The sequence below is a fragment of the Bradyrhizobium sp. USDA 10063 genome, from assembly GCF_054063735.1.
On sequence record NZ_JBSSGP010000002.1, the window covers coordinates 7,220,327 to 7,332,569 of the forward strand.

General features: G+C 63.4%; 110 protein-coding genes and 2 pseudogenes (1 of these 112 only partly in view). 64 read left to right on the forward strand and 48 right to left on the reverse strand.

Annotated elements, in window-relative coordinates; all coding sequences use genetic code 11:
- Window positions 1–312: 312 nt before the first annotated feature.
- The 4 genes from gfa to xoxF5 all read right to left on the reverse strand — a co-directional run bounded on the left by gfa (window position 313) and on the right by xoxF5 (window position 4,566).
- Entirely contained in the window at window positions 313–876 is a 564-nt protein-coding gene (gfa, locus tag ACVJGD_RS36020; RefSeq protein WP_456638651.1) for an S-(hydroxymethyl)glutathione synthase, read from the reverse strand.
- 139 nt (window positions 877–1,015) lie between these two features.
- Complete coding sequence (locus tag ACVJGD_RS36025) at window positions 1,016–2,125, reverse strand: S-(hydroxymethyl)glutathione dehydrogenase/class III alcohol dehydrogenase (RefSeq protein ID WP_456638652.1); 1,110 nt, start codon at window positions 2,123–2,125, stop codon at window positions 1,016–1,018.
- 44 nt (window positions 2,126–2,169) lie between these two features.
- On the reverse strand, window positions 2,170–2,658 hold the full coding sequence (locus ACVJGD_RS36030; RefSeq protein ID WP_456638653.1) for a c-type cytochrome, methanol metabolism-related: 489 nt from the start codon (window positions 2,656–2,658) through the stop codon (window positions 2,170–2,172).
- A 102-nt stretch (window positions 2,659–2,760) separates the two neighbouring features.
- Window positions 2,761–4,566, reverse strand: coding sequence for a lanthanide-dependent methanol dehydrogenase XoxF5 (gene xoxF5 / locus ACVJGD_RS36035; RefSeq protein ID WP_456638654.1), 1,806 nt, complete (start codon window positions 4,564–4,566; stop codon window positions 2,761–2,763).
- Window positions 4,567–4,942: 376 nt separating this feature from the next.
- Here xoxF5 and ACVJGD_RS36040 point away from each other — a divergent pair, with 376 nt between their 5' ends.
- Together ACVJGD_RS36040 and ACVJGD_RS36045 are read left to right on the forward strand one after the other, a co-directional pair.
- The gene (locus tag ACVJGD_RS36040; protein ID WP_456638655.1) at window positions 4,943–5,923 is read left to right on the forward strand and encodes a helix-turn-helix domain-containing protein; all 981 of its coding nucleotides are present in this window, start codon (window positions 4,943–4,945) and stop codon (window positions 5,921–5,923) included.
- A gap of 89 nt (window positions 5,924–6,012) precedes the next feature.
- Window positions 6,013–6,411 carry an EF-hand domain-containing protein gene (locus ACVJGD_RS36045; protein WP_456638656.1) on the forward strand — a complete coding sequence of 133 codons (399 nt, stop codon included), beginning with the start codon at window positions 6,013–6,015 and terminating at the stop codon, window positions 6,409–6,411.
- A 10-nt stretch (window positions 6,412–6,421) separates the two neighbouring features.
- Here the strand turns inward: ACVJGD_RS36045 and ACVJGD_RS36050 are convergent, their stop codons facing one another.
- Entirely contained in the window at window positions 6,422–6,661 is a 240-nt protein-coding gene (locus ACVJGD_RS36050) for a hypothetical protein (RefSeq protein ID WP_456638657.1), read from the reverse strand.
- 468 nt (window positions 6,662–7,129) lie between these two features.
- On the opposite strand from ACVJGD_RS36050, the gene pqqA reads away from it, so the two are divergent.
- The gene (gene pqqA, locus ACVJGD_RS36055) at window positions 7,130–7,210 is read left to right on the forward strand and encodes a pyrroloquinoline quinone precursor peptide PqqA (protein WP_035689484.1); all 81 of its coding nucleotides are present in this window, start codon (window positions 7,130–7,132) and stop codon (window positions 7,208–7,210) included.
- Between the two features lie 81 nt (window positions 7,211–7,291).
- Here the strand turns inward: pqqA and ACVJGD_RS36060 are convergent, their stop codons facing one another.
- Window positions 7,292–7,600 carry an EthD family reductase gene (locus ACVJGD_RS36060; protein WP_456638658.1) on the reverse strand — a complete coding sequence of 103 codons (309 nt, stop codon included), beginning with the start codon at window positions 7,598–7,600 and terminating at the stop codon, window positions 7,292–7,294.
- A 209-nt stretch (window positions 7,601–7,809) separates the two neighbouring features.
- On the opposite strand from ACVJGD_RS36060, the gene ACVJGD_RS36065 reads away from it, so the two are divergent.
- Both ACVJGD_RS36065 and ACVJGD_RS36070 read left to right on the forward strand, forming a co-directional pair.
- Window positions 7,810–8,640 carry a hypothetical protein gene (locus ACVJGD_RS36065; protein WP_456638659.1) on the forward strand — a complete coding sequence of 277 codons (831 nt, stop codon included), beginning with the start codon at window positions 7,810–7,812 and terminating at the stop codon, window positions 8,638–8,640.
- A gap of 106 nt (window positions 8,641–8,746) precedes the next feature.
- Window positions 8,747–8,983, forward strand: a complete 237-nt coding sequence (locus ACVJGD_RS36070; RefSeq protein WP_456638660.1) for a hypothetical protein — start codon at window positions 8,747–8,749, stop codon at window positions 8,981–8,983.
- A 3-nt stretch (window positions 8,984–8,986) separates the two neighbouring features.
- Here the strand turns inward: ACVJGD_RS36070 and ACVJGD_RS36075 are convergent, their stop codons facing one another.
- From ACVJGD_RS36075 to ACVJGD_RS36090, 4 genes are read right to left on the reverse strand one after another with little or no spacing between them, the layout of a single operon-like run.
- Window positions 8,987–9,340, reverse strand: coding sequence for a hypothetical protein (locus ACVJGD_RS36075; protein ID WP_456638661.1), 354 nt, complete (start codon window positions 9,338–9,340; stop codon window positions 8,987–8,989).
- 37 nt (window positions 9,341–9,377) lie between these two features.
- Window positions 9,378–10,088 carry an ABC transporter ATP-binding protein gene (locus ACVJGD_RS36080; protein WP_456638662.1) on the reverse strand — a complete coding sequence of 237 codons (711 nt, stop codon included), beginning with the start codon at window positions 10,086–10,088 and terminating at the stop codon, window positions 9,378–9,380.
- Window positions 10,078–10,815 carry an ABC transporter permease gene (locus ACVJGD_RS36085; protein WP_456638663.1) on the reverse strand — a complete coding sequence of 246 codons (738 nt, stop codon included), beginning with the start codon at window positions 10,813–10,815 and terminating at the stop codon, window positions 10,078–10,080. Before ACVJGD_RS36085 ends, ACVJGD_RS36080 begins: the two co-directional genes overlap by 11 nt.
- A 3-nt stretch (window positions 10,816–10,818) precedes the next feature.
- Window positions 10,819–11,799, reverse strand: coding sequence for an ABC transporter substrate-binding protein (locus tag ACVJGD_RS36090; protein ID WP_456638664.1), 981 nt, complete (start codon window positions 11,797–11,799; stop codon window positions 10,819–10,821).
- A gap of 84 nt (window positions 11,800–11,883) precedes the next feature.
- On the opposite strand from ACVJGD_RS36090, the gene ACVJGD_RS36095 reads away from it, so the two are divergent.
- A complete protein-coding gene (locus ACVJGD_RS36095) occupies window positions 11,884–12,243 on the forward strand; it encodes a hypothetical protein (protein WP_456638665.1) in 360 nt (119 codons plus the stop codon).
- Window positions 12,244–12,270: 27 nt separating this feature from the next.
- Here the strand turns inward: ACVJGD_RS36095 and ACVJGD_RS36100 are convergent, their stop codons facing one another.
- Window positions 12,271–13,089 (reverse strand): quinoprotein dehydrogenase-associated SoxYZ-like carrier, encoded by an 819-nt coding sequence (locus ACVJGD_RS36100; protein WP_456638666.1) that lies wholly within the window; start codon window positions 13,087–13,089, stop codon window positions 12,271–12,273.
- Window positions 13,090–13,148: 59 nt separating this feature from the next.
- A complete protein-coding gene (locus ACVJGD_RS36105) occupies window positions 13,149–14,075 on the reverse strand; it encodes a quinoprotein relay system zinc metallohydrolase 2 (protein ID WP_456640484.1) in 927 nt (308 codons plus the stop codon).
- Window positions 14,076–14,239: 164 nt separating this feature from the next.
- Here ACVJGD_RS36105 and ACVJGD_RS36110 point away from each other — a divergent pair, with 164 nt between their 5' ends.
- Window positions 14,240–15,124, forward strand: a complete 885-nt coding sequence (locus ACVJGD_RS36110; RefSeq protein WP_456638667.1) for a substrate-binding domain-containing protein — start codon at window positions 14,240–14,242, stop codon at window positions 15,122–15,124.
- A complete protein-coding gene (locus tag ACVJGD_RS36115) occupies window positions 15,121–15,684 on the forward strand; it encodes a PQQ-dependent catabolism-associated CXXCW motif protein (protein WP_456638668.1) in 564 nt (187 codons plus the stop codon). The genes ACVJGD_RS36110 and ACVJGD_RS36115 overlap by 4 nt, the downstream gene beginning before the upstream one ends.
- A 178-nt stretch (window positions 15,685–15,862) precedes the next feature.
- Here ACVJGD_RS36115 and ACVJGD_RS36120 read toward each other — a convergent pair whose 3' ends face one another.
- The 8 genes from ACVJGD_RS36120 to ACVJGD_RS36155 all read right to left on the reverse strand — a co-directional run bounded on the left by ACVJGD_RS36120 (window position 15,863) and on the right by ACVJGD_RS36155 (window position 22,500).
- A complete protein-coding gene (locus tag ACVJGD_RS36120) occupies window positions 15,863–16,156 on the reverse strand; it encodes a copper-binding protein (protein ID WP_456638669.1) in 294 nt (97 codons plus the stop codon).
- 123 nt (window positions 16,157–16,279) lie between these two features.
- Window positions 16,280–16,894 carry a hypothetical protein gene (locus tag ACVJGD_RS36125; RefSeq protein ID WP_456638670.1) on the reverse strand — a complete coding sequence of 205 codons (615 nt, stop codon included), beginning with the start codon at window positions 16,892–16,894 and terminating at the stop codon, window positions 16,280–16,282.
- Window positions 16,891–17,739, reverse strand: coding sequence for an ABC transporter permease (locus tag ACVJGD_RS36130; RefSeq protein WP_456638671.1), 849 nt, complete (start codon window positions 17,737–17,739; stop codon window positions 16,891–16,893). The genes ACVJGD_RS36125 and ACVJGD_RS36130 overlap by 4 nt, the downstream gene beginning before the upstream one ends.
- Complete coding sequence (locus ACVJGD_RS36135; RefSeq protein ID WP_456638672.1) at window positions 17,736–18,485, reverse strand: ABC transporter ATP-binding protein; 750 nt, start codon at window positions 18,483–18,485, stop codon at window positions 17,736–17,738. The genes ACVJGD_RS36130 and ACVJGD_RS36135 overlap by 4 nt, the downstream gene beginning before the upstream one ends.
- Before the next feature lie 68 nt (window positions 18,486–18,553).
- Entirely contained in the window at window positions 18,554–19,525 is a 972-nt protein-coding gene (locus ACVJGD_RS36140) for a YVTN family beta-propeller repeat protein (RefSeq protein WP_456638673.1), read from the reverse strand.
- A 14-nt stretch (window positions 19,526–19,539) separates the two neighbouring features.
- On the reverse strand, window positions 19,540–20,721 hold the full coding sequence (locus tag ACVJGD_RS36145; RefSeq protein ID WP_456638674.1) for an ABC transporter substrate-binding protein: 1,182 nt from the start codon (window positions 20,719–20,721) through the stop codon (window positions 19,540–19,542).
- 202 nt (window positions 20,722–20,923) lie between these two features.
- Entirely contained in the window at window positions 20,924–21,769 is an 846-nt protein-coding gene (fghA, locus tag ACVJGD_RS36150) for an S-formylglutathione hydrolase (RefSeq protein ID WP_456638675.1), read from the reverse strand.
- A gap of 110 nt (window positions 21,770–21,879) precedes the next feature.
- Entirely contained in the window at window positions 21,880–22,500 is a 621-nt protein-coding gene (locus tag ACVJGD_RS36155) for a response regulator (protein WP_456638676.1), read from the reverse strand.
- Between the two features lie 190 nt (window positions 22,501–22,690).
- On the opposite strand from ACVJGD_RS36155, the gene ACVJGD_RS36160 reads away from it, so the two are divergent.
- On the forward strand, window positions 22,691–24,058 hold the full coding sequence (locus ACVJGD_RS36160) for a histidine kinase (RefSeq protein WP_456638677.1): 1,368 nt from the start codon (window positions 22,691–22,693) through the stop codon (window positions 24,056–24,058).
- 7 nt (window positions 24,059–24,065) lie between these two features.
- Here the strand turns inward: ACVJGD_RS36160 and ACVJGD_RS36165 are convergent, their stop codons facing one another.
- Window positions 24,066–25,676 (reverse strand): rhodanese-like domain-containing protein, encoded by a 1,611-nt coding sequence (locus ACVJGD_RS36165; RefSeq protein ID WP_456638678.1) that lies wholly within the window; start codon window positions 25,674–25,676, stop codon window positions 24,066–24,068.
- Window positions 25,677–25,873: 197 nt separating this feature from the next.
- Here ACVJGD_RS36165 and ACVJGD_RS36170 point away from each other — a divergent pair, with 197 nt between their 5' ends.
- Window positions 25,874–28,309 carry a TonB-dependent receptor domain-containing protein gene (locus tag ACVJGD_RS36170; RefSeq protein WP_456640485.1) on the forward strand — a complete coding sequence of 812 codons (2,436 nt, stop codon included), beginning with the start codon at window positions 25,874–25,876 and terminating at the stop codon, window positions 28,307–28,309.
- 47 nt (window positions 28,310–28,356) lie between these two features.
- Here the strand turns inward: ACVJGD_RS36170 and ACVJGD_RS36175 are convergent, their stop codons facing one another.
- Window positions 28,357–28,731, reverse strand: a complete 375-nt coding sequence (locus ACVJGD_RS36175) for a response regulator transcription factor (RefSeq protein WP_456638679.1) — start codon at window positions 28,729–28,731, stop codon at window positions 28,357–28,359.
- Window positions 28,728–29,597, reverse strand: a complete 870-nt coding sequence (locus tag ACVJGD_RS36180; RefSeq protein WP_456638680.1) for a S1C family serine protease — start codon at window positions 29,595–29,597, stop codon at window positions 28,728–28,730. Before ACVJGD_RS36180 ends, ACVJGD_RS36175 begins: the two co-directional genes overlap by 4 nt.
- 183 nt (window positions 29,598–29,780) lie before the next feature.
- Between ACVJGD_RS36180 and ACVJGD_RS36185 the strand changes: the two genes are divergently transcribed.
- The 3 genes from ACVJGD_RS36185 (at window position 29,781) to ACVJGD_RS36195 (ending at window position 32,730) form a co-directional block, all read left to right on the forward strand.
- Window positions 29,781–31,016 (forward strand): amidohydrolase family protein, encoded by a 1,236-nt coding sequence (locus ACVJGD_RS36185; protein ID WP_456638681.1) that lies wholly within the window; start codon window positions 29,781–29,783, stop codon window positions 31,014–31,016.
- A 28-nt stretch (window positions 31,017–31,044) separates the two neighbouring features.
- Window positions 31,045–31,467 (forward strand): DOPA 4,5-dioxygenase family protein, encoded by a 423-nt coding sequence (locus ACVJGD_RS36190; RefSeq protein WP_456638682.1) that lies wholly within the window; start codon window positions 31,045–31,047, stop codon window positions 31,465–31,467.
- A gap of 87 nt (window positions 31,468–31,554) precedes the next feature.
- Entirely contained in the window at window positions 31,555–32,730 is a 1,176-nt protein-coding gene (locus tag ACVJGD_RS36195; RefSeq protein WP_456632918.1) for an IS110 family RNA-guided transposase, read from the forward strand.
- Between the two features lie 474 nt (window positions 32,731–33,204).
- Here the strand turns inward: ACVJGD_RS36195 and ACVJGD_RS36200 are convergent, their stop codons facing one another.
- Window positions 33,205–33,648 carry a MarR family winged helix-turn-helix transcriptional regulator gene (locus ACVJGD_RS36200; RefSeq protein ID WP_225703212.1) on the reverse strand — a complete coding sequence of 148 codons (444 nt, stop codon included), beginning with the start codon at window positions 33,646–33,648 and terminating at the stop codon, window positions 33,205–33,207.
- Between the two features lie 185 nt (window positions 33,649–33,833).
- Between ACVJGD_RS36200 and ACVJGD_RS36205 the strand changes: the two genes are divergently transcribed.
- The 8 genes from ACVJGD_RS36205 to ACVJGD_RS36240 all read left to right on the forward strand — a co-directional run bounded on the left by ACVJGD_RS36205 (window position 33,834) and on the right by ACVJGD_RS36240 (window position 42,495).
- Window positions 33,834–35,012, forward strand: a complete 1,179-nt coding sequence (locus ACVJGD_RS36205; RefSeq protein WP_456638683.1) for a substrate-binding domain-containing protein — start codon at window positions 33,834–33,836, stop codon at window positions 35,010–35,012.
- Between the two features lie 153 nt (window positions 35,013–35,165).
- The gene (locus tag ACVJGD_RS36210) at window positions 35,166–36,680 is read left to right on the forward strand and encodes an amidase (RefSeq protein ID WP_456638684.1); all 1,515 of its coding nucleotides are present in this window, start codon (window positions 35,166–35,168) and stop codon (window positions 36,678–36,680) included.
- A gap of 36 nt (window positions 36,681–36,716) precedes the next feature.
- Window positions 36,717–37,574: a branched-chain amino acid ABC transporter permease gene (locus ACVJGD_RS36215; protein WP_454631314.1), complete on the forward strand. Its 858-nt coding sequence runs from the start codon at window positions 36,717–36,719 to the stop codon at window positions 37,572–37,574.
- Window positions 37,575–37,578: 4 nt separating this feature from the next.
- Window positions 37,579–38,799 carry a substrate-binding protein gene (locus tag ACVJGD_RS36220; protein ID WP_456638685.1) on the forward strand — a complete coding sequence of 407 codons (1,221 nt, stop codon included), beginning with the start codon at window positions 37,579–37,581 and terminating at the stop codon, window positions 38,797–38,799.
- Between the two features lie 7 nt (window positions 38,800–38,806).
- Complete coding sequence (locus ACVJGD_RS36225; protein WP_456638686.1) at window positions 38,807–39,901, forward strand: branched-chain amino acid ABC transporter permease; 1,095 nt, start codon at window positions 38,807–38,809, stop codon at window positions 39,899–39,901.
- Window positions 39,888–40,622, forward strand: coding sequence for an ABC transporter ATP-binding protein (locus ACVJGD_RS36230; RefSeq protein ID WP_456638687.1), 735 nt, complete (start codon window positions 39,888–39,890; stop codon window positions 40,620–40,622). Before ACVJGD_RS36225 ends, ACVJGD_RS36230 begins: the two co-directional genes overlap by 14 nt.
- The gene (locus tag ACVJGD_RS36235) at window positions 40,615–41,316 is read left to right on the forward strand and encodes an ABC transporter ATP-binding protein (protein WP_456638688.1); all 702 of its coding nucleotides are present in this window, start codon (window positions 40,615–40,617) and stop codon (window positions 41,314–41,316) included. The genes ACVJGD_RS36230 and ACVJGD_RS36235 overlap by 8 nt, the downstream gene beginning before the upstream one ends.
- A 210-nt stretch (window positions 41,317–41,526) precedes the next feature.
- Window positions 41,527–42,495, forward strand: a complete 969-nt coding sequence (locus ACVJGD_RS36240) for a DUF2778 domain-containing protein (RefSeq protein ID WP_456638689.1) — start codon at window positions 41,527–41,529, stop codon at window positions 42,493–42,495.
- Window positions 42,496–42,649: 154 nt separating this feature from the next.
- Here the strand turns inward: ACVJGD_RS36240 and ACVJGD_RS36245 are convergent, their stop codons facing one another.
- The 9 genes from ACVJGD_RS36245 to ACVJGD_RS36285 form a co-directional block, all read right to left on the reverse strand.
- The gene (locus ACVJGD_RS36245) at window positions 42,650–43,696 is read right to left on the reverse strand and encodes a uroporphyrinogen decarboxylase family protein (protein ID WP_456638690.1); all 1,047 of its coding nucleotides are present in this window, start codon (window positions 43,694–43,696) and stop codon (window positions 42,650–42,652) included.
- A 36-nt stretch (window positions 43,697–43,732) separates the two neighbouring features.
- Entirely contained in the window at window positions 43,733–44,602 is an 870-nt protein-coding gene (locus tag ACVJGD_RS36250; protein WP_456638691.1) for a fumarylacetoacetate hydrolase family protein, read from the reverse strand.
- The gene (locus tag ACVJGD_RS36255) at window positions 44,599–45,264 is read right to left on the reverse strand and encodes a polysaccharide deacetylase family protein (protein ID WP_456638692.1); all 666 of its coding nucleotides are present in this window, start codon (window positions 45,262–45,264) and stop codon (window positions 44,599–44,601) included. The genes ACVJGD_RS36250 and ACVJGD_RS36255 overlap by 4 nt, the downstream gene beginning before the upstream one ends.
- 11 nt (window positions 45,265–45,275) lie before the next feature.
- Window positions 45,276–46,076, reverse strand: a complete 801-nt coding sequence (locus tag ACVJGD_RS36260) for an ABC transporter permease (protein WP_456638693.1) — start codon at window positions 46,074–46,076, stop codon at window positions 45,276–45,278.
- Window positions 46,077–46,083: 7 nt separating this feature from the next.
- Window positions 46,084–46,890, reverse strand: coding sequence for an ABC transporter ATP-binding protein (locus ACVJGD_RS36265; RefSeq protein ID WP_456638694.1), 807 nt, complete (start codon window positions 46,888–46,890; stop codon window positions 46,084–46,086).
- Entirely contained in the window at window positions 46,869–47,624 is a 756-nt protein-coding gene (locus tag ACVJGD_RS36270) for an ABC transporter permease (RefSeq protein WP_456638695.1), read from the reverse strand. The genes ACVJGD_RS36265 and ACVJGD_RS36270 overlap by 22 nt, the downstream gene beginning before the upstream one ends.
- A 190-nt stretch (window positions 47,625–47,814) precedes the next feature.
- On the reverse strand, window positions 47,815–48,786 hold the full coding sequence (locus tag ACVJGD_RS36275) for an ABC transporter substrate-binding protein (RefSeq protein ID WP_456638696.1): 972 nt from the start codon (window positions 48,784–48,786) through the stop codon (window positions 47,815–47,817).
- 51 nt (window positions 48,787–48,837) lie between these two features.
- Window positions 48,838–49,566, reverse strand: a complete 729-nt coding sequence (locus ACVJGD_RS36280; protein ID WP_456638697.1) for a GntR family transcriptional regulator — start codon at window positions 49,564–49,566, stop codon at window positions 48,838–48,840.
- 219 nt (window positions 49,567–49,785) lie between these two features.
- Complete coding sequence (locus tag ACVJGD_RS36285) at window positions 49,786–51,744, reverse strand: putative bifunctional diguanylate cyclase/phosphodiesterase (RefSeq protein WP_456638698.1); 1,959 nt, start codon at window positions 51,742–51,744, stop codon at window positions 49,786–49,788.
- A 301-nt stretch (window positions 51,745–52,045) separates the two neighbouring features.
- Here ACVJGD_RS36285 and ACVJGD_RS36290 point away from each other — a divergent pair, with 301 nt between their 5' ends.
- Window positions 52,046–53,659, forward strand: a complete 1,614-nt coding sequence (locus tag ACVJGD_RS36290) for a GMC family oxidoreductase (RefSeq protein ID WP_456638699.1) — start codon at window positions 52,046–52,048, stop codon at window positions 53,657–53,659.
- A gap of 140 nt (window positions 53,660–53,799) precedes the next feature.
- Here ACVJGD_RS36290 and hemE read toward each other — a convergent pair whose 3' ends face one another.
- Window positions 53,800–54,843, reverse strand: coding sequence for a uroporphyrinogen decarboxylase (hemE, locus tag ACVJGD_RS36295; protein WP_456638700.1), 1,044 nt, complete (start codon window positions 54,841–54,843; stop codon window positions 53,800–53,802).
- A gap of 128 nt (window positions 54,844–54,971) precedes the next feature.
- Here hemE and ACVJGD_RS36300 point away from each other — a divergent pair.
- Window positions 54,972–55,192: pseudogene (locus tag ACVJGD_RS36300) on the forward strand (hypothetical protein).
- A gap of 157 nt (window positions 55,193–55,349) precedes the next feature.
- On the opposite strand, the gene ACVJGD_RS36305 reads toward ACVJGD_RS36300, so the two are convergent.
- Complete coding sequence (locus ACVJGD_RS36305) at window positions 55,350–55,565, reverse strand: SlyX family protein (protein ID WP_456638701.1); 216 nt, start codon at window positions 55,563–55,565, stop codon at window positions 55,350–55,352.
- Window positions 55,558–56,310: an oxygen-dependent tRNA uridine(34) hydroxylase TrhO gene (gene trhO, locus ACVJGD_RS36310; RefSeq protein WP_456638702.1), complete on the reverse strand. Its 753-nt coding sequence runs from the start codon at window positions 56,308–56,310 to the stop codon at window positions 55,558–55,560. Before trhO ends, ACVJGD_RS36305 begins: the two co-directional genes overlap by 8 nt.
- Window positions 56,311–56,473: 163 nt before the next feature.
- Between trhO and ggt the strand changes: the two genes are divergently transcribed.
- From ggt to ACVJGD_RS36325, 3 genes are all read left to right on the forward strand, one after another.
- Window positions 56,474–58,060: a gamma-glutamyltransferase gene (gene ggt, locus ACVJGD_RS36315; RefSeq protein WP_456638703.1), complete on the forward strand. Its 1,587-nt coding sequence runs from the start codon at window positions 56,474–56,476 to the stop codon at window positions 58,058–58,060.
- A gap of 239 nt (window positions 58,061–58,299) precedes the next feature.
- Complete coding sequence (locus tag ACVJGD_RS36320) at window positions 58,300–58,647, forward strand: FKBP-type peptidyl-prolyl cis-trans isomerase (RefSeq protein ID WP_456638704.1); 348 nt, start codon at window positions 58,300–58,302, stop codon at window positions 58,645–58,647.
- A gap of 61 nt (window positions 58,648–58,708) precedes the next feature.
- Entirely contained in the window at window positions 58,709–59,215 is a 507-nt protein-coding gene (locus ACVJGD_RS36325) for a cupin domain-containing protein (RefSeq protein ID WP_456638705.1), read from the forward strand.
- Between the two features lie 126 nt (window positions 59,216–59,341).
- Here ACVJGD_RS36325 and ACVJGD_RS36330 read toward each other — a convergent pair whose 3' ends face one another.
- The gene (locus ACVJGD_RS36330; RefSeq protein WP_456638706.1) at window positions 59,342–60,868 is read right to left on the reverse strand and encodes an amidohydrolase family protein; all 1,527 of its coding nucleotides are present in this window, start codon (window positions 60,866–60,868) and stop codon (window positions 59,342–59,344) included.
- A 232-nt stretch (window positions 60,869–61,100) separates the two neighbouring features.
- Between ACVJGD_RS36330 and ACVJGD_RS36335 the strand changes: the two genes are divergently transcribed.
- The 5 genes from ACVJGD_RS36335 to ACVJGD_RS36355 all read left to right on the forward strand — a co-directional run bounded on the left by ACVJGD_RS36335 (window position 61,101) and on the right by ACVJGD_RS36355 (window position 65,834).
- Window positions 61,101–62,126 carry an alpha/beta hydrolase gene (locus tag ACVJGD_RS36335; protein ID WP_456638707.1) on the forward strand — a complete coding sequence of 342 codons (1,026 nt, stop codon included), beginning with the start codon at window positions 61,101–61,103 and terminating at the stop codon, window positions 62,124–62,126.
- Between the two features lie 98 nt (window positions 62,127–62,224).
- Window positions 62,225–62,656 (forward strand): VOC family protein, encoded by a 432-nt coding sequence (locus tag ACVJGD_RS36340; protein WP_456638708.1) that lies wholly within the window; start codon window positions 62,225–62,227, stop codon window positions 62,654–62,656.
- Window positions 62,657–62,685: 29 nt separating this feature from the next.
- Window positions 62,686–63,174, forward strand: a complete 489-nt coding sequence (locus ACVJGD_RS36345; RefSeq protein WP_456638709.1) for a VOC family protein — start codon at window positions 62,686–62,688, stop codon at window positions 63,172–63,174.
- 202 nt (window positions 63,175–63,376) lie between these two features.
- Window positions 63,377–64,663: a phospholipid carrier-dependent glycosyltransferase gene (locus ACVJGD_RS36350; protein ID WP_456638710.1), complete on the forward strand. Its 1,287-nt coding sequence runs from the start codon at window positions 63,377–63,379 to the stop codon at window positions 64,661–64,663.
- A gap of 97 nt (window positions 64,664–64,760) precedes the next feature.
- Entirely contained in the window at window positions 64,761–65,834 is a 1,074-nt protein-coding gene (locus ACVJGD_RS36355) for a response regulator (RefSeq protein ID WP_456638711.1), read from the forward strand.
- A 37-nt stretch (window positions 65,835–65,871) separates the two neighbouring features.
- Here ACVJGD_RS36355 and ACVJGD_RS36360 read toward each other — a convergent pair whose 3' ends face one another.
- Window positions 65,872–66,507, reverse strand: a complete 636-nt coding sequence (locus ACVJGD_RS36360) for an OmpA family protein (RefSeq protein WP_456638712.1) — start codon at window positions 66,505–66,507, stop codon at window positions 65,872–65,874.
- Window positions 66,508–66,840: 333 nt separating this feature from the next.
- Here ACVJGD_RS36360 and ACVJGD_RS36365 point away from each other — a divergent pair, with 333 nt between their 5' ends.
- From ACVJGD_RS36365 to ACVJGD_RS36375, 3 genes are all read left to right on the forward strand, one after another.
- Window positions 66,841–67,080 (forward strand): hypothetical protein, encoded by a 240-nt coding sequence (locus ACVJGD_RS36365; RefSeq protein ID WP_456638713.1) that lies wholly within the window; start codon window positions 66,841–66,843, stop codon window positions 67,078–67,080.
- Window positions 67,081–67,176: 96 nt separating this feature from the next.
- Window positions 67,177–68,340: a winged helix-turn-helix domain-containing protein gene (locus ACVJGD_RS36370; RefSeq protein WP_456638714.1), complete on the forward strand. Its 1,164-nt coding sequence runs from the start codon at window positions 67,177–67,179 to the stop codon at window positions 68,338–68,340.
- A 273-nt stretch (window positions 68,341–68,613) separates the two neighbouring features.
- A complete protein-coding gene (locus ACVJGD_RS36375; protein WP_456638715.1) occupies window positions 68,614–69,003 on the forward strand; it encodes a hypothetical protein in 390 nt (129 codons plus the stop codon).
- Window positions 69,004–69,114: 111 nt separating this feature from the next.
- Here the strand turns inward: ACVJGD_RS36375 and ACVJGD_RS36380 are convergent, their stop codons facing one another.
- On the reverse strand, window positions 69,115–69,504 hold the full coding sequence (locus ACVJGD_RS36380) for a ribosomal maturation YjgA family protein (RefSeq protein WP_456638716.1): 390 nt from the start codon (window positions 69,502–69,504) through the stop codon (window positions 69,115–69,117).
- A 180-nt stretch (window positions 69,505–69,684) separates the two neighbouring features.
- On the opposite strand from ACVJGD_RS36380, the gene ACVJGD_RS36385 reads away from it, so the two are divergent.
- From ACVJGD_RS36385 to ACVJGD_RS36405, 5 genes are all read left to right on the forward strand, one after another.
- On the forward strand, window positions 69,685–71,010 hold the full coding sequence (locus ACVJGD_RS36385; protein ID WP_456638717.1) for an MFS transporter: 1,326 nt from the start codon (window positions 69,685–69,687) through the stop codon (window positions 71,008–71,010).
- Between the two features lie 138 nt (window positions 71,011–71,148).
- Entirely contained in the window at window positions 71,149–72,255 is a 1,107-nt protein-coding gene (locus ACVJGD_RS36390) for an efflux RND transporter periplasmic adaptor subunit (protein WP_456638718.1), read from the forward strand.
- Between the two features lie 39 nt (window positions 72,256–72,294).
- Complete coding sequence (locus ACVJGD_RS36395) at window positions 72,295–75,435, forward strand: efflux RND transporter permease subunit (RefSeq protein ID WP_456638719.1); 3,141 nt, start codon at window positions 72,295–72,297, stop codon at window positions 75,433–75,435.
- Between the two features lie 33 nt (window positions 75,436–75,468).
- On the forward strand, window positions 75,469–76,077 hold the full coding sequence (locus ACVJGD_RS36400) for a TetR/AcrR family transcriptional regulator (RefSeq protein WP_456638720.1): 609 nt from the start codon (window positions 75,469–75,471) through the stop codon (window positions 76,075–76,077).
- A gap of 132 nt (window positions 76,078–76,209) precedes the next feature.
- Window positions 76,210–76,833, forward strand: a complete 624-nt coding sequence (locus ACVJGD_RS36405) for a flavin reductase family protein (RefSeq protein ID WP_456640486.1) — start codon at window positions 76,210–76,212, stop codon at window positions 76,831–76,833.
- Window positions 76,834–77,257: 424 nt separating this feature from the next.
- Here ACVJGD_RS36405 and ACVJGD_RS36410 read toward each other — a convergent pair whose 3' ends face one another.
- Entirely contained in the window at window positions 77,258–78,433 is a 1,176-nt protein-coding gene (locus ACVJGD_RS36410; RefSeq protein ID WP_456632918.1) for an IS110 family RNA-guided transposase, read from the reverse strand.
- Between the two features lie 220 nt (window positions 78,434–78,653).
- Here ACVJGD_RS36410 and ACVJGD_RS36415 point away from each other — a divergent pair, with 220 nt between their 5' ends.
- The 13 genes and pseudogenes from ACVJGD_RS36415 (at window position 78,654) to ACVJGD_RS36475 (ending at window position 94,230) form a co-directional block, all read left to right on the forward strand.
- Window positions 78,654–80,921: an acyl-CoA dehydrogenase gene (locus ACVJGD_RS36415; RefSeq protein ID WP_456638721.1), complete on the forward strand. Its 2,268-nt coding sequence runs from the start codon at window positions 78,654–78,656 to the stop codon at window positions 80,919–80,921.
- Window positions 80,921–82,204, forward strand: a complete 1,284-nt coding sequence (locus tag ACVJGD_RS36420) for an acetyl-CoA C-acetyltransferase (protein WP_456638722.1) — start codon at window positions 80,921–80,923, stop codon at window positions 82,202–82,204. The genes ACVJGD_RS36415 and ACVJGD_RS36420 overlap by 1 nt, the downstream gene beginning before the upstream one ends.
- A gap of 2 nt (window positions 82,205–82,206) precedes the next feature.
- Window positions 82,207–84,297: a 3-hydroxyacyl-CoA dehydrogenase NAD-binding domain-containing protein gene (locus tag ACVJGD_RS36425; RefSeq protein ID WP_456638723.1), complete on the forward strand. Its 2,091-nt coding sequence runs from the start codon at window positions 82,207–82,209 to the stop codon at window positions 84,295–84,297.
- Window positions 84,294–84,716, forward strand: coding sequence for an acyl-CoA thioesterase (locus ACVJGD_RS36430; RefSeq protein WP_456638724.1), 423 nt, complete (start codon window positions 84,294–84,296; stop codon window positions 84,714–84,716). Before ACVJGD_RS36425 ends, ACVJGD_RS36430 begins: the two co-directional genes overlap by 4 nt.
- Window positions 84,717–84,925: 209 nt before the next feature.
- The gene (locus tag ACVJGD_RS36435; RefSeq protein ID WP_456640487.1) at window positions 84,926–85,117 is read left to right on the forward strand and encodes a hypothetical protein; all 192 of its coding nucleotides are present in this window, start codon (window positions 84,926–84,928) and stop codon (window positions 85,115–85,117) included.
- A 237-nt stretch (window positions 85,118–85,354) separates the two neighbouring features.
- Window positions 85,355–86,185 carry a DeoR/GlpR family DNA-binding transcription regulator gene (locus ACVJGD_RS36440; RefSeq protein WP_456638725.1) on the forward strand — a complete coding sequence of 277 codons (831 nt, stop codon included), beginning with the start codon at window positions 85,355–85,357 and terminating at the stop codon, window positions 86,183–86,185.
- A 375-nt stretch (window positions 86,186–86,560) separates the two neighbouring features.
- Entirely contained in the window at window positions 86,561–88,141 is a 1,581-nt protein-coding gene (glpD, locus tag ACVJGD_RS36445; RefSeq protein ID WP_456638726.1) for a glycerol-3-phosphate dehydrogenase, read from the forward strand.
- Window positions 88,138–89,217, forward strand: coding sequence for an ABC transporter ATP-binding protein (locus ACVJGD_RS36450; protein ID WP_456638727.1), 1,080 nt, complete (start codon window positions 88,138–88,140; stop codon window positions 89,215–89,217). Before glpD ends, ACVJGD_RS36450 begins: the two co-directional genes overlap by 4 nt.
- Window positions 89,218–89,229: 12 nt before the next feature.
- Window positions 89,230–90,316, forward strand: a pseudogene (locus ACVJGD_RS36455) (ABC transporter ATP-binding protein).
- A complete protein-coding gene (locus ACVJGD_RS36460) occupies window positions 90,316–91,218 on the forward strand; it encodes a carbohydrate ABC transporter permease (protein ID WP_456638728.1) in 903 nt (300 codons plus the stop codon). The pseudogene ACVJGD_RS36455 and the gene ACVJGD_RS36460 overlap by 1 nt, the downstream one beginning before the upstream one ends.
- On the forward strand, window positions 91,218–92,024 hold the full coding sequence (locus tag ACVJGD_RS36465) for a carbohydrate ABC transporter permease (RefSeq protein WP_225119030.1): 807 nt from the start codon (window positions 91,218–91,220) through the stop codon (window positions 92,022–92,024). Before ACVJGD_RS36460 ends, ACVJGD_RS36465 begins: the two co-directional genes overlap by 1 nt.
- Window positions 92,025–92,033: 9 nt before the next feature.
- Window positions 92,034–92,363: a DUF2160 domain-containing protein gene (locus ACVJGD_RS36470; RefSeq protein ID WP_456638729.1), complete on the forward strand. Its 330-nt coding sequence runs from the start codon at window positions 92,034–92,036 to the stop codon at window positions 92,361–92,363.
- Between the two features lie 127 nt (window positions 92,364–92,490).
- A complete protein-coding gene (locus ACVJGD_RS36475; protein ID WP_456638730.1) occupies window positions 92,491–94,230 on the forward strand; it encodes an ABC transporter substrate-binding protein in 1,740 nt (579 codons plus the stop codon).
- Between the two features lie 389 nt (window positions 94,231–94,619).
- Here the strand turns inward: ACVJGD_RS36475 and ACVJGD_RS36480 are convergent, their stop codons facing one another.
- Together ACVJGD_RS36480 and ACVJGD_RS36485 are read right to left on the reverse strand one after the other, a co-directional pair.
- Complete coding sequence (locus ACVJGD_RS36480; protein ID WP_456638731.1) at window positions 94,620–95,723, reverse strand: alkene reductase; 1,104 nt, start codon at window positions 95,721–95,723, stop codon at window positions 94,620–94,622.
- 226 nt (window positions 95,724–95,949) lie between these two features.
- Window positions 95,950–97,269 carry a lytic murein transglycosylase gene (locus ACVJGD_RS36485; RefSeq protein WP_456638732.1) on the reverse strand — a complete coding sequence of 440 codons (1,320 nt, stop codon included), beginning with the start codon at window positions 97,267–97,269 and terminating at the stop codon, window positions 95,950–95,952.
- A gap of 372 nt (window positions 97,270–97,641) precedes the next feature.
- Between ACVJGD_RS36485 and htpX the strand changes: the two genes are divergently transcribed.
- The 3 genes from htpX (at window position 97,642) to ACVJGD_RS36500 (ending at window position 99,666) form a co-directional block, all read left to right on the forward strand.
- On the forward strand, window positions 97,642–98,577 hold the full coding sequence (gene htpX / locus ACVJGD_RS36490; protein WP_456638733.1) for a zinc metalloprotease HtpX: 936 nt from the start codon (window positions 97,642–97,644) through the stop codon (window positions 98,575–98,577).
- A gap of 67 nt (window positions 98,578–98,644) precedes the next feature.
- The gene (locus ACVJGD_RS36495; protein WP_456638734.1) at window positions 98,645–98,845 is read left to right on the forward strand and encodes a DUF2905 domain-containing protein; all 201 of its coding nucleotides are present in this window, start codon (window positions 98,645–98,647) and stop codon (window positions 98,843–98,845) included.
- A gap of 119 nt (window positions 98,846–98,964) precedes the next feature.
- Window positions 98,965–99,666: a hypothetical protein gene (locus tag ACVJGD_RS36500; protein WP_456638735.1), complete on the forward strand. Its 702-nt coding sequence runs from the start codon at window positions 98,965–98,967 to the stop codon at window positions 99,664–99,666.
- A 178-nt stretch (window positions 99,667–99,844) separates the two neighbouring features.
- On the opposite strand, the gene ACVJGD_RS36505 is transcribed toward ACVJGD_RS36500, so the two are convergent.
- Entirely contained in the window at window positions 99,845–101,533 is a 1,689-nt protein-coding gene (locus tag ACVJGD_RS36505; RefSeq protein ID WP_456638736.1) for an arylsulfatase, read from the reverse strand.
- A 947-nt stretch (window positions 101,534–102,480) separates the two neighbouring features.
- Here ACVJGD_RS36505 and ACVJGD_RS36510 point away from each other — a divergent pair.
- The 4 genes from ACVJGD_RS36510 to ACVJGD_RS36525 all read left to right on the forward strand — a co-directional run bounded on the left by ACVJGD_RS36510 (window position 102,481) and on the right by ACVJGD_RS36525 (window position 105,151).
- Window positions 102,481–102,927, forward strand: a complete 447-nt coding sequence (locus ACVJGD_RS36510) for a helix-turn-helix transcriptional regulator (protein WP_456638737.1) — start codon at window positions 102,481–102,483, stop codon at window positions 102,925–102,927.
- A 3-nt stretch (window positions 102,928–102,930) separates the two neighbouring features.
- Complete coding sequence (locus tag ACVJGD_RS36515) at window positions 102,931–103,302, forward strand: hypothetical protein (RefSeq protein WP_456638738.1); 372 nt, start codon at window positions 102,931–102,933, stop codon at window positions 103,300–103,302.
- Between the two features lie 129 nt (window positions 103,303–103,431).
- A complete protein-coding gene (locus ACVJGD_RS36520; protein ID WP_456638739.1) occupies window positions 103,432–103,563 on the forward strand; it encodes a hypothetical protein in 132 nt (43 codons plus the stop codon).
- Between the two features lie 247 nt (window positions 103,564–103,810).
- Window positions 103,811–105,151 (forward strand): phage/plasmid primase, P4 family, encoded by a 1,341-nt coding sequence (locus ACVJGD_RS36525; RefSeq protein WP_456638740.1) that lies wholly within the window; start codon window positions 103,811–103,813, stop codon window positions 105,149–105,151.
- Window positions 105,152–105,356: 205 nt separating this feature from the next.
- Here ACVJGD_RS36525 and ACVJGD_RS36530 read toward each other — a convergent pair whose 3' ends face one another.
- Window positions 105,357–105,932, reverse strand: coding sequence for a hypothetical protein (locus tag ACVJGD_RS36530; RefSeq protein ID WP_456638741.1), 576 nt, complete (start codon window positions 105,930–105,932; stop codon window positions 105,357–105,359).
- A 17-nt stretch (window positions 105,933–105,949) separates the two neighbouring features.
- On the opposite strand from ACVJGD_RS36530, the gene ACVJGD_RS36535 reads away from it, so the two are divergent.
- A complete protein-coding gene (locus tag ACVJGD_RS36535) occupies window positions 105,950–106,378 on the forward strand; it encodes a hypothetical protein (protein ID WP_456638742.1) in 429 nt (142 codons plus the stop codon).
- 238 nt (window positions 106,379–106,616) lie between these two features.
- Entirely contained in the window at window positions 106,617–107,291 is a 675-nt protein-coding gene (locus tag ACVJGD_RS36540) for a recombinase family protein (protein ID WP_456638743.1), read from the forward strand.
- 216 nt (window positions 107,292–107,507) lie between these two features.
- Here the strand turns inward: ACVJGD_RS36540 and ACVJGD_RS36545 are convergent, their stop codons facing one another.
- Together ACVJGD_RS36545 and ACVJGD_RS36550 are read right to left on the reverse strand one after the other, a co-directional pair.
- The gene (locus tag ACVJGD_RS36545) at window positions 107,508–107,633 is read right to left on the reverse strand and encodes a hypothetical protein (protein ID WP_456638744.1); all 126 of its coding nucleotides are present in this window, start codon (window positions 107,631–107,633) and stop codon (window positions 107,508–107,510) included.
- Window positions 107,630–108,256 carry a hypothetical protein gene (locus ACVJGD_RS36550; RefSeq protein ID WP_456638745.1) on the reverse strand — a complete coding sequence of 209 codons (627 nt, stop codon included), beginning with the start codon at window positions 108,254–108,256 and terminating at the stop codon, window positions 107,630–107,632. The genes ACVJGD_RS36545 and ACVJGD_RS36550 overlap by 4 nt, the downstream gene beginning before the upstream one ends.
- A gap of 284 nt (window positions 108,257–108,540) precedes the next feature.
- Between ACVJGD_RS36550 and ACVJGD_RS36555 the strand changes: the two genes are divergently transcribed.
- The 3 genes from ACVJGD_RS36555 to ACVJGD_RS36565 all read left to right on the forward strand — a co-directional run bounded on the left by ACVJGD_RS36555 (window position 108,541) and on the right by ACVJGD_RS36565 (window position 111,596).
- Window positions 108,541–109,596, forward strand: a complete 1,056-nt coding sequence (locus ACVJGD_RS36555; protein ID WP_456638746.1) for a class I SAM-dependent methyltransferase — start codon at window positions 108,541–108,543, stop codon at window positions 109,594–109,596.
- Window positions 109,597–109,704: 108 nt separating this feature from the next.
- A complete protein-coding gene (locus tag ACVJGD_RS36560; protein WP_456638747.1) occupies window positions 109,705–109,851 on the forward strand; it encodes a hypothetical protein in 147 nt (48 codons plus the stop codon).
- Window positions 109,848–111,596 (forward strand): hypothetical protein, encoded by a 1,749-nt coding sequence (locus ACVJGD_RS36565; RefSeq protein WP_456638748.1) that lies wholly within the window; start codon window positions 109,848–109,850, stop codon window positions 111,594–111,596. Before ACVJGD_RS36560 ends, ACVJGD_RS36565 begins: the two co-directional genes overlap by 4 nt.
- Window positions 111,597–111,845: 249 nt before the next feature.
- Here the strand turns inward: ACVJGD_RS36565 and ACVJGD_RS36570 are convergent, their stop codons facing one another.
- Both ACVJGD_RS36570 and ACVJGD_RS36575 read right to left on the reverse strand, forming a co-directional pair.
- Window positions 111,846–112,130, reverse strand: a complete 285-nt coding sequence (locus ACVJGD_RS36570) for a hypothetical protein (protein WP_456638749.1) — start codon at window positions 112,128–112,130, stop codon at window positions 111,846–111,848.
- On the reverse strand, window positions 112,124–112,243 hold the final stretch of the coding sequence (locus ACVJGD_RS36575) for a hypothetical protein (protein ID WP_456638750.1). 162 nt of this gene lie beyond the right edge of the window; the window shows 120 of its 282 coding nt (coding positions 163–282); the start codon falls outside the window, past its right edge; it ends in the stop codon at window positions 112,124–112,126. Before ACVJGD_RS36575 ends, ACVJGD_RS36570 begins: the two co-directional genes overlap by 7 nt.

Consider the following 112,243-nt stretch of genomic DNA (forward strand, 5'->3'; position numbering starts at 1 on the left):
CATCGGGAAAATCGAACGCTAACAGAAACCGATGCGACGGTGACTTCACAGCCCGGTGTTCTGCATTTGCCGTTTGTCAAAAGCGGGGCCGACCGTCGGTGATCGGAGATCGTCAGGATATTTTTGCAAACATGGCCGCAAAAAGGTACCGCCGCCGATCGGGAAAAGCCGAACGACCTGCTCACGGGAACATGAAGGGTGGGCGTCGGCGGTTCACAATGCTGCGGTGCGAACACAAACAGCGCCGCCGGCGGTGGCAGGCACCGCCGGCGGGAGTGCGGGTAAATCAGGCAGCCTTGTCAGGCAGCATTTTCAGGCAGCCTTGGATTTCGCCACGTGGGTCGCGATCGCATCCATCAGTGCCGGCGACAGGCAGTCATAGGGCTCGAGTCCCAATTCCTTGAGCCGACCGCGGATCGCCGGCATGTCCTCCGGCTTCGCGCCGGACTCGATCACGGACGAGACGAACGCAGCAAATCCCGGCGCTGCCGAGCCGCTTTCCTCGAAGAGTTCGGGATGGACGAAGTCGAGGCCGTAGAACGGATGCGCCTTGTTCTCGATCCGTCCGTACATATGCGTGCCGCAAGCCTTGCAGGCATAGCGCTGGATCACCGCCGCGGGGTCGACGATCTGCAGCTTGTCGCCATTTTCCAGAACCGTCAGATTCTGTCTCGGCACCACCGCGACGACCGAGAACATCGCCCCTTCCGGCTTCCAGCATTTGGTGCAGCCGCAGGCGTGGTTGTGGGCGACATCGCCCTTGATCGCGACTTTCACCGGCCGGTCCGTGCACTTGCAGACCAGCGTGCCGCCGGCAAAGTTGCCCGAGCCTTTCTTGACGCCGTTGTCAATCGACGGATGGAGATGAACAGTCATGGGTCAATCCTCCTGGTGTTTGACACGTTGATTCTGGAGCGGGACATCGTGATCCCGTTCCACCTTTTGCTGGAGCATGACCCTTCCGGGGAGCCGGGTCCGCTTCCGCCAACGCGGCTCTCCGGTTTCGGATCACGCCCTAGTAGACGACGACCGAACGGATCGACTTGCCCTCGTGCATCAAGTCGAATCCCTTGTTGATTTCCTCGAGCTTGAGCACGTGGGTGATCATCGGATCGATCTGGATCTTTCCGTTCATGTACCAATCGACGACTTTCGGCGTATCGGTGCGGCCGCGCGCGCCGCCGAAGGCCGTGCCCTTCCAGACCCGTCCGGTGACGAGCTGGAACGGCCGGGTGGCGATCTCCTTGCCGGCTTCCGCAACGCCGATGATCACCGAGACGCCCCAGCCGCGGTGGCAGGCTTCCAGCGCCTGGCGCATCACATTGGTGTTGCCGGTGCAGTCGAACGTGTAGTCGGCGCCGCCATCGGTTAGTCCGACAAGATGCTGGACGATATCGCCGCCGACCTTGGTCGGGTTGACGAAATGCGTCATGCCGAAGCGGCGGCCCCAGTCTTCCTTGGAGTCGTTGATGTCGACGCCGATGATCTTGTCGGCGCCGACCATCCTGGCGCCCTGGATCACATTAAGCCCGATGCCGCCGAGGCCGAACACCACGACGTTGGAGCCTGGCGTGACCTTGGCGGTGTTGACCACAGCGCCGACGCCGGTGGTCACGCCGCAGCCGACATAGCAGCTCTTGTCGAACGGCGCGTCCTCGCGGATCTTCGCCACCGCGATCTCCGGCAGCACCGTGTAGTTCGAGAAGGTCGAGCAGCCCATATAGTGGTAGATGGTCTCGCCCTTGTAGCTGAAGCGCGAGGTGCCATCCGGCATCACGCCCTTGCCTTGCGTGGCGCGGATCGCGGTGCAGAGGTTGGTCTTCTGGCTCAGGCAGCTTTTGCACTGCCTGCATTCAGGCGTGTAGAGCGGGATCACGTGATCGCCTACCTTCACCGAGGTCACGCCCGCACCGACCTCGCGGACGATGCCGGCGCCCTCATGGCCGAGGATGGAAGGGAAGATTCCCTCACTGTCGAGGCCATCAAGCGTATAGGCGTCGGTATGACAGATGCCGGTCGCCTTGATCTCGACCAGGACTTCACCGGCCTTCGGGCCTTCCAGGTCGAGCTCGACGATCTCCAGCGGCTTCTTGGCTTCGAATGCGACGGCGGCGCGTGTCTTCATGTTGATCTCTCCGTAAAGCGTGTTGTCGCCCGCGCTTCGCAGTCTCAGTTCTTGCCCATGCAGGCGTTTTCCGCCTGCTTGTAGGCATCCGACTTCTCTTCGTGCTTTGCAGGGCGCACGCGCCCCACCGCGTCATTCGCGCGGGCGCGCAGGTAGACATAGAGGTCGTCCATGTAGCAGGCGACGTTTGGATTGTCACCGAACGCCGGCATGACATTTTCCTGCGCGGTATTGACGTTCTTGCGGCCGCTGGCGACGACACCCATAAAGTCGGCATAGCTCATGGTCTTCAGCGAACTGGCCAATCCCGGCGCATAGGTCGACCCCATCCCGTCGGGTCCATGGCAGACATGGCATTCCGAATGATACCGCCGATATCCGGAGTAGGTGTACCAATCTACCGTCCCGTCGGCTGCGACCTTGAAGGTTGGGTTACCTTCCTTGTCTAGGTATTTGCCGTTCTCTTCCTTCACGGCGGCCGGATCGACCGCGTCGTCGGCGAAGGCGAATCCTCCAGATACGGCGACGATCATCGCCGCAACCACAAACCAGCTTTTTCGCAAGAGCATGTCCTCAAGATCAGATACAGGCAAAACCGGCGCGTGGATGGTCCACGCGCCGGAACGACGTTCGGCTCACTGCGGGAGGGAGAACACGGTGAGCGTTCCGCCGAGGGCGGTATAGTTGCTCAGCGCCGCATAGCCTCCGACCGCGCCGAGACCGGCAGTCGGATCGGTCAGGCCGGCAGCGAGGCCGATGCCCGCCCAGCCGCCGACACCGGACAGCACGGCCACATACTGCTTGCCGCCCTGGTCATACGTCGTGACGTTGCCGATGATGCCGGACGGAGTCTTGAACTTGTAGAGCTCCTTGCCGGTCTTGGCATCGACCGCCTTGAGATAGCCTTCGAGCGTGCCGTAGAACACCACGCCGCCGGCGGTCGCAAGCGCGCCTGACCAGACCGAGAACTGCTCCTTGTTCGACCAGACGATCTTTCCGGTCTTGTTGTCCCAGGCGATGAAGTTGCCCATGTGGGTCTCGCCGGGAGGCGGATACATCGAGAGCGTGGCGCCGACATAGGGCTGGCCCGCGGTGTAGCTCACCTTGAACGGTTCATAGTCCATGCAGACGTGGTTGGTCGGCACATAGAACAGTTGCGTCTCCGGCGAGTAGGCTGCCGGCTGCTCGTCCTTGGTGCCGAGCGCGGCTGGGCAGATGCCCTTCACGTTGACATCCTCGCCCTGCTTGTCGGTCGAATATTGGTCGACGACCTTCGGCCGGCCATAGGTCGGCGAGCTCTTGTTCATGTCGACGCCGGTGGTCCAGTTGACCTTCGGGTCATACTTCTCGGCGACGAGCAGTTCGCCGTTGTTGCGATCGAGGGTGTAGGCGAGGCCGTTACGGTCGAAATGCGTCAACAGCTTGCGTTCCTGGCCGTTGATCGACTGATCGCTCAGGATCATCTCGTTGACGCCGTCATAGTCCCATTCGTCATGGGGCGTCATCTGATAGACCCACTTGGCCATGCCGTTGTCCGGATTGCGCGCGAAGATGGTCATCGACCACTTGTTGTCGCCCGGACGCTGCTTCGGATTCCAGGTCGAGGGATTGCCCGAACCGTAATAGACGAGGTTCAGCGAGGGATCGTAGGACATCCAGCCCCAGGTGCAGCCGCCGCCGACCTTCCACTGGTCGCCCTGCCAGGTCTTGAGGCTCGAATCCTTGCCGATCGGTTTGCCGAGATCGGTGGTCTTCTCGGGATCGACCTTGATCTGGTCATCAGGCCCTTCGGAGTAGGCGCGCCAGACCTGCTTGCCGCTCTTGAGGTCATAGGCCGTAACGTGGCACTGCACGCCGAACTCGCCGCCGGAGATGCCGACCAGCACCTTGTCCTTCACGACCAGCGGCGCGGATGTGCCGGTCTCGCCCTTGCCCGGATCGCCGTTCTTCGCGGTCCACTCCACCTTGCCGGTCTTGGCGTCGAGCGCGACCAGCGAGGTATCGGCCTGGTGCAGGAAAATCTTGCCGTCGCCATAGGCCACGCCACGATTCACGGTGTCGCAGCACATCACCGGGATCACGTTCGGATCCTGCTTCGGCTCGTACTTCCAGACGATCTTGTTGTCCTGCGAAAGGTCAAGAGCATAGACCTTGTTCGGGAAGGGCGTGTGCACGTACATCATGTTGCCGATGATCAGCGGCCCGCCCTCATGGCCACGCAGCACGCCGGTCGAAAATGTCCAGGCGACCTGCAACTTTCCGACGTTCGAGGCGTTAATTTGATTCAGCTTCGAGTAGCGCGTATTGGCATAGTCCCCCGCCGGCATCACCCAGTCCTTCGGGTTCTGCGCCATCTTGCTGAGTTCTTCATTGGCACTGGCAGCACCTCCGCCGAACGCCGCCACGGCGCCGAGTGAGGTCGCGAATAGCACCTTGCGCATAGTGATTTCCTCCCAATGATGAGCTTTATGCCTTCCGCCGAAACGGCCTGCTTTTTTGGTTCCTCTTCCCTATCCCCTTCGTCGATGCGCGACTTGCCCAAGAGAGAAGGGCGGCTTGCTCAAAAGTGAAACTCGAAGAACTTTTTTGCTTGCGGTGCAGCGCAGGGGGGCGCGCCTGTGGCGCCTGTGGCGGGGGCACGAGACTGATTTCCCTTGACGGCACTTGAAGTAAAGTCGAGGATTAATCCCAAGGTTGTCAGGAGGAACGCTGCTCAGTCTTCGAAGACCGCGTTAAGATTGGGGTAACGGTGCTTCACGGTGACCAAAGCCTCTTGCGGCGAGCAGTCACGCTTTCATCTCGAATTGGTGGCTGGATATGCCCGATACCATCCGTTCGCTCACTACCTCCGGATTGACGCCGAGGAAGCAGGTCCAGTGTTGGACAGATGCGCTGACCGATCTGTGCGGCCGGTTTGACGTCGACCCGATGGACGCGTCGTCGCTGGAGGCACGGGTTAACTACACCACGGTTTCGCGCCTGAAGCTCTGCCAGATCGAAGTGAGCCAGCACCGTATCGCGCATGTGAACGCGCGCTCGAAACTGAACGACCATCCCTACATCAAGATCCTGTTCCAGACCCACGGCGTCTCCTATTTCGAGCAGGACGGCCGCCATTTCGAGCTCGTTCCGGGCGATTGCCTCGCCTACGATGTTTCCAGTCCCCACACCATCATCAGCCCGTCGCTGACGCGGCATGAGGTGGTGATCGTGCCGAAGGCGCTCCTGCAGGAGCGCGGTTTCCGGTCGGCGCGGATGCCGGCCTGCAAGCTCTCGGCCCGCAGCGGCACCGGCCGCATCGCCTACGATTTCGTGCATGCGGCCTTTTCCGAGGCGAGCCGACTGTCGCCCTACAATGCGATGGGCGTTGCCGATTCATTGATCGATCTTCTGCTGTTGCCGCTGCGCGAAGCCGAGACGACGTTCAATCATGGCGGCGCGGAAGCGACCTATATCCGGGCGCAGTTCTTCATCCGCGAACACCTGCGCGATCCGGATCTCTGCATCGACCAGATTTCCAGGGCGCTAGGATGCACCAAGCGCTACCTGCACATGCTGTTCAGCGAGCGCGGCATGACCGTAAGCGACTACATCTGGCGCGCCCGGCTGCAGCATTGCCGCGAGGAGCTGGAAGCGCAGCCCGGCAAGACGATCACAGACGTCGCATTCTCCTGGGGCTTTTCCAGCTCCTCGCATTTCAGCCGCGTGTTCCGGAAATATTTCGGTATCGTGCCATCAGCCGTTCACCGGCAGCAGCAGGTCGGCTCCACCGCAGAATTTTCCGCGACCTCGGACTAGATGGTGAAGCGCGCCGTTTGGGGGGCGCTTTGCTATCTGTACGAGCCTGTCTGTTTGCCCAATCGCAAGAGATTCCGAGGAGAGCAGAGATGAAATTGCGTGGTCTTGTTGTCTTGATATTGGCCGTTGCGGCCTTTGCGGGGCCGGCTCTGGCCGCGCCGAAGCGTGCCGACCCGATCAAGACGTTCGACACCGACAATGATGGCACGCTCGATCTGGCCGAGGTGAAGAAGGCGGCTTCTGCGATGTTCACCAAGCTGAACCCGGATCAAGACGGCACGCTCGATGCGCGTGAGCTGCGCGGCCGGCTAAGCGCCAAGGAGCTGGCGGCGGCCGACCCTGACCATGACGGAACGCTGACGCTGGATGAATATCTTGCGGTCGTGGAGCAGCGCTTCAACGCGGCGAATCCGGACAAGGATGGAACCCTTGACGCCAAGGAATTGCGGTCGCCCGCCGGTCGCGCCCTGCTGCGGCTATTGCGATAAGACAACCTGATTAGCTGGCAGGCCCGTGTGAGCAGGCTCCAGGCCGCGGCCTGGAGCCGCGCTTATCGGGCGGCACATTGCAATTGTCGATCCGCTGCTCGTCCATCCATTTCTTGCCGAGCCGTTCCTTGCCCGTCAGCGTCGCCGGGCTCTGCGTCTGCCCGGGTAAGGGCCGTTCCTCGGCGATGGCTGGCGACGCAAGAACGATCATGATGAGTGGAACGAGTGAAACCCGGAATGACATTCTCATGCGAGACCTCGAAAAGCGCTTGCAACTGATGCGGCGAAACGGCGGGAGTGAACAGTATTGGGAATCACATCGCCACCCGGAACCTGGGACGCGCGGTTTGGTTCTTCCGAGATGTGCGGCGGCAGATGCAGGGCGAGCCGACAGCAGCCCAGCAGGCCGAAGGTAAGAAATCCGAAGGCCGAATGGCGAACAAGGACAACGATTGCTGAACGTGTTGCCTTGAGCGGAGCGGAGTCATAACTCACGCTGCGTCTTGCGATCGATCTCGAAAGAGTATGCGCGTGAGTGTGTGCCTCACCTGACGCGCTTTGCCCAAGAGAGAACTGGTTTGTCCAGGAGGGAACTATCGACGCTCAACTGCGGCGCAGATGCACATGCGGGTCGATCTTGTCCACTTGCGCCACGCGCGCGCTGGCCATAGGTTCGACCTCGGCGTGAACCTCGCGCCAAGCCATTTGGGAGGATCGAATGAGCTGGAAGACTCCGAAGATCGTCGAAGTGCAGGTCGGCATGGAAATCAACATGTACGCCTGCGCATCGCGCAAGTAAGCGTCGAGCGCCTGCCCGGCTCGCGCAGCGATGTCTGCGCGAGCCGCGTCAGGCGTATTCGTCGGGCTCTATTCGAGTCTCTCAGACGTCCTTTGTATCGAAAATGTAGAGGTCGGCGCCGCCATCGGCAAAGTTGGCGAGGTCGGCGCCTGCGGCCTTTCCTTCCGCCGATCCCATGCCTGCCTTCAGCGCGTCGAGCGAGTCGAAATACAGCGTCGCGGCGAGGTGGACGTTGCTCTCGCCGGCCGGTGTCCTGAGCGGACCCGTGCTGATGTCGTATTTCTTCAGGCCCGGGATCTTCTTGGCCAGCGGAATGTGCACCGACGCGTAATACTTGTCGAATGCCTCGGCGCTCTTCGGCTTCTTGTACAGTACCAGAACTCGTGCCATTCGGTTTATTCTCCCTGAAGCGATTGTTCTTCCGCGGGCCCTTCCCGGGTCTTGCATTGCAGCCGAAATGGTCCTTGCAATCAAGCTTCCAGTCGCTGCCGCTGGACGTGACGTTGTGGTAGGGGTCTTTTTGTCAGCGGTGTTGACGCTTTCGATTCGCTCTCGGGAATAAGATGTCTTTTCGCGCAACGATGCTCCGGGCGGCTGCCGTGTGCTTTTTCGCACTGCTTGCCGCTGGCGCGCGTGCCGAGGAAATCGACACCGAGCATATGTTCGGCTTCATGATCGGCACCGACATCGGGCATGTCGGCGAGCGTGAATTCCAGACCGAGACCACGGGGTCATTTTCGAGAAATGGGGGCAGCTATCGCGCGGTTGCCCAGGAGTTCGAAGTGGAGTTTGTGCCGACCCGCGACATCCGTCTTGAGCTGGGGGCCGCCTTTGTGGCGCACCAGATCTACGGCATTCCCGGCCTTGAAGATCGGCGCCAATTGAGCTGGCAGGGTCTCTCTTTGGACGTCCGCTACCGCTTTCTCAACCGTGAGACGGCGCCGTTCGGCCTGACCCTCGCGGTGGAAAGCCACTCGGACCGGATCGACGAGACCACGGCCGACCGCATCCGCAATTTCGGCACTGAATTCACGCTGGCCTTTGACCGCGAGTTGGTACCGAACTTCCTGGTCGCGGCGCTCAATTTCATCTACCAGCCTGAATGGACGCGTTTTCTTGCCTCGCGCGCCGCGGAGCAGGAGGCGACGGTGGGCGCCTCCGTTGGCTTGATGGCGCAGGTCAGGCCGGGCATTTTCCTTGGCGGCGAGGCGCGCTATCTCCGCCACTATGACGGGATCAGGCTGAACGAGTTCGAAGGGCAGGCCTTGTTCATCGGTCCGGTCGCCTATCTACAGCTATCGGAGCGTTCGCGCCTGACCGCGGCCTGGAGCGTTCAGGCCTGGGGCCGTCCGGCCGGATCGGCTGCAGCGCTCGATCTCGTCAATTTCGAGCGTCATCAGGCGCGGCTTGTGTTCGGCATGAATTTCTAGGAACCTGCGGCTGTGGTTCCGGCTTTCACGGTGAGGCGAAACCTGGCCTTGCCGCCTACGTAGCTTGCTGTGCTATTGCTCCACCGAAGCACCAGGGATTTGAGGCATGAATCCGATCGATCTCATCGTGACCGTCTGTGCCGTGCTGTCACCCACCACCTGCGAGGAGACCCATCTTGTGTTCTCCTTCAACGGTTCGCTGCAGCAATGTGCGATGGCAGCGCCGCCCTATATCGCGCAATGGGTCGGCGAGCATCCGAAATGGACAGCGGTCAAATGGCGCTGCGAATATCCGCACAGCAATGATCGAGCGGAGAAGGGAGTGGCGTCGCCCGCCGGCTGACGCCTATTTGCTGCAGTCCTTCAGATCCTTGTCTGAAATCGAGAACACCGCGTCAGCCTTGATCTCGATGTCGCGGACGAAGCACTGCTTGGCGCCGGCATAACTCACCTTGGCGTCGTAGCGTCCAGGCTCGATATCGACGAGGCGCAGCCGCTCGTCGTGGTCGACCTCCTTGTCCTTGTCGTTCAGCGTCTGGTTGGGGCCCCACTCGTTCTTGCCGGGCGGTGAAAGCTGGAAGCCGGAGATGGTCGAACTGGTGAGATTCCAGAGCCTTATGCCTTTCCCTTTGCCCTGCGCGCAGAGTTCGCCGGGCAATGCAACGAGCAAGACAGCGACAGCAATCAATCCACGTGGCATCGCGAGCTCCCAAAGTCGTTTTCAATAAGAGCAGGTCTCATATCTTTGCAAGCCGCCGCCGCACCAGGTCAGCCTTGATGTGGTTGATCTCGGCGGCGCTCCGTCCGGTGCGCGGTGTCGGGATCGGCACCTCCTGCAGAATCCTGGCCGGCCGCGCCGACAGCAGGAACAGCCGGTCGCCAAGGTAAACGGCATCGTCGAGATTGTGCGTAACGAGCAGCGTCATCATCACGCGGCTTTCCACGAGCGTTGCGATCTGCTCGCGCAGGTGCGCGGCGAGCGCGTCGTCGAGCGACGCCAGGGGCTCGTCGAGAATCAGGAAATCCGGCTCGATCGCAAATGCCCGCGCGAGCGCGACGCGGCGCGCAAGGCCAAGCGAGAGCTCGCCGGGGAAATGGCTGCGGTGCTCGGTCAATTCCAGGACGGTGAAGAGTTCCGAGAGCCGTTTCTCGTCAATGTGCGGCGCGGCAAGCCGGATATTGTCCTCCACCGACCGCCAGGGCAAAAGCCGCGGCTCCTGGAACACCATCCCGAGCCGCGCCGCAGCCGGCCGCGAGACCTTTCCCTGGTAGTCGTGGTCGAGCCCGGCCAGGATCTTCAGCATCGTGCTCTTGCCGCAGCCGGAGGGGCCGACGAACACGCCGACTTCGCCGGCCTGAAGCGAGAACCTGATGGCCGCGAGCACGTGGTGGCGCTCGCCCGCCGCACTCTCGAAATGCTTGCCGGTGATATCGACCTCAAGCTGCACGGGGCCGCCACCGGGATGCGCGAAGTTCGAATGGCTGCACCAGCACCGTCTCGATCACGAGCACGACCGCGGCAAAGGTCAGCGAATAGGCGAGCAGGAGCGGAATGTCGAACAATTGGAAGGCGACGCCGATCTCGAAGCCGACGCCGTTCGGACGTCCGAGATATTCCGCGACCAGCACGATCTTCCAGACCAGCGAGAGCCCCGATCGCGCGGCGGCTGCGATATAGGGACCAAGCTGCGGCAGGATCACGTGCCGGAATGCTCTGCCGCGCGGGATCGCGAACACGGTCGCCATCTCGTCCAGCGAGCGGTCCAGCGCCCGCGTGCCTTCGCGCAGCGTGACGACCGCGGTCGGCAGCTTGTTGACGGCGATCGCCGCGATCGCGGCGACCTCGGTGAGCCCCGCCCAGATATAGGCGAGCACGATGACGACAAGCGCCGGCAGATTGAGCAGCAGGATCAGCCAGGGATCGCCGATCCGGTCGGCGAGCTTGACCCGGCCCATCAGGTAGCCGATGGCGGCGCCCAGCGCCATTGCGAGCGTGAAGGACAGGACGACCCGCGCGAGCGTAGCGCCGAGGTTGATGAACAGCGCGCCGGATGCCGCTTCTCTCATCATCACCGTCAGCACCGCCGGCGGCGCCGGCAGCTTCACGTCACCGATCAGGAGCGCCGCAATCCACCACGTCGCAAGGAACAGAAGGAAGGAGAGAAGGCGCACCACGGCTCAATCTCCCGGGATCGCGTGATAGAACGTGCCGGGTTCAAGCTCGGTCGCCGATCCCACCAGTTCGCTGCCGCCGATCTTGGCGAGCACCCGGTAGAGCACCTTTGCGTCGGCCTCCTCCTCCGCGATCGGGCGGCGCGGAATGCCTTCGCGATAGCGGTCGCGATAGGCGTGCAATGTTGCAGCATCCGCCGCGCCGGTTAGGGGCGCGATCTTCTCCCATTCGTCGTCGGACTTCGTAAGGATCTCCTTGGCCGCGCGGGTCATGGTGATGAAACGCTCGACCGCGTCGTGGTTCGCATTGGCCCAGCCTTCGTCGAAGACATAGCCGACCATCGCAATGCGGCCCTTGGCACCGAGTTTCGGCAGGATGTCCTCGATGCCGGCGACGCGGCGAAAGCCCTTGGCTTCCAGAGCGGCGCAGAAATTCCAGTAGTTGACGACGGCGTCGACCTCACCGCCAAGGGCCTTGGCCGCGAGCAGCGGCGGCGCGCCATAGACGATGGTCGCTCCCGATCTCAGGTCGAGGCCTTCCTGCTTCACCGATGCCTGCAGCAGGAGCCAGCTCTTGTCGATCGGCCCGCCGGCGACGGCGAGCTTGCGACCCCGGAGATCGGTGAGCGAACGGATCGGCGAGGAGGTCGGCACCATCACCGCGCCGAGCGCGCTCGAATAGGGATAGAAGGCGAGCTTGGCGCCGAGCGTGCGCTCGCGCGACACCCATAGCCAGTCGGAGACCATGATGTCGGCATTGCCGGCGCGGAGCGCGATCTTGCCCGCCTCCGGGCTTGCCAGCTCGGTGGCCTCGATCGTGAGGTTGGCCTTCTTGTCGAGGCCATGCGCGCGAATGACCGCCAGTTCCCAGGCAAAGGTGCCGGTCTTCTGCACTGCAACGCGGATCGTGTCTGCGCCGAAGCAAGCGGCGAGCGGCGTCGCCGCAAGAACCGCGGCAGCCAGCAGCGTGCGAATGATGGCACTCATTTTGTTGAGCCGTTTCCTCGAACGTGTTCTTTTCTCTTCTGTAGTCATAGCATAGCTTGCGCCATTGAAAGCGGGAGGATGGCTATGACGCTTGCGGGACCGGTACGACCTATTGTCGCCGCTTTGATCGTGTTCGCGGCAAGCGCCGCCATCGCGCGCGGCGAGGAGGTCAACGATTATCCGACAGCCACCCGCGCGGAATACGTGTTCGGCTGCCTGAAGGCGAATGGCGAAACACGGCACGCAATCGAGCAATGCTCGTGCTCGATCGACGTGATCGCATCCCTGATTCCCTATGACCGCTATGTCACCGCCGAGACGGTGCTCAGCCTGTCGCAGGTGAGGGGCGACATGGGTTCGCCCTTCCGCACGTCCGAGCAGGCGACCAATGCCCTTAACGATCTCCGCCGCGCCCAGGCCGAAGCAGAAGTCAGGTGCTTCTGAAATGGGCTATTCCGGACGCCCGTCCGTTCAACTATCCGAATCGATCTTCCATTCGTGCTCGAACACGTGGCCGTCGGTGTCCTTGGCCTCGGCGCGGAAACGCTTGGCGCCGTTCGAGACATAGGTGAAGCGGATATTGGGATCCTCGGAGATCGAGATTCCACCTTCCATCTTCAGCACCAAGCTGTCGTCCTGCCAGAGCTGCAGCCGGTCGACATAGAAGGCGGGAATATAGAGCTGGGTCACCTGGTCCATCTGCAGGCCGGAATTGTTGGGATGGCCGATCATGACCTGCGCCTCTCGGGCTCCGCTCGTGGAACCTGCGCCGGATTTCGAAAACTGCCGGTATCGTATCTGACCGAGCCTCGCCTTGGCTTCCTCGGCGTTTTTGAGTGCAGGCGCGGCGCAGCCGCCGGATGCTTTCACGTAAGTCTTCACCACATATAGCGTGCCGTCGGTGAGTTCGGCTACGGCATGGACGTCGGTGTAATTGTTGACGCGCACTCGGGTCGAGATTTCCGTGACATTGGCGTCCGGCCCCAACTCGAACTTGGCCGCCATCGGCGCCGGGTTCTGGTCGATGACAAGCGTGATCGTCCGCACGCGGCGGCTATCGCCGGCTGCAAGCTTGGTGCGCAGGGTTACCGGCACGATCGCGGCATCTTCCGCGCGGGATGGCATCTCGATCGCGATCACGTCGCCACCGTCGCTCATCTGGCGATTGTTGAAGATGTCCTGGACGAGGCCGGGCCAGGGATCATAGCGCTCCGCGCCTACCGCGGGCACACCAAGTGCGACGCTGAACAGGCCGGCGATGCAGAGCAGACGGAAAGGCGCTCCGAACATGGTCGTTCTCCGCTCGGCGAGGATGGAAGCAACGCCTCCACTATACGGCCCCGCCAGAACTATTCCCACTCCAATTCCGAAAATGCTGCAGTTGCGTTGCGGGCGTTGTAGTCGTCGAACAATTTCCAGCGCGGCCGCTCCGATGCCGCGGCGCTTTCGGCTGCGGCGGTGATCGGCTTGCCCTTCGCGATCAGCCCGCGCACGTCGGCTGCCAGCGTCTCGAGATAGCGGCGTTCATCGGTCAGCGCCGCCGGCCATTCGCTCACGGGCCCGTGACCGGGAACCACGCGCTGCGCAGGCAGGGCGGCAAGCTCGCCGAGGATGGCAAGCCAGCCTTTGATGCTGCCGTCCACGACGGGGATGTGGGTGACGAACACAAGATCGCCGGCGAACAAGGTCCGGGTCTTCTCATCGAACACGGTGAGATCGTTATCGCTATGCGCAGTTGGCCAAGCTCTCAGCGCAAGTGATCGTCCACCGAGATCGAGCGCGCGGCTGCCGTCGACGAGCATCGTCGGCGGCACGATGCGGACCGGATCGATCAGTTCCGCGCCCATCGTCCGGCGGAAGGCCTCGAGATAGAACTGGCCTCGCGCCGTCAGCGCGTCGGGAAGCTTCTTGTGGCCAACGAAAACGGTTCCGTCGCCGCCAAATGCCGCGTTGCCGAAGGCATGATCGGGATGAGCGTGGGTGTTGATGACATAGCGGACGGGCTTGTCGGTGCGGGCGCGGATGGCGGCCAGCAATCGCCGTCCCTCGCGGACGCTGCCTCCAGTGTCGATCACGGCAACGGCGCTGTCGCCGATGATGAATCCGATATTGGCGATGGCGCCGTCATTCTCGCCGGTCATCAGGGCGATCTCGCCGGTATGCACGAATATTCCAGGCGCGACTTCGCTCACAGACAATTCTTGTTCCTGCGCCTGCGCTAGGGTCGACAGGCAGAGGGTAGCGACGAGCGCGATCAGCGAGACGACACGAGCCATGTTTCCGCCCCAGTTCATGCGCGAAGCGGCCTCGACCGCTTCGCATTCGTATTGCGCCTGTTTGCGCTGCAGCACGCCAGGCGAGACCATCACGAAGCTGTTGCACGCCATGACATGCCGGGCAATCTATGGTTAGCCCCAAGCAGGAAAGAGGAGGAAGCGCGATGGCGGGTGCCGGACGATATCGCCGCTTGTTGCCGGCGGTGCTTACGATCGCCGCGATGGCGGTCGGGCACGGTGCCGCTCGCGCGCAGACCAACGAAAGCGGCGATCTCTCGATCGAACTGATCGATCCCAAGGTCCTGCGCGTCTGCGCCGATCCGCGCAACCTGCCGTTCTCCAACGACAAGGGCGAAGGCTTCGAGAACAAGCTTGCCGAGTTGTTTGCCCAGAAACTGCAGAAGAAGCTAGAGTTCACCTATTTTCCGCAGGCGACCGGTTTCGTGCGGATGACGCTCGGCTCGCACCGCTGCGACGTCATCATGGGCTTTCCGCAGGGCGATGAATTGGCTCAGGGCACCAATCCCTATTATCGCACGGCCTATGCACTGATCGCAAAGCCAGGCAGCGGGCTGGATGATGTCACCACCCTCGAGGACGAGCGATTGAAGGGCAAGCATATCGGCGTCGTCGCCGGCACGCCGCCCGGCACCAACATGGCCGCGGCCGGCCTGATGGCGAATGCAAAGCCCTATCCATTGATGATCGACACGCGCATCGACTCTTCCGCGGAGGCGATGATCAAGGATCTTGCCAAGGGCGAGATCGACGCAGGTGTGTTGTGGGGGCCGATGGCCGGTTTCTATGCCAGGAAAGCCAATCCGCCGCTGCACGTCACGCCGCTGGTGAAGGAAACGACGGGCCCGAAGCTCGTCTATCGCATCGGCATGGGCGTGCGCCCGGCGGACCAGAACTGGAAACGCCAGCTCAACCGCCTGATCCAGGAGAACCAGGGCGAGATCAACAAGATCCTGCTCGATTTCGGCGTGCCGCTCCTGGACGAGAATGACCGGCCGATCGGCCCGGACACGGCGACGAAATCGCCATGAGTCCGTGGCTCACGGGCCTGGTCGTCGCCGCCAACGTGTTCGCCGTTGCAGCCCACGCGCAGCAGCCGGCAGCCGAGCCGCAAGAATACCGCACGGAGAATTATCGCGCGCCGGTCCCCGCGACACTTGCCGGCGCTCGCGTGCTCTCGACCGCGGAAGCCGAGGCGATCTGGCGCGACAAGACCGGCGCGTTCGTCGACGTGCTGCCGCGTCCACCAAAGCCCGCCAACCTGCCCGAAGGCACGGTCTGGCGCGACAAGCCGCGGCTCAACATCCCCGGCAGCATCTGGCTGGCGGACACCGGCTACGGAAAACTCGCTGATGTAACTGAAGACTATCTTCGCCGCGGCCTCGAGCGTGCCTCGTGCGGCAATAAGGCGGCGCTGCTCGTGATCTATTGCCAGGAAAATTGCTGGATGTCGTGGAACGCAGCCAAGCGCGCGCTGACCTACGGCTATTCCAACATCGCCTGGTATCCCTTGGGATCCGATGGATGGGAGCGCGCAGGCTTGCCACTCGTCGAAGCCCGGCCGGAACCCCGGACGGGCGAAGAGAAATAAGCCCTGAGACTCCATTTGTATGAAGCAGGGCCCCGGTGCTGATGCTGCGCTCCCTCTCCCGCTTGCGGGAGAGGGTTGGGGTGAGAGTATCTCCACATTGAGACTCTTTGAGTGGAAAGAGCCCTCACCCGGCGCTGCGCGCCGACCTCTCCCGCAAGCGGGAGAGGTGAAAAAGACACTACTGCTTCTTGAGATCGGTGAGGGTCTTGGTGCCGCCGCCTTCGGAGGCGGAGAAGTTCACCTTGTCGCCGGCATGAAAGGGTTCAAGCTTGTTGGTATCCGTCACCTTGAACTCCTGGACTGCGCCGCTGCCTGCGCCGACCGTGCCGCTCTGGGTCTGCTGGATCGAGATCGTGCCACTCAGCCGATCGATCTTGGTGATCGTCCCCGTCATGTTTTGCTGGGCCAAGGCCGCGGTCGCGAGGATGCTGACGGCCGTCGCGCCCGCCAGGATGATCGTTGCCTTTCTCATCAAAAACTCTCCCGGTTTCGAGATGACCTGGACGACAAGAGGCTGGAATCCCATTTGGTTCCGGAACCATCCGCTGGAACCGGCAAAGGTTAGCGTTACTGACCTTTTTGCGCGGGAACTGCGCTATTCCATCTCTTGCTGAATGGTGCGGCCAAGCGCGAACAGGCGCTGGTCGATCGTTGTCGGTACTTCGCAGACAAATCTGACCACACGTTGGCGGTCCTCGAAGATCCGCGTTTCCCACAGGAGCTGGTTGCTGAGTTCGTCCACCTTGGTCTGATCGGGCGAAGGGGCGGTCTGCATCGCCTGCAGGGCGAGCGTATCGGCGCGGATCTTCTCGGCCGCCTCGCGCTGCTTGCGCGTCACCCGCTCGATCCCGTTCATGACCGAGGAACGCTGGGCGTTAAGAGCATCGAACAGGCCGGCGAACAAGAGCTTGCCGGCGGTGGTCTTATCGGCCGCGGAAGCCGCGAGGAAATCCGTGATCGCCTTTTGGGCATCATCGAGCGGCGTGCGCCGCGCGGCCAGTTTCTCCACCAGCGCGCTGATCTTGGCGTCCTCCTTCCATTTGTCCCTGATGTCATCGAGCGGTGGTCCCGCCCACACCGCTGCGAGCGAAATCTCCGGCACCTTGGCCTGCGCGCAGGGCCAGTCGGGATGGCGTGGATCGGCGGCGCGACCGACCCCAGTCGTTACAGCGACAGCAAGCAATGCCCCGATTGCGATCCGCCCGATCATGTCTCGCCTCCGGCAGGCCCGCGCCGCGCCAATCCGCGCGAGGGATCATAGGCCAGGATCGCGCCGATCATGAAGACCGCCGCGCAGCCGGCGACGACGCTAAGCGAAATCCAGTTGATCTGGCCATACAGCGCGAAGCGGATCAATTCGACCGCATGGGTGAACGGATTGAACTGGCAGACATAATAAAGCATCGGGCTGCCTTCCTGCACCCGCCACAGCGGGTAGAGCGCGGATGAGGCAAAGAACATCGGAAAGATCACGAAGTTCATGACGCCGGCAAAATTCTCGAGCTGCTTGATGCCGGAGGAGATCAGCATGCCGAGCGCCCCCAGCATCAGCCCTGACAGCACCAGCGCGGGAAGCACGGTGAGATAGCCGATCGGCGGCGGCGTGATATCCCAGAGCCACGCGATGACGAGGAAGGCATAGACCTGCAACAGCGAGACCGCGGTGCCCGCCAGCAGTTTGCAGAACAAGAGGTAGCCGCGCGGCAGCGGGCTCACCAGGAGCGTGCGCATATTGCCCATCTCGCGGTCATAGACCATCGAGAGCGAGGACTGCATGCCGTTGAAAAGCTGGATCATCGCCATCAGGCCCGGCGCGATATAGACCTCGTAGAGGATGTAGGTCTCATAGGGCGGGATGATCGAGATGCCCAGCACCTGACGGAAGCCGGCGGCGAAGATGAACAGCCATACCAGCGGCCTGACCAGTGCCGAGACGAAGCGTTCGCGCTGGTGCAGGAAGCGCAGCGCCTCGCGCCAGACGATGCCGTTGAGGCAGGTGATGTATTCGCCGATGGAAAAGCCGCGTCGCGACGGCGTGACGGTGATGGAGCTCATGATGCTTCGCTCCCGGCTTTGCCCACCGTCCCGGTCAGGCGCATGAAGGCGGTGTTGATGTCCTGCGCGCCGGTATCGGCGATCACGCGCGAGACCTGGCCGCGTGCCAGCACCTTGCCCTGATGCAGCACCACGAGATCGTCGCTCGCCGTGATCTCGTCGAACAAATGCGTGGCCCAGAGCACGCCAATGCCTTGCTCGGCGACGAGCTGCCGAACGTGGTTAAGGATGTCTGAACGGGCCTTGACGTCGAGGCCGACCGTCGCCTCATCCAGCAGCAACAGGCGCGGCCGATGCAGCAGCGCACGCGCGATCTCCAGCCGGCGCATCTGGCCGCCGGAGAGGTCGCGCACCTTGCTGCCGGCACGGTCGGAAAGCGCAATGCGCGCCAGCACCTCGCCGCTGCGCAACCGCGCCTCACGCCGGCCGATGCCGTGCAGGGCAGCGTGATAGAGCAGGTTCTGCGTCACCGATAAATCGAGATCGAGCGTGCGAGGCTGGAACACGACGCCGAGCAGCCGCAGCGCCTCGCCCGGCGCATGGCTGATGTCATGGCCGAAAATGCCGACGCGTCCGGCCTGGATGCCGAACAATCGCGTGATCAGCGAGAACAGCGTGCTCTTGCCGGCGCCGTTCAGGCCGAGCAGCGCCGTGAAGCTCGCCGGCGCGACTTCAAAACTCACATCGATCAGCGCGCGGCGCGCACCATAGGAATGGCTGACGCCTTCGATGGACAGGGCGGCCATGCCGGCAGGATCCTGCCGGGCCGATATGTCCGGCGATGATCTGTCAGCGATGGGTATCTCGGTTGCTGTCATTGTGGTGCAATCGTTACGCCCCAGGGAAGCTCACCGACCTGGATGGTCTTGATTACTTTTTGCGCGGCGACGTCAATGACGGAGACGTCGTTGGAGACGCCGTTGGTCACCAGCAGGTATTTTTCGTCCGGCGTGAACGCCATGTGCCAGACGCGCTGTCCGACCAGCAGATATTTGATCACCTTGTGACTGACGGCGTCGACCACCGCAATGCGGTTGGCCGGGCCGAGCGCGACGAAGGCGGTCTTGTCATCCTTGGTCATGCCGATGCCGACCGGCTGGATCGCTTCGCTGCGCAGGCCGGGAATGCTGAAGGTGACCTTGCCGGTCACCACGTGCTTGACCGGATCGACGATCGACACCGTGCCGCCGATCTCGGAGGATACCCACAATTCCGAGCCGTCATGCTTGAACTCGGCGAAGCGCGGTCGCGCGTCGACCAGCACGTTGTCGACGATCTGGCGTGTCGACGTGTCGATGAAATGCGCCATGTTGGTGGTTTCGGAGGTGTTGATCAGGATCTTGCCGTCCGGGCTGATCGTCATGCCCTCCGGCTCGACGCCGACCTGGACGTCGCCGATGCGGGCGCGCTTTTCGAGATCGATCACGGTCACCGTGTTGTCGTTCTCATTGGCGACGTACATGACCTTGCCCGCGGCATCCTGGGTGAACAGCTCCGGATCAGGCCCGGAGGGCAGGGTGTCCACCACCTCCTGCTTCTTGGCATCGATCACCTGGATGGTGTCGTCGTCGCCGACCGCGACCATCACGAACTTGCCGTCGCGGCTGAACTCGATGCCGCGCGGGCGCTGGCCGACCTTGATGGTTTTTGTCACCGTCCAGCTATCGGTATCGATCACCGAGACCGTGTTGCCTTTTTCGTTGGACACATAAGCCATGAAGGCGGAGGCGGGTGCGGCGGCCGCAAGCCAAAGGACCGTTCCGGAAATCAGACAGCGGCGCCACATGCGCGATCTCTCCCTCACTGCAGCTTGCATTTGGTTTCCGGGCGGTCGACGCCGAGCGTGTCGAGCTCGGAGACCTGGTGCAGGAAGCCTTCCTGCGGCGACACCGACACGACCATGCGCCCGTCGACCAGAAGAATCGGCTGGCGAAGCTGCTGGTTCCAGTTTCGCAGCGTCAGCCGCGTGCCCTTGAACGCGGCCACCGAGAAATCCGGTCCCTTGAGGAAAGCAAGCAGCTTCTTCGGGTCACCCGAGTTCGTGCGGGAGGCGGCTTCACCGATCATGCGCGTCGCAGTCCAGGCCTGCATGTCGAGCGCGGTCATCCGCCGCGAATTCAGTTTCACGAAGCGGTTCTGGATCTGGATCGCGCCCCACTGGTCCTGCGCTGCGTCCCAGCTCGTGGGCACGAGCCCCGCGGAGCCCGCGACCGGCCGCGGGTCCCAGGTTCGGTAGGGCAGATAGGACGCGAAGACCTCGCTTTCGTCGGCGGCAACGAGCACGTCGTAGGCGGGGATCTGCTGGGTGAAGACCGGCATCTGCCGCTGGATCAGCGTCACGCCGCTATCGGTGCGGCGCGCGCCGCCGGTATCCTCGAAAGTCTTTTCCTGCACGATCTTGGCGCCGAACCGCGTCGCGGCGCGACGCAGCGCGTCGGCATAGAGCTTGTCCTTGTCGTGCGAGCCGACCACCAGGAACCAGCGCCTCCATTGCTTCCAGACCAGATATTGCGCCAGCGCATCCGCCAGCATCGACCGCGTCGGCGCAACATGGATCACGTTGGCGCGGCAGTCCTGCTCGCGCAGCCGGTCATCGATCGCGCCGGCGTTGAGCAGCACCGTGCCGCGATCGCGCAGCGCGTCCGCCGCCTGCAGCAGCGCATCCGGCGGAAGATCGGCGATGATGAAGCCATTGCGATCGGCAAGGGCAGTCGCGGCCTTCGCCACGTCCTCGCCTTCCCTCAGCCGGACCTCCTCCAGGTTAAAACGCTGATTGAGGAATTTTCCGGTGGTGTTGTTGTCCTCGATCGCAAGCCGCGCGCCGGCCACGCCGTCATTCTCGGCGGGCTGTTCGACCAGCGACAGCTTCTGCTGAACGCCGGCACGGCCGAGATAGCCGATGCCGATCTCGATCGGCTCGGCGGCACGCGCGGGCATCGCCATTGCGACCAGACCGATTGCGGCGACCAGCCATCGGACCATGTTTCCTCCCGCCGTCTCCTCGCCTTGACCGGCGATGGAGATACTCTTGGGCTGCAAGATGACTGAATTGTTGTGCCTTGCAACCCCGCATTTTGTCGTTGCGACGTTCTCGATTGCGCACGATCACGATCATGAGAGCGAGGTTTGCCGTCGCGGCGATAATGTCGAACGCCGCCGTACCCCTAGCCACAATGAAGATGGTTCAGGCCGTCAGCCGCGCGGCGTGCCAGCGCAAGTGATCGCCCATGAAGGTGGAGATGAAATAATAGCTGTGGTCGTAGCCTTCCTGGCGTCGGAGCAGGAGCGGGATCTGCGCGTTCGCGCAGGCCTGTTGCAGCAGTTCCGGGCGAAGCTGCTCGGCAAGGAACGAGTCGGCATCGCCAACGTCCACCAAGAGGTCGGAAAACCGCGCGCCGTCCTCGATCAGCGCCACCGTGTCATGCCTGCGCCATGCGTTTCTGTCATCGCCGAGATAGCCGCCGAGGGCCTTGATGCCCCAGGGCACCTGTGACGGCGCAACGATCGGCGCAAAAGCGCTCGCCGCGCGGTAGCGGTTGGGATGGCGCAGCGCCACCGTCAGCGCTCCATGCCCGCCCATCGAGTGGCCCATGATCGACTGCCGCACGGGGTCGACAGGGAAATTCGCGGCGACGAGCTGCGGCAGTTCCTGTGTCACATAGCTCCACATCCGGTAGCTCTGGGCAAAGGGCTCCTGCGTCGCGTCGACATAGAAGCCGGCGCCAAGGCCGAAGTCGTAGGCCCCGGCGGGATCGCCGGGTACGCCCTCGCCGCGCGGGCTGGTGTCAGGCGCCACGAAGATCAGGCCGAGATCGGCGCAGGTGTCGCGGTATTCGCCTTTCTCGGTGACATTGGCGTGGGTGCAGGTCAGCCCGGAGAGATAGTACACGACCGGCAGCTTCGCGCCCGCCGGATGCGGGGGAACGTAGACCGAAAAGGTCATGTCGGTCTTGGTTTCGCGGCTGGCATGCTTGTACACGCCCTGGATGCCGCCATGGGATTTGTTCGTCGAAACGGTTTGAATCGTCATGATGTCTTAACTCCGGCGCTACTCTGTTGGCGCATGATCTCCGCGCAAACGCTTCGCGTTTGTCGCGAGGGAAACCGGTGCCGACTTCTGCGGATCATGCGTGCGCAAGTTCAGGCGACGCCGCTCTCGATCGCCAACCGCACCAGTTCGGCCGAGGTGCGCACGCCAAGTTTCTGGCGCATGATCGAGGAAGTGTTGGCGACGGTCTTGTATGAGGAATGAACCAGCCAGGCGATCTCGCTGAGCGTCTTGCCGGCGCTCAACAGGCGCAGGATTTCCATCTCGCGCGGATTAAGCTTTGACAGCGGGCTCTGCGCAGCGGTGGGCCCGGCAAAGGCGACGCGGCGCGCAATCGCGGGCGGCAGATAGACGCCACCGCGACCGACTTCGTGAACGGCTTCGACGAGGTCGTTGGGATCGCCGGTCTTCGCCACATAACCCTTGGCGCCGATCTCGATGGCGCGGGCGGCGAACACCGGATCGTCGTTCATGCTGAACATGATGATGCGCGCCGAATCGTCCCGCGCCAGCATCCGCCGCGCCAGTTCGAAGCCGGAGACGGTCGGCAGATTGATGTCGACCACGGAGACATCGGGATGCTCGGTGACAAAAACGCGTTCGCCGCTTTCGGCGTCCGATGCTTCAAGCAGCACGATCTCCGGTTCGTCGGCGAACACGGTGCGGCAGCCGGAAGCGACGATCGGATGGTCGTCAACGATCAGAACGCGCATGCTTGAAGTCCCGGATAGCTGCGTCAGCCCGTTGCTGCACCGCATCAGATTGCATGAACGCGGCTTTCCCGCGGGCGCTCATGCATCTCCAGCGCGATTGCTGTACCCTTCGATTAGACAGACGCGGTATTTGTCTGTCAACGCTCCTCTTCATCGAGGAACCGAACGCGGGTGATCGTGGGCAAAGGCGATGTGGCAGAAACTTTCCTTGCGCGGGCGGATCAACCTGCTGCTGGCGCTCGTTCTCGCGCTCGGTCTCGCCATCAACATCGCCAGGCTTGTCGTGGAGGCCGGGCCCCGGGTCCAGGCCGAAGACCAGAGCGTGATCCGGCTGGCGCAGGAATTCGTGACCACGATCGTTGCCGGGCTGAACGAGGCGCCGGATCCCGACGCCCGGCTCGACCAGATCGTTCGCGATCTGAGCCGGCTGCGTCACGTCAGCATCACGCGCCAGGATGGCACGACGGCAAAGTCCGGAAAGGGCGACGCGACTGACAGCCGCGAGGAGGGGCGGTCACCGCCAGCCTGGTTTGTCTCGCTCGTTCATCCGGAGACGACTTCCGTTAGCGTGCCAATCAACATCCGCGGCAAATCGGAATCGCTCGTGATCACCTCGCATCCGAATGACGAGATGGCGGAGATCTGGGATGGCATCGTCACCCAGCTTGCGGTGGGTTCCACCATCGTCGTTGTGCTCTTCCTGATCATCAGGAGCGTTGTCGGCCGCGCGCTGGCGCCGCTTGAAGAGCTGTCGCAAGCCATGGCGAAGATCGAGGCCGGGCAATACGATGTTCGCGTGACGCCGGGCGGCGCTCCGGAACTGGCTGCGATCTGCGCCAAGCTGAATCACCTCGCCGCCACGCTCGGCGAAGCGATCGAGGACAAGCGGCGGCTCGCCGAACGCGCCGTTTCGTTGCAGGACCGGGAGCGCAAGGAGATCGCGCGCGAGCTGCACGACGAGCTCGGGCCGCATTTGTTCGCATTGCGCGCCCATGCAAGTGCGTTGATGCGGCTGTCGGATACACCCGAAGCAGGTCCGGATCAGGTGCGAAAGCACAGCGGCGCGATGCTCGAGCAGGTCAACGCGCTGCAGCAGTTCACCCGCCGGATACTGGAGAAGCTACGTCCGGTCGGTCTCGCCGAACTTGGACTTTACGAGGCGCTCTCTGCCCTGTTCCGCCTGTGGAAGGAGACGCATCCGGAGGTGGCGATCGAAACCAGCCTTTCGCCTTCGCTCGGCGAGACCGGAGAGACTGCCGATCTCACGATCTACCGCGTCGTCCAGGAAGCGCTGACCAATGCCTTCCGTCACGCCGGCGCGACCGCGGTCAAAGTCACCGTCGAGCTTGCGGAGCAGCCGGAGGGGGTGCGGGGAAATCGCGGCTGTGCGCGGGTGCGGGTCCGCGACAATGGCCGCGGCTTGAGCCCGGACCACCGGTTCGGCTTCGGCCTGACCGGCATGCGCGAACGCATATTGGCATTGGGCGGCTCGCTGACGGTGTCGTCCGCTGACGGCGTGACGGTGGAGGCGCTGGTTCCGACGGGAGCGCGCTCCTAGCCGTCCTCTAAACGACGTGGAAGTTAGACACCGAATCGTTTGCGAGCTGGGCAACAAGGTGCAGCTCCCAATCGATGTAGGCCTGCATTGCGGCCGCCGCGTTGTCCGTTCCCTCATAGGGTCGCTTGTAGACATCATCGGGCTGCGAGATCAGGGAATGCCGATCCCGCTCCAGCGGCTGATCACTGTTGGTCCAGGCGCGCGTTCCGCCTTTCAGCACGGCCACCTTGCGCGGTGTCGCGGCGGTCGCATCCGCAAGCGCGAACAAGGCTTCGTCGTCGTCGGCGCTGGTGAGAATGATCGCTCCCTCGCCGGGCAATCGCGCCAAATCCTCGGTGAAACGCGAGGCCAGCACGAAATGGGCGCCAGGGATATGGCCCGCGGCATACGCGGGGCTGCGCGCCAGATCAATGACGGTCCAGTTGTCGCGGTTTGCGATCAGCTCCGCCACGTCGATCGCGGGGCCGGAGGTTACCGGCTCTGGACGGCGCGGTGCCGGAGTGTCGGTCTCGGTCGGCTCAATTACGTCCGGTCCGACAATGTGAGCCTCCCAGCCCATCTGGATCAACCAGGATGCGGCCATGCGCGCGCGAACGCCGTCGTCATCGAACAGCACGAGCCGCGATCCACGCACGGCGACCCACTCATCCGTGGCCTGCACGAGCTGCCCGCCGGGTGCCGAGGCGAAGCCGGGCGGATGTCCGCGCTCGTATTCTTCCGGCGTCCTCACATCGAGCAAATAGAGCGTGCGTTCGTTCGCTTGGGCGAGGACTAGATCGAATGTGTTGCGGTCGAGGGCCGGAACGCCGACGCGCTCGGCCCATTGCGTCGCGCTGGCAAGTGCCGCGGCATAAGTCACTTCGGGGCGCTGCAGGAACCGGTCGGTCCTGTTACGTTCGACCTGGTGTCCGGCCAAGGTCCAGCCGATCGTGCCGTTTCGCAGCGCGAAGATCCTGTTCGGGAGCCCCGCATTGATCAGCGACTGCGTGCCGATGATGCTGCGCGTCCGGCCGGCGCAATTGACGATGATGGTAGTGCCGGGCGCGGGCGCGATTTCCCTTGCGCGAAATGCGAGCTCACCGCCGGGCACGCTGACGCCGCGCGGAATGCTCATGGTGCGGTATTCCTCGAACCGGCGGGCGTCGAGCACGACCAGATCGGGCTCCGTCTCGATCAGGGCCTTGACCTCATTCGCCGACAGGGAAGGCGTGTGGCGGATCGCCTCGACAAGTTCGCCAAATGCCTTGCTCGGCACGTTGACGTCGCGGAAGACCTCGCCGACCGCCCGGTAGGCTCCGAGGCCACCGTCGAGGATCGAGACATCCGTGTAGCCGAGCGCTGAAATACGTTTCACTGCCCGCTCGGCATATCCTTCGCCGTCGTCATACACGACAACGGGGACGCTGAGCCGCGGGATCAGATCAAGAACGCGCAGCTCGATCTGCGAAAGCGGCAGGGAAACGGCGAAGAAGGGGTGCGCCAGCGAGTAGGGGCCTTCCTCGCGCACGTCAAGCAGCGCGACCTCCTCGCCAGCCCGCCAGCGCCGGCGCAAGTCCGTGGGCGTCATGAGTGGCGCGGCATCAGACCGCTTCGGCTGCGTGCCGGAAATTGGCTTCATTGGCGTATCCAGAAAGGAATTCAAAGGCATCGGCATATAGCAGATATTGTTGATGGCCGATGGTCCTGGCCGCGACGATCGGGAATTTTTCCCGACGCTTTCGGGAACACTTGCAGGTAGCGCATGGCTCGCCCTGCACTCTAGTATCGCTTGAACCGGCGACGACAGCCGGACGGTGGGTGGAACGGGTGGGACAAATGGGCGTGCGGGTGCTGCTTGTCGCATCGATTGCGACAGGTGTTGTCGTTGTCATTGGGAACGAGACTGGCTTCGCCCAGAGTGGGGGGCAGCAGGTTGAGACATTGCCGCCGGTGGAGGTGACGCCCGGAGACCGCGCCAGGCGCGGCCGTCCTACGACGGCTCCCGTTCGCGCGCGGCAAAGGTCGCCAAGAGTGGTGTATGTCCCGACCGCGCCGACGCCGACCTCGGATTCGGCTGCTATGGTCGAAGCGGACAAGGTGCCGGCGGCCATCAATGTCGTCGACAGCCGGGAAATCGCGCGAACCGATTCGCTCAATATCACGAATGCACTCGAACAGCGCGTGCCGGGCATCACCATCAACGAGGTTGCCGGCAATCCCTTCCAGCCGGACATCCAGTTCCGCGGCTTCGTGGCGTCTCCCGTGGCAGGCACGCCGCAGGGCCTTGCGGTCTACCAGAACGGGGTACGGGTCAACGAAGCCTTCGGTGACACGGTCAACTGGGACCTGATTCCGACCAGCGCGGTCAGGTCCATAGACGTTGTGACCAACAATCCGGCCTTCGGTCTCAACGCGCTTGGCGGCGCCGTCGTCGTACAGATGAAGGACGGTTTTTCCTATCAGGGCGCCGAGATCAACACCATGGGCGGCTCGTTCGGCCGCATCCAGGGTTCGGCGCAATGGGGTAAGCAGATCGACAATTTCGCCGTCTATGGCGCCTTGGAAGGCCTGCACGACAACGGTTTTCGTAACTTCTCTCCGTCCGACATCCGCCGCTTCTACGGCGATGTCGCCCACAAGAACGACGTCAGCGAATTCCATCTCAATATCGGTCTCGCCGACAATAAGTTCGGCGCGGCGGCGACGGTGCCGGTCGAACTGCTGCAGCGATATTGGGGCGCGACCTACACGACGCCGCAAACCTCTGCCAACAAGGTCGGCTACTTCAACCTGACCGGCAAGGTGGAGGCGACCCCGACCTGGACCATCGAGGGCGCGGCGCATCTGCGGTTCTTCAAGCAGAAGACGCAGGATGGCAATCCAACAGAGACCGAGCCCTGCGAGGCAGATGCCGGGTTACTTTGCTTCAACAGTGATGATGTTCCCGCAAACGGATTGAATGGCGTTCAGCTCGCCAATCCGTTTCCGGCGGGTGCGGTGCTTGGCGAGAACGACCGCACCACGACGAAGTCGACCACGGGGGGTATGCAACTGGCAGCGACGAACGAGGATCAGCTCTTCGGCCACAACAATAAATTCACGATCGGCGGCAGCTTTGACACCAGCGTCACGTACTTCACCGCGAGCGCGGAGCTCGGCACCATCGGCCCCAACTACGTGGTCAGCGGCAGTGGCATCTTCCTCGGCCAGTCCGGCGAACCCGTCTCGATCGGCCCGGTCTCGCTGCGCACCACCAACCAATATACCGGCATCTACGCGCTCGACACCTTCGATGTGACGAATGCGTTCTCGATCACGGCGGGCGGCCGCTACAACGACGCGCGCATCAGGCTTCAGGACCAGATCGGCACCGAGCTGAACGGCTACAGCACCTATGACCGCTTCAATCCGATCATCGGCGGCACCTACAAGATCACGCCGGAGCTGACCGCCTATGCCGGCTATTCCGAAGCCAACCGCGCGCCGACGCCGCTGGAGCTGGGCTGCGCCGATCCCGCGCGCCCCTGCATCGTCGCCGCCTTCCTGGTCTCCGATCCGCCGCTGCAGCAGGTGGTGTCGCGTACCGTCGAGGCCGGCCTGCGCGGCACCAAGGAATTGAATATCGGCACGCTGTCCTGGAAGGTCGGCGGCTTCCGCGCCACCAACAACGACGACATTCTCGCGATCCCAAGCCCGGTGCTGCAGGGCTTCGGCTATTTCCAGAATGTCGGCGCGACGCGGCGACAGGGTGTCGAGGCCGAGATCCAGGTGAAATCATCCGCGCTGCAGATGTACGCGAGCTACGCTTTTGTCGATGCGCGGTTCCTGGATGCGCTGCAGGTCGGCTCCAACAGCCCCTTCGCCGATGAGAACGGCAATGTGCAGATCCTGCCCGGCAACCAGGTTCCTGCGGTGCCCCGCCATCGCATCAAGGCCGGCTTCGACTATGCGCTCACCGATCAGTTCAAGGTCGGCGCCGACGCGATCTACGTCAGTGGCCAGTATTTTGTCGGCGACGAATCCAACCAGGCGCCGAAGCTGGCGTCGTACGCCGTGTTCAATGCCCACGCCTCCTACCAGCTCACCAAGAACGTCCAGATCTATGGTCGCATCGATAACCTTCTCGACAGCCGCTACGCGACCTACGGCACCTTCTTCCAGACCGACGACGTGCCCAATTTCCCCGCTGGCGGTGTGGCGTTTACCGATCCGCGCTCGGTCAGCCCGGCCCGGCCGCGGGCCTTTTATGCAGGGGTGCGGGCTACGTTCTGACCCCAACATGCACAGGCCGCCCAACCAACCGGATCCCGCGCTTTATCCTACAGATGGATCACGCCGCGCCGTGCCGCATGCGCGACCGCATCGGTGCGGCCGGTGGCATCGAGCTTGTCGAGCAGCGAGCTGACGTGGAATTTGGCGGTGTGGACGGATATCCCGAGCTGCCGCGCAATCGCCTTGTTCGAGGCGCCCTCGGCCATCAGCGCCAGCACGTCGCGCTCGCGCGGTGTCAACTCGATCTCCGACCGTTCGCCTGCCGGCGGATCCCGCGAGACCAGCGCGATATTTGCCGCTTCGCCCGGCGCGGCAAGGCGGACGCCCGCCACGCCGCCGAGCAGCGAGGCAAGCCGGTCCGCAAGCGCGGGATCGCCGACGTCGATGGCAATGACGAGGGGAGGCGAGGTCTGTTCGCTCACGTCTCCGGCCTTTCGCCGACCGTCAGCTTGAACCGCACCGGCTCGCCGCCACGCCGCACCGCGACGTCGACGGTAGCGCCGACGCTCTCGGGCCCGAGCGCTCTGAGCAGCGCTCGCACGCCGGAAATCTTCTCGTCGTTCCAGCCGACGATTACGTCGCCTTGCCGGATGCCGGCGGCCGCCGAGGGACCAGCCTTGTCGACGCTCATCACCATAGCGCCGATGCCGTCGTCGAGCTTGACCGGCTGCAGGCCAAGCCCAAGATAGCCGCGCGCGATCCGGCCATGGGTCTCTAAGCGGCTCGCCACGCGCTCGATGGTTGCCGCCGGGATGACAAGGACGCGTCGCGCGCCGAGCACGGCCATGCCGAGGGCGTCGCCGGAGGCATTGAGCGCAAGCCCACCCTCGTGACTGGGCCTCAGCCGCACGTCGAGCTCGATGCGCGCATCGATGTCGCCGCCGCGCAGGCTCCGCCAGGCGCCGCCGACCAGCGATATCAGGCCGAGCGCCGCTGCAGGCACGCCACGCTCGGCTGCGACGACCAACGCCAGCGATCCCAGCGCGGGCACCTCGGATGAAAGCTTGATCGGCGCGATGCTGGCGGTCTCGACCCGCAACAGCGCGATATCGGTGGTGTGATCGCGTCCGGCGATGGTCGCGGACCGCTCCGTTCCGTCGGCAAACCTGATCGTGACCTCGCCTTCTTCGGCCAGCGCTTCGTCGGCGGTGACGACCAGGCCCGCTTTCCAGACAAAGCCCGTGGTCCGCGAGCGGTGCGAGTGCACGGAGACAACGGCAGGCGCGGCGCGGGCGACGATGTCGGCCATCGCGCCGGAGAAAGTGGCAAGCACTGAGGGATCGGACATGGCAACACTCCGTTGGATTGTCCCCGATCTGGGCACGCTCCCGTGCCGTTGGAAACTGCCCGGGTGGGCAGGCGCGAGCGGCCATGCCTTCAGAGAGCGGTATCCTTCTTGCATCAGATGTGCATTGCGGCCCGCGAAACGAGGCCCGGCTTCTCAATTCTCCTGCCGACTGGAATTCCCGATATGACTGACCTTTTGATCCGAAATGCCCGTGTGCTGGGCCAGGCCGACGCGCTTACCGACATCGCGATTTCGGATGGCGTCATTGCCGAGATCGCGCCTCGGCTTGGCAGCCATGCACGCCAGACGCTGGATGCCGGCGGAAACCTGGTCACGCCGCCCTACGTCAACGCTCATCTGCACCTCTGCAAGGTGTGGACGTTACCGATGATGTCGGAAGCGGCGCTCGAAGCCTATCACGGCGGCGGCATGAGCGAGGCGGCGAAAGCGATTGATCTCGCCGCTGCGGTGAAGGAGAAATACGACGCGTCCTGGATCATTCCGAACGCCAGGCGTGCGGTCGCATTGGCGGCGTTGCATGGCAATCTGCATATCCGTGCTTTCGCCGATGTCGACACCAAGGCGCGGCTCGAGGGCGTCAAGGCGCTGCTGGCGGTCCGCGAGGAATTTCGCGGCATCGTCGATCTGCAGGTCGTGGCGTTCGCGCAGGACGGACTTGCGCGCGAGCCGGGTGCGGACCGATTGATGCGGGAGGCGATGGCGATGGGCGCCGACGTCGTCGGCGGCATTCCCTGGATCGAATCCAGCGCGGAGGACATGCAGGCTCATATCGATTTCTGTTTCGATCTCGCCACCGAGTTCAACGCCGATATCTCGATGCTGCTGGACGATGTCGGCGATCCCAACATGAAGACGCTGGAAGCGATGGCACGCCAGGCGATTGCGCGCAGCTATCAGGGACGCGCGCTGGCGCATCATTGCCGGGCGATGTCGCTCTATCCCGAATCCTATTTCGGCGAATTGACCGGGTTGCTGCGCCAGGCACAAGTCAGCATCGTCAGCGACCCTCACACCGGTCCGCTGCACGCGCGGGTCAAGGAGCTCCTGCAACAGGGCGTCAACGTCTGCCTCGGGCAGGACGATATTTCCGATGCCTACTATCCGTTCGGCCGCAACAACATGCCCGAGGTAGCGTTTCTCGCCGCGCATCTCTTGTGGATGACGAAGGAGCACGACATCAATACGCTCTACGACATGATCACGTCGCGACCAGCCGCGGCGATCAATCTGCCCAAATACGGGATCGAGGTGGGATACCCCGCCAACCTTGTCGTGCTTGATCATCCCGATGTCACGAACGTGCTTCGCTTCCACGCGCCGCCCGCCGCCGTCGTCAGCCACGGATGCGTGGTTGACCTTGCGCATATGAGCGACCTTGCCCAAATCAAGCGGAGGTGAGGATCGGGTCTTTGAAAGGCAGAGACTGATGAGCGATTTGCAAGGTGCCACGCCGCGATCGGCCGGTGAGATCGCGAGCTATCACGCCCATGTCTACTACGATCCGGCGACGACGCGGCCGGAGGCCGAGCGGTTGAGGACGTGGATCGGCGAGCGCTTTTCGGTCACGCTTGGCCGATGGCATGACGTGAAGGTCGGGCCGCACGATCAGGCCATGTATCAGGTGGCTTTCGCAAGGGAAGTGTTTGCCGCGTTGGTGCCGTGGCTGATGCTCAACCATGGCAGCCTCAGCATCCTCGTGCATCCGAACACGACCAATCCGCGCCGCGATCATCTGGTTGATCCGCTCTGGATCGGCAGGCCCCTCGCCGTGCACGGCGAGAAGTTGCCCGAGGAGAGCGAGCTGGAGCAGGCGCCCGCGCCGAATACGACGCCGCATCTCCCGCCGTGAGTTTGTGGTTTCGTAGATTCCATGGGGCGGTGAGCGCGCCCTTTCCGGTAGGTTTGGGTTTCCACACTCGAACCATCGGAGAGTCTGATGCAAGCATTGACCAAGAACACGCCCACCGCCGGGCATTGTGGCACGATTTTCGTTGCGATCGAACTGAGTCAGAAGACGTGGCTGGTGACGCTGCACAGTCCGGATCGGGACCGGATATCGCGCCACAAGCTGGAAGGCGGCGATCACGCCGGGCTGCTGGCGCTGATCGAGCAGGTCAAGGCCCGGGCGACTGCGAAGCTTGGAGCGGCGCCGCGGGTGGTGAGCTGCTACGAGGCTGGCTATGACGGCTTCTGGCTGCACCGGCTGCTCGCGGCGGCTGGGATCACCAACTTCATCTTCGACCCGGCGAGCATCGCGGTGGAGCAACGGGCGCGGCGGGCGAAGACAGACCGGATCGATGGCGAGCTTCTGCTGCGCACCTTGATGGCTCATTTGCGAGGCGAGCCGCGGGTGGTGCGGATCGTCCGGGTGCCGAGCGTGGCCGAGGAGGACGCCCGGCGCGCCAGCCGCGAACGCGAACGACTGGTGAAGGAGCAGACGGGGCACACCAACCGGATCAAGGCGCTGCTGCGCCTGTTGGGCATGGCGGCCGGCACCTTGCGACGACGGACCTGGCTCGCCTGGCTGGAGCAGCAGCGGGACTGGCAAGGGCAGCCGCTGCCGCCGCAGCTTCTGGCCGAAGTGAAGCGCGAGCATGCCCGGCTGATGCTGGTGCGCGACCAGCTCAAGGCGCTGGAGCAGGCCCAAGTCGCTACAGAAGTCGCGGCAGAAGTCGCGGCGGAAGCCGCCGCGGCGCCGGCGCCGATGGCGAAGCGACGGGATCAGTTGCAGCAGCTCAAGGCGCTCGGCCCGGCGTTTGCCGCGACGCTGGTGAACGAGGTGTTCTACAAGGACTTCCGCAACCGGCGCGAGGTCGCCAGCTATTGCGGATTGGCGCCCAGTCCCTGGCAAAGCGGCAGCATCGATCGCGAGCAGGGGATCAGCAAGGCCGGCAACCGGCGCGCCCGCCACAAGACGATCGAACTGGCCTGGCTCTGGCTGCGCCATCAGCCGGACAGCGCGCTCAGCCGCTGGTTCCGCACCCGCACCGAAAACGCCGGCAAGCGCGCCAAGCGCATCGCCATCGTCGCGCTGGCGCGCAAGCTGATCGTGGCGCTGTGGCGCTATCTCACCACCGGCCTTGTTCCGGAGCAGGCCGTGATGAAGGCCTAGCACCGGACCACGCCACCAGGGCGAGGCGGCTCCGCGCCGCGCGCCCCGTACAGGATGGATGATGACCGTGCCACCCAGGGGCCCAACCAGGCCGCTTTGTAGATGGGTCTCATCCTCTTGGCTTCCTCGCCGCAAGCATGCGGAATGTGGGTACGGATCAGCCGATCCGACCGGATATGAGGTGATGCAGTGAGCTGCAGAAATCTTCGGAAGCCAATCCTCGCCCGGGGCCCGGTCGTCGCGCTGCGCTACGCATGGCTCCGCGCGCCGCCCTCTCACTGCAAAAACCCAACCCGCACCGGTTCAAGAGCCTTGACTCACAAAGCCCCATATGAGGGTGGGCAAAGTTGTAAGGTGGGCAAAGCGACTTCTTGCTCGGTAGTTCAACAAGCAATGACAGAAGCGTGCCCACCGTTACCAGCGGAGCGCTTGATGGTGGGCACGCTTCGCTTTGCCCACCCTACAAGTCGCGCATCAATTCGCGCTGTCGATCAGGTTTTCGAGCAGCCGCTTCAATTCGTTGGTGGACTTGTTGCCGTAGTTCTCGACGATATGCGCTTCCTGGCTCATCGCCAGCGAGTTCAATCGCTGGCACAGAATTTTTCCGCGGTCGGAGCAGAACATCAGCACCTTGCGGCGGTCCTTCGGATCCTGAACGCGGTAGACGAGCGCATCCGACACCATGCGGTCGATGATCTTCGTCAGCGTCGGGTGGTTGAGCAGCACGGCTTCGGCGAGTTCGCCCATCGAACGCCCGTTGCCATCGAACAGGACCTTCAGGATTCGCCACTGCTCGACCGGCACACCCTCCTTGGCCAGACGCGATTCAAGCTGCCGGTTGATTTCCCGGTTGGCTTGCGCGAGCAGGTAGGCGAGATGTTCCGTGAGCGGGGTATCTTGGCTTGGCGGTTTGGCCACGATTGAAGACTTTGTTTTGACCCTGATGAGCGAATGACTTGCGCCGATTGCCCGTTCTATATGCATGGCAATTGTTGAAGTTTCAATATTTTCGCCTAGGATATTTGTCGAACGGGTGGGACAGCCGGCGGCGGACGCATCGATGCGCTGCGCGACAAGGGGCGAAGTGTCGGACAGGAGTGGGCGTGCTCTCAACAGTCTGCGTCAACAGCGGCGGCGCTCCCATGCCGCCCTTCGTATTCAGAGGCCTGTCGGCGCCGACGACCGATCCGTCCTGGCACCCTGCTGATGTCGGCTTCAGCAAGCGAGGTGGCGCCCACAACAAGTTGAGGGTAGCGAACTTCCTCACCTTCTCCGGTTCACCGGGAATCTGGGGACCGGCCACCACCAACGCGGTGTTGCTCGCGGTCTCCGAGATCAATCGTCGTGGCGGCATCTTGGGCCGTGAGATCGAATTGACCATGCTGGATGCCGGCGGTCCGATCGAGGATGTCGTGCGCCGCGCCGCCGAGGCGGTCGCCTTCGATGAGGTCGACGTGATCATGGGCTCACATATCAGCGCGGTCCGCGTCGCGCTGCGCAAGGTCACCGGCGGCCGCGTACCCTATATTTACACGCCGGTCTATGAGGGCGGCGAGCGGACGCCGGGCGTGATGGCGATCGGCGAGACGCCGCGCTGGCAGAGCCGACCCGCGATCCATTGGCTCGCCGATGTCAAGAAGGCCTCGCGCTGGTATCTGATTGGCAGCGACTATGTCTGGCCGTGGCAATCGCATCGCGCTGTGAAGAAATACATTGGTGAGGCCGGCGGCCAGGTGGTCGGCGAGGAGTTCGTCCCGGTCGGCGAGGACAATCACGCCGCCCATCTCGCCCGCATCCGTGCCGCCCGCCCCGATGTCGTGCTGATCTCGCTGATCGGCACCGACAGCATCACCTTCAACCGCGCCTTTGCCGAGAGCGGTCTCGCGGCAACCACGCTCAGGCTGGCCGGCGCGATGGATGAGACGGTGCTGCTCGGCATCGGCGCCGACAACACCGAGAACCTGTTCTGCGCTTCCGGCTATTTCATCGGCATCGGCTCGCGCGCCAACGATGACTTCCTCAACCAGTACCACACCACCTTCGGCGCCACCGCGCCGCCAATCGGTTCGGTTGCCCAATCCAACTATGAGGGCCTGCGCTTCCTCCAAGCCGCAGCCGAGCGGGCAGGCTCGCTGGCGTTCAAGCCACTGCTCACCGCGGGACGCAACATCGTCTATACCGGTGCGCGCGGGCCGGTGACCATTCGGAGCGGCCGTGCCGAGATGCCGATGTATCTCGCTGAAGCCGACGGCCTCGATTTCAGGCTGATCAAGACGATCTGACGCACGGCAGGAATTGCGCCGGCCCGCCGTCTTGTAAAATAATTCTTGAAAAGGAAAATATTTCCGTCTGTAATACATCCGCGGCTTCGGGTGGGACCGCATCCTCGCGTGCATTCCGCGGCCGCGCATCATCAAGCTTCCAGGGAGAGTGTCTTGTCCGTCGTGCTTCCGACCCCAACGCAACTTCGCGCGGTCGCCGCGCAATGCGGCCTCGCGCTTTCCGACGAAGACGTCGCTTCGTTCCGCGGGCTGATGCAGAGCTCGGTCGACGCCTACAACCTCGTCGCCGCGATGCCCGACGAGGTCCCGCCCGTGAAATATCCGCGCACGCCCGGCTATCGGCCGGGCCCGGAAGAGAACCCGCGCAACGCCTGGTACCGCAAGGCGACGGTGAAGGGCGCAGCAAGCGGCAAGCTCAAGGGCAAGAAAGTGGCGCTGAAGGACAACATCATGCTGGCTGGCGTGCCCATGATGAATGGCTCGGCGACGCTCGAGGGCTATGTCCCCGATTTCGATGCGACCATCGTGACGCGCATGCTGGATGCCGGCGCCGAGATCGTCGGCAAGACGCATTGCGAATCCTTCTGCATCTCCGGCGGCAGTCACACCAATGCGACCGGGCCGACGCATAACCCCTACAAAATGGGTTATTCGGCCGGCGGATCGTCGTCGGGCAGCGGCGTCGTGGTGGCGCTCGGAGAAGTCGACATGGCGATCGGCGGCGACCAGGGCGGCTCGATCCGCATGCCGTCCTCGTTCTGCGGCACCTATGGCATGAAGCCGACCTGGGGACTCGTGCCCTACACGGGTGTGATGCCGATCGAGATCTTCGTTGATCACACTGGACCGATGACCGCGACGGTGGAAGACAATGCGCTGCTGCTCGAGGTGCTCGCCGGCGACGACGGCTACGATCCCCGCATCAAGGCGCCGAAGGTCGATGAATACACCAAGGCGCTCGGCCAGGGCGTGAAGGGATTGAAGATCGGCGTGCTCAAGGAAGGTTTCGAGCAGGCCGGAGCGGAGCCCGCAGTGAACGAAAGCGTCCGCGAGGCGGCCAAGCGCTTCAAGGACCTCGGCGCGTCCGTCGGCGACGTCTCCATTCCGATGCATCTGCTCGGTCCTGCGATCTGGATGCCGATCGGCACCGAGGGCATGACGCAGACCATGATGTACGGCGACGGCTATGGCCTGAGCCGTTCCGACCTCTACTCGACCTCGCTGATGGATTTCCACCGTGGCTGGCGGCGGCAGGCGGATTCGCTTTCGGAAACCACCAAGCTGTTGCTCCTGTTCGGCACCTACATCAACAACACCTTCGGCCCGCGCTATTACGGCAAGGCGGTCAACATCTCGCGCCGGCTGACGGCGGCCTATGACGCGGTATTCAAGGACTACGATCTGCTGCTGCTGCCGACGACGCCGATGAAGGCGACGCAACTGCCGCCGGCCAATGCGAGCCGCGAGGAATATGTCGCGCGTGCGCTGGAGATGATCTCGAACACGGCGCCGTTTGACATCAGCCATCATCCGGCGATGTCGCTGCCCTGCGGTATGGTCGATGGCCTCCCCGTCGGCTTGATGCTGGTCGGCCGCCACTTCGAGGAATCCACCATCTACCGCGCCGCGCACGCGTTCGAGAAGTCCGGCGACTGGAAGAAGATGTGAGGGAGCTATCGTTGCACTTCGGCCGGATCGCGATGCATGGGTAGTGCATTCGTCGCCGCTTTCGAAATCCTGAGCTTCGGCGCGATCATCGTCCTGGTCGTGCTGGGGCTCGGGATCATCGCCAGCATGATGGGCATCTTCAACTTTGCGCAGGGCGAGTTCGTCCTGCTGGGAGCCTACATCACCTATCTCGCCTATAGCCATGGCATCCCGGTCTGGGTCGGCATGGCGGCGGCGCCGTTCCTGGTCGGCGCGCTCGGCTTCGTGCTCGAGGCCCTGATCATCCGGCGCTTCTACGCGGCGCCGATCGTCGCGATGCTCGGCACCTATGCGCTCGGCCTGATCATCCGCGAATGCGTGCGCGGGCTGATCGGCGGGCTCTATCTGTCGGTGCCGGAGCCGATCGGCGGCTCGATCGATCTCGGCACCGTCCACATCTCGGCATGGCGCTTCACGATCATCGTGGTCACGATCCTGGTGATGATCGGCTGCTATCTCCTGCTGTCGCGCACTACCTTCGGGCTGCGGGTGCGTGCCACGCTGGAGAATCCGGCGCTTGCGCGGGCCTCCGGCATCTCCACCGCCGCGATGTATGGCACCACCTTTGCGTTCGGTGCGGCGCTTGCCGGGCTCGCGGGCGCGTTGCTGGTGCCGGTGTTCAGCCTGTTCGCCGATCTCGGCATCCGCTTCCTGATCCAGGGCTTTGTCGCGGTCATGGTCGGCGGTGTCGGCTCGTTCATCGGCCCGGTCGCGGGCGCGGCCGTGATCGGCACGCTGAGCGCAGCGCTGCCATGGGTCATGGCGCCCGTGATCGCCGACATCCTCGTCTTCGTGCTTGCCATCGTCTTCATCAAATTCCGGCCGCAAGGCCTGCTTTCGGGAAAAGGGGTCTAGTCTCATGCGTAGCGATCATTTGAAATTAAGCCGGCGCCGGTTCCTGCAGAACTTTGCCTTTGCCTCCGGCGCGATCGCGACTGGCGTCGGAAGCTGGGTGATCCGTCCCGAATGGGCCAATGCCGCAGAAGGTCCGATCAAGGTCGGTATCGCCACCGACCTCACCGGACCGATTGCCTATGCCGGCAATGCCGACGCCAATACAGCCAAGATGGTGGTCAAGGAGATCAACGACGCCGGCGGCCTGCTCGGCCGCCCGATCGAGCTCTTTATCGAGGACACCGCGTCCAACGAGTCGGTCGCGGTCGGCAACGTCCGCAAGCTGATCCAGCGCGACAAGGTCGATCTCGTGCTCGGCGGCATCACGAGCTCGATGCGCAACGCGATCAAGGACCCGATCGTCGCCCGCGGCAAGACGCTCTACATCTATCCGCAGCTCTATGAAGGCAAGGAGTGCACGCCCTATCTGTTCTGCACCGGGCCGACGCCGGCGCAGCAATGCGACGAGTTCATCCCCTGGCTGATCAAGAACGGCGGCAAGCGCTTTGCGCTGCCGAGCGCCAACTACGTCTGGCCGCACACGCTGAACGTCTATGCGCGCAAGGTGATCGAGTCCAATGGCGGCGAGGTGATCTTCGAGGAGTATTACCCGCTCGACCAGGTCGATTTCAGCGCCACCGTCAACCGCATCGTCTCCAACAAGGTCGACGTCGTCTTCAACACGGTGATCCCGCCGGGCGTTGGCCCGTTCTTCAAGCAGCTTTATGAGGCTGGCTTCCTGAAGAATGGCGGCCGGCTGTCCTGCGTCTACTATGACGAGAACACGCTCAACATCAACCAGGCCAACGAGATCGAAGGGCTTGCGAGCTGCCTCGATTATTTCAAGGCGCTGACCAAGGACGATCCGGTCAGCGCCAAGATCCAGGCGACCTATGAGAAGGACTTCCCCGGCAACTTCCTGTTCGCCGCGGGCAGCGCTGCGACCGGCACCTATCGCGGGTTGAAGCTGTGGGCAGCCGCCGTAAAGGAAGCCGGCAAGCTCGATCGCGATTCCGTTGCGGCGGCGCTCGATCACGCCAAGATCGCGGAAGGGCCGGGCGGTCCCGCCGAGATGGTACCGGGCAAGCGACACTGCAAGATGAACATGTACACCGCGGTCGCCAAGGGCGGCGTCTACGATATCGTGGCCCGCAGCAGCGGGCTGGTCGACCCCAAGGAATGCTGAGCGAAGAATGGGCGCAACCGAGCAGGCGGTTCGTACGGGGATCGACGAACAGCCGGACATCCCGATGGCTGAGCGCGGTGCGGCCGCTGCGCTGGCGTCACAGGCCGGGATGCCGCGCAGGGTCCTGCCGATCGTGGAAATCCTGGCGCTGCTGATCGCGGTCTTCCTGCCGCTGGTGCTGCAGGACTATCTGACCGTCTTCGCCACCCGCGTCATCATCCTCGCGCTGTTCGCGCTGTCGTTCGACCTCGTCTGGGGCTATGCCGGCATCATGAGTTTTGGCCAGGCGTTGTTCTTCGGCTCGGCCGGCTACGGCGTGGCGCTGCTGGCGCGCGACCTTAACGTTACTTCGATCTTCCTGGTGCTGCCGGCGGCGATGCTGATCGGGCTGGTGTTCTCGCTCCTGCTCGGCGGCTTCCTGTTGCTCGGCCGCAATCCCTCGAGCGTGATCTTCGTCGCGCTCGGCACGCTCACCGGATCCTATGCGGCCGATCGCCTGGCGCGCGGCTGGTACTATCTCGGCGGCCAGAACGGCATCCCTTCGATCCCGCCGATGTCGCTCGGCAGCTACGATGTTACGGAGGGACCGGTCTACTACTACATGGCGCTCGGCATTCTGCTGGTCGTCTACCTCCTGTGCCGCTTCCTGGTGCGCTCGCAATTCGGTCTTGCGCTCGCAGGGCTCCGCGAGAACGAGCAGCGCATCGCCTTCTTCGGCTACAAGGCGCAGCATCTGAAGGCGATCGTCTTTGCCGTCGGCGGCACCATCGCGGGGTTGGCCGGCGGGCTCTATGCCTTTCACGAGGGGTTCGTCTGGCCCAACATGCTGGGCGTCGTGATCTCGACGCAGGTCGTGCTCTATGTCCTCTTCGGCGGATCGGGCACGCTGATCGGCGCCGTCATCGGCACGGTGATCATCGAGGGCGTCAGCTTCTGGCTGTCGGACAATTACCGCGAGATCTGGCCGATCATCCTCGGCGTGTTGCTGCTCCTGGTGATCCTGTTCCGTCCGCTCGGCCTGATCAGCTTCGTGCTCGGCGAACGCGAGCGCGTCGGCAGCTTCGGCGGCAAGGCCAAGGGGAGCAGCCATGCCGCTCCTTGAAGCGACCGGCATCAAGAAGGTGTTCGGCAAGCTGACCGCGCTTGACGGTGCGGGGCTGACGGTCTCCGAGAACGAATTTCACGGCCTGATCGGCCCGAACGGCTCGGGCAAGAGCACGCTGATGAAATGCGTCGCCGGCGCCGAAATTCCGACCGAAGGCACCGTGCGCTTTGCGGGCAGCGACATCACCGCGCTGTCGCCGACCGAGCGCGCTCGCGCCGGCATGAGCCTGAAATTCCAGATCACCAGCGTGCTGCCGTCGCTGACGCTTTACGACAACATCCTGCTGGCGCTGCAGGCGCAATGCTCGCTGCTCGACCTCGTGCTGTCGCGCACCCGCGGCGTCCTGCACGACCAGGTCATGGCGATGCTCACGCAATTCCGCCTCGCCGATCGCGCCCATGACGCGGCAGCGACGCTGTCGCACGGCCAGCAGCAATGGCTGGAGATCGCGATGGCGCTCGCCGGCAAGCCGCGGCTGCTGCTGCTCGACGAGCCGACCGGCGGCATGAGCCTGGAGGAGCGGCGGGTCACGGGTGAACTATTGCAGCCGATCAAGTCGCATTGCTCGCTCGTGATCGTCGAGCACGACCTCGATTTCATCCGCGACATCTGCGATCGTCTCACCGTGCTCGACCAGGGGAAGGTGCTGGAGAGCGGCACGGTTGCGGAGATCCAGGCGAGCCCGGACGTACAGGAGATCTATCTGCGCCGTGCCTGACAGCCAGTTCCTCGATATCATCAACCTCGATGCCGGCTATGGCCGCAGCCAGGTCCTGTTCGACGTCAATATCGGCGTTCCCTGGCGCGGCGGTGTCGCCGTGCTCGGCCGCAACGGCGCCGGCAAGACCACGCTGATGAAGACCATCGTCGGCGAGCTCGGCCTGTCCAGGGGCGAGCTCAGGTTCGACGGCAAGGATATCGGCCGCCGTCCGACAGAGGAGCGCGTGCGGCTCGGCATCGGCTATGTGCCGCAGGAGCACTCGGTGTTCGCGCGGCTGTCGGTGCGCGACAATCTCGCGGTCGGCTCGCTCTATAATCACGACACTACTGCCATCGACCGGGTGCTGGCGATCTTCCCGAAACTCGCGCAGCGGCTCGACCAGCCTGCCGGCACGCTATCGGGCGGCGAGCGCAAGATGCTGGCGATCGGCCGCGCCATGCTCGGCGATCCGAAACTGCTGCTGTTGGACGAGCCGACCGAGGGCGTCTGGATCGGTGTGATCGAGGAGATCACCGAGCGCCTGATCGAACTGGCAAAGGACATCGCGGTCGTCATCGTCGAGCAGCATCTCGAACTTGCGCTGCGGGTGGCTGACTACGCCTATGTCCTCGATCGCGGCCGCGTGGCACTGCAGGGCCCGGCCGCCGACATCAGGGACGACCCGGAACTGCTGCGGTATCTGGCTCCGTAGACCGGGGCTTGCGCGGGCCTTTCCGTCATCACTTTTGGGGGGTGACCTGCTTTTTGGTCTCGATTGTGCCCAAGTCTTGTTCCGTGATATCCAAAGTCAATTCGGTGAATCTCTTCTGGAGCCCGTCAGAGGCTCCGATGCGCCGAACGGGGTTAGATGGGTCAGATTGGGACAACTGCAGGCGAGCGCCCGCGGGGTGGTGCTCGATGGGTGGGCAAGGCGACATTTTCTGTCGCCGCGTTTGCGTTGGCGTCTGCCCTTGCGGCCTGGATCACAGAGATTAACCCCTTGGATTTGCTGCGCGGTTCGGCCCTGGCGAACACCAGTGCGGCGATTTCCTTCAATGACCGGTTCGGGACGCGCTCGACGCTCGATTCCGCCTTCATCTACTACCCCTCGCGCCCGGTCCTTCGCGGTGGACGGACTGATTTCAACGCGGAATTCGCCCATATCCAGGGTTCGCTGACCGAGCAATTGCGCGACACCCAGACTGACGAACCGGCGCAATCCAGTTCGCCCAGCCCGCCGCCTCCCACGGTCGCCGCGATTCCGATGCCACGGTCGCGCCCGGTCGAGGCCAACCTGCAAGTCAATGATCCGCCCCCTGCGCAGGCACCCCTCGCCCAGGCGGAGGACCGCTCGCTATGGCAGAAGATCACCGACTGGGTGCCGGGGCGGCTGCAACTGGCGTCGCTGGAGCCGAATGGCGGAATCCTTCCCGGCACCGGGCCGAGCCTGACGACACTCGGCTATGACAGCACCACTGCTGTCTACGACATCACGGCGCGCACCGTTTACATGCCCGACGGCACCAAGCTCGAGGCGCATTCGGGGCTTGGCGGCCTGATGGATGACCCCTCCCGTGTGAATACCCGCAACGCCGGCGCGACGCCGCCCGGCATCTACGAGATGAAGCCGCGCGAGAAGCTGTTCCATGGCGTGCCGGCGCTGCGCATGATCCCGGTCGACGGCACCGATACGTTCGGGCGCGCCGGCCTGCTGGCCCACAGCTACATGCTCGGCCCGAACGGCGATTCAAACGGCTGCGTGTCGATCAAGAACTACGACCATTTCCTGAAGGCCTACCGCAACGGCGATATCAAGCGCCTGGTGGTCGTGGTCAGGCTCAACGACCGCCCGCCGCAGGCCGCAGCGACACGCTCGGCGTCGCAGTCGTAATCTTACCTCTCCCGCTTGCGGGAGAGGTCGGCGCGCAGCGCCGGGTGAGGGCTCTCTCCACTCAAAGAGCGTCGATCGCGGAGACACCCCCCACCCCAGCCCTCCCCCGCAAGCGGGAGAGGGAGCACAGCATCCACCGCGGATGCAATTCGAGTTAACCGCCGATCTCTTTCCGCACCAGCGCGGCGGCGTCGCACATCGCTTTCAGCTTTCCGAATGCGACATGGCGCGGCATGTACTTCATGCCGCAGTCGGGCGCGACCACCAGTCGTTCGGCCGGCACCTGCTTGAGGCCATTGCGGATGCGTCCGGCGACCGTCTCCACGGACTCGATCTCGGGATTGCCGAGGTCGAGCACGCCCAACATGATCTTCTTCGACGACAGCTCCTTGAGCACGCCGAGATCGAGCTTCGGCTGCGCGGCTTCGATGGAGATCTGGTCGGCGGTGGTGTCGTTGAGTTCGCCAAGGAAGGAATAGCCGGCGGGCTTGGTCGAGCCGGGGACAACGGCGGCATAGCCAAAGCAGAGATGCACGACGGTCGGCACCGTGATGCCCTGAAGGGCGCGGTTGATCGCCTTCACGGCATAGCGCTTGGCGAGGTCGGGATTGTTGCGCACCCAGGGCTCGTCGAGCTGGATCACATCGGCGCCGGCCTTCTGCAGGTCGAGCGCCTCGGCGTTGACGGCCGCGGCGAACGCCATCGCGAGCTCCTCGTCGTCCTTGTAGAACTCGTTCTTGGCCTGCTGGCTCATGGTGAACGGGCCGGGCAGGGTGATCTTGGCCGCGCGGTCGGTGTTCTGCCGCAGGAACTGCATGTCATGCAGCTCAACGGCGCGCGTCCGCTTTACCGGGCTGACCACGCGCGGCACCGGCGTCGGCGTGCTGCCGGTGCGCGCGGTGATGATGGCGGGATTCTCGTCATCGATGCCTTCGAGCGCGGTCGCAAACCGGTTGGAGTAGCTTTCACGGCGGATCTCGCCATCGGTGACGATATCGATGCCGGCGCGCTCCATGTCTCTGATAGCGACGATGGTCGCGTCGTCCTGTGCTTCTTCCAGGTGCTCGGCCGGCAATCGCCACATCGCATGCAAGCGGGTGCGCGGCACGACCTTCGACAGCATGGCGCGATCGACCAGCCATTCCGGCTGCGGGTAGCTGCCGACAACTGTGGTCGGCAAAAGATGCATCGGGAGGTTCATGACATTCTCCTTGTTGTTCTTGTTGAGCGGATCGCGTTACGCCGCACGCGTTGCCGCGGCCGCGGCTTCGTCCTTGACGGGATTGCGCAACGCGCCGATGCCGGAAATCTCGACCTCGACGACGTCGCCTTCCTTCATCCAGAGCGGCGGGTTGCGATAGGCGCCGACGCCACCGGTGGTGCCTGTGACGATGACGTCGCCGGGCGCAAGCTCGGTGAAGGTTGAGCAGTAGGCGATCAGGGCTGGGACGTCGAACACGAGGTCCGAGATCGGTGCGGCCTGCACCTCGACGCCGTTGAGGCGGGTGGCGATGCTCTGCTTGCTGATGTCGGAAAGTTCGTCCGTCGTCACCATCCACGGGCCGAAGGCGCCGGTGCCGACAAAGTTCTTGCCCGGCGCGAATTGCGAGGTGTGGCGCTGCCAGTCGCGGATGCTGCCGTCATTGTAGCAGGCGTAGCCGGCCACATGCGAAAGCGCGGCCTCGCGCGAAATCCGCCGGCCGGCCTTGCCGATGATGACGGCCATCTCGCCTTCATAGTCGAAACGCTCGGACTCCAGCGGCCGGATCATCGGCTGGCCGGCGCCGACCTGGCTGTTGGCGAAGCGGGTGAAGATCATCGGATGCGGCGGCGTCGGATGGCCGCTCTCGGCAAGATGCGTGGCGTAGTTGACGCCGATGCAAAGGATCTTGTCGGGATCGGGCAGGGTCGGCAGCAACTCGACATCCTTGAGCGCGTAGTCGGCGCGTTCGCCCTGCAGCTTCTTCAATTCGTCGAGCGAGCCCTTCGCAAGCAGCGCTTTCAGCGTGGGAAAGTCCTTCAGCCGCTTGCCGGCGTCGATCACGCCGGCGTCGGTGACGATGCCGTAGCTTGCGACACCCGCCGCCTTGAAACTTGCGATCTTCATGATTTGACTCTTTCTTCGATGGAGGAAACGTAGGCGTCGATCGGCAGCACGATCTCGCCCGCGCGGATCGGGACGCAGTCGGGCGGAAATTCCTGGCGGAAGCGGGCGCCAAGGGCGGCGGCGCGGTCGAGGAAATCCTCGAGATGGTCCATCGCGCCGGTCGGCAGGTCGTGCAACACCATCAACGTCCAGGGCTGCGAACGGCATTGATTGAGCGCGCGCTCGACCCAGCCGTCCGGATCATCCCAGTCGCGCGGGATCGCATTCCAGAGCACACAGCTATGTTTGTTGCGCGTGAGGTAATCGACCACGGACGGCTTGAGCAGGCGACCGTCGAGATTGCCACCGCCGCCAAACGGCCGGAACCAGCGCTGCGGATGGGCGAGGGCACCAATCGCTGCCTGTGTGCGGCCGATCTCGTTCTCCGCGGCGTCCGCATCGGCCTGCTGGCCGAGCGGAATGCTGTGCGTGAAGGTGTGGTTGCCGATCCAGTGGCCGTCCTCATGGGCGCGGGCCGCAAGTCTGCGACGCGTGGGATCGTCAAGCTTCTCGCCGATCACGAAGAACGTCGTCTTGATGTCGCGCTCGCGTAAGGTATCGAGCACGCGCGGCGTGACCTCGGGCTCCGGGCCATTGTCGAAACTCAGAGTCAGGTCAAACACGCTGGCATCCCTTACGTCGCTGGCTGCACGGCGCTGGACCCGATGTCGTCGGCGGCGCTCTGGCCGGCGCGGGTGCCGGTCTGCCAGATCGCGGCCTTGCGTTCGATCCACTTGATCGCGGCGTTGAAGGCCATCGCCATGAACAGCACCAGCAGCACGCCGGCGAACACGTGCGGGCTGTCCAGGATGGTGCGGTAGCGCGAGATCAGATAGCCGATGCCGGCCGACGAGATCAGCATCTCCGACACCACCACGCCGACGATGACGAGCGCGCCGCCGACGCGCAGGCCCGACAGCACGGTCGGGATCGCGGCGGGAATGATGACACGGACGAGGCGCTGGCTCAGCGTCGCGCCCATGCTGCGTGCGGCGAGTATGAGCTGCGGGTCGATGGTCTGGATCCCTGCGGCGGTCGCGAGCATCGTCGGCAGGAAGCCGTAGATCGATGCGAAGGCGATCTTGGATTCCGTGCCGATGCCGAGCCACACCGTGAACACGGGATAGAGGATCACGAGCGGTACCGCATAAAGGCTCGAGACCATCGGCATGATCAGCACGCGCGGCCGCGGCAGGCTGCCGACGATGGCGCCGAGCAGGATGCCGCCGCCGCAGGCGAACGCCATGGAGATCGCGACCTCATAGAGCGTCACCGCCAGCGCGTGGCCGTATTCCGGCGCCTCGTTCCATCCGGCCCTCAGCGTCGAGGAAAGTGACGGCAGGAACAGTTCCGGAATGAGGCCGGTGCGCGGCAGGATCTCCCACAGCGCAATCAGGCCGATCACGATCAGATGCCGCAGTGTCTTGGCGCTCATTCGAGCCTCACGCCGATTTGCGGATGTGCCGCCAGATGCGGTCGCGCAGCGTGCCGAAGGCATCGCCGCTCAGCATCTCATAGGTGCGCGGCCGCGGCAGCGGCACCTGCAGATGGTCGACGATGCGGCCAGGCCGCGCCGACATCACGATCACTTCGTCGGCGAGGTAGACAGCCTCGGTCAGGCTGTGTGTGACGAACACCACGGTCTTGCCGGTCGCCGACCAGATGCGCAGCAATTCGTCGCCCATGGTCATGCGGGTCTGCTCGTCGAGCGCTGCGAACGGCTCGTCCATCAACAGCACCGGCGGATCCTGCACCAGGCCGCGGGCGATCGAGACGCGCTGCTTCATGCCGCCGGACAATTCATGCGGATGACGCTTGCCGAAGCCATCGAGCCCGACCAGCTTCAACGCCTCCTGCGCCTTGGCACGACGCTCAGCTTTCGCGACGCCGCGCAACGCGAGCGGAAACTCGACATTCTCTTCCGCTGTCAGCCAGGGGAACAGGCTCGCTTCCTGGAACACCACGCCGACGCGGTCAGGATCGGGCTTGGGGATTGGCGCGCCATTGATGGTGATGGTGCCCGTGGTCTGTTGGCGCAGGCCCGCCATCATCATCAGAAGCGTCGACTTGCCGCAGCCGCTCGGGCCGACCAGCACAACGAACCGGCCCGGCTTGATCTCGAGCGAAACGTTGTCGAGCGCGACCACGTCCTGCGTCGAGGTCTTGAAGACCTGGCCGACATTCTTGACCTCGATCGCGCCCGCGCGCGGCGGAGGCTTTAGCGGTGTTACGTTCGCCAATGGCTGCATCGCGTTTCCACCCATCTGATCAGTTCGTTGAAGGTCATCGCGATCGCTGCGACCATCACCACGCCTGCCAGCAATTGCTTCATCTGAAAATTCTCGCCCCAGGTCGCGATCTGGTGGCCGATGCCGTCGCGCGAGGCGTACATCTCGGCGAGGATCACGCCGGTGAGGTTGAAAATCATGGAGATCCGCAAGGCCTCCAAGAGCACCGGCAGCATGCTCGGCAGATAGACGCGGAACGCGGTCTGCGCGGGCGTCGCGCCATAGGAGCGGGCGACCGTCAAATGCTCCACCTTCACCGACTCCACCGCCGTGGTGGTCGACATGATCACGATGAAGATCGTCGAGAAGAAGCCGAACCCGACCTTCTGCGAGAATCCGACACCGAACACCAGGATGAACATCGGCAGGAAGATCGATTTCGGGATGCTGAAGGCGAAGAACAATAGCGGCTTTGCCACTTCGGCAAAGTAGCGGTTTTCCGCGATCAGGAATCCGACCAGCGCGCCGAAGGGTACCGCGAGCGCGAAGGCTGCCAGCACTTCGGTCGCCGTCACCATCAGGTCCTTGCGCACGGCGGCGCGCTGCAGGAGATCGCCGAGCGTCACCAGCGTGTCGGACGCCGACGGCAATAGCCGCGGATTGACAATGCCGGTGCGCGAAAGCAATTCCCACAGCGCAAAGATCGCGATCACGATCGCGATCCGCGCCAGCTTTATGGCAAGTGTGCCGTGCATCTCTAGCCCATCCGCAGGCTTACCTCTCCCGCTTGCGGGGGAGGTCGGCGCGTCAGCGCCGGGTGGGGGCTCTCTCCCCACGCGAGGACAGCGTGAATCGCGGAGACACCCCCACCCCAGCCCTCCCCCGCAAGCGGGAGAGGGAGAGCGGCATCCATCGCGGTTACAAATTGACCTGGTTTCATCGCGCTCAGAACTTCGTCGGAACAGGCTTGAACTTGGTGGAGATGATCTCCGCCACCGGCACGATGTCCTTGAGTCCGCCGAGCTTGGCGAGATCAAGCGAAAGCTGCACGGCGGCGGGCACGTTCGCGGCTCCCATGTTGCCGTCGGTCTCCAGCTTCAGAATCGTGTTCTCATATTCCAGCGCGGCGATCTCGGCTGGCATCTCGTAAAGTTCCGAGATCAGCTTCACCGTTGTGTCGCGGTTGGTGCGCATGAATTGCAGCGCGCCATAGAGCGCGTTGACGGCCTTCTGCACCACCTCGGGCTTGGCGTCGGCATATTTGTCGAGCACGATCCAGCCGGCGCTCAGATTGGGCGGCACTTCCTTGGCATAGTCGAGGATGGTGCGTGCCTCGCCCGACTTCGCAATCTGGAAGCTGAGCGGCGAATAGACCACGGCGGCATCGACATTGCCCGCCAGCAGGTTCGGCACCAGGCCGCCGCCGCCGACCGGTACGCGGGTGAATTCGAGCTTCTTGTCCTGCGCGGTCCACAGCGCGAGCAGGTCGGAGCCGGAGCCGGCCGAGGTGATCGCGACCTTCTTGCCGTTCAGATCCTTCACCTCGAGCGTCGACTTCACCGGCACCATCAGTTGCCAGCCGAAGCTGCCCATCGCGGCGTTGGCGACGAGTTTCGACATCACGCCTTTCTTGCGTCCGGCCGACACCAGGGACGGCGGATCGAGGATGATGTCGGCAGCGCCTGCCGCCATCGCCTCGAACGTCTCGGCGCCGCCGCGGTAGATGGTCAGTTCGGCGTTGATGCCTTCCTTCTCGAACAGCTTCTGCCGCACGGCGGTCTCCGCGATCGTCGTCGGCCAATAGGTCTTGGTCGGCAGTCCGACACGGATCGTCTCGGCCGCGGATGCGGCGATGGGCGAGGCGAGCACGGCGATGGCGACGAGCGACGCCAGGGCATGGCGGCGGGACATGGGCATGGTTCGGTTTCCTCCAGAATGATTGTTGTTTCCGGGAATGGTTCCCGGCCTTCAGTTCGTGCCGTTGACCTCCGAGATCCGGGGCGCGGCGAGCTCGACGAATTCCATGGTGATCGTGAAGTGCTTGGACAGCGCGACGACGGCGGCATCTGCGTCGCGCCTGCGCACGGCTTCGACGATGGCGGCGTGCTCGGCCTCGACATCGCGCGGCTTGCCGACCTCGCGCCGGATCGACAGCCGACGATAGCGCTCGCTCTGCTCGTGCAATTCGTCGCGAAAGCCGAGCAGCCATCGCGAGCCGCAGGCATTGACCAGCGCCCGATGGAAGACGCGGTGGCGCACCACCCATTCTTCATAGTGCACGCCCGGCTGATCGGGATAACGGTAGGGTACCGCCCTCAGCGCCTCCCAGGCGGCCTCGACGGCCGCGAGCCAGGCTTCATCGCCGCGCTCGATCGAACGCCGCAGCGCCAATCCCTCGATATCGATGCGCGTCTGCGTGACGTCGGCGAGGTCGGCCAGCGAGACCGGGCTTACGCGGAAGCCGCGCTGGTCGGAGGCCTGCACCAATCCATCCGCCACCAGTCGCGACAGCGCCTCGCGCACTGCGGCGAGGCTGACGGAAAACTGTTTTGCCAGACCCGCGATGTGGAGCTTTTGCCCGGGCAGCAGCCGGGTCGAAAGGATATCCGCGCGCAGCCGCTCCTGCACCGCAGACGTCAGGCTTCGCGGCCGCTCGCCGCCAGATCCCTCACCAAAACTCAACCCGATGCCGTTCATGGCGGCGGAGATTGACGAGGCCGACCCCTGCCGTCAATCGAAAATCGATTTTTGCCTCGAGTTCCGCGATGCGATGTCGCGTCTCGCGATGCGTTCACGCGGGTGGCGCTGGTATTGCGGATGCCATTTCGCAGTCGCAAAAAGTCTGGCCGCTTGAGGAGAGAGCAGGGCGACGCGTCATCACAGTGGCTGGGGCAAGTCTGGCGGGTCGGCGTCCAATTAGGCCGCGTGGATTGAGCGCTGTTTCTTGTCCAGCAGGGCGGGAATCTGCTCTGCCGGCACCGGCCGGCCAATGAAATAGCCCTGGGCTTCGTCGCAATTGGTCTGGCGCAGATATTCGAGCTGATCGGCCGTCTCCACGCCTTCCGCGACCACGCCGATCCGCAGCTCTTGAGCGAGCCCGATGACGGATTTGACGATCGCGGCGCAGTCGGGCTGCACCAGCATGTCGCGGATGAAGGATTGGTCGATCTTGATGCGGCTGAAGGGCAGTTTGCGCAAGTATGTCAGGGACGAGAAGCCGGTGCCGAAATCGTCGAGCGCAACCGTCACCCCCAGATCCAGAAGCGAGTTCAGGATCGACAAGGCCGATCCGTACTTCGCGATCAGCATCGATTCCGTGATCTCGATCTCGAGCCGGTCGGGGCGCGCGCCGGCCTGCGCAAGCGCCTGCACGATCGTCTGCAGGATGCCCGCATTGTTGAATTGCACCGCGGAGAAATTCACCGCCATGCGGATGTCATCGGGCCATTCCGCAAGCGTCAGGCAGGCGCGGCGGACCACCCACTCGCCGATCTGGTGGATCAGCCCGGTCTCTTCGGCGATCGGGATGAAGTCACCCGGCGAAACCAGCCCGCGCTCGGGATGCCGCCAGCGCAGCAGCGCTTCGAAACCGGTGATGCGGTTTTCGCCGACGTCGATGAATGGCTGATAGACCAGGAACAGCTCGTTCCGCTCGATCGCCCCCTCCAGGTCCCGCTGCAGTTCCAGGCGATCGCGCGCCGACTTGTCGTCGCCGGGTTCGAAGAAGCAGATCGTGCCGGGCCCCGCCTTCTTGGCGCGATATAGCGCGATGTCGACATGTTTCATCAGGTCGTGGGGCGTATTGCCGTCGCGCGGCGCCAGCACGATGCCGACACTGGTCGCCCCGACTGCTTCGCGTCCGTCGATCATGAACGGATCGGCGAAGGAGGCAACGAAAGATTCGGCGATCTCGAAAGCTTCTTTCGGTCTGGTCAGATTGGCCATGATGAGCGCGAACTCGTCGCCGCCGATGCGCGCGACATGTTCTGTCGCGCGGGTGCAGCGCTGCAATCGCGCAGCCGCCTGGACCAGAAACTCGTCGCCCGCGGGATGGCCGAATTTGTCGTTCACTTCCTTGAAGCGGTCGAGATCGAGCAGCAGGACGGCAAACTCCTCGCCGGTGCGTGCCAGCCGGCCAAGCGCGGCTTCCAGGGCTTCGTTGAAGGCTATGCGATTGGGCAGACCCGTCAGTGGATCCCGTCGCACGGTCCGCTCCGCCTCGAGCTGGCTGATGATGCGCCGCGTGAATTCGAAGGAATTGACGAACACCGCGCGCAGCAGCACGAAGCCATAGATCGCGAGCAGGATCGCAACCAGCAGGTAGGCAAAATCGCCGAGCCTGAACAAGCAGATCGTGGAGCCGAGGAAGATCGGCGCAGTGAAGGCGATGGTGGCGATCGGGATGGTGGCGAAGGCGAGCGCGCCGCCTGCAAGCATTCCGGCGCAAAGACAGGTGATCACCAGTTGGCCGCCGTTGGAGGCATTGGCAAAGAACGCCACGGGAACGATCGCCCACGCGGACCCCAGCACGAGTGCGTTCAGCACCAATCGATGCATGGTGCGGCGAGAGACGAACTGCGGCTTTGCGATGCGTCGCGACGAGCGTGACTGCCATCCGAGCCATGTCGCGCCGCCGGCCACGGCCGCGGTCCAGATGGTGGCACGAAGCCAGTCCGGCGAATGCCAGAGCGCGATCGCAAGTATGGTCGCGTTGCAGACATTGGCCAGCATGAAGCCGACCGCATGGCCGAGCACGAGCGATACCTGCTCGGAGCGAATGTAACCGGCGACCGTCTCGTCCGTTGCTGGTCCGCCGAATGCGGCGAGATCGCCGGCGAACAGCTTTGAGAAATATGAGCTCAGATACGTCCGCATCCCTCGCCCTGCAGGCTTGGCCCCAAGGCGGGCGCCGATTGTGGAACCTCGCCCCAAAGCTTTGACAAACTATGAATTATGGACTGAACGGACATCGCAACAACACGTTGTGATGACCTCGTTCGGCGTGCATCGCTAACAAATCGATACAAATGCGCCTGCCGGCGAGGTGGCGCGACGGTGGCGACGGAGCGGCCAATTGAGCGTGGCGGTCAGGGCCCTCAGGCCCCGGCGCATGGCCATAAGTCTTTTCAAATTGTAGCTTTGTCTGTACGACCACATAAAAATTGGGGGAAACAAAATGAACAATAACAACGACGGCTTGGAATTTGATTACGTCATCGTGGGTGCCGGTTCCGCCGGTTGCGTGCTCGCCAATCGCTTGAGCGCCGACGGCAAGAGCTCGGTGCTGCTGCTGGAGGCGGGGCCCAAGGACACCAACATCTGGATCCATGTGCCGCTCGGCTACGGCAAGCTGTTCAAGGAAAAGACCGTCAACTGGATGTACCAGACCGAGCCCGAGCCGGAACTGCACGGGCGCCAGGTGTTTCAGCCGCGCGGAAAAGTGCTGGGCGGTTCGAGCTCGATCAACGGTCTGCTCTATGTGCGCGGCCAGCACGAGGATTACGATCGCTGGCGCCAGCGCGGCAATGCCGGCTGGGGTTATGACGACGTGTTGCCCTATTTCAAGCGGGCGGAAGACCAGCAACGCGGCGCGAATCAATATCACGGCGCGGGTGGTCCGCTGCCGGTGTCGGACTGGCGGCATCGCGATCCGCTGTCGGAAGCCTTCGTGAAGGCAGCGGCCGAGGTCGGCATTCCCACCAATCCCGATTTCAATGGCGCGAAGCAGGAAGGCGCCGGCTTCTTCCAGACCACGACGCGGCGCGGCCGCCGCGCGAGCAGCGCGTTCTCCTATCTGCGCCCGGCGATGAAGCGCGGCAATCTGCATGTCGAGACCTCGGCGCTGGCACAGCGCATCGTCTTCGAAGGCCGCCGCGCCCACGCGGTCGAATTCAAGCAGGAGGGACGGGTCCGCACGGCGCGGGCGCGGCGCGAGATCCTGGTCTCCAGCGGCGCCTACAACTCACCGCAATTGCTGCAGCTCTCCGGCGTCGGGCCGGCGGAACTGCTGAAGAAACATGGCATCGATGTTGTGCTCGACCAGCCCGGCGTCGGCAACGATCTGCAGGATCATCTGCAGGTGCGGGTGATCACGCGCTGCCTGCAGCGCGTCACGCTCAACGACGTCGTCAATCATCCGCTGCGCCGCCTCTGGGCCGGCGCGCATTATGCGGCTCTGCGGCGCGGACCGCTGACGATCGCGGCCGGCACCTCGGGCGCATTCTTCAAGACCGATCCGCGCTTGGCGACGCCGGACATCCAGATCCACTTCATCCCGTTCTCGACCGACAAGATGGGCGAGAACCTGCACACGTTCTCGGGCTTCACCGCTTCCGTCTGCCAGCTCCGCCCCGAAAGCCGCGGCACGCTGCGCATCAGGAGCGCGGACCCGTCGGTGCCGCCGGAAATCCGCATCAACTATCTCTCCACCGAGACCGACCGCCGCGCCTTCATCGACGGCATCCGCATCCTGCGCAAGATCCTGGCGGCACCGGCGCTGAAGACCTATTGCGCGGAAGAGATCGATCCGGGCCCGAAGATGGTCGGCGACGAGGACCTGCTCGAGTTCTGCCGCCGCACCGGCTCCACGGTCTATCACCCGACCTCCACCTGCCGCATGGGCAACGATGCGCTGGCCGTCGTCGACCAGCGACTCAAGGTGCGCGGCATCGAAGGTTTGCGCGTGGTCGATGCCTCGATCATGCCCGATCTGATGTCGGGCAATACCAACGCGCCGACGATCATGATCGCGGAGAAGGCGTCGGATATGATCTTGGAGGATGCGCGGTAATCGACGCGCCGACTCGCCTCCAAACTCCGCTGTCATCATCCGCGAAGGCGGATGATCCAGTACACGTAGGCCTCTCGGTTCTAATGAGCGACAGTGGTTACTGGATGCCCCGCCTTCGCGGGGCATGACGGTCGAGGGACCTAACCCCTGAACGCCCGCACCCGCTGCACCATCTGCTCGACATAGGCGATCGGCGTCTCCGGCTGGATGCCGTGGCCGAGATTGAAGATCAGCCGGCCCTTGGCGTAATTCTCAAGCGCATCGTCGATCGCGCGATCGAGCGCGTCGCCGCCGGCGATGAGCGCAAGCGGATCGAGATTGCCTTGTACCGCGACGCGGCTCTGCACACGCTCGCGGATCATCGCGGGCTCCGCGGTCCAGTCGATGCTGACGGCGTTGACGCCGGTTGCTTCCACATAGGAAGGAAGCATGCCGGCAGCACCACGGGGAAAGCCGATGATCCTGGCGTCCGGCACTTGCTTGCGCACGCCCTCGACGATGCGGCGCGTCGGCTCAATCGACCAGCGCTGGAACTCGCGCGGCGGCAATATGCCGGCCCAGGTGTCGAATAGCTGCAGGCAGTCGGCGCCGGCCTTCAACTGACCGACGAGATAATGGATCGAATTCTCCACCAGCACGTCGATGATGGCGGCGAACGCCTGCGGGTGCCGATAGGCCATCATCCGCGCCGGCGCCTGATCGGGCGTGCCCTGGCCCGCGACCATGTAGGTCGCGACCGTCCAGGGCGCGCCGCAGAAGCCGATCAATGCGATCCTGTCGTCGAGCTCGCGCCGCACGCGGCGCAGCGCTTCATAGACCGGCTCGAGCTTGCCGAAGTCCGCATGCGCGGCAAGCGCCTTCACTTTTTCCGGCGTGTCGAGCGGATCGAGCCGCGGCCCTTCACCAGCCTCGAACCGCACCGAGCGCCCGAGCGCGTAGGGAATGACGAGGATGTCGGAAAAGATGATGGCTGCATCGAAGTTGAAGCGGCGGATCGGCTGCAGCGTGACTTCGGCGGCATAGTCCGGCGTGAAGCACAGATCGAGGAAGCTGCCGGCCTTGGCCCGCAACTCGCGATATTCGGGCAGATAGCGGCCGGCCTGCCGCATCATCCAGATCGGCGGGATCGACGCGCGCTTGCCGGCAAGCACATCAAGGAGCGGCTTGGATGAATGCTGGGACAAGAAAGGTTCCTGCTGAAACGGCTGACATTCTGACGCTTCTGATACACGGCGCGCCGCTTGCGGCCAAGGCCAGATCTGGAACCTCAGGAGAGCGCGGCGCGTTGATTTGGCGCAAATGGAGGGAGCATATGGCGGAGAAATTCAATCCGGCACCGCATGACAAGCATGCCGATGACCCGCGTAAAGCCCTTGCCGCTGACCGCGAGACGCACGAGAAACTCGAAGCCGGTCTGGAGCACACCTTCCCGGCCTCCGATCCTGTCAGCGCGGCGCAGCCTTCGCCGACCAAGGATAAGGGCGAGCACGAAGACCATCGCTCTGGGAAAAGGTGAAGGCGGCGTTCCGCTAACCCCGTCGTCCTCGCGAACTAGCCTCCGTCGTCCTCGCGGAACGCGAGGACCCATAACCACAGGATCTAGTATTGGACTCGGAACGGCGTCCCGAGTTTTCTTCGAGCACCGGTGGTTATGGGTCCCGGGTCAAGCCCGGGACGACAGCTACAATCTTTAATAATGCGGCGGCCGCTCGTTGATCGGGGCGGCCGTGTTGCTTTCGGCTTCCTGCAGCCGTTCGCGCAATTCCTCGACCTGTCGCGTCAGCGCATCGATCTGCTTCCATTGCGCGGTGATGGTTTCGTTCAGCGCCTCGATCGTATCGTCCTGATAGGCGATCCGCATTTCCAGCGCATCGATGCGCTCGGCAAGCGTCTTCATATCAGTCATGGGCGGCGGCTCCGTTTCCGCGCTCGCGCAAACCGTGGCTGAGCGCGACCCGCTCGTCGAACACGAAACATTCACCGCGCCAGCGGCTCTCTTGCTGCGGCATCTCTTCCAGATATTTCAGGATGCCGCCCTTGAGGTGGTAGACCTCGCCGAAGCCGCGCGCGAGCAAAAAGCTGCTCGCCTTCTCGCAGCGGATGCCGCCGGTACAGAACATCGCGATCTTCCTGTGCCTGGCCGGATCGAGTTCCCGCGCGGCAAATTCCCTGAACTGCCCGAAACTCCTGATGCCGGGATCGAGCGCGCCCTCGAACGTGCCCATCGCGACTTCGAAGGCGTTGCGCGTGTCGATCACAAGCGTGTCGGGATCGGCGATCAGCGCATTCCACTCGGCCGGATCGACGTAGATCCCGACTCGCCGCGTCGGATCGACGGACGCATCGCCGAGCGTGACGATCTCCTTCTTCAGCCGTACCTTCAGCCGCTGGAACGGCATCGTGGCAGCCTCGGAGAATTTCAGCTCCAGCCTGTCGAGCCGGCCGCCGAACAGCGCGCCTTGCCGCAGTTCCCCGACAAAGGCGTCGATTGCCTCGGCGCGTCCCGCGATCGTGCCATTGATGCCTTCGCTCGCCAGCAGGATACTGCCCTTCAACCCGAGACCCGCGCAGATTGCGTGTAGCGAATCACGCAGCTCCCGGTAATCGGGCAGGCTGGCGAACTGGTAGAAGGCGGCGACTTTCAGCGGCATGGCGAGGGTTTATCAGGCGGTTGGGGCAGCGAAAACCCTTTGCCGGATTTCCCGATGCAACCCAGCTCTGGCATGCCAGCCATTGCCGAGAACGGCACGAATATGTCATGTAGCTTCCACCCCGCCGGGAACTCCATGCAGCAGAACAAGTGAGCTACCTCTAATGAGAAACTTCCATTTCGCCGGCCGCTCCACGGTCCACTCTCTCAACGGAATGGTGGCGACGTCGCACCCGGAGGCCGCGCTGGCGGCGATCGACGTCATGCGCGAGGGCGGCACGGCGGTGGATGCGGCGATTGCCGCCTCCGCGCTGCTTGCGGTGATCGAGCCGCAATCGACCGGCATCGGCGGCGACTGCTTTGCGCTGGTGCAGCCGAGAGGCGAGGGCAAGATCACGGCCTATAACGGCTCGGGCCGCGCGCCGATGGCGGCGACCGCCGAATGGTATCTCGAGCGCAAGATCCATTCGGTGCCGCTCACCTCGGCGCATGCCGTGAGCATTCCCGGCGCCGTCGACGCCTGGCAGACGCTCCTCAACGACCACGGCAAGTTCGGCCTCGACAAGCTGCTGCAGCCGGCGATCAAGGCCGCGGAAGAGGGCTATGTCGTCGCGCCCCGCATCGCATTCGACTGGAAGAACCAGTTCGAGAAACTGAGGAACGGCACCAACACCGAGCGCTATCTGTTGCCGCACGGCAAGCCCGCGGTCGCGGGCGACGTGATCCGCCAGCCCGAGCTCGGCAAGACCCTGCGCGCGATCGCGAAGGACGGCCCCAAGGCTTTCTACACCGGTGAGATCGCCGAGGACATGGTCGCGACGCTGCGCGGCATCGGCGGCCTGCACACGCTTGACGATTTTGCCAAGCACTCGACCGAGGTGACCGCGCCGATCGGCACCATGTATAAGGGCTACGACGTCTGGCAGTGCCCGCCGAACGGCCCGGGCATCACGATGCTGGTGATGCTCAACATCCTCTCCCGTTTCGATCTGACGAAGTTCCCCGCGCTCAGCGTCGAGCGCTTCCATCTCGAGGCGGAGGCCGCGCGCATCGCCTACATGATGCGCGAGCAGCACATCGCCGATCCCCAGCACGTGCATGTCGACGTTGCCGGCATCCTGGCCAAGGAATTCGCCGGCGAATACATCAAGAACATCCGGATGGACCGGCTGCTCGAGCTGCCAAATGTCGCGCCGCCGATGAATCCGTCGACGGTCTACATCACCGTGGTCGACAAGGACCGCAACGTCTGCTCCTTCATCAACTCGATCGCGCATTCCTTCGGCTCGGCGATCGTCTCCAACAAGACCGGCATCCTGCTGCAGAACCGCGCCGGCGGCTTCCGCATCCAGCCCGGCCATCCCAACTGCATCGCGCCGGGCAAGCGGCCGCTGCATACGATCATCCCGAGCCTTGCGACCAAGAACGGCCGCGCCATCATGCCGTTCGGTGTGATGGGCGGGCAGTACCAGCCGGTCGGCCAGACCCGCGTGCTGACCAACATCCTCGACTATGGCTGCGACGTGCAGGAAGCGATCGATATGCCGCGCGGCCTGCATTACGAGGGCGTCTATCAGCTTGAGGACAGCGTGCCGGCCGCGATCGTCGAGGGCCTGAAGAAGATCGGGCACAAGACCACCAGCGTGGTTGCTCCGCTCGGTGGCGGGCAGGCGATCTGGGTCGATTGGGACAAGGGTACGCTGACCGGCGGTTCCGATCCGCGCAAGGACGGCTGCGCGCTCGGCTACTGATGCTGGGCGCTGGAACATGATCCGATGAAACGGAATCGGATCATGATCCCATCTCTTTGTTTGAGCATGATCTTTTTGGAAGGCCGGTTTCCGCTTTTCCGGATCATGCTCTAGTCCGAAAGGTGATAAGATGAAGTCCACCCGACGCACGATCGTCAAGACCATCGCTGCCGTCGCGGCAGCGATCTCCGTTCCCGCCATGTCGAAGATGGCATCGGCAACAACCAGCAGGAAAAGCCGTGACCACACCTTCAGGATTGCAAATCATCGACACCACGGTCGGCACCGGTCCTTCACCGAAAGTCGGACAGATCTGCGTCATGCATTACACCGGCTGGCTCTACGAGAACGGCCAGAAGGGCAAGAAATTCGACTCGTCGGTGGATCGCAACGAGCCGTTCGAGTTTCCGATCGGCCAGCGCAAGGTGATCACCGGCTGGGACGAGGGCGTCGCCACGATGAAGGTCGGCGGCAAGCGCACCCTCATCATCCCGCCCAATCTGGGCTATGGCGCGCGCGGCGCCGGCGGCGTGATCCCGCCGAACGCGACGCTGATATTCGACGTCGAATTGTTGGCCGTGAAGTGACTGGTTTGCAGCTTCGGTTTTCGGTAGCATTCGCGACAGCAACATTTCCTGGAAGCCAGCAATGACCGCCACGCACGATCACTCCCATTCCCACGACCACGACGAACGCTGGAAGCACGATGGCGTTCGGGTCATTCCTGGCAACCAGCTCGATCCGAACGTGCCGTCGACGGCGGGCATGGACCGCAAAGCCGCGATCAACTTTGCCCGCGTCGGCGCGCAAAAACTTTGGGCGGGTACCGTGACCATCAAGCCGGACGCCAAAACCGGCGCGCACCATCACGGCCACCTCGAAAGCATCATCTATGTCGTGAAGGGCAAGGCGCGGATGCGCTGGGGCGAGCATCTGCAATTCACGGCGGAAGCCGGCCCCGGCGATTTCATCTTCGTGCCGCCCTACGTGCCGCACCAGGAGATCAACGCCAGCCCGGACGAAGTGCTCGAATGCGTCCTGGTCCGCAGCGACGGCGAGGCGGTCGCGATCAATCTCGACATCGAGCCGGTGGAGAAGCCCGAGACGGTGCTGTGGGTCGATCCCGTGCACCGCGATCCCGCGGAGAAGAAGTAAGGCTCCTTTCGGGCGGCACGGCGCGCAATCTCCGTCATTGCGAGAAGCGCAGCGACGAAGCAATCCATGTTTCCGCAAACGGTGAGATGGATTGCTTCGCTTCGCTCGCAATGACGGGCGCGAGACCTACGCAAACACGCCGTGGTCGATCGACCCGTTCGGCACCACGTAGCCGTAGCGCGTGTTCGACGGCTCCGGGCCGACCTTCTCGTACTCAGCCTTCATCATCGCGAAGCGGTCGCCTTTCAATTCCAGCATCGCGCGCTTGGGCTGGATGTCATAGAGCCGGGCATTGTTGTCGCCGAAGATCGCGCGCTTCACCGGTCCGTCCGCAGGCCCGAGCGGCGCATAACCGAATTTCTTCTGCATCGCCTCGGGGATCTCGAGTCGCCTCAAGCCCTCGATCTGCCACTGCGGCGCGCCGGTCCAGAGTGCGTCCGTGCCCCAGCAGACGTGGTCGACGCCGAGCCCCTTGATCAGCGTGCCCATCAGCGCGGCGCAGACATTCGGCTCCGCCACCAGCGTGGTGGCAAACAATTGTCCGACATCGCCATAGACATTGCTCACGCCATACTGCGCGGGGATGTCGGCGAGGTCTGAGGTCCAGGCGATGCGGCCGGTGCGCTCGAACTCGGCGAGCGCCACTTTCGGGTCGCCGCCGACATGGCGATAGGCGGAGTGATAGATGATGAAGTTGAGCTGCGGCCAGTCTTTCGCGGCTTGACCGACATCGGCAACGTCGGCGAAGCCGCGCAGGTTCGGATATTGCTTCTCGATGCCCGGCGGGAACAGCCCCTTGTGCACGCAGACATTCTTGATGCCCGCCTTCACCATCTTCTCGTAGCCCTTGTAGGCGACCTTCTCGTCGTCCATCCGCCAGGGATAGCGGCTGATCTCCTTGTGGGTGTTGTCGCCGATCGTGTAGCCCTTGCAGGATTCCGGCTTCAGCGCCAGCGCCGCATCGAGCTTGTCGAGCCAGCCGGGCTGGCCAGGGGTGAAGATCGCGTGACAGAACACGCGCCGCGAGCCGGCCTCGTCGTTCATCTTCTTGCGCGCGTCCGCCATCTGCTCGTTGGTCAGGAACCAGTCCTGCTCGATGTCGGAGGGCGCCGACGAGATCAGCGCGATCTTGGTGTCGGAGTCGAGAAACATCTCCTTCTTGTAGTTGTTGAACTTCAGGTCCTCGATGGTCTGCTCGTGCTCGCTGAGCTGCTTGTTCCAGCCCGCCTTGCCGACCGCCTTGCGCATCTCGACAAAGCCCATGATGCGGGTGTCGTCGCGCAGAAAGTGCGTGTGCATGTCCATGATGAACTGGTCTTTCAGCGCGTCCGCGCGCTCCTCGGCCATCGCCGGCGTCGCCGCTTCGGCCTTGCTCACGGCGAAGAGCGGTCCATAGACCTCGTTCATCGCCACGAAAGAGGCGGCCATGCCGGCCGCGGTCTGGAAGAATCTCCGGCGGTCCAGGCCGCGCTTGCCGCCGAGCTCGTCGGCCATCGCGAGCAGCCGCGCCTCGACCTCGCGCTGCCGTTCGTTCTGCGGGTCGGGATAGAACTCGTCGCTGGAGACGATCTGGGTCGGGATCGGCGTCGGATATCGGCAAAGTTCCGACGGCATCAAGGCTGCAAGTTCTTCTTCGGTGAGGTTGCTGCTCATGAAGGACTCCCTGAATTGCGCCGGATTCTTCTCCGGTCTCGCGGGCGCGAAGACTAGGCTCAGTTTTGCCGAGCGTCCGCGACTTCTTCCCGCGGCCATGTTCACAACCTCGTGCGTCGAGTTTTGCAAAGCGCGCGGCGAGTCCCCCGCTGTCTCGCAACGGCGCGCCAACGCTGTTAATCTCCTGACTGACGATCGGACGAAGAATCCGAAACCAGCGGGGAGACGAGCCATGGCGCGTTCTGAACACACGGTTCTGCGGCGCACGGTCATCAAGGGCATCGGCGCCGGTATTGCCGCCGGCGCAGTCGGCGCGCCGAGGGCGCAGGCCGCGACTGCGGTTCCATCGCAAGGCGAAGAGATCTGGAGCAGCGAATACTGGGCGAAGAAGGGCGATGTTCCGCTTTGGATGTACCGCAAGCGAATCGGCGCCCCGCAAGCCGGGGAGCCGTCGCGGCCGGTGGTGTTCTTCGTCCACGGCTCGTCGGTGACGTCGCGGGTGTTCGACGTCAGCGTGCCCGGCAAGGGCGAATATTCCGTGATGAATGAATTCGCCCGTTATGGCTTCGACTGCTGGACCATGGACCACGAGAATTACGGCAAGTCAGGCCGCACCTCAGGCAATTCCGATATCGCCAGCGGTGTCGAAGACTTGAAAGCCGCCGTCGAGGTCATCGCCGGTGCGACCGGCCGACGGAAATACCATTTCGTCGGCGAGTCCTCGGGCGCGCTGCGTGCTGGCGCCTACGCCATGGCCGCGCCCGAGCGCATTGATCGGCTGGTGTTTGCGGCTTTCACCTACAAGGGCGAGGGATCGCCGACGCTGGCAAAGCGCGCCGAGCAGCTCGACTATTTCCGCTCGCACAATATGCGCAAGCGCGACCGCGACATGATCCGCTCGATCGCGACCCGCGACAAGCCCGGGACTTCCGACCCCGCCGTCATGGAAGCGCTGGCGGATGCGGAATTGCAGTTCGGCGACCAGATCCCGACCGGCACCTATCTCGACATGACCGCCAATCTGCCGGTGGTGCATCCCGAAAAGGTGCTGGCGCCGGTGCTCCTGATCCGCGGCGAACATGACGGCATTGCGACGGTCGCCGATCTCGAGGAGTTCTACAACCGCCTGCCGAACGGCGACCGCCAGTTCGTCATCCTCCCCGGCACCGCCCATTCGGTGGTGCTGGCGATCAACCGGCAATTGTTCTGGCATGTGACCCGGTCATTCCTGACCATGCCAACGCCGATCGCGACGTAATGACGGGTGGGTTCCCGCCATAAAATTTTTCACCCCCCTTGTCGGACTCCCGCCCGCCCATCCGTCCTTGGGCCGAACCCCGTGCAAAGGAGCCCCTGATGTCCAAACTGATCTTCGTGAACCTGCCGGTCAGCGACCTCGCGCGCTCGACCGCCTTCTACCAGGCGATCGGCGCCGCCAAGAACCCGCAATTCTCCGACGATACCGGCTCCTGCATGGTGTTCTCCGACACCATTCACGCCATGCTGCTCACGCATGACAAATTCCGGCAGTTCACGCCCAAGAAGATCGCCGACGCCAGGACCACGAGCGAAGTTTTGATCTGCCTTTCGGCCGACAGCCGCGACGCCGTCGACGACATCACCGGCAAGGCGAAAGACGCCGGCGGCAATGCCGATCCGTCGCCCAAGCAGGACTATGGCTTCATGTATAGCCGCAGCTTCGAGGACCCGGACGGCCACATCTGGGAAGTGGTCTGGATGGATGTCGAAGCGGCCACCAAGGCCCAATCCGCCACCGCCAGCGCCTGATTGCCGCTGATCACGTAAAGGAGTCTCTCATGTCCAGGATTACCCCTTGCCTGTGGTTCGACGGCGAAGCCGAGGAAGCCGCGAAGATCTACGTTTCGCTGTTGCCGGATTCCCGCATCGATACCATTCAGAAGAACATCATCGATGGTCCCGCCGGCAAGGCCGGCACGGTGCTGGTGGTGGAGTTCACATTGGCCGGCCAGCGTTTCATGGCGCTCAATGGCGGCATGAAGATGGAATACACCTACGCCGCCTCGTTCATGATCGACTGCGCGGACCAGGCCGAGGTCGACCGGCTCTGGGACGCGCTGCTCGCCAACGGCGGCAAGCCCGAGCAATGCGGCTGGCTCAGGGACCGCTTCGGCGTCCCCTGGCAGATCGTTCCGAGCGCGCTGCCCAAATATATCGGCGGCCCGGACAAGGCCGGCGCAGCGCGCGCGATGCAAGCCATGCTCGGCATGGTCAAGCTCGACATCGAAGGCCTCCGCCGCGCCTATGAGGGCAAGTCGGCGGCGTAGTCCGCAAATGCGTAGGGCGGGCAAAGCGAAGCGTGCCCACCGTCAAGCACCCTGCTCGCGAGGGTGGGCGCGTTGCGCTTTGCCCACCCTACGGCATCGATTTGGCGGACGATCAGTGCAAAACACGTTCAAGGCGATGGACAGAAAAACCGACGGCGCTCACAGTTGGCTTTAACGCCGCACCGTGATCGCCGAAGACATCGTGCCTAAATCACCTTCCGTTCCATCCGCACGCACCGTTTCCACCGCGGCCATCATCTTCATCGTCGCGCATCTCCTGCTCCTGATCGGCGTGAGCGCGCCGGAGAAATTCTACTTCGACGAGGTGCATTACGTGCCGGCTGCGCGGCAGATGCTGGAGCCGGTGATGCGAGAGCCGATGCTCAACCCGATGCATCCTCCGCTCGGCAAGCAGCTCATCGCGCTGTCGATCAGGACGTTCGGCGACAATCCGTTCGGCTGGCGCTATCCCGCTGCACTGTTCGGAGCGCTGGCGCTGGTCGCGGTCTATTTAGGCGGACTGGCGCTGTTCGCGCGGCAATCATCGGCGATCGCGGCGACGCTGATTGCCGCATTCAACCAGATGCTGTTCGTGCAGTCGCGGATCGCGATGCTCGATATTTTCGCGCTCGCCTTCGGCCTGTTCGCGATCACGGCGTTCGCCTGCGGCTTCAGGCAGGCGCGGCCGCATCTTTGCTTTGCGCTTGTCGGGATCGCATCCGGCCTCGCTGCCGCCTGCAAATGGAACGGCTTGTTCGTGCTTGCGACGTGCATTGCCATCGTCGCCGTGATCCGGCTGATGCAAGGCTGGCGCACGCAATTCGCTGACGCCAGGCCAGAGGACTGGTACCGGCCCGACCTCTGGCCTGACTTTCGTCCCCACCACTTTGCCGCGTGCTTCCTGTTGCTGCCCGCGATCGTCTACTTCGCGAGCTTTGTTCCGCTCTACGGATTTTCGTTTGCCGATATCCTGGAGGCGCAGCGCCGCATCTTTGCCGACAACACCACCTCCGCAATCGCCGGCCACACCTACATGAGTTCATGGCCGTCCTGGCCGTTCCTGGTGCGCCCGGTCTGGTACCTCTTCGACAAGCTCGATGACGACAGCATCGCCGCGGTGGTCCTGCTCGGCAATCCCCTGATCCTGTGGCCTGCGCTCGCCGCGCTCGCGGTCGCCTTGCGCGACTGGATCATCTTGCGGCGGGCGGATGCGTTCCTGGTGCTGGCGTTCTATTTCGGTCCCTATCTCGCCTGGGCGTTGCTGCCGCGCACACTCGGCTTCATCTATTACTACCTGCCGGCCGCGACCACCGCGAGCTTTGCCTTGGTCTACGCGCTGACCCGCGGCCGGACTCCGCGCTGGCTATTATGGGGCTTCGTCGCCATCGGCGCGCTGGGCTTTTCGGCCATGCTGCCGATCTCGGCTGCCTTCATCGGTACCTCGATGGCGACTTTCCACCGCCTGATGCTGTTCCAGAACTGGATCTGAGCAGCCGCGGCGAGGCTTGACGGGCCGCAACCACTCATGGATTTTTGTATGCAAGGGTGGATCCATCGATTTGCTTTGAGGCAGTGGAACGACCGTCATGTTCGCTTCCCTTCAGCGTCTGCTTGATTCGTCTACGCTTTCCCCGCACGGAATTTGCCTGTTGTGGGAGCCTGGACTGATCTGGCTCCACGTCATCTCCGACGCGATGATCGCGGCGGCCTACTTCTCCATTCCGGTGGCGCTCGCCATCTTCGTGTCGAAGCGGCGCGACGTCGCGTTCGGCTGGGTGTTCTGGGCCTTTGCGCTCTTCATCCTGTTCTGCGGCTTCACCCACGTGCTGTCGATCGTCACGCTTTGGGTGCCGATCTATGGCATCGAGGGCATCGTCAAGCTGTTGACGGCCGCTGCCTCCATCGTCACCGCCGTCATGCTGTGGCCGCTGCTGCCGAAGCTGCTGGCGCTGCCCTCGCCATCGCAGCTCCGTGAGGCCGAGGACATGCTGCGGCAGTCGCAGCAGGTGAGCGGCGGCGTCGCGCACGATTTCAACAATCTCTTGACGGTCATCAGCGGCAACCTCGAAATCGCCGCGCGCAGCGTGCAATCGGACGGCGGTGCCAAGCGCGAGCGGCTCGCGCGCGTCATCGGAAATGCCTCGACTAGCGCGCAGAAGGCGGCGTTGTTGACGCAACAGCTTCTCACCCATGCGCGCGGCGAGCCGCCAGATATCAAGCCCGCCTACCAGCCACCTCCCGCCACCGCCGCTCCCGTCAAGGAGCACACCACACCGGTAGTCGGTGCCGGTAATGAGACGATTTTGGTGGTCGAGGACGAAGACAGCGTGAGGTCCTTCCTGGTGGAGACCCTGCAGGACCTCAATTACAAGGTCCGTGAGGCCGCCAATGGCTCAGCCGCGCTGGCGTTGTTCAAGACCGGGCGGTTCCATGTCGATCTCCTGCTGACCGACATCATCATGCCCGGCCTGAACGGCCGCGAGCTGGCCGATGAGCTGCACCGTCTCGAGCCCGGCCTGAAGGTGCTGTTCATGACCGGCTATGCGGGCAACGCCGTCGGCGATCAGGATCGGCCCGACGACGACGTGTCGCTGTTGCAGAAGCCGCTGACGCAGACCGTGCTTGCGGCAAGGATCCGGGAAATGCTCGACAAGCCGTAATGGGCAGCTTGGCTTCGGGCGGGTCGATCCCTCGGGATCACTCCGAGGCTGTCTTGGTTTCCATGTTGACGACCTGAACCCGGCGGTTGGTCGGATCGAGCGGCGCGTTCGGATCCTTCGGCTTGCTCTCGCCATAGCCGACGGTGACCAGGTTGGAGCCGGCGATGCCGTAATGCTCGACCAGGTATTTCTTGATCGTATCGGCCCGGCGCTCGCTGAGCTCCTGGTTGTAGGCATCGCTGCCGACCGCGTCGGTGTGACCGGCAACCACGAAGGTCGAACCCTTCAGGCCCGGATTCGACAGCGCCTTGCCGAGCTCCTGCACCGCCTGCGTCGAGCTCTTGCTGATCTCGGCCGAGTTGAAGTCGAAATGGATCTCGAGGTTGATCTGCGGCTTGGTCGCGGCAAGCTCGGCAATCTCCTGGCGCTCGCCGAGCGACAGCGAGCGGGTCGGGCGGTTGCGCAGGCTGTCGACGAATGTCGTCTCCTTGGCCGTCGCCGCAGTGTCGGCCTGTTGCGGGCCGGTCGACAGGCCGCGGGTCAGCGGCTTGGACCTGAGGGCATTTACGATCTGGTCGGCCCGAACGACGCTGTCGCCGGCGAACGCCAGGCCGGCCGTCATCGACAGCGCGGCGCCGATCGTCAGGATGGAAAGTCCATGAAAGCGGGTCATCGTCTGAAATCCTCCAACTATGCGCCAGCCGGATTGGCTCGCCTGGCACTTTGATGCTCCGACGATAGGTCAGGTTCAAAGCAGCGAATGTGATATGAATCACGCTGGAAAAGTGATGCTGCCCGCGCATCGACATAGAGGCAGCCGCGGGCGGCCGCTCCTTTAGGCCCGCAACAAATCGGCTGACGACCGCGACCGCTGGTCGCAGCTCGCCCTTGCTTCATCCCATTGCAATACAGGAAAAATAATTTTGCGCCGGAAACGCGGCCGCGAGCCAATGCGCATCGTGTTGGCCGGTGTCACGCCGGTTTCATTCCAAGGGAGTTTTTTCCAATGCAACGATTGATCCTGGCTGCCGCGTTCTCGGCTGTCGCGTTCGCGCCTGCTCTCGCCAAGCCGATGGCCTGCACCACGGAGAACATGGCCAAGTCGACAGCCTCGATGAACACGATGCCGGAAGGGCCCGGCAAGGCGGCGATGGCGAAGGGTATGAGCAAGGCCAATAGCGAGATGAGTAAGGGCAACATGCGCGGCGCCTGCAAGCACTACCTGGAGGCCCAGGCGGCCAAGTAATCTTTCAAGACCGGTTTACCGCTTTGGCCGCGCCGACTGGCGCGGCCTTTTCCTTGGTTGTGCCCTTGCGATCAGAATCCCGCTACATTGCGGGCGATGCCCCGCCCGATTCTGTCCCACCCCCTGAGCAGGACCGACGCCCGCCGTATCTGGCTGCGCGCCCAAAGGCTCGACACGCCCGTGCCGTTCGGCGACGGACCCGCCGCAGTCGCCGCCGCGGTCGAGCAGCTCGGCTATGTGCAGATCGACACCATCAATGTGATCGAGCGCGCCCACCATCACATCCTCTACAGCCGCATTCCCGACTACCGCCGCGCCGATCTCCGCCACGCCCAGAGCGTCGACAGGAGCGTGTTCGAATACTGGACCCACGCCCTGTCTTATGTGCCGGCCGGGGATCTGCGCTTCTTTCTGCCGGCGATGCGGCAGCACCGGCGCGAGGGCCACAAATGGTTCAATTCGGTCACGCCCGCCGACATGCGCAAGGTGATGCGCCTGATCCGCCAGGGACCGCTCACGATCCGTGACATCGACGACGACGTGCTGGTGGACAAGGAGCATCTCTGGCAGAGCCGCAAGCCGTCGAAGCGCGCGCTGCAGCTCGCCTTTTATACCGGCGTGCTCACGATCAGCGAGCGCAACGGCATGCTGAAGACCTACGACCTGACGGCGCGGCATTTCGGCTGGGACAAGCCGCCGAAGCCGGCCTCGGCGCGGGAGATCACCGCCTATCTGCTCGACCGCGCGCTGCGTTCGCAGGGCGTCGTCAGCCTGGATTCGATCTGCCATCTCGATGCGCCCAGCAAGAAGCCGGTGCGGCGCCTGATCGAAACGCGCCTGCGGCGAGGGGAACTGGTGCCGGTCGCGCTTGAAGGCGCCGGCAAGCAGGAGCATTGGGCGCGCCCAGAGGCGCTGCAGCCGGCGGGCGAAGGCGATCCCGCCCTGGTGCACATCCTTTCGCCGTTCGATCCGCTCATCATCCAGCGCAAGCGTACCGAACTGTTTTTCGGCTATGGCCACCGCTTCGAGGCCTATGTGCCCAAGGAAAAGCGCCTGTTCGGCTATTTTGCGCTGCCAGTCCTGGTCGGCGACGAGATCGTCGCCGCCATCGACCTGAAGACAGACCGGCCAAACAAGAAGCTCCTGATGCAGAAATGGAGCTGGGTCGGCAACGGCGCCAAGCGAGGGGCCCGCAAGGCGCTCAAGCCCCGCATCGAGGAAGCACTGCATCGCTTCGAACGCTTCCAGCTCGCCAACTGAGGACGCGCAGAGCCATTGGTTCGCGATCACGAATGGATTCCGTTCGCCACTTTCTCCGCTGTCATTCCGGGATGCGCCGCGAGGCGCAGGCCGGAATCCATTGTGCCACGTGCGCCGGCGGAGCCATGGATTCTGGGCTCGATGCTGTGCATCGCCCCGGAATGACGACGGCGAGTAGCTAACCAATCCGCCCTGCACGACTTTGAGTTTCAGATCAGGAACCGGCAGCCTTCCGGCCGGTTAGTTTGTTGCGACTAATTTCAGGGAGGCATTATGGGCAAGGATAAATCGATTCTCGACAAGATCACGGATACGGTGAAGGGCGTCGCCAGCACCGCGAGCGACGCATTGAAGCCGGATGAAGCGACGACGAAAGCCGACCAGCGCACGGCGACCTATGTCCCGCTCGCCGCCGACGGCCTCGTCTCCGATCCGATGGTGCCGCCGGTGGCAATGGCCCCGCCGCGCAAGCGGCGTGCCGCACCGAAGGCGGCGGCGGGCGGCGCAAGACGGACGGCGGCCGCGGCAAAGAAGGCCGCGCGGAAAAGGTCGGCCAGCAAGGCCGGCAAGAAATCCGCCAAGAAGCGCTCGGCCCGGGCGGCCAAGAAGACCGCGAAGAAGACCAGGAAGGCCGTAAAAAAGATGCGCAAGGCACGGCGGTAGGCTTCAACTGTGGCCGTCATGCCCCGCGCAGGCGGGGCATGACGGCAGCAGTGATTGAGCCGAAAGGCTGCGGTTTACTGGATCGTCCGCCTTCGCGGACGATGACGGCAGCTATTTGTTCTTGGCGAAAGCTGATATCGCAGAGCGATCCAGCGCCACCCCAAGCAAAATCCCCGCCGCATAGGCGACGATATTCCACAGCGAGAAGATGCGGCCGAGCAACAGCGCGCCTGCGGTCGTCAGCCTGAAGGCGTCGAGCCACGGCGTATGCACCAGCCGAAACAACTCCACGCCCACCGCGATCGCAATCGCGATCAACGCCACCGTCCGCCGTGACCATCCCGCCGCGGCGGTCGCGACCAGGAAGAACACCATCGTCCCCCACAACAGCGAGCCGCCATACTTGACGACGAACGCCGGAAGCCCTGCGCGCAAGCCGAACCCGCGCAGCGCCAGCCCGGCGATGATGATCGAAAGACAAAGCGAGATGCGGGTAATCATGATCGAGATTCGTGGGACATCGATCTAAAGCCCGGCCCGCGGCCAGGCGCAAGCTCGCACCTGCGGCCCTGCGCTTCGCGCGACCTGCGCATGAGCCCTTGTCACAATTCCGATTGACACCGTGCGTCCGATGCTCAAAACCCCCTCGCAACAGCAATAACAGCCCTCGGGGGGACACCCATGAGCCAGACCGCCACCGTCGCTTCCGCCATGAGCGCGAGAAGCGAGATCGAGACCTCGACCATCCGCGCCATCTCGGCGCGCCTGATCCCGTTCCTGGTGCTGGCCTACTTCTTCTCCTATCTTGACCGCGTCAATCTCAGCTTCGCCGCGCTGACCATGAATGCGGACCTGAAGTTCTCGCCGCTGGTTTTCGCCTGGGGCGCCGGCATCTTCTTCATCGGCTATTTCATCTTCGAGGTGCCGAGCAATCTCGCGCTGGAGAAATTCGGCGCCAGCCGCTGGATCGCCCGCATCATGGTGACCTGGGGCGTGATCTCGGCACTGATGGCGACCGTCAGCGGCGAAACGAGCTTTCTTGTGCTGCGCTTCCTGCTCGGCGTGGCGGAGGCCGGCTTCTTCCCCGGCATCATCCTTTATCTGACCTATTGGTATCCGGCCGAATACCGCGCGCGCTTCCTCGCCGCCTTCGCCATCGCCGTTCCCGTCTCCACCGTGATCGGCGCGCCGATCTCCGGGCTCCTGCTCGGGCTTGACGGTGTGATGGGCCTGAAGGGCTGGCAGTGGCTGTTCATCATCGAGGGCATCCCCTCGGTGCTGCTCGGCATCGTCACCTGGTTCTATCTCACCGACAGACCGGAGAAGGCGAACTGGCTGACCGCGGAGCAGAAGGCGTGGCTCAAGGCAAAGCTTGACGCCGAGGCCGCGGCCAAGCAGGCGGTCAGGCATGTCACGCTCGGCGAGGCACTGTCCTCGTCCAGAGTGATCGCGCTGAGCCTGATCTATTTCGGGTTCGTCGGCGCGCTCTATGGCATGCAGTTCTGGCTGCCGCAGATCGTGAAAGCCTTCGGCCTCACCAACGCGCAGACCGGTTTCGTCACCGCGATCCCCTATCTGTTCGGCACCATCGCGATGGTGCTGTGGGCGCGGCACTCCGACGCCAGCCGGGAGCGCGTCGCCCATGTCGGCGGGCCGCTATTGCTCACGGCGCTTGCGCTCGGCGTCTCCAGCTACCTTACTGATCCCACCATCACCATGGTCGTGCTGACGATCGCCGCGATCGGCATCTTCTGCACCTTCGCGGTGTTCTGGACGCTGCCGACCGCCTGGCTCTCCGGCACCGCGGCAGCCGGCGCGATCGCACTGATCAACTCGATCGGCAACCTCGCCGGCTTCGGCGGGCCTTACCTGATCGGCTGGGTCAAGGACGCCACCGGCAACACGTCGACCGGCCTGCTGGTGCTGTCGCTGCTGCCGCTCGCCGCCGGCCTCCTCGTCTTCCTCGGCGGCCACGAGACCAAGACCGAATTCGCCAGCGCGAAGTAACCCATCCCTGGCCCCTCCGACCCATGACGCGCCGTCAATCCCGGCCAGCTTCACGAATTGGTGTTTACTGACGATTATTGACATTCGTCAGTGATCAATCAATACTCTTCATCAGACATCAGCCCGATGGAGAGACCGATGTTCGCCCGTTCGATTTTCGCAAATTATTACAAGCTTTTAGCTGGCGCATTGCTGGCGCTGGCGGCGATTTCGCTGGCCGGCTGCAACGAAACGGTTGCCGAGAAAGCCGATCCAGGGCGTCCGGTTCTGGTCTCCATGGTGCATTATGAGGCCGAAACCCCGGAGCGCAGCTTTGTCGGCACGATCAGGCCGCGCATCGAGAGCGACATGGGCTTTCGGGTCGCCGGCAAGGTCGCAAAGCGCCTCGTCGAAGTCGGCCAGACCGTCGATATCGGCCAGCCGCTCGCCACCCTCGATGAAGTCGATCTGAAACTGCAGGCCGAGCAGGCCGAGGCCGAACTGCGCGCCGCCACCGGCGTGCTGGCGCAGGCTGCGGCCGCCGAGCAACGCGCTAAGGATCTGCGGGCCAAGGGCTGGACCACGGATGCGCAGATGGACCAGGCGCATGCGGCTGCCGACGAGGCGCGTGCCCGCCTCAACCGCGCCGAACGCTCGGTCGAACTGACCAGGAACTCTCTTTCCTATGCGACGCTCGTCGCCGACACCCGCGGCGTCGTCACCTCGACCCTGATCGAGCCCGGCCAGGTCGTGGCCGCCGGCCAGACCTCGATCCGCGTGGCACGGCTCGGCGAAAAGGAGGCGGTGGTCGCTATCCCTGAGACCTTGCTCGGCCGCGCCAAGACCGGCGTTGCCACCGTGACGCTGTGGTCGGAGGCGGGCAAGAAGTACGCCGCAAAGCTGCGTGAGGTCGCGCCCTCGGCCGATCCCGCCACCCGCACCTATCTCGCAAAGTTCTCGCTGCCCGAGGCCGGCGACGACGTTTCGCTCGGCATGACCGCGACGCTGACGCTCGCCGATGCCGAGACCGAGCGCGTGGCAAAGCTGCCGCTGTCGGCGCTGTACAGCCAGGGTGGCGAGCCCTCGCTCTACGTCGTGGGCGACGCCGGCGAGATCTCGCTGAAGCCGGTCAAGGTGAAGGCCTACGAAAGCAATTGCGTCGTGATCGCTGGCGGCGTGGAGGAGGGCGCGAAAGTGGTGGCGCTCGGGGTCCAGAAGCTCGACCCGGCCCAGAAGGTCCGCGTCGTCGCGTCGCTGTCGTTCTGATCCGTCGGCCGCAAACGGTTTTGGATATTGGAGGGTGACATGAAGCGCTTCAATCTGTCGGGCTGGGCGGTCAGCCATCCGACCCTGATCCTGTTCCTGATGATCGCGCTCGCCGCCGCCGGCTTCTTCTCCTATGAGCGCCTCGGCCGCGCCGAGGATCCGTTCTTCACGGTGAAGGTGGTCAACGTCTCCGTGATGTGGCCCGGTGCGACCGCAAACGAGATGCAGACCCAGGTCGCCGACCCCATCGAGAAGAAGCTGCAGGAACTGCCGTACTTCGAGAAGGTGCAGACTTATTCGAAGCCGGCCTTCGTGGCGATGCAGGTGACATTCCGCGATTCGACGCCGCCGAAGGACGTGCCCTATCTCTTCTACCTCCTGCGCAAGAAGCTGGTCGACGTGCAGGGCCAGTTGCCGCAAGGAATCCTCGGTCCCGTCGTCAATGACGAGTTCTCCGACGTCGATTCCATCCTCTACATGATGACTGGCGACGGCGCCGACTACGCACAACTGAAGAAGGCGGCCGAAGGCTTCCGCCAGCGGCTCCTGCGGGTGTCGGGGGTGACCAAGGTCGACCTCTACGGCACCCAGGATGAGCGCATCTTCGTCGAGTTCTCCCACGCCAAGCTCGCCACGCTCGGCATCACCCCGCAGGCGCTGTTCGACTCGCTCGCCAAGCAGAACAACGTGACCCCGGCCGGCACGGTCGAGACGTCCTCGCAGCGCGTGCCGCTGCGCGTCACCGGCGCGCTCGACGGCGCGAAGGCGGTGGCCGAGACCCCGGTCGAAAGCAATGGCCGCGTGTTCCGCCTGGGCGATATCGCAACCGTCACCCACGGCTTCGTCGATCCGCCGACTTTCACTGTGCGCCAGGAGGGCAAGCCCGCGCTGGGCATCGGCGTGGTCACGGCCAAGGGCGCCAACATCCTTGAGCTCGGCAAGGAGGTCGAGAAGGCGACCGCCGAATTCATGAAGGCGGTGCCGCAGGGTATCGATGTCGAGCAGATCGCCGACCAGCCCAAGGTGGTCGAGCACGCCGTCGGCGAGTTCGTGCACTCCTTCGTCGAGGCGCTGGCGATCGTGCTGTTCGTCTCCTTCCTCGCGCTTGGCTGGCGCACCGGCATCGTGGTGGCGCTGTCGGTGCCGCTGGTGCTGGCGATCGTCTTCATCGTCATGAACACGATGTCGCTCGACCTGCACCGCATCACGCTCGGCGCGCTGATCATCGCGCTCGGCCTCTTGGTCGACGACGCCATCATCGCGGTCGAGATGATGGTGGTGAAGATGGAGCAGGGCTGGGACCGCATGCGCGCCGCATCGTTCGCCTGGGAATCCACGGCGTTTCCGATGCTGACGGGCACGCTGGTGACCGCGGCCGGCTTCCTGCCGATCGGCTTTGCCAATTCGGCAGTCGGCGAATATGCCGGCGGCATCTTCTGGATCGTCGCGATCGCGCTGGTCGCCTCCTGGTTCGTCGCGGTGATCTTCACGCCCTATATCGGCGTGAAGCTCCTGCCCAACATCAAGGTGCACCACAACCACGATCCGCATGCGATCTACGAGACCCGGATGTACCGCGGCCTGCGCGCGGTGGTGCAGTGGTGCGTCAACCACCGTATCAAGGTGGTGGCGGCGACTGTCGGCGTGTTCGTCGCCTCGATCGTCGCCTTCGGCCACGTCCAGCAGCAGTTCTTCCCGCTCTCCGAGCGCCCCGAGCTGTTCCTGCAGCTTCGCCTGCCGGAAGGCACCGCCTTCAACGTGACCGAGAAGGCCGTCAAGAAGGCCGAAGACCTCCTGAAGGGCGACAAGGATATTGCGACCTACACCGCCTATGTCGGCCAGGGCTCGCCGCGCTTCTGGCTCGGCCTCAACCCGCAGCTTCCGAACGAGGCTTTTGCGGAGATCGTGATCCTGTCCAAGGACGTCGAGGCGCGCGAGCGCATCAAGGCCAAGATCGAGAACGCGGCCGCCAACGGCGCGCTGAACGAGGCGCGCGTGCGCGTCGACCGTTTCAATTTCGGCCCGCCGGTCGGCTTCCCCGTTCAGTTCCGCGTGATCGGTCCCGACGCCCAGAAGGTGCGCGACATCGCCTACCAGGTGCGCGACATCATGCGGCAGAACCCGAACGTCAAGGATGTGCAGCTCGACTGGAACGAGCAGTCGCCCTACCTGAAGCTCGTCGTCGACCAGGACCGCGCCCGCGCGCTCGGCCTGACCCCGCAGGAGGTCTCGCAGGCGCTGTCGATGCTGATCTCGGGTGCGCCGGTCACGACCATCCGCGACGGCATCGAGAAGGTCGGCGTGGTCGCCCGCGCCGTGCCCTCCGAGCGGCTCGATCTGGGGCGTGTCGGCGATCTCACGATCACCTCACGCAACGGTGTCGCCGTCCCGCTTCAGCAGATCGCAAAAATCGAGTATGCGCATGAGGAGCCGATCCTGTGGCGGCGCAATCGCGACATGGCGATCACGGTGCGCTCCGACGTCGTCGACGGCGTGCAGGCACCCGATGTGACCAACCAGATCTCGCCCAAACTCAAGGAGATCCAGAACCATCTCGAGCCGGCCTACCGGATCGAGCCGGGCGGCGCGTTCGAGGAATCGGCCAAGGGCAATGCGTCGATCTTCGTGCTCTTCCCGCTCATGGTGCTGGTGATGCTGACGCTGCTGATGATCCAGCTACAGAGCTTCTCGCGCCTGACCCTGGTGTTCCTGACGGCGCCGCTCGGCATCGTCGGTGCCTCACTGGGGCTCAACGTCGCCAACCAGCCGTTCGGCTTCGTGGCGCTGCTCGGCCTGATCGCGCTCGCGGGCATGATCATGCGCAACACCGTGATCCTGGTCGACCAGATCGAGACCGACGTCGCCCACGGCCTGACCCGCAAGGAGGCGATCGTGGAGGCCACCGTCCGCCGCGCCCGCCCGGTGGTGCTGACCGCGCTCGCCGCGATCCTGGCGATGATCCCGCTGTCGCGCTCGGCGTTCTGGGGCCCGATGGCGATCACCATCATGGGCGGCCTGTTCGTCGCGACCTTCCTGACGCTCTTGTACCTGCCGGGCCTTTATGCCCTATGGTTCCGCAAGAGCCTGGAGGAGAGCGGCACGCCTGAGAAAGCCGCTTCGGCGGCGCAGCATGACGGCAATGCGCGTCCGGCAATTCCGCTTGCTGAGGCCGCTGAATAGTTGAACAGTGAACACTTAAGTGAGTCCTCGCAGATGACGCTGGTTTCGGAACATATCGAGAGCGACACCCGGGAGCGGATTCTCGTGGTGGCCGAACGGCTGTTCCGCCAGATCGGCTACCAGAAGACCACGGTCGCCGACATCGCCAAGGAGCTCCGGATGAGCCCCGCCAACGTGTATCGCTTCTTCGATTCGAAGAAGTCGATCCACGAAGGCGTGGCGCGGACGCTGATGGGCGAGGTCGAGGTCGAGGCGCAGCGGATCGTGCGGACGCAGGGCCCGGCGACGGCCCGCCTGCGCGATCTGATGAAGACCATCAACCGCATGAACACCGAACGCTATGTCGGCGACTCCAAGCTGCACGAGATGGTCGAGATCGCGATGCAGGAGGACTGGGACGTCTGCGTCGCCCATATGGAGATGATCGCCTCCACCATCGGCCAGGTGATCGGGCAGGGGGCGGCCTCCGGCGAATTCGACGTTCCGGACGTGCACCTCGCCTCGCTGTGCGCCTGCACAGCGATGATGCGCTTCTTCCACCCCCAGATGATCGCCCAATGCGCCACCAAGCCGGGCCCGACCATCGACCAGATGATCGATTTTGTGATCGCGGGTCTCTCGCCCCGTGGTAAAGGAAACTGACGTACTCGTCAGTTGACCACCGTCATTGCGAGCGAAGCGAAGCAATCCAATCCATGCCTCCGCGTGCGCGGAAAGATGGATTGCTTCGTCGCTTCGCTCTTCGCAATGACGCGGAACATGGGAAAGATCAGCGTGACCGCGAAAGACCTGCATTATTACGAGCCGAAGAACGGCCACGGCCTCAAGCACGATCCCTTCAACGCCATCATTGCCCCGCGCCCGATCGGCTGGATCTCCTCGCGCGACGCCAAGGGCCACATCAACCTCGCGCCGTACAGCTTCTTCAACGGTTTCTGCTACGTCCCGCCGATCATCGGCTTCTCCTCCACCTCCTGGAAGGACAGTGTCGCCAACATCCAGGAGACGAAGGAGTTCGTCTGGAATCTCGCCACCATGGACCTGGCGAAGCAGATGAACGCGACCGCCGCCCACGTCGCCCACGGCGTCAGCGAGTTCACCATCGCCGGCTTGACGGCGGCCCCCAGCAAGATCGTCAACGTGCCGCGGGTGGCCGAAAGCCCGGTCGCCTTCGAGTGCAAGCTGACCCAGATCGTCCAGCTTGAGGGCGCCAATGGCAAGAAGGCGGAAGCCTGGCTCACGCTCGGGGAAGTCGTCGCCGTCCACATCGACAAGGCCATGATCAAGGACGGCGTCTATCAGACCGCCGCCGCCCGCCCCATCGTCCGCGCCGGCCGGAGAGGCGACTATTTCGAAATCCGGCCCGAGAACATGTTCGAGATGGTCCGCCCGGATTAGTTCTGGCGCCGTAGGGTGGGCAAAGGCGCAGCCGTGCCCACCATCAACACTCCGCCCGGAATGGTGGGCACGCTACGCTTTGCCCACCCTCATATGGGGCTTTGTGAGTCAAGGCTCTTGAACCGGTGCGGGTTGGGTTTTTGCAGTGAGAGGGCGGCGCGCGGAGCCATGCGTAGCGCAGCGCGACGACCGGGCCCCGGGCGAGGATTGGCTTCCGAAGATTTCTGCAGCTCACTGCATCACCTCATATCCGGTCGGATCGGCTGATCCGTACCCACATTCCGCATGCTTGCGGCGAGGAAGCCAAGAGGATGAGACCCATCTACAAAGCGGCCTGGTTGGGCCCCTGGGTGGCACGGTCATCATCCATCCTGTACGGGGCGCGCGGCGCGGAGCCGCCTCGCCCTGGTGGCGTGGTCCGGTGCTAGGCCTTCATCACGGCCTGCTCCGGAACAAGGCCGGTGGTGAGATAGCGCCACAGCGCCACGATCAGCTTGCGCGCCAGCGCGACGATGGCGATGCGCTTGGCGCGCTTGCCGGCGTTTTCGGTGCGGGTGCGGAACCAGCGGCTGAGCGCGCTGTCCGGCTGATGGCGCAGCCAGAGCCAGGCCAGTTCGATCGTCTTGTGGCGGGCGCGCCGGTTGCCGGCCTTGCTGATCCCCTGCTCGCGATCGATGCTGCCGCTTTGCCAGGGACTGGGCGCCAATCCGCAATAGCTGGCGACCTCGCGCCGGTTGCGGAAGTCCTTGTAGAACACCTCGTTCACCAGCGTCGCGGCAAACGCCGGGCCGAGCGCCTTGAGCTGCTGCAACTGATCCCGTCGCTTCGCCATCGGCGCCGGCGCCGCGGCGGCTTCCGCCGCGACTTCTGCCGCGACTTCTGTAGCGACTTGGGCCTGCTCCAGCGCCTTGAGCTGGTCGCGCACCAGCATCAGCCGGGCATGCTCGCGCTTCACTTCGGCCAGAAGCTGCGGCGGCAGCGGCTGCCCTTGCCAGTCCCGCTGCTGCTCCAGCCAGGCGAGCCAGGTCCGTCGTCGCAAGGTGCCGGCCGCCATGCCCAACAGGCGCAGCAGCGCCTTGATCCGGTTGGTGTGCCCCGTCTGCTCCTTCACCAGTCGTTCGCGTTCGCGGCTGGCGCGCCGGGCGTCCTCCTCGGCCACGCTCGGCACCCGGACGATCCGCACCACCCGCGGCTCGCCTCGCAAATGAGCCATCAAGGTGCGCAGCAGAAGCTCGCCATCGATCCGGTCTGTCTTCGCCCGCCGCGCCCGTTGCTCCACCGCGATGCTCGCCGGGTCGAAGATGAAGTTGGTGATCCCAGCCGCCGCGAGCAGCCGGTGCAGCCAGAAGCCGTCATAGCCAGCCTCGTAGCAGCTCACCACCCGCGGCGCCGCTCCAAGCTTCGCAGTCGCCCGGGCCTTGACCTGCTCGATCAGCGCCAGCAGCCCGGCGTGATCGCCGCCTTCCAGCTTGTGGCGCGATATCCGGTCCCGATCCGGACTGTGCAGCGTCACCAGCCACGTCTTCTGACTCAGTTCGATCGCAACGAAAATCGTGCCACAATGCCCGGCGGTGGGCGTGTTCTTGGTCAATGCTTGCATCAGACTCTCCGATGGTTCGAGTGTGGAAACCCAAACCTACCGGAAAGGGCGCGCTCACCGCCCCATGGAATCTACTCACCTCATCCGGAACTGATACCCCACGCCGGCCGTTATCTCTGCCGCGTCAATTCGCGTCAATTTGCCAGCGAAGTCTTCACTTCTGTCGGCCACTTTCCGCTAACATACGCCGGAACGCGCCGCCGATCATGAGGATACCGCCATGAGCTTCCGCCGCGACTTCATCACCAAGCCGATCTTTGGGTTCGCCCGCGGCGCGATGCCGACCATGTCGGACACCGAGCGCGAGGCGCTGGAAGCCGGCGACGTCTGGTGGGACGCCGACCTCTTTTCCGGCAATCCCGATTGGTCGAAGCTGCTCGCCTATCCGCAAGCCGAGCTGACGGATGAGGAAAAGGCCTTCCTGAGCGGCCCCGTCAACGAGCTCTGCAGGATGCTCGACGAATGGAAGATCTTCTGGGAATGGCGCGACCTGCCGCGCGAGGTCTGGGACTTCATCAAGCGCGAAAAATTCTTCGGCATGATCATCCCGAAGGAATTCGGCGGCCTCGGCTTCTCGCCTTATGCGCATTCGGAAGTGGTGCGCAAACTGTCCTCGCGCTCGCTCACCGCTGCCGTCACCGTGATGGTGCCGAACTCGCTCGGCCCCGGCGAGCTCCTGATGCGCTTCGGCACCAGGGAGCAGCAGCAGAAATGGCTGCCGCGCCTGGCCTCCGGCCACGACATCCCGTGCTTCGGCCTCACCAGCCCCGAAGCTGGCTCGGATGCGGCCTCGATGGTCGACACCGGCATCATCTGCAAGGGCAATTTCGAGGGCAACGAGACGATCGGCCTGCGGCTGAATTGGCACAAGCGCTACATCACGCTCGGCCCGGTCTCCACGTTGCTCGGCCTCGCCTTCAAGGCCTACGATCCCGATCATCTCGTCGGCAACCAGAAAGAGCTCGGCATCACGGTCGCGCTGATCCCGACCCATCTGCCTGGTGTCGAGATCGGCCACCGCCATCTGCCGGCGATGCAGGTGTTCCAGAACGGCCCGAACCGGGGCCGCGACGTCTTCATCCCGCTCGACTACATCATCGGCGGCCAAGAACGGCTCGGACAAGGCTGGAAGATGCTGATGACGGCGCTCGCCGCCGGCCGCGGCATCTCGCTGCCGTCATTGTCTGCCGCCGGCGCCGCCTATGCCGCCCGCACCACCGGCGCCTATGCCCGCATCCGCGAGCAGTTCGGCGTCTCGATCTCCAAATTCGAAGGCGTCGAGGAGCCGCTTGCCCGCATCGTCGGGACCGCCTATCTGCTTGACGCCGCGCGGCGGCTGACCTGCGCCGCGCTGAACGCCGGCCATCATCCCGCTGTCATCTCCGGCATCATGAAACTGCACGCCACCGAGCGGATGCGGATCGCGATCGACGACGCCATGGATATCCATGGCGGCAAGGCCGTGATCGACGGCCCGCAAAATTATCTCGGCAATCTGCATCGCGCGGTGCCAGTCGGCATCACCGTGGAGGGCGCCAACATCCTGACCCGCAATCTGATCGTGTTCGGTCAGGGCGCGATCCGCGCGCATCCTTATCTGCTCGATGAGATGACGGCGCTCGGCGAAACCGACCGCGCCAAGGGCTTGGACGCCTTCGACAAGGCGCTGTGGAAGCACATCGGCCACACCTTCAAGACCATGTTCCGTGCCATGGGGCGGAGCTGGACCTTCGGCCTGGTCGCGCCGGCGCCTGATGCGGGCGACGCCACGAAGTTCTACCGCCAGCTCTCACGCTACTCTTCGGCGTTTGCGATCTGCGCCGACATGGCGCTGCTCACGCTCGGCGGCGCGCTCAAGCGCAAGGAGATGCTTTCCGCCCGTTTCGGCGACATTCTCTCCGAGCTCTATCTGCTTTCCGCTGCTCTGAAGCGCTGGCAGGATGAAGGCCGGCAGAAAGAGGATTTCGCCGCGCTCGAATGGTGCATGGCGAGCGGCTTCAAGACCATCGAGAACCGCTTTGCGGAGATCCTCGCCAACCTGCCGAACCGCTTTGTGGCGGCCTTCCTGAAGCTCTTGATCCAGCCGTTCGGCGCCCGCGTGCTTGGTCCGTCCGACCGCGTGGTGCATCAATGCGCCGCGCTGGTGCTGGAGCCGTCCGCCGGGCGCGACCGCGTCACGCCCGATCTCGCTTTCGTCGAGGATGATGGCGGTGTCGCGCGCCTGGAGAAAGCCTTCCGCCTGGTCGCCGCCACCGAGGATATCGTCAGGCAGATGCGCGCCGCGCGACTGCGTGACCCGGACGAAGCCGTGACGAAGGGCGTTATCACCCAATCCGACGCCGACAAGCTGGTCGCCGCGCGCGCGGCGGTCGCCGCAGTGATCGGGGTCGACGATTTCGCGCCCGAGGCGCTGTCGCCGATTTACAGGAAAGCTGCGGACGTGCATCAGTTCTTCCAGGAATTGGGCGAGCAGAGGGCTGCGAGCTGATGGCGCGACCGGTCTTTATCGTCGACGGCAGCCGCACGCCGTTCCTGAAGGCGCGCTCCGGTCCTGGGCCGTTCACGCCGGTTGACCTTGCCGTGCAATGCGGCCGGCCGCTGCTGGCGCGGCAGCCGTTCGCGCCCGATGCCTTCGACCAGGTGATCCTCGGCTGCGTCAATGTGATTGCCGACGAGATGAACCCGGCGCGCGTCGCGGCGCTGAGACTCGGCATGGGCGAGAAGATGGTCGCCTTCACCGTGCAGATCAATTGCGGATCCGGCATGCAGTCGATCGACACCGGCTATCGCTACATCCGCGAAGGTACGGCCGACCTCATCCTCGCCGGCGGTGCCGAGGCGCTGAGCCACGCGCCGCTGGTTTGGCCCAATGCCGGCGTGCGCTGGTTCGCTGGCCTTGCCGGCGCCAAGAGCATGGGTGCGAGGATCGCTGCCTTCTTCAAGCTCCGCCCCGGCTATTTCAAGCCGATCATCGGCCTGGAGCGCGGCCTCACCGATCCCATCACCGAACTCAACATGGGGCAAACAGCCGAGGTCGTCGGCCACCTCTTCGGTATCACCCGCGCGCAGTCTGATGCCTACGCCGCCGAGAGCCACCGGCGCCTGGCGAAAGCGCAAGCCGAAGGTTGGCTGAAGGGCGAAGTCGAGACGTCGTTCTCGCGCGACGGCAAGTTCTACGATCACGACGACGGCGTCCGCCCGGACTCCACGCCGGAGACGCTGGCAAAACTGAAGCCGGTGTTCGAGCGCCCCTGGGGCCAGGTCACCGCGGGCAATTCCTCGCAGATCACCGACGGCGCTTCCTGGGTGATCCTCGCTTCCGAAGAGGCGGTGGCAAAGCACGGGCTGAAGCCGAAGGCCGTCATCCTCGACAGCCAGTGGGCCGCGCTCGATCCTGCTATCATGGGGCTCGGCCCCGTGCTGTCGGCGAGCGCGCTGCTGAAGCGCAACGAACTGACCCTGCAGGATGTCGAGACCTGGGAGTTGAACGAGGCCTTTGCCACGCAGGTGCTCGGCTGCCTTGCCGCCTGGAACGACGAGAAATTCTGCCGCGAGATCCTCGGCCTCGACGGCGCGGCGGGCCAGATCGACCATGCGAAGCTCAACGTCGATGGCGGCGCGATCAGCCTCGGCCATCCCGTGGGCACCAGCGGCAACCGCATCGTGCTGCATCTCGTCAACGCCATGCAGCGGCTCGGCAAGCGGCGCGGCATCGCCACCGAATGCATCGGCGGCGGGCAGGGCGGCGCCATGCTGATAGAGACGGTGTGATCATGGATTCTGCGATCATGAACGTCCTCGAGGGGCGCGTGCTTGAACTCGGGCCCGCGCCGGAAGCCGGTCCCTACAAGCATTTCAGGCTGACGCGCGATGGCGACGGCATCGCCTGGCTCCTGTTCGACCGCGACGGCGCCAGCGCCAACACGCTGAACGCCGAGGTGCTCGAGGAGTTCGATGCGGTGCTGGCCGCGCTCGAAAGCCAGCGCCCGACCGGCCTCGTCATCCGCTCGGCGAAGACAAGCGGCTTCATCGCCGGTGCCGATGTCAACGAATTCCGCGGCGCCAGCGATGCACGTGTGGTCGAAGCCGAGATCGGCCGGGCGCATGCGGTGATCGACCGGCTCGAAGCGATGCGCGTGCCGACGGTCGCCGTGATCCACGGCTTCTGCCTCGGCGGCGGCCTCGAAGTCGCGCTGGCCTGCCAGTCGCGCATCGCCATTGATGGCGCGCGGTTCGGCTTCCCCGAAGTGATGCTCGGCCTGCATCCCGGTCTCGGCGGCACCGTGCGCTTCACGCAGCTCGTCAATCCGATGCAGGCGATGAGCTTGATGCTGACGGGCAAGACCATCGATGCGCGCCGCGCCAAATCGCTCGGCCTCGTCGATGCGATCACGCAGGAACGCCATGTCAGGAACGCGGTGAAGGACGCGGTGTTCGGCCGCCTGAAGCGGACCAGGCCCGGGTCGCTCAACACGCTTCTGAACTTCGGCCCGGTGCGCGGCTTTCTCGCCTCCCGCATGCGCAGCGAGGCCGCCAAGGCCGCGCCACAGGCGCATTATCCCGCGCCCTACGCGCTGATCGACCTTTGGGAAAAGTACGGCAGCGAGAAGTCGGCGATGCTCACGGCCGAAAAACGTTCCTTTGCCGAATTGATGGTGACGCCGACGGCGCAGAATTTGATCCGCGTCTTCTTCCTGCGCGAGCAGATGAAGAAGCTCGCAGGAGGCGGCAGCGGAATCGCGCATGTCCACGTCATAGGCGCCGGCGCGATGGGTGGCGATATCGCCGCCTGGTGCGCAGGGCAGGATTTGCGCGTCACGCTATCGGACATGAAGCCGGAACCGATCGCGGGCGCGATCAAACGCGCCGATGATCTCTACAAGAAGATCATTCGCAAGCGCACGGATGTGCGCGACGCGCTCGATCGGCTGATCCCGGATATGGACGGCGAGGGCGTGCGCAACGCCGACCTCATCATCGAGGCGGTGCCGGAAAAGCTCGAGCTGAAGCAGAAGGTCTATGCCGGCATCGAGCCGAAGATGAAGCCGGGCGCGATCTTGGCGACCAACACCTCCAGCATCCCGCTGCAGGATCTGCGCGCGACGCTGGAGAAGCCCGCGCGCCTGCTCGGCCTGCACTTCTTCAATCCGGTCTCGCGGCTGCAGCTCGTCGAGGTCGTCAGCCATGACGGCACCGACGCCGAACTGTTGAAGCAGGCGCTGGCCTTTGTTGGCGCGATCGACCGCCTGCCATTGCCGGTGAAGAGCTCGCCCGGCTTCCTCGTCAACCGCGCGCTGACGCCCTACATGCTGGAAGCGATGCTGCTGCTGGATGAGAAGGTCGATAAATCAGTCATCGATGCGGCGGCGAAGAAGTTCGGCATGCCGATGGGACCGATCGAGCTTGCGGACCAGGTCGGCCTCGACATCTGCCTCGACGTCGGCGACATGCTGCGCTCGAAATTCGGCGACCTCTTGCCGCCGACGCCGGCGTGGCTGCGCGAGAAGGTTGCCAAGGGCGAGCTCGGCCGCAAGACCGGCAAGGGATTCTATCTCTGGAAGGACGGCAAGCGGGAGAAAACAGCTCCGGCGCTGGCTAGCGAGCCGACACAGGAAATGATCGATCGTCTGGTGCTGCCGATGTCGAACGTCTGCGTCGCGTCCTTGCGTGAAGGCATCGTCGACAATGCCGACGTGGTCGACGGCGCCATGATCTTCGGCACCGGCTATGCGCCGTTCCGTGGCGGCCCGCTGAATTACGCGCGCACGCGCGGCGTCGAGAACGTGGTATCGACGTTGCAGGCGCTTGCGCAAAAATTTGGCGATCGCTTCGCGCCCGACGCCGGCTGGGAGAGTTTCAAGTGACTGACACCACCGTGCCATTGTCAGAAAACGAACCGCGCGGCGATCTCTGCATCCGCACGCTGGCGATGCCGGCGGATACCAACGCCAATGGCGACATCTTCGGCGGCTGGTTGCTGAGCCAGATGGATCTCGGCGGCGGCGTGTTCGCCTCGAAGGTCGCGGGATCGCGCACGGTGACGGTCGCGATCGAAGCGATGAATTTCCGCAAGGCCGTCTATGTCGGCGATCTCGTCTCCGTGCACGCCAACCTTGTGCGGATCGGCCGCACCTCGATCACCGTCCATCTCGAAGCCTGGGTGCTGCGACGGAAAGAACGGCAATCGATCCTGGTCACCGACGGCAATTTTACCTACGTCTCAATCGACGACCACGGCAACCCGCAGCCGATCACGCGCGACGGCAGCGCGATTGCGACGTAACCAAGACGTCTCATCGCTTACACACGATTGTTATTGGCCGCTCGTATCCCACACCTCGCGAGAGCAGGTGATTCGGTGTTCGGGAATGCGGCGATATCAGGACAATTCGCCGCGCCGGCCATCGCTTTTCGCGGGACGTAGCGGCGATGAAAGCAGGAACAATCAGGCTCTCATCCCGTTATTGGCCCGCACTTCAATTGGGACTGGGAATGTCTGATACCTACATTATCGAAGTCGGCTCCAATCCGGCCGGAATCGTCGTACGCGATGAGCGTGGTTATCGCTTCTTTGCGGCCACTCATCAATTCAACCGGCTGGAAGGTCAGATCTTCCGCAACGCCCGCGAAGCCGAACGCGCTGCACGCCGCCTCGCCGACGGTGATCTGAAGCTGGCATCATAGATTCCACCATCTCCCATGTCGTCCCGGGCTTGACCCGGGACCCATAACCCCAGGGAGTTGTGAGGAACGCGGATGTACTCCGGCCGCCCGCAACAACGAACGCCTGTGGTTATGGGTCCCGGCTCAAGGCCGGGACGACGCCGCGAAGACGATGATGCTTGAATCGGCCACGATCTCCCGCGTTGACCCCGACGCCAAACCGCCGCACGATAGGGCGTTCCACGCTCAAGGTGTACCGTGCCCGTTTTGACTCATCGCCAGAGCGAAATCCTTAACCTCGCGCGCGCCTTCGGCCGCGTCATGGTGGAGGATCTTGCCAAACGCTTCGAGGTCTCCGCGCAGACCATCCGCAAGGATCTCAACGATCTCTGCGACCGGCGTTCGCTGACGCGCATCCATGGCGGCGCCATCATCGCATCCGGCGTGGAAAATCTTGCCTACGAGGCGCGCCGCTTCGTCGCCGCCGAAGAGAAAAAGGCGATCGGGGCCGCGGCCGCGGCGCTCATTCCGAACGGCTGCTCGCTCTTCATCAACATCGGCACCACGACCGAGGAGGTCGCGAGCGCGCTGACCTCGCATGAGGGTCTGCTCGTCATCACCAACAACCTCAATGTCGCGATGCTGCTGTATCGTCATCCCCGCATCGAGGTGGTGGTGGCGGGCGGCGCCGTGCGGCGCGCCGACGGCGCCGTGGTCGGCTCGACCGCGACACAATTGATCGGCCAGTTCAAGGTCGACTACGCCATCATCGGCGCGTCGGCGATCGACGAGGAAGGCGCGCTGCTCGACTTCGACTACCGCGAAGTCCAGGTCGCGCAGGCGATCATCGCCAACGCCCGCAACGTGATGCTGGTGGCGGACTCAACAAAACTCCGCCGCAGCGCCCCGGTCCGCATTGCCCATATCAGCCAGATCCAGACCTTCATCACCGACACCGCATTGCCGGCCGGTCTCGCCAACATCTGCCACACGCGCGGCATCGAGGTCGTCGCGGCGATGGACAAGCCAGCCGCCGATATCGACGACACCGCGACAGAGCCCGCGCCGGTGACGCTGCGCAGCGTCTAGCACCGCTGGTGGCCTCGCCCTTCGAGACGCCTGCTTCGCAGGCTCCTCAGGGTGAGGGGATGCGGCTGTGCTCACCCTTCCTCCGTCATTGCGAGCGAAGCGAGGCAATCCATGCTTCCGCGTGTGGAGACATGGATTGCTTCGTCGCTATCGCTCCTCGCAATGACGGTTGCACGACCGGCTGCCCCTCATCCTGAGGAGCGCGGAACGCGCGTCTCGAAGGATGAGGCCCCGATCTCACCCCTCAACTCCCCATCACCAAATCGTAGACCCCAAGTTCCCCATTTTCGGTTTGCTTTCGTTTTGCGTTGTGATCTAATCCAATTCGAAAGTGAAATCGCCGAAAGCGAACGTAAGCGGCCGGGGAAGCGTCTGTTGGATCGGATTTTCGACCTCGCAATTATTGGGGGCGGCATCAACGGCTGCGGCATCGCGCGCGATGCGGCGGGTCGGGGAAATTCCGTTTTCCTCTGTGAAATGAATGACTTGGCGAGCGGGACTTCGTCCTGGTCGACCAAACTCGTGCATGGGGGCTTGCGCTATCTCGAATATTACGAGTTCCGCCTGGTCCGGGAGGCGCTGATCGAGCGCGAGATCCTCTGGCAGATCGCGCCCCACATCATCCGCCCGCTGCGTTTCGTGTTGCCGCACCATGCCGGCCTGCGCCCAGCCTGGCTGCTCCGGCTCGGCCTGTTCCTTTACGACCATATCGGTGGCCGGCATCTGCTGCCGCCGACCCGCTCGGTGGATCTAACGCACGATGAGGTCGGCAAGCCCCTGATCAAGAATCGCTACGTCAAAGGGTTTGAATATTCGGACTGCTTCGTCGACGACGCGCGGCTGGTCGTGCTGACCGCGCGCGATGCCGCCGACCGCGGCGCCGAGATCTGCACGCGCACACGCGCTGTTGAGATCAGGCAGGCCGACGGCCTCTGGAATGTTACGGTCGAGGACCGCGGCAGCGGCGTGCGCCGGACGGTGAGGGCGCGTGCGCTGGTCAATGCCGGCGGCCCATGGGTCGAAGAAGTGCTGGCCTCGGGCGCCGGCGTTAACGCGCGCGCAAAAGTGCGGCTGGTGCAAGGCTCGCACATCGTGGTGAAAAAACTCTACGACCACGACCGCGCTTACATCTTCCAGAACGCGGATGGTCGCATCGTCTTCGTGATTCCGTATCAGAACGACTTTTCGCTGATCGGCACCACCGACCGCGACTATGATGGCGATCCCGCCAAGGTGAAGGCGACGGAGGAGGAGATCGGTTATCTCTGCGCCTCCGTCAGCGAGTATCTGGCGAGGCCGGTGAAGCCGGAGGATGTGGTCTGGACCTATTCCGGCGTCCGTCCGCTCTATGATGACGGTGCGAGCGAAGCGAAGGCCGCCACGCGCGACTACGTGTTCGAGCTCGATACGCCCGGCGGCGTGCCGCTGCTCTCGATCTATGGCGGCAAGATCACGACCTACCGACGATTGGCGGAAGAAGCGCTGGAGCGGCTTTCACCCTATCTGCGCAGCGCCACGCCCCGCGAGGACTTCAAAGTCCGCGAGGACTTCAAAGCGCGCGAAGGCTGGACCGGAAAGTCGCCGCTGCCCGGGGGCGACATGGACGTCTCCGCGGTCGACGCGCTGGCTGCCGAACTGGTGCGCGACTATCCGTTCCTGTCGAAGGCGCATGCGAGCCGCCTGGCGCATGCCTACGGCACGCGTGCGACAAAAGTACTCGGCAGCGCGAAATCGATCGGCGATCTCGGAAAGTCCTTCGGCGCCACCTTGACGGAAAGCGAAGTCCGGTACCTGATGGCGAACGAATGGGCGTTGACCGCCGAAGATATCGTCTGGCGCCGCTCCAAATTGGGCTTGAGAATGTCGGCCGCCGAAATATCGGCGCTCGACGAATGGATCGTCGCTCATCGCCTGTCCGGCGAACGTCCGCTACGCGAAGCGGGAGGACGGCCATGAGCGTCACGCTCGACCACGTCACGCGCACCGTGGACGGCATCCCGGCCATCCACGATGTCTCGCTGACGCTCGATCGCGGCACGCTCAGCGTGCTGCTCGGGCCGACGCTCTCAGGCAAGACCTCGATCATGCGATTGCTCGCCGGCCTCGACAAGCCGACCACCGGCCGCGTGCTGGTTGACGGCAACGACGTCACCGGCATCGACGTGCGCCAGCGCTCGGTCGCGATGGTCTATCAGCAGTTCATCAACTATCCCTCGCTCTCGGTCTATGAGAACATCGCCTCGCCCTTGCGCGTACAGGGGCGGCCGCGCGAGGAGATCGACAAGCGCGTGGCGGACGCGGCCAGGCTTCTGCGGCTTGAGCCGTTCCTGAAGCGCACGCCGCTGCAGCTCTCCGGCGGCCAGCAGCAGCGCACCGCGATTGCGCGCGCGCTGGTCAAGGGCGCCGACCTCGTGCTGCTCGACGAGCCGCTCGCCAATCTCGACTACAAGCTGCGCGAGGAACTGCGCACCGAATTGCCCCGCATCTTCGAGGCGTCAGGTGCGATCTTCGTCTACGCCACCACGGAGCCATCGGAAGCGCTGCTGCTCGGCGGCGACACCATCTGCATGTGGCAAGGCCGCGTGCTGCAGGCCGGCACCAGCTCGAGGGTGTATCGGCAGCCCGAGACGCTGCGCGTGGCCCAGGTCTATTCCGATCCGCCGCTCAACATCGTCAATATCGAGAAGAGGCACGGCACCGTGCACTATCCTGGCGGCATGCAGGCGCCCGCGACCGGCCTCTATGCTGGCCTCGCCGATGGCGCCTATCGCGTCGGCTTCCGCGCGCATCAGCTCGAAGTCGGAAGCCATGTTGCCGGTCGCCATACCTTTCGCGCGACCGTCACGGTGACTGAGATCACCGGCTCCGAAAGCTTCATCCACCTGCAGCACGATTCCGCCAATTGGGTCGCGGTGCAGCACGGCGTGCATGAATATGAGCCCGGGCAGGCACTCAACGCCGCGCTCGATCCCGACAATATCTTCGTGTTCGACCTGGCCGAGCGCCTGGTCGCAGCCCCCGGCAGGAATTGAGGGAGACGGCGCATGGCCCGCATTGACCTCGTCGATCTCGCCCACTCCTACAGCGGCGATGACGCGCCGCCGGAAACCTTCGCGCTGAAGCCGGTGACGATGACCTGGCGGCAGGGCGGCGCCTATGCGCTGCTCGGCCCCTCCGGCTGCGGCAAGACCACGCTGCTGAATCTCATTTCGGGGATCGTGACCCCGTCGCGCGGAAAGATCCGGTTCAACGGCAAGGACATCACGCCGCTGTCGACGCAGAAGCGCAACATCGCGCAGGTGTTCCAGTTTCCTGTCATCTACGACACCATGACGGTCGGCGAGAATCTGGCTTTCCCGCTGAAGAATCGCGGCGTGCCGAAGGCGGAGATATCAGCCCGCGTGAAGCGGATCGCCGAGCTGCTTGATCTTGCGCCCTATCTCAACCGCAAGGCGACGCGGCTCACTGCCGATGCCAAGCAGAAAATCTCGCTCGGCCGCGGCCTGGTGCGATCGGACGTCGCCGCGGTCCTGTTCGACGAGCCGCTGACCGTCATCGACCCGGAATTGAAATGGCAGCTCCGTTCGAAACTGAAGGGCGCTGCACCGCGAGCTTGATCTGACGATGATCTACGTGACCCACGACCAGACGGAGGCGCTGACCTTCGCCGACACCGTCGTCGTCATGCATGACGGACGCGTGGTGCAGAGTGGCACGCCGGCCGAACTATTTGATAGGCCCGCGCACACTTTTGTCGGCTATTTCATCGGCTCGCCCGGCATGAATATCGTGCCGGCGGAAGTCGACGGGCGCGAGGCGCGGATCGATGGCCACATCATCGGCCTGCATCGGAATTACGGCGTGCTGCCCTCGGGCGCGAGAATTGAGATCGGCGTGCGGCCGGAATTCGTCGACGTCGCGCCGCCCTCCTCGGGCCTGCTGTCGGCGACGATCGAGCGCATCGACGATCTCGGTCGCATCCGGTTTGCGCGCGTGCGTGTCGGCGATTCCAAGTTCGCCGCGCGCGTGCCGCCGGGATTTTCGGTGCCCGACAACATGGCGGGGCTCGTGTTCGATCCCGCGCATGTGCACGTCTATGCCGACAGCCGCCTGGTCGAGGGGGTTGCCTGATGGACAAGACGGTCAACCAGAAAGCCTGGTTCCTGGTGCTGCCGGTGTTCCTGGTGGTGGCGTTCTCGGCTGTGCTGCCGCTGATGACGGTGGTGAACTATTCGATGCAGGACACTTTCGGCAACAACCAGTTCTTCTGGAACGGCGTCGGCTGGTTCAAGGAACTGCTCGATCCCACGACCGATCTCGGCGAGCGCTTCTTCGCGTCGCTCTGGCGCAACCTCTTGTTCTCGGCCATCATCCTCGCGATCGAGGTGCCGCTCGGCATCGTCGTTGCGCTGTCGATGCCGCGCGAGGGCTGGACGGTCGCGCTCTGCCTCGTGATCCTGGCGCTGCCACTGCTGATCCCATGGAATGTGGTCGGCACCATCTGGCAGATCTTCGGCCGTCCCGATATCGGCCTGCTCGGCTACACGCTCAATCACATCGGCCTCAGCTACAACTACGTCTCCAACGAGCTCGATGCCTGGGCGACCGTGATCGCGATGGACGTCTGGCACTGGACCAGCCTGGTGGCGCTGCTCTGCTATGCCGGCCTGAAGTCGATTCCGGATGCGTATTATCAAGCCGCGCAGATCGACGGTGCCTCGCGCTGGGCGGTGTTCCGCGCGATCCAATTGCCGAAGATGAACCGCGTGCTCCTGATCGCGGTGCTGCTGCGCTTCATGGACAGTTTCATGATCTACACCGAGCCGTTCGTCGTCACCGGCGGCGGGCCCGGCAATTCGACCACCTTCATCTCGATCGAGCTCGTCAAGATCGCGCTCGGCCAGTTCGATCTCGGCAAGGCCGCGGCGCTGTCGCTGGTCTATAACCTCATCATCCTGATCGTCTGCTGGGTGTTCTACACCGTCATGACCAATGCAGGCGCCGAGCGCCCGCAAAAAGAGGGAGCTGTGTGATGGGCACGATTCCCGGGCGCCGTCTCATCATTTCGCTGTTCCTGATCTTCCTGCTGTTGCCGATCTACTGGCTCGTCAACATGAGCTTCAAGACCAATAGCGAGATCGTCTCGACCATGACGCTGTGGCCGCACCAGCCGACGATCGAGAACTACATGCGCATCTTCACCGACGAGAGCTGGTATTCCGGCTACATCAACTCGCTGAAATATGTGGTCATCAACACCGTGATCTCGATCTCGGTGGCGCTGCCGGCGGCCTACGCGTTTTCGCGCTACCGCTTCCTCGGCGACAAGCATCTGTTCTTCTGGCTGCTGTCGAACCGCATGGCGCCGGCCGCGGTGTTCGCGCTGCCGTTCTTCAACCTCTATTCCGCGATCGGCCTGTTCGATACGCCCTGGGCGGTGGCGCTGGCGCACTGCATCTTCAACGTTCCGCTCGCGGTCTGGATCCTCGAAGGTTTCGTCTCCAGCGTGCCGCGCGAGATCGACGAGACCGCGTTCCTCGACGGCTATTCCTTCCCGCGTTTCTTCGTGAAGATCCTGGTGCCGCTGATCGCGAGCGGCATCGGCGTCGCCGCCTTCTTCTGCTTCATGTTCTCCTGGGTCGAGCTCTTGCTCGCGCGCACGCTCACTTCCGTCGATGCCAAGCCGATCTCCGCGGTGATGACGCGCACGGTCTCCGCCGCCGGCATGGATTGGGGTCTCTTGGCAGCCGCCGGCGTGCTCACCATCATTCCCGGCGCGCTCGTGATCTGGTTCGTCCGCAACTATATCGCGCGCGGCTTCGCGCTGGGCCGAGTGTAGGAGGCACCCATGGAGAGCATTGCATGGATGGCCTGGACGCTGCCGACAGCGATCTTCTTTGCGCTGCTCGGCGTGACGCTGGCGGTCATGACCTGGCTCGCGGTCGCCTATCCCGAGGCCGAGCGCGTCGGCGTGCTCAGGATTCCGACCACGCGCGGCGATCGCCTGTTCATCTCGCTGGTGCTCGCCGCCGTCATCCATCTCGTCTGGATCGGCGTCGTCGGCACCGATGCCATTTACACGCTGCCCATCGGAGAGGAGGGCGTCGAGGTTTCGAGCCTGTGGCTCGCCACACTGATTTCGCTTGGCTCGGCCGTTGTGATTTTCCGCACCGTCTGAGGAAGTGAAGAAGAGCAGATCCGGGGCCAACCCGGGCCTGAATTGTTTTGTCGCCATATCAGGAGGAATCGCCATGCGACATTTGAGAAGAGCAAATCTTCCCGTTACCGGGGGCCGTCTCGTTACGATGACCAGCGCCGCCGCGCTGCTCGCGGCCGCCGCCGTTACTGCGCCGGCGCGCGCCGACGACGCCGTCAACCAGCGATGGATCGACAGCGAATTCCAGCCTTCGACGCTGTCGAAGGACGAGCAGATGAAGGAGCTGCAGTGGTTCGCCAAGGCGGCCGAGCCCTTCAAGGGCATGGAAATCAACATCGTGTCGGAAACCATCACGACGCATGAATATGAAGCCAGGACGCTTGCCAAGGCGTTCAGCGAGATCACCGGCATCAAGCTCAAGCACGACACCATCCAGGAAGGCGACGTCGTCGAGAAGCTGCAGACCCAGATGCAGTCCGGCAAGAACGTCTATGACGGCTGGATCAACGATAGCGACCTGATCGGCACGCATTTCCGCTACGGCCAGACCATCGTGCTGTCGGACTACATGACCGGCGAGGGCAAGGACGTCACCGATCCCTATCTCGACGTCAACGACTTCATCGGCAAGTCGTTCACGACAGCGCCGGACGGCAAGCTCTATCAGTTGCCCGACCAGCAATTCGCGAACCTCTATTGGTTCCGCTACGACTGGTTCACCAATCCCGAATACAAGGCCAAGTTCAAGGCGAAATACGGCTACGAGCTCGGCGTGCCCGTGAACTGGTCGGCCTATGAGGATATCGCCGAGTTCTTCACCAACGACATCAAGGAAATCAACGGCGTCAAGGTCTACGGCCATATGGACTATGGCAAGAAGGATCCCTCGCTCGGCTGGCGCTTCACCGACGCCTGGCTGTCGATGGCGGGCAATGGCGACCGAGGGATTCCGAACGGCAAGCCGGTCGACGAGTGGGGCATCCGCATGGAAGGCTGCCGTCCCGTCGGCTCGTCGGTCGAGCGCGGCGGCGACACCAACGGACCGGCCGCGGTCTATTCGATCACCAAATATCTCGATTGGCTGAAGAAGTATGCTCCGCCGCAGGCGCAGGGCATGACCTTCTCGGAGGCGGGCCCGGTGCCGGCGCAGGGCAACATCGCCCAGCAGATCTTCTGGTACACCGCGTTCACCGCCGACATGGTGAAGCCCGGTATTCCCGTCGTGAATGCGGACGGCACGCCGAAATGGCGCATGGCGCCGTCGCCGCATGGCTCGTACTGGAAGGAGGGCATGAAGCTCGGCTACCAGGACGCGGGTTCAGCGACGCTTCTGAAGTCGACGCCGCCGGATCGCCGCAAGGCGGCCTGGCTCTACCTGCAGTTCATCAACTCCAAGACCGTCAGCCTGAAGAAGAGCCATGTCGGCCTCACTTTCGTGCGTGAGTCCGACATCTGGGACAAGTCGTTCACCGAGCGCGCGCCGAAGCTCGGCGGCCTGATCGAGTTCTACCGCTCGCCCGCGCGCGTGCAGTGGACCCCGACCGGCAACAACGTGCCTGACTATCCCAAGCTCGCCCAGCTCTGGTGGCAGAACATCGGCGATGCGTCGTCCGGTGCGAAGACGCCGCAAGCCGCGATGGACGCGCTGGCCGCGGCCCAGGATTCGGTGATGGAGCGGCTCGAGAAATCCGGCGTGCAGGGCGCCTGCGGCCCGAAGCTGAACAAGAAGGAGAAGCCGGACTACTGGTTCGCCAAGGCCGAGAAGGATGGCACGATTGCGCCGCAGCGCAAGCTCGCCAACGAGAAGCCGAAGGGCGAGACGGTCGACTACGACACCCTGATCAAGTCGTGGCCCGCCACCCCACCGAAGCGCGCCGAGGCGAAGTGACACCACTGTCATCGTCCGCGCAGGCGGACGATCCAGTACGCCGCGGCATTTCGCATGATCGCTGATGCCGATGACTACTGGATGCCCCGCCTTCGCGGGGCATGACCGAGAGAGATAAAGGCCGGGAGCAATCCCGGCCTTCGTCATTCCGGGGGCGCGCGAAGCGCGAGCTATGATGTGCGAGTGCACATCAGAGAATCCATCGTGCAGCAAGCGACGCGGTGGAATGGATTCCGGGCTCAGCCCTGCGGGCTGCCCCGGAATAACGGCAGAGAGATTCCGAGCCTCTTCCTCCGTCATTGCGAGCGCAGCGAAGCAATCCATCTTTCCGCTTGTGGCGGCATGGATTGCTTCGTCGCTGTCGCTCCTCGCAATGACGGTGCCTGCAGCTACTGCGCCGCCTCCGCCGCTTCCAGCGTCGGATAATCCGTATATCCCTTCGCGCCGCCGCCGTAGAACGTTGCCTTGTCCCACTCGTTCAGGGCTGCGCCCTTCTTGAGGCGTTCGACCAGATCGGGGTTGGAGATGAAAAGCTTGCCGAACGCGATCAGGTCGGCGGCGCCGGTGTCCAGCATCTTGTTCGCCAGCGCGAAATCATAACCATTGTTGGCCATATAGGCCTGCTTGAAGCGCTTGCGCAGCGAGCCGTAGTCGAACGGCGCGATATCGCGCGGCCCGCCGGTCGCGCCTTCGATGACGTGGATGTAAGTGAGCTTCAGCGCATTGAGCCCGTCGACGATATAGTCGAACAGCGGCTGCGGGTTGGAGTCGGAGCCGTCATTGGCCGGCGTCACCGGCGAGATGCGGATGCCGGTACGCTCGGCGCCGGCTTCTTCGGCGACCGCCTTGGAGACTTCCAGCATCAGCCGCCCGCGGTTCTCGATGGAGCCGCCATAGGCATCGGTGCGCTTGTTGACGCCGTCCTTGGCGAACTGATCGAGCAGATAGCCGTTGGCGCCATGGATCTCGACACCGTCGAATCCCGCTTCGAGCGCATTCGCTGCGCCGCGCCGGAAGTCGTCGATGATCCCGGGAATTTCGGCAAGCTCGAGCGCGCGAGGCTCGGAGACGTCGACGAAGTTGCCGCCCACGAAGGTCTTGGTCTTGGCCCGGATCGCCGATGGCGCAACCGGCGCGCCGCCGTTCGGCTGCAGCAAGGTGTGCGAGATGCGGCCGACATGCCAGAGCTGGATGAAGATGCGTCCGCCGCGCGCATGCACCGCGTCGGTGACCTTGCGCCAGCCAGCGATCTGTTCCTTGGAATAGATGCCGGGCGTGTCCTGGTAACCCTGGCCCTGCTGTGAGACCTGACTAGCCTCGGTGATCAGGAGGCCGGCGGAAGCGCGCTGGCCGTAATAGTCGACTGCGAGCGGGCTCGGAACGAAGCTCGACGGCACCGCGCGATTGCGCGTGAGCGGTGCCATCACCGCCCGATTGGGCAGCGTCAGCGGACCAAGCTTGAACGGCTCGAACAGTTTGGAGGATTGGCTCATGGGAGGAGGTTTCCGGAAATGAACGATACGCAACATTTGTGCATCGCGGCGATTGGCGCAATGCCCCAGCCATTCAACCCACGCAGACGAGCCGCGCAGGCTGTCCGGACGCATGACTGCCGTCAAAAGCGGCACATGCGGGCGCACATAGGAAGATTTGTTCTAAATTCGGATTGGCGCAGCACGAACAGCCCCCTGTAAAGGCCTGTCATGGAGTCGTCATTTCCTAGCGCACCGCCGGCATCGCGGCTTCCGTCGGCTGGGCGCGCCCGCGCATCCGCGCCAGCAATTCCGCGGTCGGCCAGGAATCCGCCGGTAGTCCATATTTGATCTGCATCGCCTTCACCGCGCTGCGGCTCGCCTGTCCGAGCACGCCGTCGACCTTGCCGACATTGAAGCCGGCGCGCACCAGGTGCTGCTGCAATTCCTTGATCTCGTTGAACGGCAATTGCGCCACCGGTGCTGGGGGCCGCAGCATCGGCGGCGCGCCCGCGATACGGGTCGCGAGATAGCCGGCGGTGGTCGAATAGATCAGCGAATTATTCCATTCGGTGTAAGCGGCGAAATTCGCATAGGCCAGGAACGCCGGTCCCATCCGTCCCATCGGCAACAGCAGCGACGCCGGCATGTCGTCATTCGCTAGCGGCCTTCCATCCGGATAGGTGACTCCCAGTTGCGCCCATTTCGATCGCGGCAGCTTGGTCGTGAGATCGGCCTGGTCCCACGGAAAGTTGGCAGCGGCCACGCGCACTTCCTGCAGCCATGGCTCGCCGCGCCGCCACTTCAATCCGTTGGCGATATAGTTCGCAGTCGAGCCGATCACGTCCGGGCCGCTGCGCAGCAGGTTGCGATGGTCGTCACCATCATAGTCGACGGCATAGTTGAAATAGTGCGTTGGCAGGAATTGCGTCTGCCCGAGTTCGCCCGCCCAGGAGCCGACCATCTCGTTTGCGGTGAGGTCGCCGCGGTCGATGATCTTGAGCGCCGCGATGGTCTCGTTCTGGAACATCTCCGAGCGCCGGCAATCATAGGCAAGCGACACCAGCGAAGGCAGCGTCGGCAGATTGCCCATGTTGGCGCCGAAGTCGCTCTCCAGTCCCCAGAACGCCGCGATCACCGCCGGCGGCACGCCGTATTCCTTCTCCGCGCGCGCGAACGCCGCCGCATAGGTCTTGATGCGCTGCTGTCCCTGCTGCATCCGATAGGGCGCCGCCATTCTCCCTGCGAACTCGGTGAAGAGCTGACCGAATACGCGCTGCCCGCGGTCGCGGTTGACGATGCCCTGGTTGTAGACGAGGTAGGGCGAGGCCTCCGCGATCGCCTGCTGCGACACCCCTTCGGACACCGCGCGCTGCTTCAGATCGGCAAGGAAGCGCTCGAAGCTTTGGCCGTTGTGGCACGAAGCCGCGCGCGACGAGGGCACTGTCGCAGGCCGCGCCGCCGGTGCCTGACGCGTGGGTGCCGGCACCAGCGGCTGCGCCGAGGCCGCAGATGAATACGCCGCAATCATCGTGACGGCCGCGATCGCAAATCGGGTCTTGAACATCAGAACTCGCTGACAGGGATGGAATTACGAGAGATAGCATGATCTTACGTGAAGCTTTGCGCTCCGGCTATCCCTCACTCCGCCGTCGTCCCGGGCTTGCGCGCCGCGGCGAAGTCTTGGCGTAGCCGGGACCCGGGACCCATAACCACAAATGCCCATTGTTGTGCTAAGCTGTGACCGCTTGCGCGTGCCACAACGACTTCCTGTGGTTATGGGTCCCGGCTTTCGTCGGGACGACGTGGGAGGGAGCTCGCGCGTTTCCGCCCGCGTCGCCCGGACGCACCTTTTGCCCCTTGCGGCGGCCATGGGCAAATTCCTACCTAAACTGCGCCTGCAACAGTGGTTTTTCCGCAACGACGCAGGGGAAAGACGATGAACTATTTCAAGACAGCTCTTCTGCTCGCCGGCCTCACCGCCCTGTTCATGGGGGTCGGCTATCTCATCGGCGGCACCAGCGGCGCGATGATCGCGCTGGTGGTCGCGGCCGGGATGAATCTATTCACCTACTGGAATTCCGACCGCATGGTGCTCAGCATGTACGGTGCGCATGAGGTCGATGCGCACACCGCGCCCGAACTCGTCGGCCTTGTTGCCGAGCTCGCGGGCCGTGCAGGCCTGCCGATGCCGCGCGTGTTCCTGATGGACGAGGCGCAGCCCAATGCTTTTGCCACCGGCCGCAATCCGGAGAATGCCGCGGTCGCCGTCACCACCGGCATCGTGCAGCAGCTCAGCCGCGAAGAGCTCGCCGGCGTGATTGCGCACGAGCTCGCGCATATCAAGAACCACGACACGCTCCTGATGACGATCACCGCCACGATCGCCGGCGCGATCTCGATGCTGGCGCAATTCGGCATGTTCTTCGGCGGCCACCGCGACAACAACAGCGGTCCGGGCATCGTCGGCTCGATCGCGCTGATGATTCTGGCGCCGCTCGGTGCCATGCTGGTGCAGATGGCGATCAGCCGCACCCGGGAATATGCCGCCGACAATCTCGGCGCGCGCATCGCCGGCCAGCCGATGTGGCTCGCTTCCGCGCTGATGAAGATCGAGAACGCCGCGCACCAGGTGCCGAACTGGGAGGCCGAGCGCAATCCGGCGACCGCCCACATGTTCATCATCAATCCGCTGTCGGGCCGCGGCGTCGACAATCTCTTCGCCACCCACCCGTCGACCGAGAACCGCATCGCAGCGCTGCAGCAGCTCGCCGCCAAGCTCGGCGGTGGTGGCGCTGCACCCGCCGCCGGAGCGCGCTATCCTTCCCGCAGCCCATGGGGCCGCACGTCCAGCTCGCGCGGACCGTGGGGTTGAGCGGAGGATTTGTAGGGCGGGTGAGCGAAGCATAACCCGCCATCGCGCAAGAGAACTAAGGTGACGGATGCAGCGCACGCTGATCATCCTCGGACTGCTCCTCCTCGCTGCCGGGCTGCTCTGGCCGATGATCGGCAAGCTCGGACTCGGCCGGCTGCCCGGCGACATCCATGTCGAGGGGGCGAATTATTCCTTCTATGTCCCGCTGATGACATCGCTGCTGCTCAGCGTCGTGCTGAGCGTGGTCATCTGGTTCGTCAATCGCTAGAGCGGGGGTTCCGCCCGGCGCTCCGGTTTCTGCCGAAAAATACGGCGGATTGGTGCAGTGCAATCGGTCGCGCCGGTGCTACACTCGCTGCAGCAGAGGATCACGCCGGAAACAAGCAAATGGCCTTGTTCGGTTGGGGCAGAGAGGTGCCGTCAGAGGAGGTCCTGGATGCCAGGGCCGGTGCGGATGCCTTGTTGCAGGGGCTGGACAAGGTCGTCGCGACGTATCTCGAAAAGGCCGACCGCGGCGATCTCGTCTATCCAGCCTGCAAGCGCAAACCGGATGATGTCAGCGGCACCCCCCGCGAAATCTGGCGCCACACGCGGCTGGAAGGGATGCGCTATCTGACCATGATCCCGGGGCGCGACTCCGCGCTTCTGACGGAGCCTTCGCGCCAGGCTGAGATGATCGACGGCTTCCTGCGCCAGCAACCGCACGAGGATACGGTGATCGATTTTACCGGACGCGCGGTCGACGATGTCGCGATCGCGATCATCGCCGGGCTGAACTGGCTGAACCATTGCGCGCTGCTCGCCAGGGTCGATCGCGCCAAGGCGTCAGGCACCTTGCGCAACTTCCGCAAGGTTGTGACGGTCGCCCAGCAATGGTGGGGCATGGAAGGCGCGGAGGCCCGCTGCAGGGGGATGCAGCAGGCGCGCGAACTGCCGCCGCTGATGCTCAATCTGGTCTGGCTCGAATGCACCCATCTGGCCAAGGACATCACGGCGGCTGCAGTCTTTGATCCGGCCGGCGAAGCAGGCGCGAACGATGCACCGGCCCGCTTCCAGGCCGAACTTGATCCGGATGAACCGGCTGGATAAAGCGCACATCGCTTTCGCCGTCATTCCGGGGCTGGGCGATGCCCTGGAATGACGGCGAGCCGCCAAACCAGGCCCCGTGTCGCGAGCAAAGCGTGTTCGCTGTTATCCTCGCCGCCAGTTCGCTGTGGGTTGCGGACGCTCTCCAGAGAACGCCCGCAACCGTTCATGAATCGGCTCGCTACTGGCCTCGTTGTGACCTGATCTTCTCCTCAATTTCTTGTTTCACGGCTTCAAGGTTGAAGCTCGCAGGCGCCTGCATGGGAGGATACTCGATGGCGGTTTGCGCCAATCTGGCGACCTCCTGTTGGACCAGCACGAAGCGCCAGAACTCGCGGGCCATGAAATCATTCATGTAACCTCCGCCCATATTGTTCAGGTTTTCGCCGCGGATTGACGGCGTCCGCTCAAACGGGTCCTGGCGGATGTTGACCATGGTTGGCATATCGGTCGTGTCTTTTTCGCCCGGCCATCCGTATGGCTGCTGGAAGAACTGAAACTTGAAGTTGTCGTGGCGAAGCGCACCGAGATGCGGACCGGCGAAGTAGAAGATCTCATGGCGAGCGGAGGGTCCTTTGCCCGTCAGCAGATCCAACTGATTGTAACCGTCCAGGTGATTCTTGTAGGTACGCCCTCCCAACGAGACGCCCTTGAGAAGCTGGTCGGTAATGTTCGGGTTTCCTGCTGCAGCGGTCAGTGTCGGGAACCAATCGAGCCCCGAGAAGATGCCGTTTTCTACTGAACCCGGCTTAACGCGCCCCGGCCAGCGGATGATGGCCGGCACGCGGAAGCCGCCTTCGTAGCTGGTTCCCTTGGTAGCCTTGAACGGGGTCATGCCGCCATCCGGCCAGGTGAACACCTCGGCACCGTTGTCCGTCGTGAAGATCACGATGGTGTTGTTGGTTTCCCCGATGTCGTCGATATGTTTGAGCAGAGCGCCGACGCTGTCGTCCATCTGAGCCATGCCGGCTTCCTCGAGACCGTAATTCGTGTCGTTGTTCTGCATCGCGCTGTACTTCTTCGACAGGAACGTCCAGACGTGCATGCGCGTCGTGTTGTGCCAGACGAAGAAGGGTTTGCCGTCGCGCTTGGCCTTGTCCATGAAGTCACTGGAGGCTTTGACCAATACCTCGTCGAAGGTGGTCATGTCGTACTTCGCCTTGAGAAATGGCAGATCGTGCATATTCGGCACGTTCGACATATCAGGGAACGGCGGCAGCGGCCCCTCGTCGACGATCCTTTGCTTGCCGATCTTGCCCCAGCGCGGCATCTCGGTGGGGTCGTCCTTGTCCGTCGCGTAGCTGTGGATCAGGCTGCGCGGGCCGTACTTGTTGTAGTAATCCTGGTTGGCTGGGAACGAGTACCAGTACGGGTCGGACATCGCGTCGAGGTGATATAGATACCCGAAGAACTCGTCGAACCCGTGCACCGTCGGCAGATATTTGTTGAGATCGCCGAGGTGGTTCTTGCCGAACTGTCCGGTTGCGTAGCCGAGCGATTTGAGCACGGTAGCGAGTGTGACGGCCTGGTCGGGTATGCCGACATCGGCACCGGCCTGGCCGACCGTCGTCAATCCGGTACGGATCGGCAACTCGCCGGTGATGAAGTTGGCACGCCCCGCCGTGCAGCTCGCTTCGGCGTAGTAGTCGGTGAACATCATGCCTTCAGACGCCAGCTTGTCGAGATTGGGCGTCTTGCCGGACATCATGCCGCGGTGATAGGCGCCGATGTTGAACCAGCCGACATCGTCACCCATGATGACAAGGATGTTGGGTTTCTGCGCCTGCTGGGCAGAGGCGGGAACGCTGGCCATCGTTGCGGCGGCGCACAGCACGACAAGAGCGCCCCAGATTACTCTGAACATGCTCATGGTTACTTTCCTCGATGTTGGCCGCCGAAGCCTGGGCCGCGGCCATCGCCCAACTCCACCCACCGACCGTCTTTGCCTTGGCCGATCCACGCGGGACAACGTCTCGGGCAATCCGGTCGGATGCCTTGCGGATGGCAGATTGGTCGAAGCGCCCTGGATGCGCTATGCGGTTCCGGCAAGTTCTGGATGTTCGCCGATCGCGTTGCGTTCAAAACGAAAGATCGCCGCGGGGTTGGCCCGGTTACCCTTCGATATCGGCCCCGTAGATTCCGCTATGTCCGTTCGGCTGTTGCCTGCTTCGCTACGGGCGCAAGGACGATATCGACGCGCGGGTGCGACACAACGACCCGACGGGCAAATCACCCAAAAGTCTGTCCAGCCTTTCGCACAAAAATAAATCGCTTAACCCGTCGGGCAAATCAGCACTATGACTCCGCGCGTCTCAGCGCGAATGAGGGGCGGGTCGCGATCGTCACGAACGTTGCGGTGAGATGCGGTGGACGCGATGGGTGTGACTGACGAGCACGCCCATCACGGACGGCGAAGTCGTGTGGTTCTGGCGTCCAGCGCTTTTTTCGTCGTCGCATCAGCGAAGAAAACGTTTCGCGCGCAAGGGCTTCGCGCAGATTGGCGGTGGTGCGCTGATTCCGCCTGCCGGCGCGCAGGCCCCAATAGGCCCTATTTCACGCAAATGTCGCGCCTTGGGTGCATGCGTGTAGACCGTGCAACGGTAGGCTGCTGGCGATAGCCAATCAAAAATTAGATTAACAAAATCAATTACTTGCGCGAGTTTCTGGTTGACGGCGTCGCGATGTCGCGCAATGATCCGCGCATCGGTCCGGCCGCAGATGCCGTCGGATCGATTTCATCGCGAGGGCGGCCCACAGCCCTTGGCGCAAACCGGCAAACACCCTTCTCACTCGCCAATCTGTTTTGGGAGGCCAATCATGGTTGCCCGCCAGAAGCTGCCGCGTCGCCGTCGCGACGAGCCGCTGATCGATCCCGCGCGCGACGCCGCGCCTGAGACCGGCGGTCCGCGCAAGATGCTGACATGGCCGGAAGTGCTGGCGCTGGTGCCGCTATCTGAGACGACGATCTGGCGGATGCAGGAGCGTGGCGAGTTTCCGAAAGCGACGTTCATCTCACCGGGCCGGTCGGTGTTTTTTGAGGACGAGATCATCGCGTGGCAGCAGGCGCTCGCGAGCCAGCCGCGCCTGCTGCGACGACGCAAGGCCGGTCCCGGCCGGCCGCGCACAAAGAAGCCGACGGAATTGCCAGCAAATGGCCGGCCTGCTGGCCAAGAGCTGGCGGCGTTACCTGATCGCGACCCGACGATGGCGCGAGATCGATCAAGGCGCGCACGCACAAAGAAGCCAGCGGACGTCGAGGCGTGAGCCATGACGGTGCACGTCGTGCCATGCGCAGTGCGTGTTGCGATAATGGAGAAACCTAACATGCCCGAGAACATCGATACCGGACTCGCTGATCTGGTCAGGGAAGTCAAGGAGACGCGCGAGACCCTGCACAGGCAGGACACCGAGCGTCAGGCGCTGATCGACGAACTGAAGAAAGATCTTGCAACGCATTCGAAGTCGTCAAGCGACACGCAGGCCAAGCTGCAGCAGGTGTACGACGATCTGCGCGAGATCGTGGGCAATTTGCCGACGATAGAGCGCTTGGCCAAGCTGGTCGTTGCGACTGTCGCCAAGTGCGAGACGCTGGAGGAGCGCTTGGCCAAGCTGGAAGGAGGAACGCGGGATGGTGAATGAGCAACCAGTCGATGGAGATAATCAGCGGCTCGTGCGGATGTTCGCGCGAGACCATGGACTGGATCGCCGCCGTGCTCGGCATGACCGAGGCGCAACCGGTCCGCGCGAATCTGGACATGGATGTGCTGGATGGCGCGCGGTCGCTGGATCGAGGTCAAGACACCGGATCAGGTCGAGACCTGCGGGTCGCTGTCCGACGCGTATCCAGCGCGCTTTTTCGAGGCCGTCGTGATCGCCGCCAATGACCCTTACGACCTGTGAAGGCGGTCGATGATCGCATCGAACTGCAAAAGGAGATCGCACATGACAGAGGGGACCGGCGCTATGCCGAGCAAACAGTAGAAGGCCGCACGCGCGGGGCGAAACGCGCGGGCGGCCAACAGAAGCCGGGACACGGCTGACGACGACTGACAGTGTCGGCCATATAGCATTAATCGAGTTAGGCTTCCAAGGTTCGTTTCGTTTTTCGCCCGCGCGGTGGCCTCGCAGCCAAGCGAGGACGTGACCAATGCCTGACGACGACAATGTGGTCCCGATGCCGACCGGCGGTAAGCTGGCCGATCGCTCCGAACAGGGCGTGATGCGGGAGTTCATCAGGCGCAGCAAAGAACGTCTGAGATATCACCACCAGCGCAAGCAATGGTTCGTCTGGCACGACAATTACTGGAAAGCCGACGGCAAGCAGCTGGCATTTGCCGACGCACTCGACCTGTGCCGCGAGATCAAGGACAAGCCGGCGCAGAAGGTGCGCTTTGCAGCCGCCGTCGAGCTGGCGGCGCGCGCCCAGGTGGAAGTCGCAACCGAAGCCGATGAATGGGATCGTGACCGTCTGCTGGTCGGCACGCCGGATGGCGTGGTCGATCTGCGCACCGGAGAAATGCGCGGCGGGCGCCCGTGCGATCTGATCAGCAAGGTGACGCTGGTGTCGCCGTCTGATGACGCCGAATGCCCGGTGTTTGATGAGTTCATCGCGTTTGCGCTTGATGGTGACGCCGACAACATCGCTTTTCTCGATCGTTATCTCGGCTACTGCCTGACCGGCCTGACCTGCGAGGAATTTCTGCTGTTCCTCTACGGCAAGGAAGGCACCGGCAAAGGCACGCTGACTAAGACGGTGATGAACATCATGCATCAATATGCGCGGGCGGTGCCGATCGAGATGTTTACTGACAAGTCGACGAAGCAGGAATACTACCGCGCTGATCTTTCCGGCTATCGCTTTATCGTCGCATCCGAGCCCGCGAAGGGGGCGGCGTGGAATGAGGCATTCGTCAACGAAGCAACCGGCAGCGACATCATGAGCGGGCGCCATCCGAGCGGAAGGCCGTTCGATTTTGATCCGACGCATAAGCTGGTGATCCACGGCAACGCCGTGCCGGACCTGAAGGCTGCGGCCTCCGGATTGAAGCGGCGGCTCGGTATCCTGCCGTTCAGTCGGGTGCCGAACAATCCGGACCACGGCCTGAAGGAAAAACTGCGGGCGGAATATCCGGCGATCCTGCGGCGGATGATCAACGGCTGTCTCGCCTACCAGCGGCAGGGACTTGCGATCCCGGCCAACGTGCGCGCGGCAACGAGCGAGTATTTTGAACGCCAGGACAGGCTGAGCCGTTTCGTCGCCGACGAATGCGATCTGCTGCCGACCGCGCGCGAGCGCGCGGGCGTGATGCTGCAGGCCTACAATCAGTGGGCCGACCACAACGGCGAACGCCGCCTCAACGCCAGCGGCTTCCACGACCTGATCGAAAACGCCAGCGATCCGACGATCCGGAACGCGACCGGGCACGCGCGTGCCAGCTTCGTGCAGGGACTGGTGCTCAAATCAAAGAACGGAAAGTGGCATGGGTGAAGGATGGTGAGGGTTCTTTACGGCATTCTCTACGCGCGCGCGTAGGACAGCTATAGGTTTTATCCCTCACCATCCCTCACCATCGCTGAAATCATTCGGAAAAATCGCGAGAGTGCCGCCGCTATCGCGGCGGGATCAGCGCCTGACGGCGCTGCGCACATGGAACAAAGGGCCGGGCAGCTGCATCCGTCCCATGCGCGCCTTTTCAATTCGACGCGGCGGCACTCGTAGGAACACAGGTTCGCGTCGCGGCCACGAATGATTTATTTTTCACGCCAGCATGACATTCGACTTCGTCCGCAATCTTGATGCTTTGCGCGCCAAAAAAGGTTACCAGCGCGCCACACACGGTCGCGAAAATCTGGTCGAGCAACACGCCAGGCTCGACGTGTTCGAATTGCACCGCGCCGGACTGTTGATCGGGAATCGCGTCACGATCGCGATCGGCGATCAGCAGCAGACGATACTGATCGAGCAGGAAGCTTGGCGACGCGACGATCGGTTGCGTCCGAACTTTCTGTGTCCCGCATGTGGTCGCCGCTGCTGGCGTCTGCACGAGAAAAGCGGACTGTTCATCTGTAGACTTTGCGCCGGATACGACTACGCGTCTCGCCGTCTCAACCGCTTCGATCCGGCGTTCAATCGCGTGCTGCGGCTGAAGCGCAAGCTGGCCGCCAATCCGCGCTGTCGCAACGCCGCCGAGATCAGAACCGAAATCCGGCGCGGCGAGCGCGCGCTTGCGAAAAACCTGCGGCGGGTGTTGGCTGCGCTGGCGAAGCACGCCAGAGGTCTCGAATCATGAGCGATGTTGTTGAACTGAGCAGCGACGAGATCAGCGAGCAGATTCTCAAATTGCGCGTCGCTGGAAGCAGCGCGCGCGACATTGCCAAGCACTTCGGCATTTCGGTTGCAGAGGTGAACCGCAAGCTCGACGCCGCGCTGGGTACGATCGATAACAGGGCGCGCTCGCGCCAGCTCTTGCTCGATCTTGCGCTGATGACACACCTGCAGCGTCCGTTCGTGAAGCTGGCGATGCAGGGCGACGTGGCGGCGGCTGCTTTGGTTCTCAAGATCGCCGAGCGCCGCGCCGCCTATCTCGGGCTCGACGTGCCGACAAAGCTCGACATCGTGCAGCAGGTGCAAAGCCACCAGCCAAATTCGACCGAACGCATCCGTGGCGCGCTCGATCGCTTGATCGGGCCACAACGGCACGATCCGCCGGCCTAGCCGCACCAGTGCGGCCGATCGGAAGGCCCACCACGGGCCGCCTAAATCGATCCCAGGGCCTATCCGACAAAATATTTGATTGGCAGAACAGCAGCTTGGCGCTGTTGGTTCCGGGCGTGGAACTTGGAACGAAGTTCTGCTGCTCGCCGTAGAAGGATTTTCCGCACGCATTGAGGCTGTCGCACCTGTGCGCTACATGTAGATGACCGTTTACATGGTGCAACCAGGGAACCGTCAAATGCCGTTACTGTCCATCTCCTATATTCGCGTCTCGCGAGAGAAGCAGGGTCGCAGCGGGCTAGGGTTGGAAGCACAGCAGGCCGCGATCCGTTCATTCTGTGCCGCGCACGGCTATCAGATCGCAGCCGAATACCGCGAGGTCGAGACCGGCAAGGGGCACGATGCCTTGGAGAGAAGGCCACAACTGGCCGCAGCCATGCAGGCCGCGCGCAAGCTCGGCACCGGCACCAAGCGCAAACACGACGCTGCGCCGGTCATTGTCGCTAAGCTCTGTCGCCTGTCGCGCGACGTCGCTTTCATCTCCGGCTTGATGGCAGAGCGCGTGCCGTTCATCGTCGCCGAGCTTGGTCCCGACGTTGATCCGTTCATGCTGCACATCTACGCGGCGGTGGCAGAGAAAGAACGCAACACAATCGGCGAACGCACCAAAGCGGCGCTGGCAGCGGCGAAGGCGCGCGGCGTCGTGCTCGGCAGTCCGACCATAGCGGCCAGCAACCGGCAAGCTGCTAACGCGCATGCGGAATCGCTGCGTGCCATCATCGAGCCGATCAAGCACCTATCGACCCGCCGCATCGCCGCGATCCTGAACGAAGACGGCCACACCACGCAGCGCGGCGGCGAGTGGTCATCGGTCACGGTCATGCGCCTGCTTGATCGTCTCAAGCTGCGTTAAGGATCGAGCCGGGGGGTTGAATCGCCGGGCGCGAAGTCTCTCTCGAGGCGCTGGGGGAATATGCGCGCCAGACGATTTGGAAATTCCGGTAAGCTGCGAACCCTGCACTTACAGTTTGCGCGGCTTTGACGTGGGTCGGATTCGGACCCGGTTAGTCAGTTCACTTTTTACTCACGTGATCTGGTCACGACACCGATTGCGCGCGCCGACTCTCGCTTAAATGGCGCGCCGCTTAAGATTGAGCGAGACCACGAGCGCCGGCGGATCGTTGCCGGCGTAGCTGCGGGTCGCACGTCGCCGGCCGTGCCGATGCGTGCTTTGCGCCCGACGGTGAGCTTTCATTTTGTCTCGTGGAGTATTCCTCTGATCACGTCGGACATGACTGGTGGAGGTCGGATGCCCTGCATCAGGGCAGCCAGCAGACCGGCGAAACGGAGAAACATGAATGGGCTTAGGTACACAAGCGCCAATCTCGAGATCGCTTCTTTGTTCTGGTTGTTTGTTGCGCCCATGAAAAGATCGCGCTGCAGGTAGATGCCATCGCCCTGCTTATCGAGATCAGCGGTAGCGTCAAAAATCGATTTGGACATCCGACCGACGTTGTGCGCGTAGTAGTTTCGGAGCTTGGCAACGGCGCGAATAAATCTGGCCTGTTGATCGCTGATCAGTTCGCTCTCAAGCGCAAGCCTAACTTTCGCATCAAAGTTTGCGCCTGTTACGAAGTCAGCCAACGCTTCCCCGCCAGGGAAGGCGACCTTCGGATGCTTAAGCGCTCTTGTGACAGATTCTTCGAGCGCCTCATTTAGCAGAGGCTCGATTGTCGCATGCATCTTGACAATCGCAAGGTAGTCGGTGTCATGCCGGATATCGCCCAGCGTGCCGGCCGCGACGCCAAGATGCTGCTCGGCATCCCTGATTGTGGGCTCGATCGAGCGGAACAATTCTTCTAGGTCGGTCGTGCTCACGCTTGCCTCCGGTGTCTAGCTCCGCGATGTGCCGTGCGGACGTGTGTGTCAACATTTGTATTCGTGATGACCGCGCCGCAGAAGCACCGCGCGATACCATCCGGGCTGCTGGTTGGCAGCGGCGAGCCTGCCATGCCTGCGCGAACTCGGTTCGGGCCTCGTCGAAAGTGAAAGTTTTTCCGGGGGCCCTGTGCCGTCTTGTTCGCCCGAACGCGACGCCAAGGTCGGCCATGGGGTTGCTCGGGGTGGTTGTGAGGTGTTAGACATTCGCATTTGGTGGCCGGATGAAGACAATGAACTCAACCCTACTGAATGAGATCAATCGGGAACTTCCAAAGGGTGTCGATTGGAAGGCCGGGGCTCGAACGTATGTTCAAGAGGCTATCCATGCTTCGGGTGCCGAAACGATCATATCTTTCGGGCTTACCAAGCCGATGTATCGCCTCAACCCTGGTCCCGATATGCGCGGACTTGAGATGGCGCTACAGTATCTCTTCAACTTCGCCAACGTGCTCAAGCTCCTGCAGCTCCCGGCTGAGTCTCGACTAATGGACGTCGCTTGCGGAGCTGGCTGGATGTCCCACTATCTTAACCGATTTGGCTATCGAACTTTCGGCTTCGACATCTCCTCCGATTTCATTGACCTCGCCAAACGCCGCCTAAAGGAAGACCCCTACCTCAAGATTTCGGCAGAGCGGATCGATGGCATGTTTGCGGTACTCGACATCGAAACTGAATCCCTGGGTCGCGAGCATCTTAACAACTATGATGCCATCGTTCTGGAGAGCTGCTTACATCACTTCTTTGACCCAATAGCCGCACTCTCAAACCTTGCTCCATGTCTCAGGGAAAGCGGAGTAATAGTCTTGATCGAAGGCGAAAACCGCACCGGAGAGATTAAAAAGGTATACCTCGACGAGATGGAAGCGTTCCGCACTATTGAACGTCCCTACGAGCGCTCACAGCTCAAAGAAGTGTTAAAGGCTGCCGGGCTCCCCCACTTTGAGTTTCTCGGTCAGTTAAATGGCTTCTTCTCTGTCGAAGACCCAATCTACGGCGACGCAACCGCCCGCCTTCGTGAAGTTGAACGCGGAATGAACTTGTGCGTGTGCGCAACGAATCGGGCAGCTATCGATCGGTTACTGCCCAACCTTTGCGTTCCGCAATCAGCGCCAATTCCGGAGTCAGATTCGCCAGTTCCATCGGCACCAAATTTTCCTTGGGATGAGCTAGAGTATCTGCGTAAGCGCGAAAGTGAACTCGTGAGGCTCGTTACTGCGATTACGTCATCGAAGGGGTGGCGCGCGTTAGAGTACCTAAAGCGGCTAGCTGGCAGATAAGCCAATCCACCCGACTGCTACTTGCCGAGAGATACGTCGGTCGAGTTTCGCTCTCAAGGAGGGAGCTATTCTTTTGGGGGGCAATGAACAAGAACACGGAGGATGCGGATGTGGATCACTATCATCGCTGGAGCGGCTATCCTTGCCATTCTTGCTTGGTTGGCGATCTCCGTTTCGGGCATAATTTTTCAACGACCGCGCGATATCTCAAACCTCTTCGGCGACAAGAACACGGCATCTGAAAAGAGCGAATGACCTCAGATTCGCGTAGACGATTTTCGCTTCCTGTCGTGGGGGGATATGCGGGAGGCCTCATTGCCTGCTGGCTTCTTCTCGGCTTTGGGCGCATTCGGCCGTTCACCCTGCTTGGGTTCAATAACGATGCGCTCGTAACGCTTGCCTACATAAAGAATTACATCAACTGGAACGGATTTCGGATCAATACGTCGCTGGCCTTTCCCGGCGTCCAGGATAGCGCTTATTTCCCTTCCTTCGACTTCAGCTACCGCGCCTTCATGCGCATTGTGGCCCTTTTTGTCCACGATCCTGCAGCGATCTACTACCTACTCTACGTGGTCGGTATCGCTGCGATGTTCGGGGCAACCGTTTACGCCTTGCGATCGCTGCGCTTCAATCATTGGCTCTCGATCATCGGCGCGGTCGTTTACGTCGTATCGCCATGGCTCATTCTACGGGCACTCAATCATGATTTTCTGGCCCTTTATTTTTCTGTTCCCCTGGGCGCAGCGCTGGCGATGCGCGTCGGCCTAAGTCCAACTGGAAATATCTGGCAACGGCACGGGCGCGTTGGAACCATCGTCTCTTTGTTGCTGATCGCCACATCGGGACTTTATTACGCGTACTTCTCGCTGATGTTCATTGCGTTCATCGGAACCGTCGTGGCGCTTGCCAACCGCACTTGGCGACCAGTCCCAACGATCGCGATCTCAGCCATCATCGTCGTGCCGATCTTGCTCGTTACCGGCTTTGGAAGCGGCCTTCTCGACGTCATCGCGGGCAACATTCCGACAGTGAAACGCGCAGCGGGACAACAGCTCATCCTCGGGCTCAATTTTGCGGAAGCGACCCATCTATTCGACAGCATTCCGTTCTTGCGGTGGGTCCATAGAGAATATATCGACTTCTTCCCTTATCTGAAGTTCCCCAATGACCTTCCGGACTGGCCAGGACTCGCGTTGACCGCAACAATACTGGCTTCGCCGCTGGTCGCGGCTGCGTCTGGGTTCTCGACCGGATCGCGCTCGCATGTTGCATCGCTGATTTTTCTTGCGTCGGCGTGCACGGTGTTTGGAATCATTTACTCCATACAAGGCGGTCTAGCCTACTATGTGAACCTGTTCGTCAATCCCTCAATCCGAGGGACTGACAGGATTATTCCGTTCCTCAGCTTTTTCGCACTCGTCGTGCTGCTCGCTCTTGTTCAAGCTGGCATTGCCGCTCGCTCCGTTGTCTCGATCTCAGGAGCTGTAGCCGTGGTCGCGGCCCTTGTCGTGAGCATGATCCCGAGCATCAACGGGTTAAGGTCCCGGGTGATCGAATTGAATTCTACGCTGGCGAGAAGTGACGCGAATCTGTCCAGCATCAGGAACCTGCTGGCGGCGAAGGATCGAGAGGGTATCACCGCCGTGCTTCAACTTCCTCACGTAGTCTGGCCCGAGGCCGGCCCCATGCGAGGCTTTGATGTTTACTCGCTCATGGGCTACTTTATCTTGGATCGGCCCGGATCAACCACGCGATGGAGTTATGGCGGGTCCGAGAAGCAACCCACCTTCTTGGCGACAGCGCGAGCGATCGAGAACAACAAAACTGGACACCTAGCGGCCGCCGCTGCAAGTCTTGGGTTCGACGGCATCTCGATTGAAAAGCCGCCGTTTCAGGAAGCTGAATGGCGGACGCTTGCGGCCAACGTCAGCGCCGAGGCCTGCAAAGTTTTCGAGGATGATCTACGGATACTGTATGCCGTTCGGCCGTGTCGGTGATCAGTTCGCCGCCGACCTTCAACGGTGGCTTCGCGCGATTTCCTGATCGGACTACATCAAGTGTGTGTTGTTCACGCGCACGCTCTTTCGCGACGTTGATCCGACCGGACCGTCGTCGCGCGCCCTAGACCCAACGTGAAGGTCGCGCGTGGTACGCTGCTCCTTGCACAATCACTCGGGTCTGATCACGATCGCGTAGCGCGCGCAGGCCTCGCGCGCGTCGGTCTCTCTGTTGGTCGCGCTTCGCCTTTACGATCGCCGTTCGTCGATGATCGCCTGCCGCTCAGAATCGAGCGCGCCCATGTTGGCCTGCGCCTTCAGAAGCTCGACGCGCAACTCGCTGCGCACGCGTCCGATCCATCGTTCGAACAGCGCGATCCGCTCATCGACCGTGGTCGGTATTCCGCGTTCACGGAGCAGCCGGTTGAGCGCAATCTGCTCGTCCTCGATGCCGTGCATCGGGCTGTTGCGCGCCTCGGCCACGCGCCGCGCCAGCTCGGCGAAGGTGGATTCGATTTCAGCTTCGCTCAGCATCGGCGCACTCCTTCGCGTCGGCGCCGGATCATGCGCGGCGTCACGACGCGGACTAAATAGTAACCGGCGCGCATGCGCGATACGCTGGCGGCGGAAAGCCGCCGCTCCTCGCA

Coding starts and splice junctions, on each gene's coding strand:
- ACVJGD_RS36510 (WP_456638737.1), top strand. CDS start 102,481: ATGGTTGCCCGCCAGAAGCTGCCGCGTCGCCGTCGCGACGAGCCGCTG.
- ggt (WP_456638703.1), top strand. CDS start 56,474: ATGAGAAACTTCCATTTCGCCGGCCGCTCCACGGTCCACTCTCTCAAC.
- ACVJGD_RS36505 (WP_456638736.1), bottom strand. CDS start 101,533: ATGAGCATGTTCAGAGTAATCTGGGGCGCTCTTGTCGTGCTGTGCGCC.
- ACVJGD_RS36275 (WP_456638696.1), bottom strand. CDS start 48,786: ATGCCCATGTCCCGCCGCCATGCCCTGGCGTCGCTCGTCGCCATCGCC.
- ACVJGD_RS36305 (WP_456638701.1), bottom strand. CDS start 55,565: ATGACTGATATGAAGACGCTTGCCGAGCGCATCGATGCGCTGGAAATG.
- ACVJGD_RS36325 (WP_456638705.1), top strand. CDS start 58,709: ATGACCGCCACGCACGATCACTCCCATTCCCACGACCACGACGAACGC.
- ACVJGD_RS36425 (WP_456638723.1), top strand. CDS start 82,207: ATGGATTCTGCGATCATGAACGTCCTCGAGGGGCGCGTGCTTGAACTC.
- ACVJGD_RS36415 (WP_456638721.1), top strand. CDS start 78,654: ATGAGCTTCCGCCGCGACTTCATCACCAAGCCGATCTTTGGGTTCGCC.
- ACVJGD_RS36400 (WP_456638720.1), top strand. CDS start 75,469: ATGACGCTGGTTTCGGAACATATCGAGAGCGACACCCGGGAGCGGATT.
- pqqA (WP_035689484.1), top strand. CDS start 7,130: ATGAGCTGGAAGACTCCGAAGATCGTCGAAGTGCAGGTCGGCATGGAA.
- ACVJGD_RS36475 (WP_456638730.1), top strand. CDS start 92,491: ATGACCAGCGCCGCCGCGCTGCTCGCGGCCGCCGCCGTTACTGCGCCG.
- ACVJGD_RS36570 (WP_456638749.1), bottom strand. CDS start 112,130: ATGCTGAGCGAAGCTGAAATCGAATCCACCTTCGCCGAGCTGGCGCGG.
- ACVJGD_RS36190 (WP_456638682.1), top strand. CDS start 31,045: ATGAGCGATTTGCAAGGTGCCACGCCGCGATCGGCCGGTGAGATCGCG.
- ACVJGD_RS36535 (WP_456638742.1), top strand. CDS start 105,950: ATGAGCGATGTTGTTGAACTGAGCAGCGACGAGATCAGCGAGCAGATT.
- htpX (WP_456638733.1), top strand. CDS start 97,642: ATGAACTATTTCAAGACAGCTCTTCTGCTCGCCGGCCTCACCGCCCTG.
- ACVJGD_RS36195 (WP_456632918.1), top strand. CDS start 31,555: ATGCAAGCATTGACCAAGAACACGCCCACCGCCGGGCATTGTGGCACG.
- ACVJGD_RS36420 (WP_456638722.1), top strand. CDS start 80,921: ATGGCGCGACCGGTCTTTATCGTCGACGGCAGCCGCACGCCGTTCCTG.
- ACVJGD_RS36375 (WP_456638715.1), top strand. CDS start 68,614: ATGGGCAAGGATAAATCGATTCTCGACAAGATCACGGATACGGTGAAG.
- ACVJGD_RS36335 (WP_456638707.1), top strand. CDS start 61,101: ATGGCGCGTTCTGAACACACGGTTCTGCGGCGCACGGTCATCAAGGGC.
- ACVJGD_RS36250 (WP_456638691.1), bottom strand. CDS start 44,602: ATGAAGATCGCAAGTTTCAAGGCGGCGGGTGTCGCAAGCTACGGCATC.
- ACVJGD_RS36495 (WP_456638734.1), top strand. CDS start 98,645: ATGCAGCGCACGCTGATCATCCTCGGACTGCTCCTCCTCGCTGCCGGG.
- ACVJGD_RS36410 (WP_456632918.1), bottom strand. CDS start 78,433: ATGCAAGCATTGACCAAGAACACGCCCACCGCCGGGCATTGTGGCACG.
- ACVJGD_RS36480 (WP_456638731.1), bottom strand. CDS start 95,723: ATGAGCCAATCCTCCAAACTGTTCGAGCCGTTCAAGCTTGGTCCGCTG.
- ACVJGD_RS36260 (WP_456638693.1), bottom strand. CDS start 46,076: ATGAGCGCCAAGACACTGCGGCATCTGATCGTGATCGGCCTGATTGCG.
- xoxF5 (WP_456638654.1), bottom strand. CDS start 4,566: ATGCGCAAGGTGCTATTCGCGACCTCACTCGGCGCCGTGGCGGCGTTC.
- ACVJGD_RS36265 (WP_456638694.1), bottom strand. CDS start 46,890: ATGCAGCCATTGGCGAACGTAACACCGCTAAAGCCTCCGCCGCGCGCG.
- ACVJGD_RS36095 (WP_456638665.1), top strand. CDS start 11,884: ATGACGCTTGCGGGACCGGTACGACCTATTGTCGCCGCTTTGATCGTG.
- ACVJGD_RS36160 (WP_456638677.1), top strand. CDS start 22,691: ATGTGGCAGAAACTTTCCTTGCGCGGGCGGATCAACCTGCTGCTGGCG.
- ACVJGD_RS36355 (WP_456638711.1), top strand. CDS start 64,761: ATGTTCGCTTCCCTTCAGCGTCTGCTTGATTCGTCTACGCTTTCCCCG.
- ACVJGD_RS36090 (WP_456638664.1), bottom strand. CDS start 11,799: ATGAGTGCCATCATTCGCACGCTGCTGGCTGCCGCGGTTCTTGCGGCG.
- ACVJGD_RS36030 (WP_456638653.1), bottom strand. CDS start 2,658: ATGATCGTCGCCGTATCTGGAGGATTCGCCTTCGCCGACGACGCGGTC.
- ACVJGD_RS36075 (WP_456638661.1), bottom strand. CDS start 9,340: ATGCCACGTGGATTGATTGCTGTCGCTGTCTTGCTCGTTGCATTGCCC.
- ACVJGD_RS36460 (WP_456638728.1), top strand. CDS start 90,316: ATGGACAAGACGGTCAACCAGAAAGCCTGGTTCCTGGTGCTGCCGGTG.
- ACVJGD_RS36435 (WP_456640487.1), top strand. CDS start 84,926: ATGTCTGATACCTACATTATCGAAGTCGGCTCCAATCCGGCCGGAATC.
- ACVJGD_RS36380 (WP_456638716.1), bottom strand. CDS start 69,504: ATGATTACCCGCATCTCGCTTTGTCTTTCGATCATCATCGCCGGGCTG.
- ACVJGD_RS36025 (WP_456638652.1), bottom strand. CDS start 2,125: ATGAAGACACGCGCCGCCGTCGCATTCGAAGCCAAGAAGCCGCTGGAG.
- ACVJGD_RS36180 (WP_456638680.1), bottom strand. CDS start 29,597: ATGTCCGATCCCTCAGTGCTTGCCACTTTCTCCGGCGCGATGGCCGAC.
- ACVJGD_RS36470 (WP_456638729.1), top strand. CDS start 92,034: ATGGAGAGCATTGCATGGATGGCCTGGACGCTGCCGACAGCGATCTTC.
- ACVJGD_RS36170 (WP_456640485.1), top strand. CDS start 25,874: ATGGGCGTGCGGGTGCTGCTTGTCGCATCGATTGCGACAGGTGTTGTC.
- ACVJGD_RS36225 (WP_456638686.1), top strand. CDS start 38,807: ATGGGCGCAACCGAGCAGGCGGTTCGTACGGGGATCGACGAACAGCCG.
- ACVJGD_RS36045 (WP_456638656.1), top strand. CDS start 6,013: ATGAAATTGCGTGGTCTTGTTGTCTTGATATTGGCCGTTGCGGCCTTT.
- ACVJGD_RS36120 (WP_456638669.1), bottom strand. CDS start 16,156: ATGAGAAAGGCAACGATCATCCTGGCGGGCGCGACGGCCGTCAGCATC.
- ACVJGD_RS36520 (WP_456638739.1), top strand. CDS start 103,432: ATGGCGCGCGGTCGCTGGATCGAGGTCAAGACACCGGATCAGGTCGAG.
- ACVJGD_RS36345 (WP_456638709.1), top strand. CDS start 62,686: ATGTCCAGGATTACCCCTTGCCTGTGGTTCGACGGCGAAGCCGAGGAA.
- ACVJGD_RS36500 (WP_456638735.1), top strand. CDS start 98,965: ATGGCCTTGTTCGGTTGGGGCAGAGAGGTGCCGTCAGAGGAGGTCCTG.
- ACVJGD_RS36280 (WP_456638697.1), bottom strand. CDS start 49,566: ATGAACGGCATCGGGTTGAGTTTTGGTGAGGGATCTGGCGGCGAGCGG.
- ACVJGD_RS36395 (WP_456638719.1), top strand. CDS start 72,295: ATGAAGCGCTTCAATCTGTCGGGCTGGGCGGTCAGCCATCCGACCCTG.
- ACVJGD_RS36270 (WP_456638695.1), bottom strand. CDS start 47,624: ATGCACGGCACACTTGCCATAAAGCTGGCGCGGATCGCGATCGTGATC.
- ACVJGD_RS36060 (WP_456638658.1), bottom strand. CDS start 7,600: ATGGCACGAGTTCTGGTACTGTACAAGAAGCCGAAGAGCGCCGAGGCA.
- ACVJGD_RS36485 (WP_456638732.1), bottom strand. CDS start 97,269: ATGTTCAAGACCCGATTTGCGATCGCGGCCGTCACGATGATTGCGGCG.
- ACVJGD_RS36040 (WP_456638655.1), top strand. CDS start 4,943: ATGCCCGATACCATCCGTTCGCTCACTACCTCCGGATTGACGCCGAGG.
- ACVJGD_RS36070 (WP_456638660.1), top strand. CDS start 8,747: ATGAATCCGATCGATCTCATCGTGACCGTCTGTGCCGTGCTGTCACCC.
- ACVJGD_RS36525 (WP_456638740.1), top strand. CDS start 103,811: ATGCCTGACGACGACAATGTGGTCCCGATGCCGACCGGCGGTAAGCTG.
- ACVJGD_RS36390 (WP_456638718.1), top strand. CDS start 71,149: ATGTTCGCCCGTTCGATTTTCGCAAATTATTACAAGCTTTTAGCTGGC.
- ACVJGD_RS36330 (WP_456638706.1), bottom strand. CDS start 60,868: ATGAGCAGCAACCTCACCGAAGAAGAACTTGCAGCCTTGATGCCGTCG.
- ACVJGD_RS36360 (WP_456638712.1), bottom strand. CDS start 66,507: ATGACCCGCTTTCATGGACTTTCCATCCTGACGATCGGCGCCGCGCTG.
- ACVJGD_RS36290 (WP_456638699.1), top strand. CDS start 52,046: ATGAACAATAACAACGACGGCTTGGAATTTGATTACGTCATCGTGGGT.
- ACVJGD_RS36155 (WP_456638676.1), bottom strand. CDS start 22,500: ATGCGCGTTCTGATCGTTGACGACCATCCGATCGTCGCTTCCGGCTGC.
- ACVJGD_RS36545 (WP_456638744.1), bottom strand. CDS start 107,633: ATGAAAGCTCACCGTCGGGCGCAAAGCACGCATCGGCACGGCCGGCGA.
- ACVJGD_RS36145 (WP_456638674.1), bottom strand. CDS start 20,721: ATGGTCCGATGGCTGGTCGCCGCAATCGGTCTGGTCGCAATGGCGATG.
- ACVJGD_RS36285 (WP_456638698.1), bottom strand. CDS start 51,744: ATGCGGACGTATCTGAGCTCATATTTCTCAAAGCTGTTCGCCGGCGAT.
- ACVJGD_RS36565 (WP_456638748.1), top strand. CDS start 109,848: ATGACCTCAGATTCGCGTAGACGATTTTCGCTTCCTGTCGTGGGGGGA.
- ACVJGD_RS36220 (WP_456638685.1), top strand. CDS start 37,579: ATGCGTAGCGATCATTTGAAATTAAGCCGGCGCCGGTTCCTGCAGAAC.
- ACVJGD_RS36185 (WP_456638681.1), top strand. CDS start 29,781: ATGACTGACCTTTTGATCCGAAATGCCCGTGTGCTGGGCCAGGCCGAC.
- trhO (WP_456638702.1), bottom strand. CDS start 56,310: ATGCCGCTGAAAGTCGCCGCCTTCTACCAGTTCGCCAGCCTGCCCGAT.
- ACVJGD_RS36135 (WP_456638672.1), bottom strand. CDS start 18,485: ATGGCCGCCCTGTCCATCGAAGGCGTCAGCCATTCCTATGGTGCGCGC.
- ACVJGD_RS36515 (WP_456638738.1), top strand. CDS start 102,931: ATGACGGTGCACGTCGTGCCATGCGCAGTGCGTGTTGCGATAATGGAG.
- ACVJGD_RS36110 (WP_456638667.1), top strand. CDS start 14,240: ATGGCGGGTGCCGGACGATATCGCCGCTTGTTGCCGGCGGTGCTTACG.
- ACVJGD_RS36130 (WP_456638671.1), bottom strand. CDS start 17,739: ATGAGCTCCATCACCGTCACGCCGTCGCGACGCGGCTTTTCCATCGGC.
- ACVJGD_RS36140 (WP_456638673.1), bottom strand. CDS start 19,525: ATGTGGCGCCGCTGTCTGATTTCCGGAACGGTCCTTTGGCTTGCGGCC.
- ACVJGD_RS36370 (WP_456638714.1), top strand. CDS start 67,177: ATGCCCCGCCCGATTCTGTCCCACCCCCTGAGCAGGACCGACGCCCGC.
- ACVJGD_RS36215 (WP_454631314.1), top strand. CDS start 36,717: ATGGGTAGTGCATTCGTCGCCGCTTTCGAAATCCTGAGCTTCGGCGCG.
- ACVJGD_RS36115 (WP_456638668.1), top strand. CDS start 15,121: ATGAGTCCGTGGCTCACGGGCCTGGTCGTCGCCGCCAACGTGTTCGCC.
- ACVJGD_RS36555 (WP_456638746.1), top strand. CDS start 108,541: ATGAAGACAATGAACTCAACCCTACTGAATGAGATCAATCGGGAACTT.
- ACVJGD_RS36245 (WP_456638690.1), bottom strand. CDS start 43,696: ATGAACCTCCCGATGCATCTTTTGCCGACCACAGTTGTCGGCAGCTAC.
- ACVJGD_RS36465 (WP_225119030.1), top strand. CDS start 91,218: ATGGGCACGATTCCCGGGCGCCGTCTCATCATTTCGCTGTTCCTGATC.
- ACVJGD_RS36165 (WP_456638678.1), bottom strand. CDS start 25,676: ATGAAGCCAATTTCCGGCACGCAGCCGAAGCGGTCTGATGCCGCGCCA.
- gfa (WP_456638651.1), bottom strand. CDS start 876: ATGACTGTTCATCTCCATCCGTCGATTGACAACGGCGTCAAGAAAGGC.
- ACVJGD_RS36450 (WP_456638727.1), top strand. CDS start 88,138: ATGAGCGTCACGCTCGACCACGTCACGCGCACCGTGGACGGCATCCCG.
- ACVJGD_RS36230 (WP_456638687.1), top strand. CDS start 39,888: ATGCCGCTCCTTGAAGCGACCGGCATCAAGAAGGTGTTCGGCAAGCTG.
- ACVJGD_RS36050 (WP_456638657.1), bottom strand. CDS start 6,661: ATGAGAATGTCATTCCGGGTTTCACTCGTTCCACTCATCATGATCGTT.
- ACVJGD_RS36540 (WP_456638743.1), top strand. CDS start 106,617: ATGCCGTTACTGTCCATCTCCTATATTCGCGTCTCGCGAGAGAAGCAG.
- ACVJGD_RS36385 (WP_456638717.1), top strand. CDS start 69,685: ATGAGCCAGACCGCCACCGTCGCTTCCGCCATGAGCGCGAGAAGCGAG.
- ACVJGD_RS36560 (WP_456638747.1), top strand. CDS start 109,705: ATGTGGATCACTATCATCGCTGGAGCGGCTATCCTTGCCATTCTTGCT.
- ACVJGD_RS36125 (WP_456638670.1), bottom strand. CDS start 16,894: ATGATCGGGCGGATCGCAATCGGGGCATTGCTTGCTGTCGCTGTAACG.
- fghA (WP_456638675.1), bottom strand. CDS start 21,769: ATGACGATTCAAACCGTTTCGACGAACAAATCCCATGGCGGCATCCAG.
- ACVJGD_RS36365 (WP_456638713.1), top strand. CDS start 66,841: ATGCAACGATTGATCCTGGCTGCCGCGTTCTCGGCTGTCGCGTTCGCG.
- ACVJGD_RS36105 (WP_456640484.1), bottom strand. CDS start 14,075: ATGGCTCGTGTCGTCTCGCTGATCGCGCTCGTCGCTACCCTCTGCCTG.
- ACVJGD_RS36100 (WP_456638666.1), bottom strand. CDS start 13,089: ATGTTCGGAGCGCCTTTCCGTCTGCTCTGCATCGCCGGCCTGTTCAGC.
- ACVJGD_RS36340 (WP_456638708.1), top strand. CDS start 62,225: ATGTCCAAACTGATCTTCGTGAACCTGCCGGTCAGCGACCTCGCGCGC.